Annotated in this window: 90 protein-coding genes (2 of these 90 cut by a window edge); 42 read left to right on the top strand and 48 right to left on the bottom strand. The window is 63.5% G+C overall.

The window, feature by feature from the left end; translation table 11 throughout:
• A protein-coding gene (locus AC1MCA_RS05285) for a pyruvate, water dikinase regulatory protein (RefSeq protein WP_479801670.1) crosses the window boundary here: on the top strand, positions 1 to 592 show its 3' portion. Its footprint begins 227 nt before the window's first position; the window shows 592 of its 819 coding nt (coding positions 228-819); its start codon lies beyond the left edge, outside the window; its stop codon occupies positions 590 to 592.
• Positions 593 to 736: 144 nt separating this feature from the next.
• Positions 737 to 3,160 (top strand): phosphoenolpyruvate synthase, encoded by a 2,424-nt coding sequence (ppsA, locus tag AC1MCA_RS05280; protein WP_479801668.1) that lies wholly within the window; start codon positions 737 to 739, stop codon positions 3,158 to 3,160.
• A gap of 62 nt (positions 3,161 to 3,222) precedes the next feature.
• Here ppsA and AC1MCA_RS05275 read toward each other — a convergent pair whose 3' ends face one another.
• From AC1MCA_RS05275 to AC1MCA_RS05235, 9 genes are all read right to left on the bottom strand, one after another.
• A complete protein-coding gene (locus AC1MCA_RS05275; RefSeq protein ID WP_479801666.1) occupies positions 3,223 to 3,771 on the bottom strand; it encodes a DM13 domain-containing protein in 549 nt (182 codons plus the stop codon).
• 60 nt (positions 3,772 to 3,831) lie between these two features.
• Positions 3,832 to 4,836 (bottom strand): bile acid:sodium symporter family protein, encoded by a 1,005-nt coding sequence (locus AC1MCA_RS05270; RefSeq protein WP_479801663.1) that lies wholly within the window; start codon positions 4,834 to 4,836, stop codon positions 3,832 to 3,834.
• A 94-nt stretch (positions 4,837 to 4,930) separates the two neighbouring features.
• Positions 4,931 to 7,618, bottom strand: a complete 2,688-nt coding sequence (locus AC1MCA_RS05265) for a PEP/pyruvate-binding domain-containing protein (RefSeq protein ID WP_479801662.1) — start codon at positions 7,616 to 7,618, stop codon at positions 4,931 to 4,933.
• A 249-nt stretch (positions 7,619 to 7,867) separates the two neighbouring features.
• Positions 7,868 to 8,518 carry a hypothetical protein gene (locus tag AC1MCA_RS05260; protein WP_479801660.1) on the bottom strand — a complete coding sequence of 217 codons (651 nt, stop codon included), beginning with the start codon at positions 8,516 to 8,518 and terminating at the stop codon, positions 7,868 to 7,870.
• Positions 8,519 to 8,765: 247 nt separating this feature from the next.
• Positions 8,766 to 10,436 (bottom strand): alpha-amylase family glycosyl hydrolase, encoded by a 1,671-nt coding sequence (locus AC1MCA_RS05255; RefSeq protein ID WP_479801658.1) that lies wholly within the window; start codon positions 10,434 to 10,436, stop codon positions 8,766 to 8,768.
• The gene (locus tag AC1MCA_RS05250; RefSeq protein ID WP_479801656.1) at positions 10,433 to 11,353 is read right to left on the bottom strand and encodes a carbohydrate ABC transporter permease; all 921 of its coding nucleotides are present in this window, start codon (positions 11,351 to 11,353) and stop codon (positions 10,433 to 10,435) included. Before AC1MCA_RS05250 ends, AC1MCA_RS05255 begins: the two co-directional genes overlap by 4 nt.
• Complete coding sequence (locus AC1MCA_RS05245) at positions 11,350 to 12,366, bottom strand: carbohydrate ABC transporter permease (protein ID WP_479801654.1); 1,017 nt, start codon at positions 12,364 to 12,366, stop codon at positions 11,350 to 11,352. Before AC1MCA_RS05245 ends, AC1MCA_RS05250 begins: the two co-directional genes overlap by 4 nt.
• A 93-nt stretch (positions 12,367 to 12,459) precedes the next feature.
• On the bottom strand, positions 12,460 to 13,776 hold the full coding sequence (locus tag AC1MCA_RS05240; RefSeq protein WP_479801652.1) for an ABC transporter substrate-binding protein: 1,317 nt from the start codon (positions 13,774 to 13,776) through the stop codon (positions 12,460 to 12,462).
• 110 nt (positions 13,777 to 13,886) lie between these two features.
• On the bottom strand, positions 13,887 to 14,876 hold the full coding sequence (locus AC1MCA_RS05235) for a LacI family DNA-binding transcriptional regulator (RefSeq protein WP_479801650.1): 990 nt from the start codon (positions 14,874 to 14,876) through the stop codon (positions 13,887 to 13,889).
• Between the two features lie 286 nt (positions 14,877 to 15,162).
• Here AC1MCA_RS05235 and AC1MCA_RS05230 point away from each other — a divergent pair, with 286 nt between their 5' ends.
• The 3 genes from AC1MCA_RS05230 to AC1MCA_RS05220 all read left to right on the top strand — a co-directional run bounded on the left by AC1MCA_RS05230 (position 15,163) and on the right by AC1MCA_RS05220 (position 18,466).
• On the top strand, positions 15,163 to 16,677 hold the full coding sequence (locus AC1MCA_RS05230; RefSeq protein ID WP_479801648.1) for an MFS transporter: 1,515 nt from the start codon (positions 15,163 to 15,165) through the stop codon (positions 16,675 to 16,677).
• A 350-nt stretch (positions 16,678 to 17,027) separates the two neighbouring features.
• Complete coding sequence (locus AC1MCA_RS05225) at positions 17,028 to 17,645, top strand: DUF1326 domain-containing protein (protein ID WP_479801646.1); 618 nt, start codon at positions 17,028 to 17,030, stop codon at positions 17,643 to 17,645.
• A 53-nt stretch (positions 17,646 to 17,698) separates the two neighbouring features.
• Positions 17,699 to 18,466 (top strand): DUF2182 domain-containing protein, encoded by a 768-nt coding sequence (locus AC1MCA_RS05220; protein WP_479801645.1) that lies wholly within the window; start codon positions 17,699 to 17,701, stop codon positions 18,464 to 18,466.
• A 234-nt stretch (positions 18,467 to 18,700) separates the two neighbouring features.
• On the opposite strand, the gene AC1MCA_RS05215 is transcribed toward AC1MCA_RS05220, so the two are convergent.
• The 5 genes from AC1MCA_RS05215 to pxpA are packed head-to-tail and all read right to left on the bottom strand — an operon-like array spanning position 18,701 to position 22,955.
• Positions 18,701 to 19,687, bottom strand: a complete 987-nt coding sequence (locus AC1MCA_RS05215) for a 5-oxoprolinase subunit C family protein (RefSeq protein ID WP_479801643.1) — start codon at positions 19,685 to 19,687, stop codon at positions 18,701 to 18,703.
• A complete protein-coding gene (locus AC1MCA_RS05210) occupies positions 19,677 to 20,582 on the bottom strand; it encodes a 5-oxoprolinase subunit B family protein (protein ID WP_479801641.1) in 906 nt (301 codons plus the stop codon). Before AC1MCA_RS05210 ends, AC1MCA_RS05215 begins: the two co-directional genes overlap by 11 nt.
• Positions 20,579 to 21,928 (bottom strand): acetyl-CoA carboxylase biotin carboxylase subunit, encoded by a 1,350-nt coding sequence (locus tag AC1MCA_RS05205; RefSeq protein ID WP_479801639.1) that lies wholly within the window; start codon positions 21,926 to 21,928, stop codon positions 20,579 to 20,581. The genes AC1MCA_RS05210 and AC1MCA_RS05205 overlap by 4 nt, the downstream gene beginning before the upstream one ends.
• A gap of 9 nt (positions 21,929 to 21,937) precedes the next feature.
• Positions 21,938 to 22,177 carry an acetyl-CoA carboxylase gene (locus AC1MCA_RS05200; protein ID WP_214945747.1) on the bottom strand — a complete coding sequence of 80 codons (240 nt, stop codon included), beginning with the start codon at positions 22,175 to 22,177 and terminating at the stop codon, positions 21,938 to 21,940.
• A gap of 13 nt (positions 22,178 to 22,190) precedes the next feature.
• Positions 22,191 to 22,955, bottom strand: a complete 765-nt coding sequence (pxpA, locus tag AC1MCA_RS05195) for a 5-oxoprolinase subunit PxpA (RefSeq protein WP_479801636.1) — start codon at positions 22,953 to 22,955, stop codon at positions 22,191 to 22,193.
• Positions 22,956 to 23,055: 100 nt separating this feature from the next.
• Here pxpA and AC1MCA_RS05190 point away from each other — a divergent pair, with 100 nt between their 5' ends.
• Positions 23,056 to 24,501, top strand: coding sequence for a PucR family transcriptional regulator (locus AC1MCA_RS05190; RefSeq protein WP_479801634.1), 1,446 nt, complete (start codon positions 23,056 to 23,058; stop codon positions 24,499 to 24,501).
• Here the strand turns inward: AC1MCA_RS05190 and AC1MCA_RS05185 are convergent.
• Positions 24,498 to 25,553, bottom strand: a complete 1,056-nt coding sequence (locus tag AC1MCA_RS05185; protein ID WP_479801632.1) for a LacI family DNA-binding transcriptional regulator — start codon at positions 25,551 to 25,553, stop codon at positions 24,498 to 24,500. The two genes, AC1MCA_RS05190 and AC1MCA_RS05185, sit on opposite strands and share 4 nt — an antisense overlap.
• 259 nt (positions 25,554 to 25,812) lie before the next feature.
• Between AC1MCA_RS05185 and AC1MCA_RS05180 the strand changes: the two genes are divergently transcribed.
• The 7 genes from AC1MCA_RS05180 to AC1MCA_RS05150 are packed head-to-tail and all read left to right on the top strand — an operon-like array spanning position 25,813 to position 32,166.
• Positions 25,813 to 26,826, top strand: coding sequence for an asparaginase (locus tag AC1MCA_RS05180; RefSeq protein WP_479801630.1), 1,014 nt, complete (start codon positions 25,813 to 25,815; stop codon positions 26,824 to 26,826).
• Between the two features lie 45 nt (positions 26,827 to 26,871).
• A complete protein-coding gene (locus AC1MCA_RS05175) occupies positions 26,872 to 27,762 on the top strand; it encodes a polysaccharide deacetylase family protein (protein ID WP_479801629.1) in 891 nt (296 codons plus the stop codon).
• Complete coding sequence (locus AC1MCA_RS05170) at positions 27,759 to 29,150, top strand: MFS transporter (RefSeq protein ID WP_479801628.1); 1,392 nt, start codon at positions 27,759 to 27,761, stop codon at positions 29,148 to 29,150. Before AC1MCA_RS05175 ends, AC1MCA_RS05170 begins: the two co-directional genes overlap by 4 nt.
• Complete coding sequence (locus AC1MCA_RS05165; protein WP_479801626.1) at positions 29,137 to 29,904, top strand: SDR family NAD(P)-dependent oxidoreductase; 768 nt, start codon at positions 29,137 to 29,139, stop codon at positions 29,902 to 29,904. The genes AC1MCA_RS05170 and AC1MCA_RS05165 overlap by 14 nt, the downstream gene beginning before the upstream one ends.
• A gap of 16 nt (positions 29,905 to 29,920) precedes the next feature.
• Complete coding sequence (locus AC1MCA_RS05160; RefSeq protein ID WP_479801624.1) at positions 29,921 to 30,676, top strand: SDR family NAD(P)-dependent oxidoreductase; 756 nt, start codon at positions 29,921 to 29,923, stop codon at positions 30,674 to 30,676.
• 42 nt (positions 30,677 to 30,718) lie between these two features.
• Positions 30,719 to 31,066, top strand: coding sequence for a hypothetical protein (locus AC1MCA_RS05155; RefSeq protein WP_479801622.1), 348 nt, complete (start codon positions 30,719 to 30,721; stop codon positions 31,064 to 31,066).
• Entirely contained in the window at positions 31,063 to 32,166 is a 1,104-nt protein-coding gene (locus AC1MCA_RS05150) for an oxidoreductase (protein WP_479801620.1), read from the top strand. Before AC1MCA_RS05155 ends, AC1MCA_RS05150 begins: the two co-directional genes overlap by 4 nt.
• A 223-nt stretch (positions 32,167 to 32,389) precedes the next feature.
• Here the strand turns inward: AC1MCA_RS05150 and AC1MCA_RS05145 are convergent, their stop codons facing one another.
• The 4 genes from AC1MCA_RS05145 to AC1MCA_RS05130 all read right to left on the bottom strand — a co-directional run bounded on the left by AC1MCA_RS05145 (position 32,390) and on the right by AC1MCA_RS05130 (position 35,984).
• The gene (locus AC1MCA_RS05145; RefSeq protein WP_479801618.1) at positions 32,390 to 32,713 is read right to left on the bottom strand and encodes a hypothetical protein; all 324 of its coding nucleotides are present in this window, start codon (positions 32,711 to 32,713) and stop codon (positions 32,390 to 32,392) included.
• A gap of 33 nt (positions 32,714 to 32,746) precedes the next feature.
• Complete coding sequence (locus AC1MCA_RS05140) at positions 32,747 to 33,643, bottom strand: ketopantoate reductase family protein (protein WP_479801616.1); 897 nt, start codon at positions 33,641 to 33,643, stop codon at positions 32,747 to 32,749.
• 43 nt (positions 33,644 to 33,686) lie between these two features.
• A complete protein-coding gene (locus tag AC1MCA_RS05135) occupies positions 33,687 to 35,360 on the bottom strand; it encodes a thiamine pyrophosphate-binding protein (RefSeq protein WP_479801614.1) in 1,674 nt (557 codons plus the stop codon).
• 120 nt (positions 35,361 to 35,480) lie between these two features.
• Positions 35,481 to 35,984, bottom strand: coding sequence for an Lrp/AsnC family transcriptional regulator (locus AC1MCA_RS05130; protein ID WP_479801613.1), 504 nt, complete (start codon positions 35,982 to 35,984; stop codon positions 35,481 to 35,483).
• Positions 35,985 to 36,077: 93 nt separating this feature from the next.
• Between AC1MCA_RS05130 and hisC the strand changes: the two genes are divergently transcribed.
• Positions 36,078 to 37,178, top strand: a complete 1,101-nt coding sequence (gene hisC, locus AC1MCA_RS05125; RefSeq protein ID WP_479801612.1) for a histidinol-phosphate transaminase — start codon at positions 36,078 to 36,080, stop codon at positions 37,176 to 37,178.
• Positions 37,179 to 37,230: 52 nt separating this feature from the next.
• The gene (locus tag AC1MCA_RS05120) at positions 37,231 to 38,643 is read left to right on the top strand and encodes an amino acid permease (RefSeq protein ID WP_479801611.1); all 1,413 of its coding nucleotides are present in this window, start codon (positions 37,231 to 37,233) and stop codon (positions 38,641 to 38,643) included.
• Positions 38,644 to 38,850: 207 nt separating this feature from the next.
• Here AC1MCA_RS05120 and AC1MCA_RS05115 read toward each other — a convergent pair whose 3' ends face one another.
• The gene (locus AC1MCA_RS05115) at positions 38,851 to 41,961 is read right to left on the bottom strand and encodes an HD domain-containing protein (RefSeq protein WP_479801610.1); all 3,111 of its coding nucleotides are present in this window, start codon (positions 41,959 to 41,961) and stop codon (positions 38,851 to 38,853) included.
• 296 nt (positions 41,962 to 42,257) lie between these two features.
• On the opposite strand from AC1MCA_RS05115, the gene AC1MCA_RS05110 reads away from it, so the two are divergent.
• Genes AC1MCA_RS05110 through AC1MCA_RS05090 form a run of 5 tightly spaced genes read left to right on the top strand, consistent with a single transcriptional unit; the run spans position 42,258 to position 59,441 of the window.
• On the top strand, positions 42,258 to 45,119 hold the full coding sequence (locus AC1MCA_RS05110; RefSeq protein ID WP_479801609.1) for a helicase-related protein: 2,862 nt from the start codon (positions 42,258 to 42,260) through the stop codon (positions 45,117 to 45,119).
• The gene (locus tag AC1MCA_RS05105) at positions 45,119 to 49,738 is read left to right on the top strand and encodes an Eco57I restriction-modification methylase domain-containing protein (RefSeq protein ID WP_479801608.1); all 4,620 of its coding nucleotides are present in this window, start codon (positions 45,119 to 45,121) and stop codon (positions 49,736 to 49,738) included. Before AC1MCA_RS05110 ends, AC1MCA_RS05105 begins: the two co-directional genes overlap by 1 nt.
• A complete protein-coding gene (locus tag AC1MCA_RS05100) occupies positions 49,738 to 56,103 on the top strand; it encodes a DEAD/DEAH box helicase (protein WP_479801607.1) in 6,366 nt (2,121 codons plus the stop codon). Before AC1MCA_RS05105 ends, AC1MCA_RS05100 begins: the two co-directional genes overlap by 1 nt.
• Before the next feature lies 1 nt (position 56,104).
• Positions 56,105 to 58,399, top strand: coding sequence for a 3'-5' exonuclease (locus AC1MCA_RS05095; protein WP_479801606.1), 2,295 nt, complete (start codon positions 56,105 to 56,107; stop codon positions 58,397 to 58,399).
• Between the two features lie 43 nt (positions 58,400 to 58,442).
• Positions 58,443 to 59,441 carry a protein NO VEIN domain-containing protein gene (locus AC1MCA_RS05090; RefSeq protein ID WP_479801605.1) on the top strand — a complete coding sequence of 333 codons (999 nt, stop codon included), beginning with the start codon at positions 58,443 to 58,445 and terminating at the stop codon, positions 59,439 to 59,441.
• A gap of 52 nt (positions 59,442 to 59,493) precedes the next feature.
• Here AC1MCA_RS05090 and drmB read toward each other — a convergent pair whose 3' ends face one another.
• The 13 genes from drmB to AC1MCA_RS05025 form a co-directional block, all read right to left on the bottom strand.
• Complete coding sequence (gene drmB / locus AC1MCA_RS05085) at positions 59,494 to 61,587, bottom strand: DrmB family protein (protein ID WP_479801604.1); 2,094 nt, start codon at positions 61,585 to 61,587, stop codon at positions 59,494 to 59,496.
• Positions 61,580 to 64,780: a helicase-related protein gene (locus tag AC1MCA_RS05080; protein WP_479801603.1), complete on the bottom strand. Its 3,201-nt coding sequence runs from the start codon at positions 64,778 to 64,780 to the stop codon at positions 61,580 to 61,582. Before AC1MCA_RS05080 ends, drmB begins: the two co-directional genes overlap by 8 nt.
• A gap of 10 nt (positions 64,781 to 64,790) precedes the next feature.
• A complete protein-coding gene (locus AC1MCA_RS05075) occupies positions 64,791 to 66,599 on the bottom strand; it encodes a UvrD-helicase domain-containing protein (protein ID WP_479801602.1) in 1,809 nt (602 codons plus the stop codon).
• Complete coding sequence (locus AC1MCA_RS05070; protein WP_479801601.1) at positions 66,589 to 71,259, bottom strand: DEAD/DEAH box helicase; 4,671 nt, start codon at positions 71,257 to 71,259, stop codon at positions 66,589 to 66,591. Before AC1MCA_RS05070 ends, AC1MCA_RS05075 begins: the two co-directional genes overlap by 11 nt.
• Positions 71,260 to 71,378: 119 nt before the next feature.
• Positions 71,379 to 72,488, bottom strand: a complete 1,110-nt coding sequence (locus tag AC1MCA_RS05065) for a DNA cytosine methyltransferase (protein WP_479801600.1) — start codon at positions 72,486 to 72,488, stop codon at positions 71,379 to 71,381.
• Between the two features lie 114 nt (positions 72,489 to 72,602).
• Entirely contained in the window at positions 72,603 to 74,666 is a 2,064-nt protein-coding gene (locus AC1MCA_RS05060) for a DUF262 domain-containing protein (protein WP_479801599.1), read from the bottom strand.
• A gap of 1,053 nt (positions 74,667 to 75,719) precedes the next feature.
• Positions 75,720 to 76,238 (bottom strand): HNH endonuclease, encoded by a 519-nt coding sequence (locus tag AC1MCA_RS05055; RefSeq protein WP_479801598.1) that lies wholly within the window; start codon positions 76,236 to 76,238, stop codon positions 75,720 to 75,722.
• Between the two features lie 104 nt (positions 76,239 to 76,342).
• A complete protein-coding gene (locus tag AC1MCA_RS05050) occupies positions 76,343 to 77,494 on the bottom strand; it encodes a hypothetical protein (RefSeq protein WP_479801597.1) in 1,152 nt (383 codons plus the stop codon).
• 160 nt (positions 77,495 to 77,654) lie between these two features.
• A complete protein-coding gene (locus AC1MCA_RS05045) occupies positions 77,655 to 78,983 on the bottom strand; it encodes a DUF4241 domain-containing protein (RefSeq protein ID WP_479801596.1) in 1,329 nt (442 codons plus the stop codon).
• Between the two features lie 109 nt (positions 78,984 to 79,092).
• A complete protein-coding gene (locus AC1MCA_RS05040; protein ID WP_479801595.1) occupies positions 79,093 to 79,287 on the bottom strand; it encodes a hypothetical protein in 195 nt (64 codons plus the stop codon).
• A complete protein-coding gene (locus tag AC1MCA_RS05035; protein ID WP_479801594.1) occupies positions 79,288 to 79,701 on the bottom strand; it encodes an HNH endonuclease signature motif containing protein in 414 nt (137 codons plus the stop codon). It lies immediately after the preceding gene.
• A complete protein-coding gene (locus AC1MCA_RS05030) occupies positions 79,698 to 79,865 on the bottom strand; it encodes a hypothetical protein (protein ID WP_479801593.1) in 168 nt (55 codons plus the stop codon). Before AC1MCA_RS05030 ends, AC1MCA_RS05035 begins: the two co-directional genes overlap by 4 nt.
• Positions 79,866 to 79,907: 42 nt before the next feature.
• Entirely contained in the window at positions 79,908 to 81,062 is a 1,155-nt protein-coding gene (locus AC1MCA_RS05025) for a hypothetical protein (RefSeq protein WP_479801592.1), read from the bottom strand.
• A gap of 334 nt (positions 81,063 to 81,396) precedes the next feature.
• Between AC1MCA_RS05025 and AC1MCA_RS05020 the strand changes: the two genes are divergently transcribed.
• Together AC1MCA_RS05020 and AC1MCA_RS05015 are read left to right on the top strand one after the other, a co-directional pair.
• A complete protein-coding gene (locus AC1MCA_RS05020; RefSeq protein ID WP_479801591.1) occupies positions 81,397 to 81,834 on the top strand; it encodes a helix-turn-helix domain-containing protein in 438 nt (145 codons plus the stop codon).
• Between the two features lie 27 nt (positions 81,835 to 81,861).
• Positions 81,862 to 82,545: a haloacid dehalogenase type II gene (locus AC1MCA_RS05015; RefSeq protein WP_479801590.1), complete on the top strand. Its 684-nt coding sequence runs from the start codon at positions 81,862 to 81,864 to the stop codon at positions 82,543 to 82,545.
• Between the two features lie 22 nt (positions 82,546 to 82,567).
• Here AC1MCA_RS05015 and AC1MCA_RS05010 read toward each other — a convergent pair whose 3' ends face one another.
• Positions 82,568 to 83,314 carry a haloacid dehalogenase type II gene (locus AC1MCA_RS05010; protein ID WP_479801589.1) on the bottom strand — a complete coding sequence of 249 codons (747 nt, stop codon included), beginning with the start codon at positions 83,312 to 83,314 and terminating at the stop codon, positions 82,568 to 82,570.
• Positions 83,315 to 83,348: 34 nt separating this feature from the next.
• On the opposite strand from AC1MCA_RS05010, the gene AC1MCA_RS05005 reads away from it, so the two are divergent.
• Positions 83,349 to 83,969, top strand: a complete 621-nt coding sequence (locus AC1MCA_RS05005) for a flavin reductase family protein (RefSeq protein ID WP_479801588.1) — start codon at positions 83,349 to 83,351, stop codon at positions 83,967 to 83,969.
• A gap of 423 nt (positions 83,970 to 84,392) precedes the next feature.
• Here AC1MCA_RS05005 and AC1MCA_RS05000 read toward each other — a convergent pair whose 3' ends face one another.
• A complete protein-coding gene (locus AC1MCA_RS05000) occupies positions 84,393 to 85,460 on the bottom strand; it encodes a LacI family DNA-binding transcriptional regulator (protein ID WP_479801587.1) in 1,068 nt (355 codons plus the stop codon).
• A gap of 212 nt (positions 85,461 to 85,672) precedes the next feature.
• Here AC1MCA_RS05000 and AC1MCA_RS04995 point away from each other — a divergent pair, with 212 nt between their 5' ends.
• The 11 genes from AC1MCA_RS04995 (at position 85,673) to AC1MCA_RS04945 (ending at position 95,734) form a co-directional block, all read left to right on the top strand.
• Positions 85,673 to 86,155, top strand: a complete 483-nt coding sequence (locus AC1MCA_RS04995; RefSeq protein ID WP_479801586.1) for a hypothetical protein — start codon at positions 85,673 to 85,675, stop codon at positions 86,153 to 86,155.
• Positions 86,156 to 86,197: 42 nt separating this feature from the next.
• Positions 86,198 to 87,358: a substrate-binding domain-containing protein gene (locus tag AC1MCA_RS04990; RefSeq protein WP_479801585.1), complete on the top strand. Its 1,161-nt coding sequence runs from the start codon at positions 86,198 to 86,200 to the stop codon at positions 87,356 to 87,358.
• 54 nt (positions 87,359 to 87,412) lie between these two features.
• Positions 87,413 to 88,921: a sugar ABC transporter ATP-binding protein gene (locus AC1MCA_RS04985; RefSeq protein ID WP_479801584.1), complete on the top strand. Its 1,509-nt coding sequence runs from the start codon at positions 87,413 to 87,415 to the stop codon at positions 88,919 to 88,921.
• Between the two features lie 3 nt (positions 88,922 to 88,924).
• Positions 88,925 to 89,911: an ABC transporter permease gene (locus tag AC1MCA_RS04980; protein WP_479801583.1), complete on the top strand. Its 987-nt coding sequence runs from the start codon at positions 88,925 to 88,927 to the stop codon at positions 89,909 to 89,911.
• A 5-nt stretch (positions 89,912 to 89,916) separates the two neighbouring features.
• Positions 89,917 to 91,071: a Gfo/Idh/MocA family protein gene (locus AC1MCA_RS04975; RefSeq protein WP_479801582.1), complete on the top strand. Its 1,155-nt coding sequence runs from the start codon at positions 89,917 to 89,919 to the stop codon at positions 91,069 to 91,071.
• Entirely contained in the window at positions 91,068 to 91,889 is an 822-nt protein-coding gene (locus AC1MCA_RS04970; protein WP_479801581.1) for a sugar phosphate isomerase/epimerase family protein, read from the top strand. Before AC1MCA_RS04975 ends, AC1MCA_RS04970 begins: the two co-directional genes overlap by 4 nt.
• A 65-nt stretch (positions 91,890 to 91,954) precedes the next feature.
• Positions 91,955 to 93,127 (top strand): levoglucosan dehydrogenase, encoded by a 1,173-nt coding sequence (locus AC1MCA_RS04965; protein WP_479801580.1) that lies wholly within the window; start codon positions 91,955 to 91,957, stop codon positions 93,125 to 93,127.
• 67 nt (positions 93,128 to 93,194) lie between these two features.
• Positions 93,195 to 93,524 carry a putative quinol monooxygenase gene (locus AC1MCA_RS04960; RefSeq protein WP_479801579.1) on the top strand — a complete coding sequence of 110 codons (330 nt, stop codon included), beginning with the start codon at positions 93,195 to 93,197 and terminating at the stop codon, positions 93,522 to 93,524.
• 50 nt (positions 93,525 to 93,574) lie between these two features.
• A complete protein-coding gene (locus AC1MCA_RS04955) occupies positions 93,575 to 93,787 on the top strand; it encodes a hypothetical protein (RefSeq protein WP_479801578.1) in 213 nt (70 codons plus the stop codon).
• A gap of 41 nt (positions 93,788 to 93,828) precedes the next feature.
• On the top strand, positions 93,829 to 94,110 hold the full coding sequence (locus AC1MCA_RS04950; protein WP_479801577.1) for a hypothetical protein: 282 nt from the start codon (positions 93,829 to 93,831) through the stop codon (positions 94,108 to 94,110).
• A gap of 241 nt (positions 94,111 to 94,351) precedes the next feature.
• Complete coding sequence (locus tag AC1MCA_RS04945) at positions 94,352 to 95,734, top strand: vanadium-dependent haloperoxidase (protein WP_479801576.1); 1,383 nt, start codon at positions 94,352 to 94,354, stop codon at positions 95,732 to 95,734.
• Between the two features lie 131 nt (positions 95,735 to 95,865).
• Here AC1MCA_RS04945 and AC1MCA_RS04940 read toward each other — a convergent pair whose 3' ends face one another.
• The 3 genes from AC1MCA_RS04940 to AC1MCA_RS04930 all read right to left on the bottom strand — a co-directional run bounded on the left by AC1MCA_RS04940 (position 95,866) and on the right by AC1MCA_RS04930 (position 98,409).
• Positions 95,866 to 97,452 carry an alkaline phosphatase D family protein gene (locus AC1MCA_RS04940; RefSeq protein WP_479801575.1) on the bottom strand — a complete coding sequence of 529 codons (1,587 nt, stop codon included), beginning with the start codon at positions 97,450 to 97,452 and terminating at the stop codon, positions 95,866 to 95,868.
• Positions 97,453 to 97,541: 89 nt separating this feature from the next.
• Positions 97,542 to 97,922 carry a hypothetical protein gene (locus AC1MCA_RS04935; protein WP_479801574.1) on the bottom strand — a complete coding sequence of 127 codons (381 nt, stop codon included), beginning with the start codon at positions 97,920 to 97,922 and terminating at the stop codon, positions 97,542 to 97,544.
• 85 nt (positions 97,923 to 98,007) lie between these two features.
• Positions 98,008 to 98,409: a VOC family protein gene (locus AC1MCA_RS04930; RefSeq protein ID WP_479801573.1), complete on the bottom strand. Its 402-nt coding sequence runs from the start codon at positions 98,407 to 98,409 to the stop codon at positions 98,008 to 98,010.
• Positions 98,410 to 99,130: 721 nt separating this feature from the next.
• Here AC1MCA_RS04930 and AC1MCA_RS04925 point away from each other — a divergent pair.
• The gene (locus AC1MCA_RS04925; RefSeq protein WP_479801572.1) at positions 99,131 to 99,439 is read left to right on the top strand and encodes a hypothetical protein; all 309 of its coding nucleotides are present in this window, start codon (positions 99,131 to 99,133) and stop codon (positions 99,437 to 99,439) included.
• Positions 99,440 to 99,903: 464 nt separating this feature from the next.
• On the opposite strand, the gene AC1MCA_RS04920 is transcribed toward AC1MCA_RS04925, so the two are convergent.
• The 3 genes from AC1MCA_RS04920 to AC1MCA_RS04910 all read right to left on the bottom strand — a co-directional run bounded on the left by AC1MCA_RS04920 (position 99,904) and on the right by AC1MCA_RS04910 (position 103,146).
• The gene (locus AC1MCA_RS04920; protein ID WP_479801571.1) at positions 99,904 to 100,830 is read right to left on the bottom strand and encodes a hypothetical protein; all 927 of its coding nucleotides are present in this window, start codon (positions 100,828 to 100,830) and stop codon (positions 99,904 to 99,906) included.
• Positions 100,831 to 101,507: 677 nt separating this feature from the next.
• Positions 101,508 to 101,981, bottom strand: a complete 474-nt coding sequence (locus tag AC1MCA_RS04915; RefSeq protein ID WP_479801570.1) for a DUF6416 domain-containing protein — start codon at positions 101,979 to 101,981, stop codon at positions 101,508 to 101,510.
• A gap of 439 nt (positions 101,982 to 102,420) precedes the next feature.
• Positions 102,421 to 103,146, bottom strand: a complete 726-nt coding sequence (locus AC1MCA_RS04910) for a hemerythrin domain-containing protein (RefSeq protein ID WP_479801569.1) — start codon at positions 103,144 to 103,146, stop codon at positions 102,421 to 102,423.
• Between the two features lie 150 nt (positions 103,147 to 103,296).
• Between AC1MCA_RS04910 and AC1MCA_RS04905 the strand changes: the two genes are divergently transcribed.
• Together AC1MCA_RS04905 and AC1MCA_RS04900 are read left to right on the top strand one after the other, a co-directional pair.
• Positions 103,297 to 103,983 (top strand): aspartate/glutamate racemase family protein, encoded by a 687-nt coding sequence (locus AC1MCA_RS04905; RefSeq protein ID WP_479801568.1) that lies wholly within the window; start codon positions 103,297 to 103,299, stop codon positions 103,981 to 103,983.
• A gap of 36 nt (positions 103,984 to 104,019) precedes the next feature.
• Positions 104,020 to 104,529: a DUF2087 domain-containing protein gene (locus AC1MCA_RS04900; RefSeq protein ID WP_479801567.1), complete on the top strand. Its 510-nt coding sequence runs from the start codon at positions 104,020 to 104,022 to the stop codon at positions 104,527 to 104,529.
• Here the strand turns inward: AC1MCA_RS04900 and AC1MCA_RS04895 are convergent, their stop codons facing one another.
• Positions 104,530 to 105,789, bottom strand: coding sequence for a GAF domain-containing protein (locus tag AC1MCA_RS04895; protein ID WP_479801566.1), 1,260 nt, complete (start codon positions 105,787 to 105,789; stop codon positions 104,530 to 104,532).
• 179 nt (positions 105,790 to 105,968) lie between these two features.
• Here AC1MCA_RS04895 and AC1MCA_RS04890 point away from each other — a divergent pair, with 179 nt between their 5' ends.
• Positions 105,969 to 107,759 carry an NAD(P)/FAD-dependent oxidoreductase gene (locus AC1MCA_RS04890; RefSeq protein WP_479801565.1) on the top strand — a complete coding sequence of 597 codons (1,791 nt, stop codon included), beginning with the start codon at positions 105,969 to 105,971 and terminating at the stop codon, positions 107,757 to 107,759.
• Positions 107,760 to 108,026: 267 nt separating this feature from the next.
• A complete protein-coding gene (locus AC1MCA_RS04885; protein WP_479801564.1) occupies positions 108,027 to 109,571 on the top strand; it encodes a hypothetical protein in 1,545 nt (514 codons plus the stop codon).
• Between the two features lie 77 nt (positions 109,572 to 109,648).
• On the opposite strand, the gene AC1MCA_RS04880 is transcribed toward AC1MCA_RS04885, so the two are convergent.
• The 3 genes from AC1MCA_RS04880 to AC1MCA_RS04870 form a co-directional block, all read right to left on the bottom strand.
• Positions 109,649 to 110,185, bottom strand: a complete 537-nt coding sequence (locus AC1MCA_RS04880) for a hypothetical protein (RefSeq protein WP_479801563.1) — start codon at positions 110,183 to 110,185, stop codon at positions 109,649 to 109,651.
• Positions 110,182 to 110,451, bottom strand: coding sequence for a type II toxin-antitoxin system TacA family antitoxin (locus tag AC1MCA_RS04875; RefSeq protein WP_108598729.1), 270 nt, complete (start codon positions 110,449 to 110,451; stop codon positions 110,182 to 110,184). Before AC1MCA_RS04875 ends, AC1MCA_RS04880 begins: the two co-directional genes overlap by 4 nt.
• Positions 110,452 to 110,571: 120 nt before the next feature.
• Positions 110,572 to 111,384, bottom strand: a complete 813-nt coding sequence (locus AC1MCA_RS04870) for an MBL fold metallo-hydrolase (RefSeq protein WP_479801562.1) — start codon at positions 111,382 to 111,384, stop codon at positions 110,572 to 110,574.
• 228 nt (positions 111,385 to 111,612) lie between these two features.
• On the opposite strand from AC1MCA_RS04870, the gene AC1MCA_RS04865 reads away from it, so the two are divergent.
• Positions 111,613 to 112,668 carry a 2,3-butanediol dehydrogenase gene (locus AC1MCA_RS04865; RefSeq protein ID WP_479801561.1) on the top strand — a complete coding sequence of 352 codons (1,056 nt, stop codon included), beginning with the start codon at positions 111,613 to 111,615 and terminating at the stop codon, positions 112,666 to 112,668.
• Positions 112,669 to 112,687: 19 nt separating this feature from the next.
• Here AC1MCA_RS04865 and AC1MCA_RS04860 read toward each other — a convergent pair whose 3' ends face one another.
• Positions 112,688 to 113,140 (bottom strand): SRPBCC family protein, encoded by a 453-nt coding sequence (locus tag AC1MCA_RS04860; RefSeq protein WP_479801560.1) that lies wholly within the window; start codon positions 113,138 to 113,140, stop codon positions 112,688 to 112,690.
• A gap of 124 nt (positions 113,141 to 113,264) precedes the next feature.
• Here AC1MCA_RS04860 and AC1MCA_RS04855 point away from each other — a divergent pair, with 124 nt between their 5' ends.
• Both AC1MCA_RS04855 and AC1MCA_RS04850 read left to right on the top strand, forming a co-directional pair.
• Positions 113,265 to 113,738 carry a VOC family protein gene (locus AC1MCA_RS04855; protein ID WP_479801559.1) on the top strand — a complete coding sequence of 158 codons (474 nt, stop codon included), beginning with the start codon at positions 113,265 to 113,267 and terminating at the stop codon, positions 113,736 to 113,738.
• 45 nt (positions 113,739 to 113,783) lie between these two features.
• A complete protein-coding gene (locus AC1MCA_RS04850; protein WP_479801558.1) occupies positions 113,784 to 114,251 on the top strand; it encodes a nucleoside deaminase in 468 nt (155 codons plus the stop codon).
• Between the two features lie 21 nt (positions 114,252 to 114,272).
• Here the strand turns inward: AC1MCA_RS04850 and AC1MCA_RS04845 are convergent, their stop codons facing one another.
• Both AC1MCA_RS04845 and AC1MCA_RS04840 read right to left on the bottom strand, forming a co-directional pair.
• Positions 114,273 to 114,683 (bottom strand): hypothetical protein, encoded by a 411-nt coding sequence (locus AC1MCA_RS04845; RefSeq protein WP_479801557.1) that lies wholly within the window; start codon positions 114,681 to 114,683, stop codon positions 114,273 to 114,275.
• Between the two features lie 82 nt (positions 114,684 to 114,765).
• On the bottom strand, positions 114,766 to 115,343 hold the 3' portion of the coding sequence (locus AC1MCA_RS04840; RefSeq protein WP_479801556.1) for a DeoR/GlpR family DNA-binding transcription regulator. It continues 202 nt past the right edge of the window; 578 of the gene's 780 nt are visible here — the last part of the coding sequence; the start codon falls outside the window, past its right edge — the gene reads right to left on this strand; the stop codon is at positions 114,766 to 114,768.

The following is a 115,343-nucleotide window of genomic DNA, read 5'->3' as shown; positions in this document are numbered from 1 at the left end:
CGAAATCCGGCAGACCCTCTCGGCCTGCCAGGGCATCATCGTTGACCTGATCGGGACGTACGTGGACCAGCTGGAACAGGCGCTGGGCAGCCACGCCAGCGGGGAACCCGGGCGGGCGCACGGCCTGGGGAACGCTGAGCGCTACCAGTCCCGGATGGCCGCCGTCGAGTATGCCATGGAGCACGACGACGGCCAGAGCCTGCGTGCCCTGGAGAAGGCCCAGGTCATCCTGGTGGCCCCGTCTCGCTGCGGGAAGACGCCCACCACCATGTACCTGGCGCTGCAGCACGGGATCTTCGCCGCCAATTTCCCGCTGGTGGAGGAGGACTTCGAACGCGAGGGGCTGCCCAAGTCGCTGAAACCGTTCGTGTCGAAATGTTTCGGCTTGACCACCAACCCGCTGCGCCTGAGCCAGGTGCGCACCGAGCGGCGCCGTGGCTCACCCTACGCCTCGCTCCGCCAGTGCGGTTTCGAGCTGCGCAGCGCCGAGCGGCTCTACGAACTACACGGAATTCCGTACCTTAACTCGGCCAGCGTTTCGGTGGAGGAGATGGCCGCCACCATCCTGCAGCGGATGAACCTCAAGCATTAGGGAAAAGTTTCACAAACCGAGTGTGGCGCACATCATGTGGCGTGCCTCTCTCAGGCCTGCCAATGTAGAGGGGATTTGTGCCCTCACGCGGTCATCGCCGTGAGCAGGGCCCCTGCACACACCCTCTGCAAAGGAGCAGCAACTATGGCAACAGACATCCTGTGGTTCTCGGAACTTGGACTCAAGGACCTGGACCGGGTGGGCGGCAAGAACGCCTCCCTCGGCGAGATGGTGCAGAACCTGACCTCCGCCGGCGTCCAGGTCCCGGACGGGTTCGCCACCACCGCGGATGCCTACCGCAGCTTCCTGGCCGATTCCGGCCTGGACCAGCGGATCGTCGACAGGCTCGTTGGCCTGGACACCGATGACGTGACTGCCCTGGCCGCTGCCGGCCAGGAGATCCGGACCCTGATCCGTGAGACGCCCTTCCTGCCGGACTTCGAAGCGCAGCTCCGGAACGCCTACCGGGAACTGGTGGAGAAGCATGGCGGCACCGACGACCTCTCCTGGGCCGTGCGCTCCAGCGCGACGGCGGAAGACCTCCCGGACGCCTCCTTCGCCGGGCAGCAGGAAACCTTCCTGAACGTCCGCGGGATCGAGAACATCCTCACTGCCATCAAGGATGTCTTCGCGTCGCTCTACAACGACCGCGCCATCGCCTACCGCGTGCACCACAAGTTCGAGCACGCCGACGTGGCACTCTCCGCCGGCATCCAGCGGATGGTGCGCTCCGACGTCGGGGCCTCCGGTGTCATGTTCACCATGGACACCGAATCGGGATTCCAGGACGCCGTGTTCGTCACCTCCTCCTACGGCCTCGGCGAGGCCGTGGTCCAGGGTGCCGTGAACCCGGACGAGTTCTACGTCTACAAGCCGGCGCTGCAGGCCGGCCGCCCCGCCATCCTCAAGCGGGGGCTGGGCGAGAAGGCCCTGCAAATGACGTACACCACCAACCAGGAGATCGGCCGCACCATCGATTTCGTCCCGGTGGAGGCGTCCCTGCGGAACCGCTTCAGCCTCAGCGATGAGGACGTGGAGCAGCTCGCCCGGCACGCCGTGGCCATCGAGAACCACTACGGCCGTCCCATGGACATCGAGTGGGGCAAGGACGGGATCGACGGCGGCCTGTACATCCTGCAGGCGCGCCCGGAGACCGTGCAGTCCCGCCGCGCCCCCGGCAGCCAGACCCGCTTCCGCCTCAACGAGACCGGCCCGGTGCTGGCCGAGGGCCGCGCGATCGGCCAGCGCATCGGCGCCGGCAGCGTCCGGATCCTCACCGCCATCGACCAGATGGCCGCGTTCCAGACCGGCGACGTCCTGGTGGCCGACATGACCGATCCTGACTGGGAACCGATCATGAAGCGCGCCTCCGCGATCGTCACCAACCGCGGCGGGCGCACGTGCCACGCAGCCATCATCGCCCGCGAACTGGGGATCCCCGCCGTCGTCGGAACGGGTTCCGCCACGGACTCACTGTCCGACGGGCTTGAGGTCACCGTCTCCTGCGCCGACGGCGAGACCGGCACCATCTACGCGGGCCTGCTGGACTTCACCGTGGAGGAAACCGGGATCACCAAGATGCCCGATGCGCCGGTGAAGGTGATGATGAACGTGGGCACCCCGGAGCAGGCGTTCACGTTCGCCCAGCTGCCCAACCACGGCGTGGGGCTGGCCCGGCTCGAGTTCATCATCAACCGGCAGATCGGCATCCACCCCAAGGCGCTGCTGAACCTGGACACCGAGCCGGCGGACGTCCAGGAGCAGATCCGGGAGCGGATCGCCGCCTACGCCAGCCCGCGGGACTACTACATCAAGCGCCTGGCCGAAGGGGTGTCCACCATCGCCGCGGCCTTCGCGCCGCACCCGGTGATTGTGCGCATGTCCGACTTCAAGTCCAACGAGTACGCCAACCTGCTGGGCGGACCGGCGTACGAGCCGCACGAGGAGAACCCGATGCTCGGCTTCCGCGGCGCTTCACGCTACCTGGAGCCGTCGTTCCGCGACTGCTTCGACCTTGAGTGCGAGGCGCTGTCCTTCGTCCGCAACGAGATGGGCCTGACCAACGTCAAGCTCATGATCCCGTTCGTACGGACCCTGGATGAGGCCCGTGGCGTCATCGATCTCCTCGCCGAGAACGGGCTGCGCCGCGGCGAGAACGGCCTTGAAGTGGTCATGATGTGCGAGCTGCCGTCCAACGCGCTGCTGGCCGACGAGTTCCTGGACCACTTTGACGGCTTCTCCATCGGCTCCAACGACATGACCCAGCTAGCACTGGGCCTGGACCGGGACTCGGCGATCGTGTCGGCCGGCTTCGATGAGCGCGATCCTGCGGTCAAGAAGCTCCTCAGCATGGCCATCACGGCCTGCCGGGCGCGCGGCAAGTACGTGGGCATCTGCGGCCAGGGCCCCAGTGACCACCCGGACCTCGCCGAGTGGCTGGTGGAGCAGGGCATCGATTCCGTCTCCCTGAACCCGGACACCGTGGTGGACACCTGGCTCCGGCTTGCGGGCGTCGCGGCCGAGGCTTCGGCGGAGGCTGACGCGCCGGCTGTGGCGGGAGCGCACTAAGCGCCGCTGCCCCTTGCGTTGCGTGCCGCCGTCGGGAATTCCGACGGCGGCACGTCCGTTTGTCAGGCAGTCAGCTCAGCGGCGGCGAAGGAAACGGTGAAGCGCGCGCACCAGATGCTGACCGAACGGTAGTCGCCCAGATTTGTCCCGGCAGGGATCTCGTAGTTCTGGTCACCCTTGTTGGCTTTGAGTGCGCCCAGATCCAGGTAGGCCCCGTCGTCGAAGACATGCCAGCCTGCTATTCCCTCAAGCACGGGGGCATCGCTAAGCCATACCCGCAGGTCAGGGCCATCGGAGGTATCGAGGCCTTCGAAGCGGAGGATGCGGCTCCCGTCAGCAAGTTCGATGATCTTTACGGTTCCGGAACTGGCGTGCTCGTGGCTGATGAGTTGGCCGGTTGCCAGTTCACGGGGAACTGCTGCGGCGGAGGGCTCAACGGACGCCCCCGGAGATGCCGCCGCAGACGGGGTAGTGGTCTGCGCAGCGGCTGGAACGTCCTCGGTCACCGTGGAACTCGTGAAGATCCGCCAGGGCTGGAACAGATAGAGTCCCACGGCGACCACCATGGCGGCAACGAGCAGAACAGCCGGGATGAGGACGCGTTTGCTCATACCACCACAACGTCACGTCCGGCGGGGATGTTCCGCATCGGGACTCAGCTGGTTTTGTTCCTACTCCGTGATTGCCACCGGAGCCGGCTCACCCTTGCGTACAACGGGGGTGCTGCTGCGGCGCCAGTAGGCGGCCAGGACGGCACCGGAGACGTTGTGCCAGACCGAGAAGATCGCGCCGGGAAGTGCGGCTTCGGGAGTCAGGTACTGCCGTGCCAGTCCTGCTGCCAGGCCTGAGTTCTGCATGCCGACTTCAATGGCAGTGGTGCGCCTCGCAGGAATGGGGAGCCGGAACAGACGGGCTGCGGCGTAACCGAGGGCGTAGCCAAGGCCGTTGTGCAGGATGACGGCGGCGAGAACCAGGAGTCCCGCTGCGAAGATGGCCTTGGCGCTTCCGGCTACCACCGCAACCACCACCAGGGTGATGGCGATGACCGAAATCCAGGGAAGGGCAGGCAACGCCTTGGCAACAAGGCCCGGCACGAAGCGCCGGATGACAAGGCCCAGCAGGACGGGGAACAGCACAATCTGGACGATGGACCACGCCATCGATCCGGCGTCCACCGGCATGTACTGGCCGGCCAGCCACAGGGCCAGCACGGGGGTCAGCAGGGGAGCGATCAGCGTCGACACGGACGTCATCGCCACGGACAGGGCGACGTCACCCTTGGCCAGGTAGGACACCACATTCGAGGCCGTCCCGCCCGGGCAGCAGCCCACCAGGATGACGCCCGCGGCCAGTGCCGGCGGCAGCTGCAGTGCCGCCGCGATCAGCCAGCCCAGGAACGGCATGATGGCATACTGCGCCACGACTCCGATCACCACCGGGATGGGGCGTTTGGCAATAATGGCGAAGTCAGGCGGCGTGAGCGTCAGCCCCATGCCGAACATGATGATTCCCAGGAGCGGGTTGATCCAGGGGGCCAGTCCGGTGAATGCTGTCGGAGCGGCAAGCGCTACGGCTCCACTCGCCAGGATAAGGATGGGAAAAAGGGTGACGGCGATGCGGGCGCTGCGTTCTTCCGCGGCTGATGCCGTCGTGGAAGTTTCGGATAAAGAAGACATACCTACCGGATTATCACAGCAACTGTTGTGTTCCGGAATCAGAGCGACTTGATGACGGTGGGGCTGGTGTGATTGGGCACCCGGTGTTCCGGCCTCACCAGGTAATGGTTCCGGCGGCCCCGTCCACTGTGATGCGCTGGCCATCGCGCAGCGCAGTGGTGGCGTCCGCAACACCCACCACTGCGGGAATACCGTACTCACGGGCCACCACTGAGCCGTGCGATATGACGCCGCCCATCTCCATCACCAATGCTCCCGCCGTCATGAACAGCGGCGTCCAGCCCGGATCGGTGGAGGGGGCCACCAGGATTTCCCCTGGTTCCAGGTGGGCGCCCACCGGATCCATGATCACCCTGACCCTCCCGGTGGCAGTGCCTGCAGAAGCCGGCGTCCCCTGGAGGCCGTCTGACGCAGCGGGTTGGGGCTTTGCGGCGGCTGCCTCAACGTCGGTGCCGTCCGAGAGCAGAAGGCGCGGTATGCGCCGCCGGCGGAGTTCGACGTCGTACAGCCGACGGCGGCGCGCGACGATTCCCTTCAGGTCTGCACCGCGAAGGCCAACACGCAGTTCGTCGAAGTCCAGGAAGAACACGTCGCCGGCGGCGACGATGGTTCCGTTCCTGACCAGTTCGGCGCCGACCTCCTCGAGCTGCCGGTGCATCTCCGCGAGCACCAGGACAATGCAGAACTTGGGCAATTCCCGGAGGCCGGCGAGCTGCCGGGTCCTCCGCAGGCACAACGCCACCAGGCGCCCCCGCAACCGGCTCTTCGTTCCGGCGCGCTCCACCAGCTCGCTGATCCTGGCCTCGGCGTGGTCAGCGGCCGCGGCGAACTGGCGGTCCGGGGCCTGTTCCGGATCTTCCACGCGCAGATAGTTCGAGATCATTCCGAGGATGTGGTCGGGTTCCTCGGACCACCTCGGCATCCCCAGGTCGATCTCCGCCACGGCACGGTGGCCATACTTTGTCAGGAACTCCTGCAGCCCGGGCTGGGCGGTGCCGGGCAGCGTTCCCGCCCTGTACCGGTCCGCCAGCTCTCCTGGCTTCAGCTCCGTGAACGCACGGCGGGCCTCCGGGTCCCCGCCCAGGGACACCGCCAGATGCCACAGCTCCAGGTCCATCACGGTGGTCACGTTGTGGGGAAGCCCGCGCAGGACTGCCTCAAGTTCGCGCGGTTTGGCAATTCCGCGCAGCAGCCTGCGGGCAGCGGCCAGCATCAGGTAGCCCGTGGCCGGCGCCGGCAGCGTGGCCTGGATCAACCCGTTGATGGTGGTGGACATGAGGTCCTCGGTGTGCTGGAGCCGCCTGGCCGCCGTGGCCGGCAGGGGGAGGACCAGCCGGGTTGCAAGCCGGTCCTGGTACCGCCGCGCCCGCCGCAGTTCCCGGTCCGGCCACACCAGGGCCCGGACCATGGCGGGTATCAGCCCCGCGGGCAGGCCCAGGCTTTGGGTGCCCCCAGCACTCCTGGATCGCGTGGGGGCCGGGGATGTGCTGCCCCTGCGGCTGGATTTGGTCCGGGAAGGCCGGACCACGCTGAACCGCGGGTCTTCCAGCAGGGCGGGCAGGAGGGCGGCGGAGCGTCCGTCCGCGAGCGGCAGCATCTTTTCCAGTAGCTGGCGTCCGGACTTGTTGCGGAGAATCGGCGTCAGCTCGACGTACATCCGCAGCCCCGGGTTCGCGTATCTCCACGGCCCCTGGTTGTTGCCCCTCATGCGGCCCAGGACGGAGAGCCCCATCGGCGTGATGGGGCGTGTGAGCCCCTGGAGCAGCGTGCCGCACAGGTAGATCCGGGTATCCGGGCCTGAGCCTGCGCCCGCAGCTGTGTCCGCGCCGGCCTGACCGTCGAGCGGATCGTCGTCCGGCAGCGGGTACAGCGTGGTGATGGGCCGTGACTGGGTCAGCCAGGTCTTGCCGCCGCGGTCGATCACCCATTCCACGTCCTGGGGCGTGCCGAAAAGCCGTTGGGCGGTGTCACCGAGGGATGTCAGCTCGTGAAGCTCCGGCCCGCTCAGGCTGGGTGACGGGCCCTGCGGCTGCTGCAGGATCCGGCCCGACGCCGTCTCCACCACGAAATGGTCCGGGTTGACGGCGCCGGACACCACCGCCTGCCCCGGCCCGGGGCTGGCATCAATGCCTGTCTGGGTCCGGGTGCCGGTCACCGGGTTGGCGGTGAACAGCACGCCGGCCGTGCCGGCGTCGGCCATTTGTTGAACGACGACGGCGAGACCCACCCCGCGGTGGCTGATCCCGTTCGCGGTGCGGTAGGCCACCGCCCGGTCCGTCCAGAGTGAGGCCCAGCAGCGCCGGACGGCGTCGACCACGGCGTCGGCTCCCACCACGTCCATGAAGGAGTCCTGCTGCCCGGCGAAGCTGGCGAAGGGCAGGTCTTCGGCGGTGGCGGATGAACGCACGGCCACCGGGCCGCTGCCCAGTGTGGCGTAGGCCTCGCGGATGGCGGCCTCGACGTCGGGCGGTACCGGCGCTGCTGTCATTGCCTCGCGGGCCAGGTGTGCGAGGCCGTTCCGTTCGCCGTCCGGAAGTGCCGCGCCTTCAAGTCCGGCGCCGTCAAGGCGGGCGGCGATCACGTCCAGTTCCGCGGGTGCGGCTTTCCGGTAGCCGGCTGTGGTCAGGCAGAATCCCGGCGGAACCGGAAAGTCAGCAGCGGCAAGCCGACCGAGGTTGAGGGCCTTGCCGCCCACTGTTTCCAGGGGTGATGACGACAGATCACGAAGATCGGCGACCAGGACCGTTCCAGCGCTGGCCCGCTCCGACCCGAGGGAAGCCACGCCCTGCCCCTAGCCGTTGTCCGCGTTGTCCGCGTTGTCCCCGGTGTCCTCACACATGACATCGAGGTTGTGGAAGGTCCCCGGGTGGTCCCGATCGGCGGTGGCAAAAATGCGGCGCAAGGTGGGCATGACGGCTCCTTGTCGGTGGTGGAGGCTGACGGGGATCAGGCTAGTCCCGGAACCCCGGGCCGCACAGGGGAGAAGTGCCCTACGCCGTCCGCGGGCGGGATCGCCTATTTCATCAGCTGGTCACTTGCCGGACCTGAACACAATCGAGTCGAAGACGGCGCGTGCCTCCCTCGTCAGCTCCGGATTGATCGATTCGTGAAAATAGGTCAGCCCGATCAAAGCGCGTTCGCCGTTCAGATCGACCACCCGGTAGGTTTCGCGCTCAGCGACGCTCGAGTACCAGCGGGTGCATATGTACGAGTTTTCTGAGCGGACGCAGATCTTGTCCTCGTCGCAGGCTGTGATGTCCACGGCGCCCTCGACCGAGTGGTCGAACTCAAAGCCGGAGTAATCGCCCACCACGACCTCGACGGGAGGGGTGCTCGCCGTTGACGTCTGCGCCGTCATCGCGTCGACGAAGGCCTTAGCCGACGGATCGACCTCGACGAGCGCGCCCTGCCACGCGCATGCGTCCGTCGGCACATAGTCCGCGGGCCAAAAAGTGAGGAAGACCGAGCCTTCACCCGGGTGATCGGGGTCGTCCTTGCCCAGGCCATCGCCTTCAAGGGTCGACCAGCCGTCCGGGACGGTGATCTCGAAAGGCACAGCGAAGTCGGTGAAGAGGTATGTCCCGGCGTCGATGTCACCGCTCTCCGGGAAGGGTGGGATGTCGCTGGCCTCCTTAGTCGGAGAACTGGCGGACGGGCGGGAGACGTCGTCGGACCCATACACGCACCCGCCGAGACATCCAATCAGTGCGATAGCCACCAAGGGCAAGAGATGGCGCGACCGCTGAGTGGCCTTTCCGAGGGGTGTCATGGAGCTCATCGATCCACCAAGCCGCTACAGGATACTGTGAGGCCCCGCAGCCGGGTGACCCCGCGGGCGGCCCGGGATGGGAACCGTCGCCTCAAGTCTCCTCCGGCACAGAACCCGTGACAATGATGAGTTGTACGGGGATTGCGCGTGACGCAAGCCCCTAGGCCTCGCGCAGCACCCAGGCCGCGTTGTCCGGCTGCAGCCAGCCATCCTCAACCAGCGGTGAGGCGCTGAGCAGGACCGTTCCGGACGGGAGCCTGACGGGTTCGGTCCCCATCGCGACAGCCACCAGGAAGTGGGCGCTCCGCTCGCAGACGAGGAGGCCGCCGGCCTCGACGCGCCAGGTGCCGCCGTCGTCCGCGGTGAAAACACCCTTTTCCCACAGTTGGCGGCGCAGCTCCAGGGCGGCCCGGGTCAGGTTCAGGCCGGACTGCGGGTCCTGCTGCTGGCATTCGATGGCGTAGGTTCCCCACCCGTCAGGCTGCGGCAGCCATGGCTGAGCGGCGGGTTCAGCCAGCGAGAATCCGTGGTTCAGCGCAACATCCGCTGTCCAGGGCAGCGGCACCCGGGCTCCGTCGCGGCAGACCCCGCCGCGCGCCCACATCGGATCCACCCGGGCTTCAAGCGGAACGTCCACCTCGGGCAGGGTGAGCTCCTGACCCTGGTACAGGTAGGCCGGGCCGGGCAGCCCCAGGAGGGCCACCAGGGCGGCGCGGGCACGCGAAGCACCGATCGAACCGCCGCCGAACCTGGTCGCGGACCGGACGATGTCGTGGTTCTCCAGCGCCCAGGTGGGAGTGGCCCCGTGCAGCTGCCGTGCCGCCTCGAGCTCGTTTCCGGTGTCGGCCCAGGCGGCCGGATCCCAGCCGAGTTTCACAAACGCGAAGGCGAACGCCTGCTGCATCTCGTCGGCCCGGGTGTAGCGGGCGGCCCGGGCCGGTTCCAGGTTGACCTCGCCCACCAGCAGGCGGTGCGGCGCATACTTCTCGGCCAAAGTGCGCCAGCGGCGGTAGACCTCGTGGACTTCCTCCTGGTCGGAGGCCTGCGGGTTGGACCGCAGCCCGTCCACCACACCGCCTGTGGAGGGGGAGTCCGGCAGACCCTCGGCCTTGAACAGGGCGTGGGCGACGTCGATCCGGAGGCCGTCCACGCCCTTGTCGAACCAGAAGCGCAGCACGCCGTCGAAGTAGTCGCCCACGGCGGGGTTGCGCCAGTTCCAGTCCGGCTGCCCCGGCGAGAACAGGTGCAGGTACCAGTCTGTGTCGCTAGCAGATCCCGGGTTGGCGCAGCTCCAGGCCCGCCCGCCGAAGACGCTCTGCCAGTTGTTGGGCGGAACGCCGCCTTCAGCGTGTAGGCCCTCAGCAGCGTCCCCGGCGGCGGCACCGCCGTCGGACGCCACAGCCCGGCCCGGGACAAAGTGGAACATGTCCCGCTCCGGTGACCCCGGCCCGGCCGCCAAAGCAGCCTGGAACAAAGGGTGCGCGGAGGAGCAGTGGTTCGGGACGACGTCGAGCAGTACCCGCAGGCCCAGCGAATGGGCCAGGTCCAGGAGGGCATCGAAGTCCGCCATGGTGCCGAACAGCGGGTCCACGCCGCAGTAATCGCTCACGTCGTAGCCCTGGTCCAGCTGGGGGGAGGGCTGGAAGGGTGTCATCCAGATGCCGTTCACGCCGAGCGAGGCAATGTACGGCAGCCGTGCGGCAAGCCCGGCGAGATCGCCCACCCCGTCCCCGTCGCCGTCGGCAAAGGAGCGCGGATAGACCTGGTAGATGACGGCGGACTGCCACCACTGCGCGGCCGGCCCCAACGAAATTTCCTCCCCGGGACTCATTTGCTGGCGCCCGCGGTGAGGCCTTCGACGATGCGCCGCTGGAAGATCAGCACCATAATAACCAACGGTACGGTGACGATCACGCCGGCGGCCATCTGCTCGCCGAACGGTGCCTGGAATTCGGTGGCACCGGTGAATTTGGAGATGGCCACGGTGGCGGTCTGGATCTTCGGATCGTTGATCATGGACAGCGCGATGATGAATTCGTTCCAGCTGTGGATGAAGGTGAGAATGGCGGTGGTGAAGACGCCCGGCGCGGCGAGGGGCAGCAGGACCCTGCGGAACGCCTGCCACTTGGTGCAGCCATCGATCATGGCGGCTTCCTCGAGGTCGAACGGCAGCTGTTTCATGAAGGTGGTGAGGTTCCAGACCGCCAGTGGGATCGCGAAGGACAGGTTCGGCACGATCATGGCCTGGTAGGTGTTGATCCAGCCGATGTCCGTGAAGAGGCGCAGCAGCGGGACCACCACGGAGATTCCCGGGAACATGGACGTGGCGATGATGACGCCCAGGATCAGCGACTTGAAGCGGAAGTTCAGCCGGGAGATCGCGTAGGCCGCGAACACGCCCAGGACCAGCGCGAACGTGGTGGTGGTGCCGGCGACGATCATGGAGTTCAGGAGCGCCTGGCCGAACATGGTGGAGCCGTCGAACACCTTGGCGTAGTTCTCCAGTGAGAACGGGGCCGGGAGCAGGGTGTTGTCGAAGATGTCCGCGGTGCGCCGGAGGCTGGAGACGATCATCCAGTAGAACGGGGCCAGGCAGTAGGCGAAGATCAGGACCAGTCCGGCGTAGACGGTGTAGGAGCGCCAGGTGCGCTTCGCCTTGGGCCTTTGGGAGCGGACGACGGCGGTGCTTGCGCCGGGGGTTGCGGGGCCGGAATCGGCGGCGGCGTTGCGGAGGTCGGAGATGGTCATCGGGTGGCCTCGGCCTTCTTGATGGTGCGGGACTTCCTGGAGATCAGCTTCAGTTCCTTGGCACCGGTGACGTCGGCTCCGAGCACCTTCACAAACACGATGGCCACGACGGCGACGTACAGGAAGAGCATGACGGCGAACGCGGAGGCGGAGCCGTAGCGCAGCTGGTTGGATTCGTCCCAGGCCAGCATGGAGAGGGTTTCCACGGATTCCTTGCCGGGGCCGATCAGGACGAACGGCAGATCGAACATGCGCAGCGCGTCGAGCATGCGGAACAGCACGGCCACCAGGAGGGTGGGCTTGACCAGCGGGAGGGTGATGGAGCCGAGCTGGCGCCACCAGCCGGCGCCGTCGATCTTGGCGGCTTCATAGACTTCGCCGGGGATGATCTGCATGCCGGCGAGGACCAGGAGGCCAATGAACGGGGCGGTTTTCCAGACCTCGGCGATGATGACCGCGAGTTTGGAAGCGTTGCCTTCGGCGGTCCAGAGAATTTCGCTGCCAAGCAGGTTATTGGCGATGCCGTCCGACTGGAAGATCCAGCGCCACAGCAGGCCGGAGACGGCGGTGGGGACAGCCCAGGGGACCAGGATGCTGGCGCGCAGGAAGGACCGGCCGCGGAAGGCACGGTTCATGGCCAGCGCCAGGCAGAGGCCCAGGACGGTCTCGAGGAACACCGTGGTGACGGTGAAGAAGGTGGTATTGGCGAAGGCGTTCAGGAAGCGCCGGCCGGATTCGCCGGCGAACAGGTCTGCGTAGTTGGCCAGCCCCACGAAGGACTCCACATCGGAGACGAAGCCGTCCGCGTCCAGGCCGGATTCGGCGCGGAACAGGGACTGGTGCACGGCGGAGAGCAGCGGGTACACAATGACCAGGGCCAGCACCAGGATGGTGGGGGAGAGCAGCATCGCGGCCATGCGGCCTTCGCCGGGGGAGCGTTTGGCGCGTTTGCGGGGCGTGGCCGGCGGGGGCGGTGCGGACTGCGCGCCGGCGGACGGGAGGGTGGTGGTCATGGGTGGTACCTCACTGGGGTTGCAGCTTGCCTGGCCGGCCGTGTGGACCGGCCGGCCAGGCAAGTGGTCCGGACTGCGGCGGTTGTTGCTGGGTTAGTTGGACAGCTCGGTGAGCTTGGCCTGCATGTCGTTCAGGGCCGTGTCAGTGTCCTTGGCGCCGGTGATGGCCGCGTAGGCCTCTTCCTGGATCGCCTTGGTGGTGGCGCCGTACTGGACCACCTTGGGGCGGGGCTGGGCGTTGTTCAGCGAGGTCAGCAGGGTGGGAAAGAACGGGCGCTTGGCGACGACGGCGGGGTCCGCGAAGAGCGTGGCGTACACCGGAGCGCGTGAACTGAGGGCGAGGCGCTTCTGGGCCTGCTCCTCGCTGGTGAAGAACTTGACGAACTCCAGCGCGGTGGCCTTGTTCGGGGTGAACGGGGAGATGGCCAGGCTGCGGCCGCCGAGGGTGGACACGCCGGGGCCGTCGGTGCCGGGGATGGCGGTGATGTCGAACTTGCCGGCCACCTGGCTGGAGCCGTCCGTGGCGCTGAGGGAGGCGTGCAGGAAGGGCCAGTTCCGCATGAAGACGAGCTTGCCGTCCTGGAACGCGCGGCGGCCCTGCTCCTCGAGGTAGGTGATGGCGTCGGAGGGGAAGAGCCCGTCCTTGAAGCCGTCCACCAGCAGGTTCAGGCCTTCCTTGGCTTCGGCGGTGTTGACGGTGGGCTTGCCGTCGGCGTCAACCACGGTGCCGCCGGCGGAGGCCACGGCCTCGGAGAAGTTGACCGTGAGTGCCTCGTTCTTGTCGAACTGCCCCGTGTAGCAGGACATGCCGGCGGCTTCGGGGAGGGCCAGGATCCTGGTGCAGGCGGCCTTCATCTCGTCCCAGGTCTTGGGCGGTGCGGCGATCCCGGCGGCCTTGAGCAGGTCGGAGCGGAAGTAGAACAGGGCGCCGTCGGTGTAGTACGGGGCGCCTACCAGGGAGTCCCGGTACGTGGCGGCGTTGACTGTGGCGGGGATCATCTTCTCCGTGGGGACGGCGTCCTCGGGCAGCGGCAGGATCCACTTGTTGGCGGCGAACTCGGAGGTCCACACCACATCGAGGTTGAGAACGCTGAAGGTGTCCGATTTGATCTGGGCGTTCTGGATGAGCTGCTGGCGCTGCTGGTCGGCGGAGTCCGGCAGCTCGATGAACGTGACCTTCTCCTCCGGGTGGGCGGCGTTCCATTCCTCGATGCTCTTGTTCGCGGCGCCTGAAGCATCGCGGTTGGACACGTAGTTGATGGGGCCCTTGCCCTCGAAGGACGCGGCGGCCTTCGGGGTGGTCTTCGCTTCCGGGGCTGCCCCGCCGCAGCCGGTGAGGGCTACGGCGGCGACGGTCAGGGATGCGGTGGTGGCCAGAAGAGTCTGCCAGGGGTGGCGGCGCTGCCTCATGTGTTGCTCCTTCAGTGGGGGTTCTGCTGTTTTTGGACGCAGGGGATCACGACGACGGCGGCACGCGGAAGTGCCGGCTATCGCCTCGGGTGGGTGTGGCTGTGTTGGGGTTAGGTCTGCGGTGGGGAGGACGGCGGGGCGGTGGAGCCCCGCTCGATGAGTTGGTGCGGCATGATCCGGGGCCCCAGGTCGCGGGAGCGGAGCAGCTTTTTCACGGCCATCCGTCCCATTTCCTCGAGGGGCTGGGCCATGGTGCTGAGCGGCGGGTTCACGTGCAGGGCGGTGGAGGTGTTGTCGAAGCCCAGGACGGAGACGTCTTCAGGGACCCGGAGCCCGCGCCGCTGCAGTTCATTGACCACTGCGGCGCCCATCTCGTCGCTCATCGCGAAGATCGCGGTCAGGCCGGGTTCCTGCTCCAGCAGGGCGCCGACGCCGGCGGCCCCGCTTTCGTAGAAGAAGTTGCCGGTGGCGGTGACGGGCTCGCACTTGGCCTCGGCCATGGCCTTGAGGTAGCCGCGCTGCCGGGGTTGGGCAACGAAGACTGACTCGGGGTCGCCGGTGAGCAGCCCGATGCGGCGGTGGCCGAGTTTCAGCAGGTGGCGGGTGGCGTCGTAGGCTGCCTTCTCGTCGTCGATGGCCACGCTCGGTGAGCCGGACTTGTCGCTGATGGCCACGGAGATGACCGGGACGGTGGGCCCCAGCAGCTGCCGGATCTCGGGTTTGATGACCGCGGAGACCAGGATGACGCCTGCTGCCCGGTAGGTGCGCAGGGTCCGCAGGTAGCTGGCGATGTAGGCAGACTTGGCGCCGGTGCGGCCCAGCATGACGGCGTAGCCGCGCTCCTGGGCTTCCTCCTCCACGCCCAGCATCACCTGGGAGGCGAGGGCATCGGACACCATGGGGGCGAGCAGGCCGATGACCGAGGTCTGCCGGGTCTTCAGGCCGCGCGCCAGGGAGTCGGTTTCGTAGCTGAGACTTTTGACGGCGTTTTCCACGCGGTCGCGTGTTTCGTCGGAGTAGCCCACGAGGCCGTTGACAACCCGGGAGACAGTTGCGGGGGATACGCCGGCGTGCATGGCGACGTCCCTGATGGTTACCACTGGTTCTCCTTGGCTTAACTGCGGTCTGAGCGGCAGGTACGCAAACGGTTTACGTAAACGGTTACGTGACGTGCCTCAACAACAGTAAGGGAGGGTGCGCGGGAGGCGTGCGCGTTTCGTAAACAGGCGCCGTTGACCTGTGTTCACGGTTGCCACGGTGCGGCAGCGGCGGGATGATCGGAGTGTTGGGCTCCTGCCGGCCAGGCGGGCCGGAAGCCGGTCACACGGGCCGGAAGAAACGACGGCGACGGCCCAGCTGACGAGCGATGCGGGCGGTGAGCGGGCCATGACAGAGCATAAAGGACAGCAGCGGCGGCTGAAGGTATCCGACGTCAATGTCGTCAACCGCCGCACGCTGCGAAAGGCGCTGGGCGGAACCATCGTGGGCAACACGATGGAGTGGTACGACGTCGGCGTGTTTGGTTACCTCATCACCACGATGGGGCCGGTGTTCCTGCCTGAAGCGGACAGGGCTGTGCAGAACCTGTTCCTCCTGGGAACCTTCGGCGCCACGTTCATCGCCCGGCCGCTGGGCGGCATCTTCTTCGGTTGGCTGGGCGACAAGATCGGCCGGCAGAAGGTGCTGGCCATGACGCTGATGCTCATGGCCGTCGCCACGTTCGCCGTCGGCCTCCTTCCGGGATACGCGGTGCTGGGCATCTGGGCGGCGGTCCTGCTGGTGGTCCTGAAACTGGTGCAGGGCTTTTCGACCGGCGGCGAATACTCCGGTGCCACCACGTTCGTGTGCGAGCATTCGCCGGACCGCCGCCGGGGTTTCTACGTCAGCTTCCTGGACATGGGCAGCTACCTCGGTTTTGCGGCGGGCGCGGCCGTGGTGTCCGCCCTGCAGCTGACCCTGGGCCAGGAGCAGATGGAGGCGTGGGGCTGGAGGATCCCGTTCCTGGTGGCCGGCCCGCTGGGCGCCGTGGCCGTCTACTTCCGGATGAAGATCGAGGAGTCGGCCGCCTTCAAGGCCACACTGGAAGCCGAAGCCGTGGCGGCGAAGCACCCCGAGACCGGGGAGGAGCTCCGGCCGGTTGGCCCGGTCGGGATTCTGAAGGCGCACTGGCGCCCTATCCTGCTGGCCATGATCCTGGCGGCGGCCGCCAACACGGTGGCTTACGCCCTCACGTCCTACATGCCCACGTACCTGACCAGCAACAAGGGGTACAGCGAGGTGGAGGGGACGCTGCTGACCATCCCGGTCCTGGTGGCCATGGCATTGTGCATCCCGTTCACGGGGTTGCTATCGGACCGGATCGGCCGCCGTCCCGTGCTGTGGATCGGGGCCGCCAGCACCGTGGTGCTCGCGGTTCCGGCGTTCCTGGCCATCGCGGCGGGCAGCGTCCCGATGACATTGCTGGGCCTGGCCCTGATCGCCTTTCCGGTGGCGTTCTCGGTGCCGAACCTCGCCTCGGCGCTGCCGGCGCTGTTCCCCACCGAGCACCGCTATTCCGCCATGGGGATCGCCTACAACCTGGCGGTGGCCATCTTCGGCGGGACGGCCCCGTTCATCATTGCGTCCCTCATCGAACTGACCGGCGACGACATGGCGATCGCGTACTACCTCATGGCCGTGGCCGCGGTTGCCGCCGTGGCCATCTGGTTCCTGCCCGAATCAGCCCGTCGGCACCTGCCCGGGTCCATGCCCAGCGTGGAATCGGAGGAAGCCGCCCGCAGGCTGGTGGAGACGCAGGACAACAACCCGCTGCTGGACGTGGACTCACTGCCGTTCGAGAGCAGCTTCGCGATCGCACGGGCGGAGCACAAGGGACGGCCCGGGAAGCCGACGGTGATGTGAGGCGGGGACATACGGCGGCACTAGGCGGGACCAGCCGCGTAGACGCCGTCTTAGCGCGCCCCGGGTCAGTAGGCTCCCGGGACAACCGGGGAGTTGGGCACCCTGCCAGGCGGGCCGCCGTCGTAAATTACGACGGCGGCCCGTCGGGTTTTGTGCGGCGGGCGCCCCAAGAAGACGGGCCAGATACGCCGATGACCGCGGGCCTATCAATTACGTATCCCGGCATATTGACTGCCTGCAGCCGGAGGAATAGCGTCTGCCTTAACGGGGCCTTAACCCCGTTTCACGGAATGAGGCGCCGTTATCCGGGCCGCTTCTGCAGGGCGATGGCGCCAGGTGAGGAGGATTCTGTGTCGTGGGAAATGAATGGAACATACGTGGGCAACTGCACGTGCCAACTGGTCTGTCCGTGCCCCGTGGACGGGGTGCCCACCGGGCCCGGAAGCGAGTGCCGCAACCTGAATGTTTTCCACATCGCAAAGGGGAATAAAGACGGCACGGACCTTTCTGGCGTCGACTTCGCCTTCGTCGGATGGTTCCCCGCGCATCTGACGGCCGGCGGCTGGAAGGTGGGTGTCGTCGTTGACCAGTCCGCATCAGACGCCCAGGTGAGCGCACTGGACATTATCCTTCGCGGCCAGGCCGGGGGCCCTTTCGGCGACTTTGCCGGCCTGTACGGCGAATGGCTGGGACTGGAACGCGCCGCTGTCACGCTCACGGACGGGGACAGGCCATCAGGCTCGGTCTCGGACAAGGCTCAGTTCACGTTCGAGCCGCTGCCCGGACCCGACGGCGGCGTGACCACAGTGAAGAACGCGATGTACGGCTTCGCGCCCGAGTTCCGGATCGGAAAGGGGCCGGGGCACGTGGACCTTTTCGGCATCGACTTCGACGGCGTCTACGGCGAAACATCCGACTTCACGTTCGCCAGTGAGATGGCGGAGGGTGCCCCCAAGGGCCGGGTCTGAACGGCCGGCCGGTGGAACGCAGGAAGCTGTTCAGGAGCGTAACCGGACAGACGGTGGCGAAAGCCTCCCGTGTTGATCCGCGGGAGGCTGCCCTCGTGGCTGTCCTGCTGTTCCTCGCCGCTGCCAGTTGGGTGTTGACGTCCACGCAGCTGACCGGCATGGACATGGGTACCTGGACTGCCCCGGGGCCGGTGGGCTTCTTCACGGTGACGTGGGTGGTGATGCTCGCAGCCATGATGTTTCCGTCCGTGGCGCCGATGGTGGTGGCGTACCACCGGATCCAGCGGCACCGGCGGCAGGCCGGACGGTACGCGCCCGCAGGGTCCACCGCCGTCTTCGTGGCCGGCTACCTGGCCTCATGGACGGCATTTGGCCTGGCGGCCTATGCGCTCTTCGCGTGGGCGGCAGCGGTGGCGCCCGGGGTTTTCGCTGCTGACCGGAACGGGCGCTACGTTGCGGCCGGAGTCATCATGATGGCGGCGGTTTATCAGTTCACCCCGGCCAAGAACGTGAGCCTGATGAAATGCCGTTCGCCCATGGATTTTCTCCTGCACCGGATGCGGCCGGGCTATGCCGGTGCCGTGCGGATGGGCATGGAACACGGCGCGTGGTGCGTGGCCTGCTGCTGGGCGCTGATGACGGCGCTGTTCGCGCTCGGGGTGATGAGCGTCGGCTGGATGGCCCTGATTGGGGCCTTCATCGCCGGGGAGAAGATGCTGCCGTGGAGGCGGCTGGCCAACCGAACTGTCGCGGCGGCGCTGGCCGCGATTGCGCTGGGTGTGGCACTCGGTCCTGCTGCAACGAATGGGATGGGAATGTAAGAAGGAAAATCATGCCGAAGCATCTCTTTGAAGCAAATTACCTGGGCATGGGATCAAGGGGCTTATGCAGGAAGGCGGCAAAGCGGCGTGAGGCTCTGACGGGGAGACCCGCAGCTCCGGGGGAGGATCGCTGGAAAGCTTCTACTACGGAGTTTGGCACCCTGCCGCCGGCGGGCCGCCGTCGTAAGACGCCGGCCCGCCGGCGGCAGGCGTGAACGACGGCTCCGCCACGCGTCAGCGCTTGACGCCCAGTGCCGCCCACGCCTTGTTCCGGCGTTCAGCAAGATCCCGCCGGGCCTCCAGGGCATCAGCCAGGCTGACAGCCGCAAACCGGGTTGCTGTTCCAGGGGCCGCCCTGGCAACCAGATCCATGTCGGCGCTGATCACGGTGCCCACCATGGCGTAGCCGCCGCCGGAGACGGCATCTCGGTGCAGGATGATGGGCTGGGTGCCGCCGGGGATCTGGATGGACCCCACGGCGTAGCCTGCGTCCACAATGTTGGAGGGGTCCGAGCCGGCGCCGAAAGGTTGTTCCCGCTCTTTCCATGTCACGCCTGGCCCGGAGTAGCGCAAACCCATCCGGTCAGCCACCGGCGTCACCTTCCACTCCTCATCCAGGAGATTGGCCAGGCCTTCGTCGGTGAGGCGGTGGTCGTACAACCCCAGCACGATCCGGACTTCCTGCTCTTTGGCGAAAACGGGCCGGAATTCCTCCGGAACAGTCTCGGCTTGGGGGAGTTTTCCGCCGTCGAGGGGAGCGCCCAGAGGAACTACGTCACCTGACTCGAGCTTCCGGCCCTTGAACCCGCCGATCCCGCCGAGGCTGTAAGTGGACCGGCTTCCGAGCACTTCCGGGACGTCGATGCCGCCCTGGACAGCAATGTAGTAGCGGGTGCCGCCCTGGATGACGCCGAAGGAGAGCTGGTCCCCGGCCTTCAGCAGCAGGCGGCTCCACTGGGGCCGCGGCTCCCCGTTGACCTTCACCTCCACGGGGGCGCCCGTGAGGGCTATGACGGCATCGCTGTCGGTGGTCAGCACGGGGCCAAGGTAGGTGCACTCAAGGACCGCTTCCCGTGCCGTGTTTCCCACTAGGGCATTTCCGAGCTCAGCGGAGTACTGGTCCAGGGAACCGCTTTGCGGGATGCCTACGTTGTAGTGGCCCGTGCGCCCCTGGTCCTGGACAGTGGTGGCCAGACCCGGGTTTCCAATTTCAAATGCCACTGAGGGCCTCCATGAGTTCACGGTTGTAGCCTTCGGGGTCGGCCAGGGCTCTGAACAGCTCGAAGGTCACCGGCGCCTGCCGGTAGCGGAAGGTGCCGGCGGAGATCTCCGCTTGGATTGCGTTGTACTCCGCCTCAGTGACCGGCTTGAACTTCACGATGTCCCCCGGGCGGAAGAACACCATAAAATCCTTGAAGTCCGTCAAGGCCTGGTCAGGATCAAAGATGGGGGCGGCGGCTACGCCGAACATCTGGTAGCCGCCGGCGCCCCGGACGGAATAGATGCAGCCGAAGCATCCTCCGTGCCCCACCGTCAGTTTGGGGGTGTCGGTGCGGGGGCTCAGGTACTTGGGTACCTCCAGCTGCTTGTCGCGGTCCACCAGCTGGAACAGGAAGGGCAACCCGGCCACAAAGCCAACCATCGACACCAGCCACGGCTGTTCGTGGTGCCGTTGGATGAACTCCGCAGCGTCCTTGAGGTGATTGACTTTGGCGGCGTAGTCGATGTCGCTGCCTTGGGGCTCCTGGTGGAATCCTTCCCGGAACCGTTGTGCCACTTCGGCGGTGAAGGGGTCCTGGTACCAGACCGGGACTTCAACGATCCGGGTTTCCAGCGAACGCTCCTGGTGGTTCATCAGATCGCGCTCGATGTCACGCACAGCTGTTTCCAGTTGTTCGGGAGGCAGGATGTCAGGATCAAAGCGCACCAGCAGGGACGCATTGGCGGGGCAGATGTCCACGATTCCCGGCAGCCGGGCCTCGGAGAGCCTGCCGGCGATGGACATGACCTTGAAGTTCGCAGGCAGGCTCATCGCCTCGGAGACTTCCACGAACAGGAATTCGTCCCCGCCCCAGGTATAGCGCGCACCCGGGAGGACGGCTGCTTCGGTGGTCATTTTGCCCCCAACAGGTCGGCTGCGGTTTCGATGAACTTGGAGTGGTGGCTGACATCGGCAAATTCAGCCCGTGCCAGCAGCGCAGTGTGCATGGGGACGGTGGTCTTGACCCCTTCGATGTGCGTTTCCGCCAAAGCGGCCAGCGTAGCGGCGATTGCGGCGTCCCGGTCCGGGGCGTGGACGATCAGCTTTGCCATGAGGGAGTCGTAATACGGGCTCACAACCGAGCCTGATTCCACTCCGGTATCCACCCTGATTCCCTCGCCCGATGGCCACTCCAGGGACCGGATGATGCCCGGGCTGGGAAAGAAGTCGCGGCTTGGGTCTTCTGCATTGATGCGGCATTCGATGGCGTGGCCGGTGAAGCGCACATCGTCCTGGGAAATGGACATGGATCCGGTGGAGGCAATCAGCAGTTGCTCACGGACCAGATCCACACCGGTGATCTCCTCGGTGATGGGATGTTCCACCTGAATGCGCGTGTTCATCTCAATGAATGCCGCCTCGTGGTTGACGGGGTCGTAGAGGAACTCCACGGTCCCCGCTCCGTAGTAGCCGCATTCGCGGGCAAGCGCGACCGAAGACTCCCGGATGGTTTTGCGAACGGACTCCGGAAGATCGGGAGCCGGGGCTTCCTCCAATACCTTTTGCGAACGGCGCTGCATGGAGCAGTCACGGTCACCCAGATGGATAAAGTTGGTCCCGTCACCGAGGACCTGCACCTCTACGTGGCGGGCATGCTCCACGAACCGTTCCAGGTAGACAGTCGCATCACCGAAGACGGCTCCGGCCTCGCCCCGGGCCATTTCGATGGTCGCCAGGAGCTCGCCTTCGTGGTGCACGAAGCGGATGCCCCTGCCTCCGCCTCCGGCGGAAGCCTTCACCACCAGCGGATACCCGATGCCGCGCGCAATTTCAACGGCGTCTGCCTGCGGGTCCAGGGGGCCGTCCGATCCGCGGAGTACGGGGACCCCGGCCTTGGCTGCCGACTCCCGTGCCAGGGACTTGTTGCCCATCATGGCGATCGTGTCCGCGTTCGGGCCCACCCAGGTCAGGCCGGCGTCTGCCACCTTCCGGGCGAATTCGGCATTCTCCGAAAGAAAGCCGTAGCCCGGGTGCACAGCGTCGCACCCCTGCTCCAGGGCCGCGGCGACGAGGGCGTCCTGGTTCAGGTAGCTGGCGGCTGCCTGGGCTGGACCTACCACCACACAGTGGTCGGCTGACCGGGCAGCCAGTGATTCGGCGTCGGGCTCGCTGACCCCCAGGACCGTTTCGATGCCCATCTGGCGGGCGGTCCTGGCGATCCGCACGGCGATCTCGCCGCGGTTTGCGATGAACAGTTTCATGGGCTGCTTTTATCCTTCCCGGATGACGACGATGGAGTCGCCCGGGTTGACCATGTCGCCCTCATTGACTTCAAAGGATTCAAGGGTCCCGGCGACGTCGGACTGGATCTCGGTGAACTGCTTCATGATTTCCACGATGCCGATCGTCTGCCCAACTTCGATGGCGTCGCCTTCATTGGCGAAGGGGGGTTTGCCCGGTCCGGGCTTGCGGTAGAAGACTCCGGGAAGGGGTGAAACGATGGTGGCCATGTGCTGCTCGCTTTCAGGAGTGGGCGGGTCGGAATGAGTTGAGGGCGTTGCGCACGGCGGACGCGACGGCGACGGCGTTGGGAGCATCGGAATGGACGCAGATGCTCTGGAACGTGATGTTCAGAGGAGTGCCGTCGACGGCGGGCACGGGCTCGCCCGCCATCGCTCGGCTGACGCGTTCTGCGGCGGCGCCGGGGTCTGTGGGCGCGGGCCGGCGCTGGATCAGGAGTTCGCCGGCCGGGCCGTAGTTGAGGTCAACGTACAGTTCCGCAACGAAGTCCACGCCCATGGCGCGGCACACGGATTCATGGGCAGTGCCTGCAAGGCCGTAGAACGGAACACCGAACTGCTTCGCTGTTCCGGCGGCCGCCTGCATCAGGTCCTCGTCTCCGGCGAGCATTCCGTAGAGGGCGCCGTGGGGCTTGATGTGGTTAAGGGACAGCCCGTTCTTCGCCAGGAAGGCGGTCAGCGCCCCCGTCTGGTAAAGGATGATCGACTCAACCTCCCCGGGGGTGAGGACCATGCGGCGGCGGCCGAACCCCATGGGATCAGGCAGCCCGGGATGGGCTCCGACGGCCACACCATGTTCAGCGGCAAGGGCTACGGTCCGGTTCATGACATCCGGGTCCCCGGCGTGGTAGCCGCAAGCGACGTTGGCGACGTCGATGATCTCCATCAGGGCAACGTCGTTTCCGAACTCGTGCAATCCAAAGCCTTCACCCATGTCCGAATTCAGGAGCACCTGGGCGGGCGTGGTTTCCGTCACGTTTTTTTGCATGCAGGCAACGGTACAGAGACGGCGACCTTGCCGGAATTGGGCGTATCGCCGAATCTGAGCAGGCGGATTATGCTTTTTGCACTAACCAGGAGGAATTGCCATGCGTGTTGCCGATCTCGTGGCGGATCCGGCGCTTAACATCCGCCTTGCCGTGGCGGGCAGTCCGGGACGTCTGGCCCGGCCCATCGCCTGGTGCGCCCCCACGGAGCACATGGACCCCACCCCCTTCCTGAGCGTCAACGCGCTGCTGCTGACCAACGGGATGGGCCTCAACGTCAAGGACTACCGGATCTGGGATGCCTACGTTGAGCGCCTCATGTCCGTGCCCGTGTCGGGGTTGGTTTTCGGCTTGGGCGCAGCGCACCGCGAACTGCCGGCAGGCCTGGTGAAGGCGTGCGAAGCACACGGCCTTCCGTTGCTGGAACTGCCTCCGGAGGTGCCGTTTGTCCTGGTGATGAGGCACGCGGACCAGCTCATCGCGGCAGAACGTTACGCCGAGCTGCGTACCGGGTGGGAGCTCGCGGATGAGTGCACGCGGCTTGCAGCGGGCGGCCATTCCCTTGCGCAGGTATTGGACCGGGTGGCCACTGCCATCAGGGCACGGGTGGCCGTCCTTGACCACAACGGCTTTGAACTCATGTCAGCAGGAACGGCCGGGGGCGGAACGGCCCGGACTACCCTGAGCCTGCCCAGTGGCGGAATCCTCCGGTTCAAGCTGGCCATCGAGGGAATCAAAAGCAGCGTGGTGCTGCAGCCTCTGTTGGGGCCGGTGGCGGCGGTCATTGCCATGCAGCTGAGCTACACACTCGGTTCCCGCTCGCCGCTGCATTCGCGGGAGGCCGCGCGCTTCATGGAGGCGCTCTACGAGGCCAGGGGAACGCCGGCGCCGGCCCTTGAGCGCTACGCCGTGGAGGCCGGATTCGAGCCCGACGGGGAGTGGGGCGCGGTGCTGATCGGCGGTGCGGGGGAGGTTGCGCCGGTCAGGCTGAGGACGATCGCGTGGCGTGTGCGGGTGGGCCTGCAGGGGGAGTACAGGGCAGTGCGGTTCATGGAAGAGGACGGTCTCACCACCCTGCTGGTGCAGCGGGGCGAGGCGGGTATGGAGCTGATGGAAGCCGTCCGGAAGTCCTTTCAGGACGCCCCGGAGCTGTCCGCCGTCGTCTCCGAGTGCGGGAGCCTGGGCGAACTGCCGATGGTGCTGCAGTTGGCCCGCCGCGGAGTGGGCGAGCCGGGGCTCCATCAGGCGCCCGTCGCAGACCTTGCCGGCGTGGTGGAGGGCCTGCCCGGGCCGGGACTCTTGGCGATGTCCCGGCGCCTCCTTGCCCCGTTAATGTCCGACGGCGGTACCGCCTTGCGCGAAACGCTTGAGGTGTACCTGCGGCACAGCGGGAATACCCGCAAGACGTGCAAGGAGCTCTTCATCCACCGCAACACCCTGACGTACAGATTGCGCAAGATTGAGGAGCTGGTGCGGCTTGACCTGGATGACGGCGAAGTCCGTGCCACCTGCCTGCTGGCGTTGAAGATCGTGGCCGCCGGGACCTAGCTGGCTGACACCTCCGCCGGCATCTTTGCGGCGCTGCTTTCCCGCACGTACAGTGTGGGTTTCAGGCTCGCAGGTTCCGGCTTTTCGCCATTGAGCACACGGTGGATGAGCTGCACTGCGGTGCGTCCTATGTCCGCCATCGGGGAGTGGACCGAGGTCAACTGAATGGGCAGTTCGGCCGCCAGCGAGGTGTCGTTGTACCCCACCACGGCAACATCCGCTCCCACGGTGAGGCCGTGGGAGCGCAGGGCCCCCATCGCTCCAATGGCTGCAAAGTCGTTGACGGCGAACACGGCTGTGGGGCGCGGCTTGCCGCTGGACAGGATCTTTTCAGCGGCCTCCCGGCCGCCGGCCGTGTCGAACCTGGACCACACCACGTCCTCGTCGGAGATGGTGCCGCCCAGGGAACGCCAGCGGTCCAGGAAACCGGCAGTACGGTCGACGGCGGTGCTTGCGTACGGCTCGCCGGCAATCACCGCGACCTGTCGGTGCCCCATCTCCCACAGGTGCGCGGCCACGAGTTCGCCGCCGACGACGTCGTCGCAGGTGGCGGAGGGATAGCCCGGCACCCTGCGGTTCATCAGGACGAACGGGACCTTCCGGTCGGTGAGCTCCTGCAGGAGGCTGCCGTCGAGGTGGGCGTCGCCGATAATCAGGCCATCCACCCGGCGCGCCAGCATGAGGTCGATCTTCCGCCGCTGTTCTTCGGGATCATCGCGTGAGTTCATGACAAAGGCGGAGTATCCTGCCTCGGCTGCCGCCTCATCGATGCCTTCATACATGATGGCCAGGACCAGGTCCGAAAGCCGCGGGACGATGACGCCGAGCAGCTTGGTCCGTCGGGTCCGCAGGCTGGCGGCCTGGGGGTCGGGGGAGTAGCCGAGCTTGCGGGCCAGTTCACGGACGCGCTCCGCGGTGGCAGCGGAAGCGGCTCCTTTGGCCACATCGGAACCCGAATGCAGGACCCTGGATACGGTCGACGGATGGACGCCCAGCTCCCGGGCCAAATCCTTCAGCGTGACCGTGCGGCCGCCATCTGCCTTTTCTTCCATGTCCCTCTCCTGCCCAACGAGGTCACTGTAGCCCAGGTCCGCTCGGCGGGGCCTAAAAGGTGGCCCTTGACGTGACCCGCTTCACATCCTATAGTCTTTTTTCAACGTTACCCAATCGTTTGGGTAGCCCATTTCGAAACCCACCCGTTGCCGCCACCCTGGGCACCGAACCATTTTTTGTTGACGCATACGCCCTTTTCTGTGGAAGGTTACCCAATCGATTGGGTTGCGTTCCGAACAGCGAACCACCGGAGCTGAAATGCCTGATACTGACTCCCACGTCGTGCTGCTGGCCACTGGAGGCACCATCTCGTCGCGTTCTTCCCTCACCGGTGGCGCAGTCGCCTCCGATACCGGCGAGCAGGTCTTCAAAGCCCTCGGGTCGCCCGTCTCCCACCCCGTCCGGGTGCTGGATGTGTTCCAGAAGGGGTCCTACCTCCTGACCTTCGAAGACATGCTCAGGATCTGCGCCACCATCAAGGAAGTCCTCAAGGAACCCAATGTTCTGGGTGTGGTGGTGACGCACGGGACGGACACCATGGAGGAGACCGCCTACCTCGCGGACCTGACCCACAGCGACCATCGGCCGGTTGTCTTTACCGGCTCGCAGCGCGCCGCCGACTCCGAGGCTCCCGACGGGCCGGACAACCTGGCCCGCGCCATCGCCGTCGCGGGTTCGAAGGAAGGCAGGGGAAAAGGCGTTATGGTGCAGTTCGCGGGCACCATCTTCCCTGCCGCCGGCGTCCGGAAAAGCCAAACTGTTCGGCTCAATGCGTTTGCGAACCCCGATTTTGGGGTACTCGGCCACGTATCAGCCCAGGGAGTTGCCATGGCGGGCAGTGTCAGCAGGCTTGAGGCCCTGCCGCTGCCCCAGCCGGGCAGCGGCTCCCCCCGGGTGGACCTCATTGCCGCCTACCCCGGCGCCGACTCCATCCTGATGCACGCCGCCCTTGAAGCGGGAGCGGCGGGCATCGTCCTGCAAGGCACCGGAAGCGGCAATGCCAACCCCAGCCTCTGCTCCGAAGTCGGCGCCGCGGTGAAATCCGGCGTCGTGGTGGTCACCAGCACCCGCGTGGACGCCGGACCCGTGGTCCCGATCTATGGGGCCGGCGGCGGTGAGGATCTCCGCGCAGCCGGGGCCATTGGATCGGGCCACCTGCGACCATCTCAGTCGCTGATTCTGCTCAGCCTCCTGCTCAGGACCAATCCCGACCAGGAGCGGATCACCGAAATATTCACCCAACGAGGGAGGCCTCCTGATCTTTCCGACTGACACCCAGGAACACCCCCGGTTAATACGAATTGAAAGGAAAATCTAATGGCTAAGGACATTCAAGTCGCCTTCGGCGTGGACGTTGACGCAGTGGCGGGCATGCTCGGCTCCTATGGAGGCGAGGACTCCCCGTGTGACATCTCCCGGGGCCTGTTCAGCGGCGAAGTCGGGGGGCCCCGGCTGATCCGGTTGTTCCAGAAATACAACCTCCCGGCAACCTGGTTCGTGCCGGGCCACTCGATCGAGACCTTCCCCGAACTGACGCAGATGATTGTGGATGCCGGACACGAGATCGGCGTCCACGGGTACTCGCACGAAAACCCGATCGCCATGACCCGGGAACAGGAGACGGCCATCCTGGACCGCTCGATCGAACTGATCGAGAAGGTTTCCGGGCGCCGGCCCACAGGCTACGTCGCCCCGTGGTGGGAATTCTCGCCCGTCACGAACGAAATCCTCCTTGAACGCGGCATCAAGTATGACCACTCCCTGATGCACCGCGATTTCGAACCGTACTACGTCCGCGTCGGCGACTCGTGGAAGAAGATCGACTACACCAAGGACGCCGAAACCTGGATGGAGCCGCTGGTGCGCGGACAGGAAACGGACCTGGTGGAGATACCGGCCAACTGGTACCTCGATGACCTGCCTCCCATGATGTTCATCAAGGCAGCGCCGAACTCGCACGGGTTCGTGAATCCCCGCGACATCGAACAGATGTGGCGGGACCAGTTCGACTGGGTCTACCGCGAAATGGACCAGGCAGTCTTCACCATGACCATCCACCCGGATGTCTCCGGCCGTCCGCAGGTGCTGCTCATGCTCGAGCGGCTCATTGAACACATTAACTCCCATGAGGGCGTGAGCTGGCTGACCTTTGACCAGATAGCCGATTCGTTCCTCGCCCGCAACCCCCGAAAGGACAACAAGTCATGACAACGCAACAGACGGACGTTGATCTCTCTCAGCCCGGACCGGGCGAGAAGCGCCGGTTCCCGGTGTTCACCAAGCGGCATACCACTACTGCTACGGTTCTTGCCTTGCTTGCTTGGACTGTCGCCGTCTTTGACTATGGTCTTTTCGGCACGCTTTTGCCCGCGATGCAGGAGGAGTTTGGCTGGACCGAAACCGAGTCCTACGCCATCAACACGTGGATCGCAGTTGGTACAGCTATTGTCTGCTTTGGTATCGGACCGGTTATTGACCGCTTGGGCCGCCGTAAAGGCATGATGGTCACCATCGGCGGCACGGCGGTTGTTTCCGGCCTGACCGCACTTATTCCCACTGGTATTCCGGTCCTGAGTAACGCGCTGGTGGTTATTATCCGTTCGTTCGGCGGGCTTGGCTTCTCTGAGCAGGCGGTGAACGCCACCTACATGAACGAGGTTTACCAGGTCACTGAAGTGGCTGATAAGCGCAAGCGGCCGGGGTTCCATTACTCCTTCATCCAGGGCGGCTGGCCACTGGGCTTCCTGCTTGCCAGTGCCCTTGCCCTCGCTTTTCTTCCGTCCCTTGGATGGCGCGCGCTGTACCTGGTGGCTACTGTTCCGGCGGCCATCATCGTGTGGGTCATCGCGAAAAAGCTGAAGGAAACCCCGCAGTTCGAGCTGCACCACAAACTGACCCAGCTTGAAAAGGGCGGTCAGTCCGAGGAAGCGCACGCCCTTGCCCGGTCCTACGGCGTGGAGCACTCCTCCGCAGCCCCGCTCAAGCGCATCTGGGAACCGCACCTGCGCCGGAACACCATCGTGTTCTCCTTGGCGTGGATCTTCAACTTCTTCGGCATCATGATCTTCAGCATTCTCGGCAGCTCCGTGTTGAAGAACGCCAAGGGTGTGGAACTCTCGGACGCCTTCTGGATGCTGATTGTCATCAACATGCTCGCCTACTTCGGTTACGTCTTCCACGGCTGGCTCGGTGACAAGATCGGCCGCAAGCGGACCATCATCGGCGGCTGGATCCTCTCCGGCATTTCCTTCACCATCATGCTCAGCCCTATCGCCACAAGCCCCTTCATGATCATTGTGACCTACGGCGCCGGACTGTTCTTCCTGGTCGGGCCCTACGCCGCGATCCAGTACTTCATGGCAGAGTGCTACCCCGTCAGCTGCAGGGCAACCGGAACCGCCTTCATCGGCGCGATGAGCCAGCCCGGCGTGATCCTGGGCGGTGCCCTGTTCACCGCCGCCGCAGCCGGCGCCGGAACCGGTGCAGCTGCACTGTGGGTCGGAGCGGCCGGAACGCTGTTCTCCGGACTGCTGATGATCGCTGCCAAGCCCCCCGCCGAAGCCCTCCTGGAGGACCACCCCCATGACATCGCTTAGCAAAGTCGCCATCATCACCGGCGCCGCCAGCGGCATCGGCCGCGCCCTCGCCGTCCACTACGCCCGCCGCGGAGCGCTATCGGTCATCGGCACCTTCCCCGGCGACCCCCACGACCCGGAGGAGACCCTGCGCCTGGTCAAGGAGGCCAACGGTGAGGCGGTGATCCACGAAGTGGACGTCCGCACCACTGCGTCCGTGGACGCCCTGGCCCAGCGGGCCGTGGATGAATACGGCCGGCTGGACTACGCCATCGCCAACGCCGGAATCCTCCGCAACTCCCCGCTGGGGGAGATGACGGACGAGCGGTGGCACGACATGCTCAACGTGGACCTCACCGGCGTGCTGCGCACTCTGCGTGCCGGCGCGGAGAGAATGACCGACGGCGGTGCACTGGTTGCGGTCTCGTCCATCGCCGGCGGGGTATACGGGTGGGAGGAACATGCCCACTATGCCGCCGCCAAGGCCGGCGTCCTGGGCCTGGTCCGCAGCGTGGCCGTGGAACTCGGTCCCAGGCAGATCCGCGCCAACGCGGTGATTCCGGGCCTGATCGAGACCCCACAGTCCCTGGACCCGGTGAATTCACTCGGACCGGAGGGGCTGCAGCGGGCCGGGAAGGATATTCCCTGGGGCCGGGTGGGAACGCCGGAGGAAGTTGCCAGTGTGATCGGGTTCCTGACCTCCGACGAGTCCCGCTACATCACGGGGCAGGCGCTGGTGGTTGACGGCGGCCTCACCGTGAAGATGCGTGCCTGACGGGGGAAGGGAAACCATGAACACATCAACTCATGCTCACGCTTCCGGGAGCGGCCAGTCGGGGAACACTCAAGCGGGGAACGGCCGCGGGGTGGTGGTCACCGGCGGTTCCAGCGGGATCGGCAAGGCCATCGCCGAGGCCTTCGTGGCCAACGGGGACCGGGTGGCCGTGCTGGACCGGGCCGCAGGGGACGGCACCATCCGCGTGGACGTTGCGGATGAAGCCAGCGTGCGGGCGGCCTTCGCCGAGGCCCGGGACAGGCTGGGCGCCATCGACGTCCTGGTCAACAGTGCGGGCCTGCTGACGGAGTCTCCGCTGGAGGACATGTCCCTGGCCATGTGGAATGAGACCCTCACGGTGGATCTGACCGGTGTGTTCCTGTGCTGCCGGGAGGTGGTGGGGGAGATGCGGCAGCGCAAGTGGGGCCGCATCATCAACATCGCCTCCCAGCTGGCCATCAAGGGCGGCGTGGGCCTGACCCATTACAGTGCAGCCAAGGCCGGCGTGGTGGGGCTTTCCAAGGCCCTTGCCCTGGAAACGGCGGCGGACAACGTCCTGGTCAACTGCATTGCCCCGGGCCCCATTGAAACGCCCCTGGTGGAGGGCATCTCGGAAAGCTGGAAGGCCGCCAAACGCGCCGAGCTGCCGCTCCGGCGCTTCGGGACGCCGGCGGAAGTGGCCCCAGCCGCCGTGCTGCTGGCCAGCGACCCGGGTGGAAACCTGTTTGTAGGACAGACGCTGGGGCCCAACTCCGGCGATGTGATGCCGTAGGGAGAGGGGAACGATATGTGCGGTGCCTGCGGTAGGACTACCGTGGCCGATCCTGCCCTGGGACCGGTGCGGACCATGCGGCAACACCTGATCGTGGCTGCCACGATCAACGCGGTCTGCACCGGCATCCCGGGAGCGCCCAAGGTGACTGCACTCAAGGACGGCTGGATGATGGCAGGACCCTCCGGGGCCTCATCGCAGTGCCAGACCGTCGAGGAACTGTGGTCCGCTGTACTCGGCTGTTTCACCGACGCGTCGGTTTTGGACCGCCTGCGCAGACGCCGGCAGGCATATGTGGCTGATCCAGCCAATGCGGGCCTGCCCGCGCGGGCGGCTGGGATGCCGCCGGACCCGGCTGTATCCAATTACTTCCAAGGAGATTTTGAATGACTGATTACACTCCGCTCTGGTCACCCATCCGGATCGGTTCCACTGAACTGGAGAACCGGGTTGCGCTGGCTCCCATGACAAGGATCAGCGCAACGGAGGACGGTCACGCCACGGAAAGAATGGCGTCCTACTACCGGACGTTCGCGCGGGGCGGCTTCGGAGTGCTGATCACGGAAGGCATCTACCCGGACACCGCCCACAGCCAGGGCTACCACTATCAGCCGGGCATCGCTACCGAGGAGCAGGCCCGGTCCTGGGCGAAAGTTGTGGACGGCGTCCACGCGGCGGGTTCGAAGATCTTCGCCCAGCTGATGCATGCGGGGGCGCAGAGCCAGGGGAACAGGTTTGTGGCCTCCTCAGTGGGGCCATCGGCGTTGGCGCCCAAGGGGGAGCAGCTGGGGTTCTACCGCGGCGAAGGCCCGTATCCCGTTCCATCGGAGATCACCCCGGCCCAGATGAACGAGGTCCGGAATGGCTTCGTCACGGCTGCGCTGCGTGCACAGCAGGCTGGCTTTGATGGCGTGGAGATCCATGGTGCCAACGGGTACCTGCTGGACCAGTTCCTTACGGACTACCTGAACCAGCGGGATGACCACTACGGCGGCTCACCGGAAAACAGGGTGCGGTTCGCCGCTGAAATCTGCCGCGATGTCCGCGAGGCCGTTGGCCCGGACATGACAGTGGGGATCCGCATCTCACAGTCCAAAGTCAGCGACAATGACCACAAGTGGAGCGGAGGAGTGAAAGAAGCCGAGGTCATTTTCGCCACGCTTGGCGCTACGGGAATCGATTTCGTCCACACCACCGAGTACCGGGCCACCGAGCCCGCGTTCGCGAATGCAGAGGAAACCCTCGCTGAGCTTGCCAAGAAGTACTCGGGCGTGCCAGTGATCGCCAACGGCAAGCTCGACGATCCGGACACCGCTGTGTCCATGCTGGCAGAGGGGGCAGCGGATGTCGTTGCGCTCGGGAAAGCCGCCCTGGCCAACCCGAACTGGCCGCACCTTGTCCGCAACAACCTGGAATTCGAGGAACTCGACCCTTCCGTCTTCGCTCCTTTGGCGGATGTCAAGGATTGGGAGCTGGAGGATCCTGCTTAGGCGCTCTCTCAACGACGGGCGGTGCGACGCCCAGCACCAAGCTGGGCGTCGTACATCTGTCACCCTTCAACCTGAGTCCGCGCCCCGGCTCCTGAGCACCTTCGCGCAAGTGGTGCTCCTGGCGGTGGAGACCTGACGAGCAGTCCGGGCACCTTCTGAGAGTTGTTCTCAGACCACCGTCGCAGTCGATAGTTCTCCGATCGGCTCCCGAGTGAGGCCGGGATCAGCATGACCAGCGATGGTGGACGTCGAACGGCAGGCCTGCGCCGACGCAGGTCCGCCGACGCCGGCGCGAAGGTCCTGCTGTGCCGAGCGGGATGGTGATGTCCAGGCCGTGGACGATGTCGTGGGTGAGGGCTCCTTGGAGGCCGCCTCCGGGTGGTTTCCACCGGGTGTCCTCATTCGAACGCCAGCGGTGGAGCAGTGTGCTGAGGGGTTCCTGGGCGTCGTGGCGGACGACTCGATCGGCCATGTGGGCGAAGTTGCCGCGGGAGCGGAGCATCTCGGCTATGAACTGTGTGGTCGAGATGCGCAGGGGCATGGTCATGTGCGCGACAACTGCCCTCAGCAATGGTGCGGGTCAGCGCTGCAGGCCGGCCCTGATCTGGATAAGGGTGAGGTCCAGCAGCGGCGTCGGGACGTTGAGGCTGCGGGCTCTGCCGGCGAGGTCGCCGAGGATGTGCTCGGCTTCCGAGGGGAGCTCTGCGCTGAGGTCGCGGTACAGGGAGGACGTGAAGGCCGAGCCCGGCTCGGTCAATATTCCGACCGCTTGCACATGAGCGGCGTCGGAAACGGGGTGTCCTCCCGCGGCGGCCACCGCTTCGGTTTCGCCGATGGCGTCAAAGATTTTGGACTGCCCGCCGGCGTCGATGATCCGTCCGACCGGCGCCCGGAACAGGCAGTTGACGATCCCTGCGGCAGCGATGAAGGCCCATTTGTCCCACAGTGCGCCCATGACGTCGTCCACTACCGAGAAACCGACGGCGGGCACGTCCAGAGCCTCAGAAACCTCAGGTGGGACACGGTTTCCGTTCAGCCCGCCCACCATGAGGGAAGTGAGGGGCACCTGCTGGCGGACCACATCGCCGTCGAGTGTGGCGACGATCCGGGCCAAGCCGCCGAGCACCTGGCCCGGGTACAGCTGCTCAAGCCGGTCAACATGAGCCATGCCGTTAAGGATGGGAACGATGCTGGTTCCAGGCCCGACGAATGCGCCCATCTCGCCGAGGGCGCCCTCGAACGCGGTGGCTTTGACCGTGACGAGGATCAGATCGAAAGCCTCTGGCCCGTCCATTGCCGTGATGGTTTTAACGGGGTGCGTCCGGTCGGCGGTGGGGGAGATGAAGCGCAACCCGTCGCGGCGAAGGGCCTCCTGTTTGCGCGGCCGCACCAGATACGTGACATCCCGTCCCGCTTCCTGCAGGAGCGTACCGAACGCCCCGCCTGTGGCTCCGGCTCCGACGACGAGTATCCGCATGGCTTCATGCTACGTCAGGCGGACAGGACCAAACGTGCCGCCGTCAGCCGGCCACCGCCGCCTTCGCCTCCTGCTTGGCCGCCATCCACTCGCTCAGCCACGGGGCCCGGACGCTTGACGTGATCCGGCAGTCGGCAACGAAGGTTCCCTTCGCGCCAGCGTCGATCCAGTCCTTGAGCGCGGAAAGGTCCGCCAATGAACGGATGATCGCGGACTCTGCCCCCAAAGCGCGGGCGACACCGCTGAAATCCACCTCGGGTATCAGCATGGGCTTTTCGGTCAGGCCCTGGGAGCCGTACTGATGGATTTCGGCTCCGTAGGCCGCATCGTTATAGATCACCACGATGGCGCTGCTCGCCGCCCCGATCAGCGATTCGAGGTCGGACAGGCCCATCAGGAAACCGCCGTCGCCGGAGGCCAGCACCAGCGTGCGGCCGTCCTCCAGGGCGCGGGCTGCGCCGACGGCGCTGGCAAGGCCCAGCCCGATGGACTGGAAGGCGGTCCCCACCATGACCAGGCCCTGCGGCCTGGGGATGTCCCAGTACATGGGCGCCCAGCCGACGAAGTGCCCGCCGTCCTGCACCACCGTGCGGCGCTCCGGCAGTACCGCATTCAGTGCCGTGGCCAGGGAGCGCGGGTCCAAGCGGCCGTCCGCGGTCTCCTCGGAGCCCGGGTGGTGGGCCGGCCCTTCGGCCAGGCGCTTGCGGGCTTCCGCGCGCCAGGCTTCTGCGCGCCTGCCGTCCGGCGAGGCCGAACCATCCAGCATCCCCAGGAGCTGTCCCGCAGCGGACTTCACGTCAGCGCTGACGAACGTATCCACCCGCGGGTGCGTCGGCTGCAGGGCGGCATCGATCTGGATGACGGTGCTGTCCGGGCCGAGCAGGTGCCCGAACCGCATGGTGAAGGGGCTCAGGCTTGCCCCGGCCACGAGGACCACATCGGCCTCGCCCATGAGCCCCGCCGCGGTGTCCGTGCCGAAACCGCCGGCGACGCCCAAGTACCCCTCGCCTTTGAGGAGGTTGAGCGCCAGGGCGGTTCCGGCAGTCAGTGCGCCGAGACGGTCGGCGAGCTCCCGGAGCTCCGGGCCGGCGCCGGCAAGGTGCGCACCCCGGCCGGCGAGGATCAGCGGCCGCTTCGCCCCGGAGAGCAGGCGGGCTGCCTGCTCAAGGCCGCCGTCGATGTCGTCCGTCATCTTCGGTGCCTGCGGCTCCGGAAGTTCCTCGTCCCCAGCCTCGAGTGCCGCGAGGTCGTAGGGAATGGCAATCACGACGGCGGTGCGCTTGGTGAGTGCGTACTCCACCGCCTGCCGGGTGATGGAGCCCGCGGCGTCGCGGGTGACGGTGAAGGTTGCCGCGCCGAGGCCCGCGGCGATGGCGGCCTGGTCCACGTCCTGGGGCCGGGCGCCGCTGCTGGGGGCGTCCCCGGTGACCAGCACCACGGGGATCTGCGCCTGGACCGCCTCGGCGAGGGCGGTGAGTGCGTTGGTGTAGCCGGGGCCGTAGGTGGTGGTGCCCGCGGCGAGGCGTCCCGACGTCCGGTAGTAGGCATCGGCCGCGGCGATGGCGGCGCCTTCGTGGCGGACGGCGGAGAAGCGCAGGCCCAGCTGTTCCGCGGCGTCGAGGAAGTAGACGTTGCCGTTGCCCATCACGCCGAAGACATCGCTGAGGTAGCTGCTGAGAACCTGTGCCACGCGGCCGGAGACGGTAAGTGTAGTCATGCAGGAATCGTGGGGGATGGTTCACAGATAGGCAAGAGCGCTGAGTTTGATTGGGATTATTGGCAGTGGAGTGCGGGGGCAAGTGAAAATATGCGCCTTTGTGGCGTGGATCACCCGCGTTTAGTTCGAAGGGCGGGATTCCTGCTCCGAGAGCCGGCTCAGGAGGCCGTCGTAGCGGGGCGGCATGAGTTCCAGTACGGAGATGGCCGTGCTGGTCCGTTGGATTCCCTCGATTTCCAGGATCTGGTTGGTGACGCGGTAGAGGTCCGCGGTGCTGCGGGCCACCACCTTGGCCATGAGGTCCGCGTCGCCGGTGGTGGCGTGCACCTCGATGACTTCCGGGATCGCGGCGAGCCCGTCTTCCACCCCGCCTGTCCGGGTCTGGCTGATGGACAGGGAGAGGAAAGCCATCAGGTCATAGCCGAGCGCGGCGGGGTCCAGTCGCCGGCTGAAGGAGCGGAGGGCGCCGCTGCGCTCCAGCCGCGCCAGCCGGGCATGGACTGTATTACGTGCGACGCCGAGCGTCCGGGAGAGTGCCAGGGCGCTGGCTTCCGGATCCTTGTCCAGGGCCAGGATGATTCTGCCGTCGAGGGAATCCAGGGTGCGGGGGTTGGGGATGGTCATATTTTCACCACAGAGAGTAGAAGTTGAGCAGAAGTCCCAATGGGTTGAGCCTATCTTGCATTGTGGGGCGGGTCACAATCATGATCGTTGCTCATGACCCGTGATCAGCTCCTGACCGCACCGGACACCGCGCTTCCCACCCTTCGTGGCGCCGTGGCCGGACTTCCGTCCTACGTCCCGGGCCGGCGCAGCGCCGGCGTGGACATCGCAGCCCTCGCCAGCAACGAAAGCCATTACGAGCCGCTTCCCGCTGCCGCCGCTGCCGTGGCCGCCGCAGCCGGAACGATGAACCGCTACCCTGACAGCGCCGCCGTCGAACTCCGCGAACGGCTCGCCCGCCACCTCGGCGTGACCGCCGGGGAGGTGGCGGTGGGACCCGGCAGTGTGGGCGTCCTCCAGCAGATCATCACCGGGCTGTGCGACGCCGGGGATGAAGTGATCTTCGCGTGGCGCTCCTTCGAGGCGTACCCCATCCTGGTTGAACTGGCAGGCGCCCAGCCGGTCCGCGTCCCGCTGGACAGCGCTGAGGGCCACGACCTCGATGCCATGGCCGCGGCCGTCACCGCCCGCACCAAGGTGATCCTGCTCTGCACCCCCAACAATCCCACCGGCGTGCCGATCGGCCACGAGCGCGTCGAGGCGTTCCTGCAAGCCGTCCGCTCGGACATCCTCGTGGTGATCGACGAGGCCTACGTGGAATACGCCGAGGCGGCCAGCGGTCCCGATTCGCTGGCCCTCTACCGCGAGTACCCGAATGTCTGCATCCTGCGCACCTTCTCCAAGGCCTACGGGCTCGCCGGCCTGCGCGTGGGCTACGCCGTGGCGGCGCCGGCCATCGCCGAGGGACTGCGCCGGACCGCCCTTCCCTTCGCCGTGAGCGCGCTGGCGCAGAAGGCTGCCATCGCGTCGCTGGACGCCGGCGAAGAGATGGAAACGCGGGTTGGCGCCGTCAGGCAGGAGCGCGCCCGGATGGCCGCGCAGCTGGAAGCCCAGGGCTGGAAACTGCAGGCGAGCCAGGGCAACTTCCTGTGGATCCGCACTGATGACCACCTCATGGCGAGCCTGGTGGACGCGTTCGACCACGCGGGCATTATGGTCCGCGCTTACCCGGGCGACGGCGTTCGGGTCACCGTTGCCGGCCCCGCCTCGAACGACCGCGTGCTCCGGGTCCTGGAAGCCCAGGCAGCCCGATAACCGACTGACCCAATTTCACCAATCCGTTCCACCTACAACCAGAGGAATCCTCATGGAACAACAGACAAAGACGTCTGCCCGCCCACTCGGCGCCGCGCTCAAACCCCGCCAGCTCACCATGATGGGGCTCGGAAGCGCCATCGGCGCGGGCCTCTTCATCGGCTCCGGCGCAGGCATCCAGGCCGCGGGCCCGGCAGTGCTGATCTCCTACCTCGTGGCAGGCACCCTCATCATCCTGGTGATGTGGGCCCTGGGCGAGATGGCCGCCGCCAATCCTGACAGCGGCGCCTTCTCCGTCTACACCGCCAAGGCCTACGGTCCGGTGGCCGGGGCCACCGTGGGCTGGCTCTGGTGGCTGCAGCTCGTGGTGGTCATCGCGGCCGAAGCGCTCGGTGCGGCAGGCCTGCTGTCCACGATTTTTCCGGCGCTGCCGGTGTGGCTGATGGCCTTCGTGTTCATCGTGGTGCTCACCGCCGTGAACCTGACCAGCGTGAAAAACTTCGGTGAATTCGAGTTCTGGTTCGCTTTGCTCAAGGTGGCGGCGATCGTGGGGTTCCTGCTGGTGGGCTTCGCACTGCTCTTCGGCTTGGTACCGGGCGTGCAGTCGCCGGGCCTGGCCAACTTCACCGGCGCCGGATTCGCGCCCGACGGTTTTGCCGGGATCGCCACGGCACTCTTTGTGGTGGCCTTTGCATTCGGCGGCACCGAGATTGTGTCCGTGGCGGCAGCTGAGACCGCCGAGCCTGCCCGCAGCGTGAAGAAAGCAGTCCGGACCGTGCTCTGGCGCATCCTGGTATTCTACATCGGCGCGATCTTCATCATTGCGGCCGTGGTTCCCGTGGGTTCGGCAGGCCTGAAGAGCCCGTTCGCTGCCGTACTGGAGGCCGCAGGTATGCCCGGCGCAGCCACCGCCATCACCCTGGTAGCCGTGGCAGCACTGCTCTCCGCCCTCAATGCGAACCTCTACGGTGCGTCCCGGATGGCGTACTCCCTCGCCGAGCGGGGCGAAGCACCACGCCTGCTCGCTTCCGTGTCCAAGGCGCGGGTTCCCGTTGTCGCAGTCCTGGCCAGCGTCGCCTTCGGCGTTGTCACGGTGGTGCTGGAGCTGGCTTTCCCTGAGATGGTGCTTGGCGTCCTGCTCAATATCGTGGGCTCGACCTGCCTGCTGGTATGGACGTCCGCGCTCCTGGCCCAGCTCGCGCTGCGCCTCCGCGCCGACCGTGAGGGAACGGAGCTTCCCCTGCGGATGCCCGGCTTCCCGTGGCTCACGTGCTTTGGCCTGCTCATCCTCGCGGCGATCTTCACGGTGGGCTTCATCGGCGAGGATTCCCGTCCCCAGCTGCTGAGCACGTTCGGGCTCGTTGCGCTCCTAGCGGTGGCTAATTGGCTGCACCACCGGAGCGCGAACGTTGTGCCGGTTGTTGAAGCTTCAGAGCAGGCCAAGCCGCGGGTGCTTGTCGACTGAATTGGGCGCGTGAACCCATTCGAAGGATCATTGACACGAACGGCGCGTCCAGCTACTGCCGTGTGCGCCGTTCGCAATTCATGATTCTTCACCATTGCCCCAGAACCGTGAAGATACAAGCCGGATAAGGCGCTGATTGTGGATAGACGATGACTGGGCCCGAGGATGAATACACCCCCGGGCCCAGTCAATGGTGATCCCGTCCCTTTAGTTCCGACTTTGCCTTTGATCCCACATCTGAACGTCTAATATCTCAGTATCCCCGACTGCTAGTGCAGTTCTCAACGACTCCTCGTCCAGAATTTCAAGAAGTCCTATATTCCGGGCTGTATCCACAACGGTGTCCAGCCAACGCGTCCTGACCGAGTCATCCAGTTCGACCGGCCGGAAGAAGCGACCGCTTCCTCGGCGCTGTAAATCCACTGTGCTGTTGATCATCCAGGCGATGCACCAGAGCCTGGCCTTTTCCGGAACCTCTGCAGACGTAGCGGTTACATCCAAGAAGGGATGCCCAGGCAGTACCAGGAGCCGGCCCTGGCAACTAACTAGGCGCTGCTCGAATCCGACTGCCTCAATGCGATCAGAGGTGGCAAATAGGATGCCGTTTAGGTCCTGGACGGAGCGACCATAAATTTCCTCTCGCTCCATCCGTGTTGCCACGGATGGCGGTAACACGTTCGATTGCCCCCCCGCATGCCACAGTGGATTCTGTCCCCGCCGCTTCCACATAGCGGTTAGAGTTCGCGCTTCGCTGTCGGTTTCGAGTCGAGCAACCTCCCACTCGGAGGTAAACATTTCGCTTAATAGGCCAGTCCGACTCAACCCGGATATGAGGGGCACATCGGGCAGAACTTCCTCACTTGCCAGCGCACCTAGAAGGTTTCTAAGGGACGCGCCGCTGGCACCGCGTACAGAGCGAAGAACCATTTCGAAGCTTGAAATAGTCGTGCTCTCAATTGATGAAAGAGTCTCATAGGACTCAAGCTCTCTGAATGACTTAGCAGTTCTAATTCCATGCTCTTCAATTATAATGGCAGGAATATTGCGCAGTTCCTTGTCACGAATATGACCAAACTCAGCATCAAATCTCGCTATCTCATGGGCGAGATACGATGCCTCTTGAGCGCCGCGTGTGAGTGAAGCCGCACGAGTCTCTAGTTCCTTCATTTCATCGCTAATGTGATCGACATATGCGGCATACACGTGACTGAGCAGATGCTCGTACTCCGCGGTCTTCTCGATGGCACTTCTCGCTACATTTGTCCTCGGGGCTCCCTTGCCAAAAGCATTGGCTATGGCGGCTATCCCTCCAGATTTATAGCCGGGTGGGTTGGATGTGACACGTACGCCGCCGATGCAGGTGCCAAAGACGGCATGGTTTAGCTCCATATTATCCTCGCGGTTTGGATCAAAGACAACGTAATTCCATTCCTCCAACCACCGGCTCCAAGAAACGGCATACGCAATCTCAAGTCCGTCAAAGTGCTTAGTTCGAATATCCACGCGCGCACCAAATCGATTACGAAGCTCGCCGTCGACGCGGCGCACCATCTTACTGTCGAGAAGGGAATCCCGAAGTGCATCTTCTGCGTTTGCATAACCAACGCGTTCAGGTTTACCATCGTCCACGCTAAGGAGAACGTCGCAGTCAGGAAAGACAACCCAATGACGAAGGAGCTGTTGTACGTCGTACAGATTAGCGCTGGGGCGTAACTTGAGCTTTACGATGGTTCCGTGGGGGCGTATGTGATTTGGAATTTCCTCATTGTGTTTGTCAACAAGGCGTACTAGGTACTGCCCGTGTACATCGCGCAGACTGAGTTGGCGTGCCTGTCTCTCAGATTCATGGTTAGTCGAGACTGACACGTCGTCTGCCACCATGAAGGTTGAGAGAACGCCAATACCGAACCTGCTTATTGAAGCGAAGTCAGGATTATCTTTACGGAATTCCGGGTCCTGATAGCGAGAAGATCCAACCCGCAGGAAATTCTTAACAATTACTTCCTGGGTCATTCCGATACCATTATCGGCTACGACAAGTTCGCGCTTTTGCGAATCCCAGCTTACTTCAATCTTTGGCTCATAGGCTGTTCCTGGGTGCAAATGGGAATAGAGTCTAACTGCGTCTAAAGCATTCTGCACCAGCTCACGTACAACTACTCCTGTATCATTGTAAAGCGTGTGCCCCGTTAGAAGATCAAGAATTTTGCCCTGGTCTATGGTGAATTCAAACGGCTCGGCAACAAAGCCTTTCGCTTCGACATTGCCTGTATCAATTTTCCGCCACGGAAATAGATAATCTGAGCGCCCACTTTTCTGATTTTCCTCCGACCAGGAGTAAGTTTGCATGATCTGTTTTGCCGCGTATTGAAGGTAGGCAGTGAGGCCAAAAAAGCCTTCTGCCTCCTTGAATGTTGCGTGAACTTCTATGGTGTCCGCTGCGTTGCGAATCTCCGGGTTATCAAGGTTCTTAGAGGGCGGCTTCGTCCGTACCGACCGCACAGCGCTTTGTTTGGCCCACTCGGTCTGGCTCTTTGGATTTCGCGGATTTATGACTAGCGCGGCCATGGAGGGGACGCGATCTTTTGTGATATGGAGCAAGTCAGCGGTTCGGATGAGAAATGCAGAATATTGAACATTCGCCTCTTCTGCTGGCGTTCGGCCGTAGGGCTTGCTCAGAGGATACTTGCGGAGGTCGCCGATGTCATCCAGATGATGACTTTCGCACACTATTCCAATGTCTTCCTTGAACGTTTCTTCGATTGGACCCAAAATTCTGCGCAAACGTTCAGCAAGTCGTTCGTCGGCGCCCCAAGTTGCGTCGGTCGGCTCCTGCAGCCAGCCTCTAATTCTTTGCGCATGATAGGTGCGAACGAATTCTTGATAGAGGAACTCTTCGGCTTTAGTCTCAGTCATTTGTTCGACCTGTGAGCGGTAATCCATCACACTCGGGTCTTCGTTTTCGAAGATTCGCTGCCGATAAGCAATGTATTCCTTGACCGTGCTTCTTGCCTCGAATTCCGTACGGGTAATTAGAAGCCCGAAATCATGGAGATAGGTTGCAAGTGTCACGAGAAGCCAGTCGGCTGGCGTCATGACGCCTTTAGTCTCCTCCGGAACTATCCAGTCGTACATGGAAAGCATGGCATCCACATGGGTTATGTCATGCTTCGTGTACTCCTCTAGAAGGCCGAGCCTTCCGAACGCCGTCAGGGCCTCTGCGACTTCGCCCCGCACATGTCGCAGATTCAGCGCTGAGAATGCTTCCAGTTGTTGGGCCTTCTCGGCCAATCGCTCTGCATTTGAATCAAGGTCCAAGTCCAATATTCCTCCTTATTTTTCTTATGTATCAGGAGATCCTGACACATCGATGGCACCAGGTACGTGAAGCGGTTCCAGGATGATGCAGCGCCGTCGTAGATTCATTGCTGGCTGGGGCTGGCCGCCGATAAACACGTCCTCACGAGGCTGCAGGGGACAGCCCTCTGGTGATGACGGCTGTCGGCACGGGCGATGGGCACCTTTAGGTCTCCACTCTGTACATAATGGGACGGGAGCCTTGCGCCGGATAGGTCGGGCTCCTTATGGGGAAGCAGCAAACACAGGAGCAGGTCTTGACAGTTACAGCCACACACCGGGAACTCAACGTCGCACCCGGTTCGGTGGTCCGTGTCCGTGACGAGGACTGGCTCGTCACCAGCGTCGAGAAATCGGTAGACGGCACCCTCATCAGAGTTCAAGGCCTCAGCGAGCTCGTCAGGGACACCACGGCGGCCTTCTACTCCGCACTGGACACCGTTGAAGTGGTAGACCCGGCCAAGTCGAAGGTCGTCGCCGATGACACTCCCAACTACCGCCGGGCCCGCCTGTTCCTAGAGACCACCCTCCGCAAGACGCCGACACCCCAGTCGGCGGAGTACCTGACTGTCTCCACCCGCATGCTGTCGCGGAACCTCAAGTACCAGCAGATCGCTGTCGCTAAGGCTCTGGACACCAAGAACATCCGCCCGCGCATCCTGATCGCAGACGCCGTCGGCCTCGGCAAGACCCTCGAAATCGGCATGATTCTCAGCGAGCTGGTCAAGCGGGGCCGCGGCGAACGCATCCTCATCGTCACCCCTCGCCACGTGCTGGAGCAGATGCAGCACGAGCTTTGGTGCCGCTTCGCATTGCCGTTCGTCCGCCTCGACTCCGCCGGCATCCAAAAGATCCGGCAGAAGCTCCCGGCCACACGCAACCCCTTCACCTACTACAAGCGCGCCATCATCTCGATGGACACGCTCAAAAGCCCCCGCTACCGGGCCCAGCTCGGCAAACTTCACTGGGACGCGGTGGTCATTGACGAGGCCCACAACGTCACCAACACCCAAGCCATGAACAACGAGCTCGCCCGGGTGCTCGCGCCCAACACCGAGGCGCTCATCTTGGCCTCCGCCACCCCGCACAACGGACGCAACGAGTCGTTCGCGGAAATCCTGCGGCTGCTGGACCCCACCGCCGTCCGCCCGGACGGCACCTTCGACCCCAAGCACGTGGAGAACCTCATCATCCGCCGGCACCGGCACAGCCCCGAAGTTGCCCAGGAAGTCGGTGCGGACTGGGCCGAGCGGGAAGAGCCGGACAACAGGCTCGTGTCTGCCTCCGCAGCGGAGAACGCCATCGCCGAGGAGCTCTCCGACGTCTGGCTCTACCCCGAAGGCAGACCGGTACCGTATTCGGGCCAGAACGGCGCGCTGTTCTCCTGGCTCCTTGCCAAGGCGTTCCTTTCCAGCCCTGCCGCGCTTCTCGAAACGGTCACTGAGCGTCTCAGGAAGCTCGACGCCGATTCACCTTCCGAGGCGAAGGAAACCGAAGCCCTCAAACGCCTCGGCAAGCTCGCCGAGTCAGCCAACACCGGTGAATCCGCCAAGTACACCGAACTCGTCAGGTACCTGAAGGAGATCGGCGTCGGCAAGGGATCCCCAATGCGGGCGGTTGTCTTCGCCGAGCGCGTCGCAACGCTCAAATGGCTGCAGGAGACGCTGCCAACGGCACTCGGCCTCAAACCGGAAAACGTCGGCCTCCTGCATGGTGGCCTCAGTGACGTCGAGCAGCAAAGCATCGTGGACCAGTTCAAGCGCGGGAACAGCCCGCTGCGTGTCCTGGTCACCGGCGACGTCGCGTCCGAAGGCGTGAACCTGCACGCCGAATGCCATCACCTGATCCACTTCGACATCCCCTGGAGTCTGATCCGGATCGAACAGCGAAACGGCCGCATCGACCGGTTTGGCCAGCGCCAGAAACCGCAGATCACCACCCTGCTCCTGAACCCGCACAACACCCGATTCTCCGGCGACATCAAGGTCCTTACACGCCTGATGGAACGGGAATATGAGGCGCATACGGTCCTTAACGACGTAGCCTCGCTGATGGGGCAGTACAGCGTCAAACAAGAAGAAGACGCCATCCGTGACGTTCTGCTCGGCAAGAAGGACTTCGAGGACGTTGTCGGAGAGCCCGACGCCGATCCGGACTCAGGCGACCTCTGGGACTTCCTCGACTTCGAGGCCCTGAAGGACGGCGCAGAAGCCGCGGCCATCCCGGTCGAGAAACCACTTGGTCTCTACTCCACGGACCTGGACTTCCTGGAGGAGGCTCTCAACGAGGCCTTCGGCGATCCGCACAAGGTCCTCGGCTGGACCGTCCACGCCGGTCACGGCCTCGCGGAACTCAACCCGCCCATCGACCTCCAGCACCGCCTGGGCTACCTCCCGCAGGACTACCTGTCCGAGCGGCGCGTCACTGAACGACTCAAACTCGCCACGACCGTCGACGCCGGCACACGTGAACTGAACCGCGCCCGCGAATCCGATGACATGAGCTGGCCCGAGGCCCACTACCTTGGCCCGCTCCACCCCGTCCTGGACTGGGCCAGCGACCGGGCCCTGTCCTCGATGTCCCGCAGCGAAGTCCTCGTGGTCCGCGGCGACGTGGATGCCACCCAGATCCTGTTGATGGGGACGTTGATGAACCGCCGCGGGCAGGTGGTCTCCAGAGCCTTCATCGCTGTGGACTTCCCCGACCCCGCCAACCCCGCGTTCTGTCTCTCCGAACCCCTCGAGGATCTGGGCGAGCACTTGAGCAGCATCGGCATCGATACCAAGGCGACCAATCCCGGGCCGGTCACGGTGAACGGGCTTCAGGCCCTGCTGCCGCAAGCGGTGGAGAGCGCCCGGCAGTCCATGCAGCTGACCTTCGAAGCAGCTGCCGACTCTGCCAACCAGCGGCTGCAAGCATGGAAGGATCGCGCCACGGGCTGGACCCAACTGTCCTTCGACTTCGCGCAGCGGGCGGAAGTGAAAAAGCAACGCGAGCGTGTCAGCGAGGAGCAACGCATCGCCGAGTCGCTCGCCCCGGCCCAACGCCTGGTCCGACCGCTCCTGATCGTCGTTCATCGCGCAACCCCTGTCGCCGTCCCGGAAGGTGCTGACCAGTAATGCCGTCCTTTGATTCAATCGTTGTAGGCGAAGACTGGATTAGCGAACACTTCTTCACCACGGACTCCACCAAGGAATCCTTCCAGGCCGAGGTCGTCAAACTCCGCAAGAACTGGGACGAGGCAGCCAAGGAAGGCTACCCCACCATCCTTACCCGCTTCGCGGAGGTCCGCGGCCGCCTGCAGATCCTGCTCGCCGGGCTGTCGGAAGACCCGGCGGGTGCGTCCGAGGCCTACGCACTCGTGCGCGGCGCCCTCGGCCTTAAGGGCCCGACGGCGGCCGTCACCTTGGAGCGCAGCGGTACCGAAACGCTCGTCCCCGACGTCTGGGCGACGGAGGATTCCGCGGTCCTGTTCGTCGAGGCGGCCCCGGCGGATGCCCTCGAAGACGTGCTGTCCACGGTGCTGCCGCTCGGGCGGGTTCGGGTGGACGGCAAAGAGCCGTCCCCGGCATTGACGGTGGCGAAGGCCGTGTCCGAGGCGTATCTGTCGGACAGGGCCCCGAAGTTTGTGGTGATCATGGCCGGCCGGTGGCTGGTGCTGACCGAACAGGAACGCTGGGCCGAGGGCCGCTATCTGGCCGCGGACGCGCTCCTGGTCGCGGACCGCAACGACACCAAGAAGAACGCCGAGACGGACCGGTTCCTGGCCATTTTCGGCCGTGACTCACTCATGCCGTCGCCGGATGGCTCTATCTGGTGGGACGGTGTACTCGAGGCCTCTGTCAAACACACGGTGGGCGTCTCCCAAGACCTGCGCGAAGGCATCCGACGCTCCATCGAAATCATCGCTAACGATGTCCTGGACCGCCGCCGTGCGGCAGGTCTGGGCGTCGAGGACATTGACGGGCAGGTCCTGGCCCGCCAGTCCCTGCGGTTCCTCTACCGGGTCCTCTTCCTGCTCTACGCGGAGGCTTCCCCGGAAATGGGCGTCCTCCCGGTCGGCGCCGGCGAATACAACGAGGGCTATGGCCTGGACCGGCTGAGGGAACTGACCTTGGTCAACATCCAGTCCCCGGAATCCCGGCGCGGCACCCACATCTACGAATCCCTCGCGCAGCTGTTTCACCTGGTGGACAACGGCCACGCTCCAGCAGGAGCGAATCCCTCGGAGGATGCCTCCGGCGAGAACGAAGGCCTGGTCTTTCAGCCGCTCAAGGCCGACCTCTTCCACGACGCCGCGACGTCCCTCATCAATGACGCCAAGCTCAGCAACGCCGAGCTGCAGCGCGTCCTCCAGCACTTGTTGCTGAGCAAGGAAGCCAAGGGCAGGGACCGGGGTTTCATTTCCTACGCGGAACTGGGCATCAACCAGCTCGGGGCCGTCTATGAGGGGTTGATGTCCTACACCGGGTTCATCGCCGCGGAGCCCCTGCACGAGGTGGCCAAAGAAGGAAACCCGGAAAAGGGATCCTGGGTGGTCCCGGTGGACCGTTCCGAGTCCATTGACGCCAAGCATTTCGTGGTGGAAGAGGACGAACGGACGGGGGAGCGGCGACCGGTGCTGCACCCCGCAGGCTCGTTCGTTTTCCGGCTCGCAGGCCGCGAACGACAGCAGTCCGCCTCCTATTACACGCCTGAGGTGCTGACCAAGTTCGTCGTGTCCCAGGCGCTCGAAGAGCTGCTGGACCAAAACGACCAGACGACCGCAGCCGACGACATCCTGAACCTGACCGTCTGCGAGCCGGCACTGGGGTCCGGCGCGTTCGCCTTGGAAGCTGTCCGCCAGCTCGCCGATGAGTACCTGAAGCGCAAGCAGGATGAGTTGGACGTTCGGATCCCTGCGGACGAATATCCGCAGGAGCTCCAGAAGGTCAAGGCGCAGATCGCCCTGCACCAGGTCCACGGCGTGGACTTGAATTCGACGGCGGTAGAGCTCGCCGAAGTCTCGCTCTGGCTCGACACCATGGTGAAGGACCTGCAGGCGCCTTGGTTCGGGCTGCGGCTACGCCGGGGCAACTCGCTGATCGGCGCTCGCCGGGCCACCTACTCCCGGCAGTCAGTGAATCACAGGTCCTGGCTGAAGAGCGCTCCGCAGGACGCGCCCCTCACCGGGCTCGTCGGGGCCATGACTACCGAGACCGATGACCCCAACGTGGTGGGCCGCATCCATCATTTCCTGCTACCTGCCGACGGCTGGGGAGCTGCGGCCGACGCCAAGGAAGTCAAGGATCTGGCAGGTGAAGCCCAGCAGGAGCTTAAGGCCTGGCGTAACAAGATCAAGTCCAAACCCAGCAAGACCCAGGTCGACCGCATGGTGAGCCTCGGGTGCCGGGCGGAATCGCTGTGGAAGCTCACGCTGCGCCGGCTCCAGGTTGCCGAGGCTGAGGCCCGCCGGGACATCAACTACTTCGGAAAGCAGCCCTCGGTTGTTGAGCCGGGCGCTGCCGGCACGAAGGTTCAGGCCGTCACCCGCGAGCAGATTCAAGAATCCCTCAACGACCCGAACGGCGCCTACCAACGACTCCGTCGGGTCATGGATGCCTGGAACGCGCTGTGGTTCTGGCCCCTGACCGAGCGCGCGACTGGCGGGGCCACGCTGCCGACGTTGGATGAATGGCTTTCAGCGCTGGAAATGATCCTCGGTCTGCAGGGCAAAGAGTCGAAAATGGCGGGGCAGCAGACCTTCGGCGCCGCATCGACCTGGGAAGAACTGAACGACGCCGAACGAGCCGACCTTGAGTTTGCGCTGGTGTCCGACATCGCGATCGCTAAGAAGCAACATGCTTGGCTGCAGGTGTGCGAGAACATCGCCGCCGATCAGGGGTTCTTTCACTGGGAGCTGGACTTCGCTTCAGTGTTCGGCCGTGGAGGATTTGATCTTCAGGTGGGTAACCCGCCGTGGGTTCGGCCGCGCTCTGATGAAGCTGCGCTATTGGCCGAAGGCGACCCATGGTGGCAGCTAGTCGAGAAACCGACGCAGTTGCAGGTCAGGGTCAAACGCGAGGAGACTCTCGCCCGACATGGCATGCGGGCGTACTTCGTTGAGAATGCGATTCCCACGGCAGTCCTCGCGGAATTTCTAGGGTCAACCGTTGACTACTCCGTGCTGGCTGGCCTGCAGCCCGACCTTTACCGGGCGTTTATGGTCCGCACCTGGCGTTCCTCCACCCAGACCGGGGCAATTGCCCTGCTTCATCCTGAATCACACTTCACTGAGAAGAAAGCCGCCCACCTCCGGGCCGAGACCTACCGTCGTTTGCGGAGGCACTGGCAGTTCATCAACGAGCTTTCGTTGTTCGAGATCGATCACCACGTGACCTACGGCGTCCACGTCTACGGGGCACGGCGGGAATCGCCACAATTCAAGATGGCGGCATCCCTCTACCACCCGGACACAATCGCACGCTCTGAAGCCCACGATGGGTCCGGCGAAGTTCCCGGTCTCAAGGACGGCGATGGAAACTGGGACACCCGGCCTCACCTGGAGCGCATCATCCAGGTGGACGAAGCTGCCCTGGCAGTGTGGGCCAACATCCTCGACGAGCCGGGCACTCCCGGGGTCCAGGCACGGATGGTATATCCGGTGAACCGTGCGAGCTCGCGAGTGCTCGAGAAACTGAGCAAGGCACCCCGCGTAAGGGAACTCGGACTTCAGTATTCATCCGGTTGGCACGAAACGGCCGATCGCAAAAAGGGGTATTTCGAGGTCGGCTCCGCCGTGCCCGACTCCTGGGACGACGTAATCCTGCAGGGCCCGCACTTCACCGTCGCAAATCCGTTTGCCAAGCAGCCCAACCCAACGATGAAGAATAATCTTGACTGGACGGAGCTGGACCTCGAGGCCCTCCCCTTAGACTTCATCCCGCGCACTAGCTATCAACGCGTCGGCGACGGGCGGCTATATAACTCTAGTTTCGGGTCATGGGTGTCAGCCGATGGACGGCCTATTCAGCAGCGGAGTCAGTACCGCATGGTCTGGCGAAGAATGGCCGCCGTCACCGGTGCTCGAACGCTCCATCCTTCGGTTATCCCCCCGGGCGCTGCGCACGTTGATAACGTCTACGCTGCTGGCGTAGTTGTAGCGGACGACGCTCGAACGCTAGTGGCCGTAGCCGGTCTTTCATCCTCGTTGGTTGCTGACTTCCTCATGAAAGTCGTCGGTGCTTCCAAAATCTCCGGTGATGACATCGGTCGGCTCCCAATACAAATGAAGTCGCCTTTTATCAACTCCATTGTGGAGAACTTTCTTAGGCTCATTTCGCTAACTGAAGCCTTCACTTCTTTGTGTGAAGAGGCGGGAAACGCAGCGGCGGGCAAATCTGTCGTCCGCAAAGCAGCCGAACGCCGGTTAATTCAGGTGGAGCTGGATGTGCTGGCCGCTCTGTCTTTGGGGGTCACCGCCGATGAACTGTGCACCATCTATCGAACTCAGTTCCCTGTTCTCCGAGGCTACGAAGAGAACGAGCTCTACGACGCCAACCGCCGCAAGGTGCCCGGCGACATTAACCGCATCTACCGGAAAGTCGGCGAGAAGCTGACCCTCGACGAACGCACTTGGACGCACCCACAGAGTGATGTCCAGTACGTCTTCGAGTTCCCGTTCCAAAGTTTCGACCGCGAAGAGGACATGCGTAAGGCCTACGCGCATTTCTCGAGCACGTTGGAGGAGAAGTCCTAATGTCAGAGCTTCTGCCCACTACTCAGTCCGGGGACCTTCGGCGCGGGTTGTCCGACTACCTCGCCACCACGTTCGCGCTCACGGACGGTAACGCACAGTCCGCCATCAAGGACTTCCTGGCGGATCCGGAACAAGGGCTCTTCAAGGGCGCCTATGTCCGGTTGCGGCTGCCCTTCGAATCCGCGGAACCTGGCTGGCGGGACTGCATGGACTGGTACGAGGGTTTCGAGCCTTACGGCCATCAGGCCAAGACCTTCCAGCGGCTCAGCAGCAAGGGCCCGGCTGGTGCACCCCGCCGCCCGGAACCCACTTTGGTCACCACCGGCACCGGCTCGGGAAAAACGGAGGCGTTCCTGTACCCGATCCTGGACCACGTGCTGCGCGCCAAGCGGGGGGGCAGCACGGGCATCAAGGCGCTCATCCTCTACCCGATGAACGCCCTGGCCAATGATCAGGCCAAACGCCTAGCTGAGCTGTTGACCACTCATCCGGAGCTGTCCGGCGTCACAGCCGGCATATACACCGGCCAAAAGGACACCAATCGCACCAAGGTCGCCACGGACGGGCTGATCAACGACCGTGACGTGTTCCACCAGGACCCGCCGGATATCCTGCTGACCAACTACAAGATGCTGGACATGCTCCTGCTCCGCCACACCGACTCGCCTCTCTGGCAGAAGTCCGCGACCAGCCTGCAGTACGTCGTCCTCGACGAATTCCACACCTACGACGGCGCCCAAGGCACCGACGTGGCCATGCTGCTGCGACGACTCGGTCTCACGCTCAAGAGTTACTGGCCGGACGACCTGACGGGCCATCCCCACGGGCTGGGCGAAGAAGACCGGGCCCGGCCCCTTGGCCGGGCCACTCCAGTCGCCACATCCGCAACCCTGGGGAGCAAGGGCGATCCGGAGGCGATGCTCCGTTTCGCCGAGACTGTTTTTGGCGAGGTGTTCCCGCACGACTCCGTCGTTACCGAATCCCGGCTTACGCAGGAGGCCTGGGCAGAGCTCGGCGACGGAGCCGTTCAGGCCCGAGACCTGCACGCCATCGCCGTGGACATCACCAGCACCAACAACGCCGTCGCGGAACTGCGCGAGGCCGGCGGCGGCCCGGAAGCCGTCGTCGGGCCCGTCCTGAACACGCTCTTCGCTGAACGCCCCGCAGACCTGCTGGACGCGATGCGCACACACCCGCTGACCGCCGCCCTGCTGACGCATGCCAGCACCGCCGTCGCGCTCTCGGACCTGACCAATGCCATCTTCCCGGCCCATTCACTGCCCAGCGGGGTGAGGCCGGACGCCACAGAAGAATTCCTCTCCCACGTCATCGCACTGCTCAGCCACATCCGCGCCCGCTACGGCAGGGCCGCCCTGACGGTGGAAACACATTTGTGGATCCGCGAGATGTCCCGCGTGGACGCCGCCGTCGACACCACACCGCGCTTCCGCTGGTCCGACGACGGCGTGGACCAGTCCCACGACATGTTCCTGCCGGCGCTCTATTGCCGGCACTGCGGCCGCTCGGGCTGGGGCGCCGTCCTGGCCCCCACCGGCCTCGACCTGGACCTGGACGACTCCAAGATCCGTGAAGCACGCGTCACCAACAACCCGCGCTTCCGGACCCTCATCTCCGCCGCCGCCGAGGCGGACATTATCGAATTCCACCAGGACGGCTCCGAGCAGGTGCAGGGCCTGCACTGGCTCCACACCGTCAACCGTGGCCTCTCCACCATGCCCCCCAAAGCAGACAGCGCCGACCTCGCCGAAGGGCGGATCATTCCCGTCCTGATGCTCACCGGCCAGGACGCGGACGACCAGTCCAAGAAGGACGTCTGCCCGTCCTGCCTGGCCAAGGACGGTATCGCCTTCATGGGCAGCGCCATCGCCACCATGCTCTCCGTCAGTATCTCCAACCTGTTCGGCGCCGAAGGCCTGAACGACGAGGAAAAGAAAGCCCTCGTCTTCACCGACAGCGTCCAGGACGCCGCGCACCGGGCCGGATACGTCCAGTCCCGCTCCCACACCATGACGCTCCGTACCGCCCTGCGGCGCGCCCTGGGCGAGCAGCCTGCCACGCTCTTGGAACTCGTCGACGCCGCCATTGCCCGGGCAGACACGCCCGGGGCGCGGTACCAGCTGATCGCCCCCGAATTCGTGGACCGGCAAAGCTTCCGGCCCTTCTGGGACCCAAAGGCCTCCCCGGCGGAACGCGTCCGGGCCCGGCGCTTCGCCAAACGTCGGCTGCAGTTCGACGCCCTCCTGGAGCTCGGCCTCCAGTCCCGGACCGGCCGGACCCTGGAACTTACCGGGTCGCTGGCCGTCGAAACTGACGCCGGTAACCCCACCCGCATGCTCTCCGTGGCCCGGAAGGCCTACGACTCGGCCCTCCACCAGACCCTGGTCGGGGAAACCGCGCCCACGCAGCAGCAGCTCTTGCAGTGGATCCGCGGCACCGTGGAAAGGGTCCGCCTTCAGGGCGGCGTCCATCACGAATGGCTCAAAGGCTACATCGCGACTGACGGCAAACGCTGGCAGATCTGGGGCGGGCGGCCCAAGGGCGAGGGTATGCCCGCGTTCCCGTCCGGCCGGCCGGCCCCGGCCTTCCCCCGGATCGGCAGCGCCGCCGCGGCAACCGACAACCTGGACGGCGTCACGTCCTCGGCATCCTGGTACGCACGATGGACAGCCCGTTGCCTCGGCATCGCCCCCGCAGACAGCGGCTACCTAGCCAAGGCACTCATCACCGCACTCGCCGACGACGGAACTTTCGGCAGCTCGAAAACGAACTCCGGCGCCGATGTCTACTGGCTCGACCCCGAGAAGATCGTGCTCTCCGTCCCCGAAACCGAGGATCTGGCCGCAGGACGCCACACCGTCCAGTGCAAGGTCTGCCAGGCCATCACCCCCGGGAGTCTCACTGCCATCGACCAGCTGGTCGGAGGCCCCTGCACCCTGGTCCGCTGCAGCGGGACCCTTCAACGGCACGCCGCCGACGCCCGCAACTTCTACCGGGACCTGTACTCCTCACGCGAAAGCAAGCGCGTGGTGGCCCGGGAACACACGTCGCTGCTCGACGACGCGACAAGGATCCTCTACGAAACGCAGTTCAAGTCCGGGGCCGACAACCCGCAGGCTCCCAACGTCCTGGTCGCGACCCCCACGTTGGAGATGGGCATCGACATCGGGGACCTGTCCTGCGTGATGCTTGCCTCGCTGCCGACGTCCGTGGCCTCCTACCTGCAACGGGTCGGCCGCGCCGGCCGCCTGACCGGCAACTCGCTGGTCCTTGCCTTCGTGCGGGGCCGCGGCGAGCACCTGCCCAAACTCCACGAACCGCTCTCCGTCATCAACGGGGAGGTCCGGCCGCCAGCCACGTACCTGGATGCCGAAGAAATCCTGGGACGCCAATATGTAGCCCACGTCGCGGACCGCTTCGCCCGGGTTGTGGGCCGGCCCCACCCGGTTGACGCCATCCAGGCCCTCGGGAGCGCCGCGCCGGGATCATATATCGGGGATCTGATCGAGGACGCCACAGCGAACGCTACGGCGTATCTCACCGAGTTCCTGGACCAGTTCGGCGAGCGGACTTCTGCGGACAGCGCCGCCCGCCTGACAGCGTGGGCGTCGCGGCACGACGACGGCGAGCCCAGCGGTCTCGCCCGTCACCTGATCCGGGCGGCAGGGGAGTGGAAGGCCGACGTCGACGAACTGGACACGCGCCGCAAGGAAATGGGCAACGCCCTGCCTGAGCTTGAGGAGGCTGCCGCCCTGGCGGAACGGTTAGACGACAAAACCTCCGACGCGCACCAGGCGCTTCGGACCGCCAAGGCCACCCTCAAAATGATCCGCGACCAACTCAAACAGCTCCGCGGCCAGTACTGGATTTCGGTGCTGGAGGCCTACGGCGTGCTTCCGAACTACACCCTCCTGGACGACTCGGTCAGCCTGGATGTCGGGCTGTCCTGGAAGGACGCGGACACGCAGGAATTCGTCACGGACACGGTGACGTACAACCGTGGCGCCTCGGTGGCCCTGAGCGAATTCGCGCCCGGCGCCACGTTCTACGCGCAGGGCATGGAAATCCTGATCGACGCCGTGGACCTGGGCCCGCAACAGAGCCATATCCAAAAATGGCAGGTCTGCCCGCAATGCGGCTGGATCAAGACTAACCTCGGCGCAGGCGCGGCCGTGCAGAATTGTCTGCGCTGCGGTACGTCGGCGATCGCGGACATGGGCCAGGTCCTCGACGTCGTGGTCATGAAGAAGGTCTCCGCCGAGGTCCGCCGGGACGAGGCCGCAATCAACGACGGCCGCGACAACCGCGTGCGGGAACGCTTCACGATTATCGCCGCGGCGGACATCGACCCGCAGCACCTGCAGAAGCGCTGGTTTGTGGAGGGCTATGACTTCGGGGCCGAATACTTCAACCGGGTGGACATCCGCTGGCTCAACACCGGACGGACGGCCTCCAACGGCGGTGTGCGTACCATCGCCGGGGACGACGTCCGGATGCCGATGTTCCGGTTGTGCTCCTACTGCGGTCAGCTGGACCAGTCCGCCAAGGAGAATATGCCCACGGAGCACCGGTTCTGGTGCAAATACCGCAAGGCAGCTCAGGAGAGCGTCAAAGAAGTGGTCCTCGCCCGGGAACTCAACACCCAGGGCGTGCTGCTGCACCTGCCCCTTGACGTGACCTACGGCGACGACTTCTCAGTCCCCAGCCTCCAGGCAGCCATGCTTCTGGGCCTCCAGAAAGTCTTGGGCGGGGCTCCGGACCACCTTGGGGTTCTGAGGATCAACGATCCGGCGCACGGCGGCAACCGGATTGCCCTGATGCTGCACGACAAAGTCCCCGGCGGCACTGGCTACCTGGCCGAGTTTGCCAACGCCGAGCGGGTCTGGGAACTGTTGCATGCCGCGTGGCAAACCGTGCGGGACTGCAGCTGCCGCTTCGAGGAGCGGCTGGCATGCCACCACTGCCTGCTTCCCTTCGCCGATCCGTGGACGGCGGATAAGGTGGCACGGGCCAGCGCCGAACGCCTGCTTGGCCTGCTGCTGCGCTCCGGCGAGGCGGCCACGGATGGCGCTGTCCCGCCGTCGTTCTCCGCCTGGACTGTCACCGAAGAAGCCCCCGACGCCGAGACCTCGATCGAATCGCTGCTGGAAAAGCGCTTTCGGAAGGCCTGGATGGACCGGCTGAAGGCGGTGGGCGCACACACGAAGGTGACCCCCGGTGCGCTGGCGGACACCATCACCTTCCGCATCCCAGGGCAGCAGTTCCAATGGCAGCTCATCCCGCAGGTGGATGTCGCGGGAAGCCGCCCTGACTTCCTGCTGAAGGGACCGCCGGACCCGAACTTCCCGGTGTTGGCGATATACACGGACGGCTTCACCTTCCACGCGTCCCCGGAGCACAACAGAATCGCGGACGACGCCACCAAGCGCGACAAGCTCCGGCATAGCACTGAACTGTCCGGGGCCGCAGTGCCTTGGGCAGTGACATGGCAAGATGTGGAAGCATTCGAAGCCTGTCCTTCGGCGCCGGTGAAGTTGCCTTTCTGGGCCAAGGCCTCGTGGAACGCACAGCTCATGGCCAACTATCCCGTGAATGCGGCGATCATGGACCTGCTGGGCAGGGACGCAGTGACGATGCTCTGGGAATGGGTCAACCGGCCGGATCCCGAGGCGTGGGCGGACTTCTCGGAGCTGGTGCCGCTCATGTTGATGACGGAGCGGCCCGAGCCCAGTGACGCCGATGCGGTGTACGCGCATGCTTCGGCGCTGTCCCAGGGCGCCAAGCCTGCTCTCCCCGCTGGCACTGTCACGGCTTGGACGCACAGCTCGGGGAGCTTGGGCTTCGCGGCGGCCGGCTCGCCCAAGAGCCTGTCCACAATCTCCGTCGGACTGTGCCTGGACGACCGGGCGCAAGCGGTCGGCTCGCCATCGCACGAAGCATCCTGGCGTGAGTGGCTGCGGCTCTCCAACCTCCTGGCGTTCAAGCCCATCGGCCTGACGATCGGGTCGGTGATGTCTGCCGTGAGTGCCGGTGGGTCGGTAGAGGAAGAAGCTGCCCGTCTGGAGATGTCGGACAGGCTCAGCCCGGCCTGGAACGAGCTGTTAGAGCAAGCTACCGAGTTCGAGAAGACTCTTCTGCTGGCTATGGCCAATGCGGACATCCGCGTCCTGCCCGAACTCGGCTTCGAGGTGGACGGCCTGCCGGTCTCGATCGCCTGGCCGGAGTACCGGATCGCCGTCATGCTGGACGGCGACGACGGGCGAGCGGAACTTCAAGCCGCGGGCTGGGCAACTGTGGGAACAGACGTTGACGATATTCGCGAACTGCTGAAGACGAAGGGAGCTTGATATGGCGCTGGTGACATGGATCAAGCAGAAGGACAAGATCGACGGCGCCATGAAGAACAAGGTGTACTCCTTCTTCGAGAAGCTCCAGAAGGACGACACCGCGCCCGGGCTCCATATCGAACCCATGCATATGCCCGCAGACCCCCGCGTGCGGACGGGCAGGATCGACCTCAACTATCGGGCAGTGCTCTTCAAAGTTGCGTTCGACACCATCCCGCACTACTTCTACTACGGCGCGTGGCCGCACGACGAGGCGATCGACATTGCCCGCTCCAGCGTGCTTCAAGTCAACTCCGTCAACGGCGTTCTGGAGGTCATCCGGGCGTCCACGCCTGACGGCGATACGCCTTCTGTCCCGAGCGTTCCTTATGTTGCCGTCGTTCCTGACGCTCCGACGCCGGAGCCCGACGTCGAGCCTTTGGTTCCCGTGGAGGTGCTGGAGTCGGGCCGCGACGAGATGGCCGAACCCTGGACGAACCCGCTCCTGGCGTGCGGCATGGATCCAGCTGAATTGGTTACAGAACTTGGCCTCGCCGCAGACCTTGTGGGCCGGGCATTCGCCGCGTCCTCGGACGAAGAACTCCTGGATGTCTTGGATGAGGCGCCGGAGTGGCAGGCGACTGCGCTTCTTGAGCTGGCTGCTGGCACCTCCGTCCAGGAGGTCCAGGACAAGCTCGCGTTGAGCCGCTACGTGGACGACCCGGAGGCGACAGAAGAGGAGAAGATCCGGAAGTCGCTGGAGCATCCAGCCACGAAGATGCAATTCACCTTCGTTGGTGACAACTCCGACGAACTCAAAAAGGTTATCGAGGGTGGCGACTTCGATTCCTGGCGCACGTTCCTTCATCCGGAACAGCGTGTCTATTCAGAACGCCACTACAACGGCTCTTTCCGTCTCTCCGGTGGTGCCGGAACGGGCAAGACGGTGGTCTTACTCCACCGCGCCCGGATGCTGTCAGCGGCTGAACCGGCGTCGCGGATTGTTCTGACTACCTACACGACGACACTTGCTGATTCGCTGGATAGCGGGTTGTCGAAGCTGGATGCAGATCTTCCCCGGGCGGCAAAGCCAGGAGCACCCGGCATCCACATCTCGGGTGTGGATTCACTCGTCAGCAAAGTGTTTCGCGGTGCCCAGGAAACTGAGCAGCGCCTCGCCATGAAAGATCTCTTCGGGCTGGAGGTCTCTGCCCCGGGGAAGATTCTGGACGCAGATAGTGCCCGCCAGCAATGGGAGTCGGCACTGGCCGACGTCGATCATCAGCTGGATCTCGAGCTCGCCAATCCGACATTCCTCCAGCAGGAGTATGAGACGGTGATCCTGCCCAACTTCATCAGTGGCAAGGACGAGTACCTGAAGGTGCCCCGCGCCGGCCGGGGCACGGCCCTGAACCGGGCGAAACGACTTGCTGTCTGGAAAATCGTCGAAGCATACCGTTACTACAACCGGATCGAAATGCACGCCTCGTTCGTGGAGCTGGCGCACCTCGCGGCTCTGGTGCTCCGCCAGCGTGCAGAGGCCAGTGGAGCACGTCTTGTTGACCACGTGCTGATCGATGAAGCGCAGGACTTGCACGCGGGCCACTGGTTGTTCCTGCGGGAGCTGGTCCGGCAAGGACCGGATGACCTTTTCATCGCAGAAGATTCACACCAGCGCATCTATGGCCAGAAGGTCCCGTTGTCCCGCTTTGGAATTGGCATCGTCGGCCGATCGCGAAGGCTAACTCTGAATTACCGCACCACCCAGCAGAACCTGGCCTACGCCGTCGGTCTTCTTAGCGGAACTCCGGTGACGGATATTGAGGGCGATGAGGAGTCAATCAATGGCTATACCTCGTCGCGCGTAGGACCGCGGCCGGAAGAAGTAGCTGCCGCTTCGATCGCTGAGGAACTGGACAACCTTGCCGACTATTTGCGGAAGTGGAAAGAGGAAGGAGTTCCGCTGGAAACCGTCGGAATCCTCGTCCGCTCCAATTTTCAGATCGGCAAAGTCATCAACGGTCTGAGTGAACGCGATCTCGAAGCCAGGACGGCAGGCGCGGCGCCGGTGCCTGGTGTGCCGTCAGTGATGACAATGCACCGGTCAAAGGGCATGGAATTCACGCGTGTGGTTCTCTTCGGGATTTCGGACCAAACCCTGCCGGCTTCCTATCAGGTCAAGGGCCTAGCGCCGGCGGAGCAGGCTGACGCCATTCTTCGTGAACGGTCGCTGCTGTATGTCGCGGCTACACGCGCCCGCGACGGCTTGGTCGTGTCGTGGAGCGGAAAACCGTCGGAGTTGCTTGGTACAAAGTAGTTTCAATTCTTATGAGGATCGGTCACAGACAATTGGGGGAGTAATGACGATCGGCACGGTTGAGAATAAAGCGCGCTGGTGGGACGGCGACGCCTCGCAGCGTTACTGGATGGAACTGGTCAACGTCGAGACTTGGGGGAGTGAGCTGATTGCGCCCGACACGTCTCGCTATGACCTGATGAAGGACGTGCGCGTCGGCGACGTTGTTCTTCATTGGGTGGGGAAAAACAACCCAATGGGATTCAAATCGGGAATGTACGGCGCCTCGATAGTGGCTGGGGAATTGCAGTCCCGTGCGGGCGACTGGTATGGAAAGCCCGCCAACACCATCCCCCTGACCGGCTATACCCCGCTGCCGCGCCCTTACCTCCTGACGGATCTACGTGCCGACCATCAGGCGGACATCCTTGGCATAAAGGGAAACCTCGAATCCGACTATCCAACTGGGCGCGGCAAATTCACAATTTATTTCCCTTTCCAGAACCACCCCACCAGCGGCCTGAAACCTAACCAGGGATACTTGTTCAAGCTACCTGCGGAAGTCCTCCAAGCTGCCCCGGATCTGCTTCCTGACAGCGACTGGGGCGGGTTCGACCGGCCACTCGTCGCACCGCCGGTAAGCGGACAAAATGGCGTTAGGCAGCGCTACGCGGGCTTCTGCGCCGACCCTATATTGAAGAAGGCAATTGAGATGCAGGCCGTCCGGCAGGCGATTGTTCACTACGAAGCAGCTGGCTACAGTGTCGAAGACGTCGGCGCCTTCCGTTCTTACGATTTGTTGGCAGTACGTGGTGGCGAAGAGCGTCACATCGAAGTGAAGGGCTCTCAGGGATACGTCCAGAAAGTCATCCTGACGCGCAATGAGGTTACGCACGCTAATGAATATGGCGTGACGGACCTGGTTGTGGTGGCCGATATCCAGTGGGAGCGCCACCTCGATGGTTCCATAGCAACTGACGACGGAACGATGAGCGTCTACCCGGATTGGCGGCCTTCGCCGGAGAACCTGAAGCCGCTGAGCTACGAGTACTTCCTAGACTGAGACCCGGTTTTGCTTGGGGGGGGTCGGAGGACCGACCCCCCCAAGCAAAACATTAGTAGACCTTGTCGGCCAGCTTGTCCGCGAGGTCCGCGGGTGCAAAATCGTTCGTGTGGTAGGTAGTCCAACCTTGTTCCGCGAGCCAGTCGTCGCGTTCGTCATCCCGTTCGACAAGTACCGCAACCCGCGAGGTCGCCCACGATAGATCAACTTGCCACTGGTTCTCGGGGCCGATGTCGGCTCCCCAATCGCCGAGCTCTACGTCGACTTCTACGAGCTCGGGAATGAGTTCCTGGAGCTCGGGACCTGATTCGGCGAAAACCGTCAGCCATGGACTTTGACGCACGCTAACGGGGACGTTGTCGGCATGGGAATCCTCCGAAACGCTGCCCGGTTTTTCAGCGCCAGTGGTGGCAGCGGGGTTCAGCGATGCCCATTCCATAAAGCCAAGCCCGATCTGACCATGGACGCCAAACAGGGAGCCCCGGTCGAGATTGGAATTGTAAAGTTCGCAGCTTGTTTCCGGCACGAGGACGCAGCAGTGGCAGGCGGCCAGGTTTCGCGCATCGGTACCAGAACCGCGGGATTCGATGCAGACAGGATCCGCTGAACACCAGGACGTGCGGAACAGTCCTTCATCCAAGGAAGGGCCGAGACGCCTGGGGCTGGCCTGTGCTGCGACGCCGCCCAGGCTGCCTGCAGAGTCGGACGATGCCGTATACAAGAGCACTCCGACTTGATCGGGACCTACATACAGGCGTTCCCGGATCGACGACGCAGGGTAACCAGCGTCCAGCGAGAGCTGGTCGATGATGATGTGGGAGAGCGTGTGGATCAGTGTCTCCACAATGCTGACTGGAATCGGGTCCTGGCCGCGTTGCGCAGCTGCGCGCTTCGCATTCAGGCGGAGAGTTCTTTCTCTGCCTGCTGCGAAATCCGTTTCAGCCCAGGCCTCAACCTGTGATCGGTCCAGAGCCACGAAGAGTCCCTCACCCAGCGTCTCAATTGCGGGCAGCCAATTCTGGCGGTTGTCGTCAGGTGACAGCGGCGACAACTTGGCGTCAGGCTTGTCTTCGCTCCTGGGGTGCAGACGACTAAAGCCGTACAAGGCGCGGACCTCCCTGAGCCGGGTGACCTTTCGTGCCGCCTTGATCCAGTGTTGGTGGGCCTCCGGTACGGCGACTTTCTCAGCGACAAAATCGGTGTCCGGGCTGTCGCGGCGGCCGTTCATCAGTGCGAGGAACTCCTGCTCACGCAGCTGGTCCTCGGAAAGCTCAGTTTCCTCACTGCCATGGAATTGGCGCCTGATTTCAGCGCGAAGTTCGTCAACGGAGAAGCGGCCGTCAAATTCCTGAACCACGCCTTCGAGAACCCAGGTGGAACCGGGATCCAGAGCCTGCGGTTGACTGAGCTGGGAGGCTTTTGACGTCACCACCTTGGCGAGAAACTCCGAATACGGCGGGATGGAAATTGCAGACCTCACCACCGGGAACCAGACATTTGACGCACCGCGCTGAACCGTCTTAGGAGCTTTACCGCAGTCGCGTTCCCGATAACCCCAGCCGAGCCAAGGACGATTGCCTTGGCATTTCATCTCCCTCAACGCCACGGAATTGAACGCGTCCGCCATGGTCCGGGATTTTCCGCAAGAGCACCGAACCACCATGTCTGCCAGCGATGAAGTGCGACCTTCGGAAGCAAGGGAGAGCAAATGGTTAGCATCTTCAGTCGGCGTGAACCCGTGTACCCAATATGCATACGGGAAGTCATCAATGTGCCCGTCCTCGCATGCTACGACGAAACGGGAGGGAGTCAGCGGTGCCAGGGACTTGCACAAGCCACACTTGGGGTCCTCATAGGAGGCCTGCAGCTGCTGGACTCTCCCCAGACGGCTGCAATTCGGGCATATCAGCAACTGCGGAAAGCGGACGACCGGGATTTTCCCCCGTGCACCCGCCGGAGGCAGGAGGAGCTCGGAGACTCCCAGGCTGCGCGCCAGGCGTGGCTCGCTGACTGGCTTCAGATGCTTCTTATCCCATTGGTCAATGCTGGTGATCATGAAGCTGTTGTTTTCGGCCGGAAACAGACTTCCCACCCCAAATGTTGAGACTAGCTGACTGCGTCGGGCGGCGTAGGTTTTCTTAGCCAAGGGAGGCGTCCTTCCTCATCGGTGCTGGCCTAAGCGTGGTTTCAGCGTCCACGTCACGCATACTTCGCGGTGTGGGCCAGGGAATGGTGCTGGTGCTGTAGACGAAGTCCGGATCTTCGAGGGCCTTGCTTGAGTCGATGAGGAGCGAGCGAGGGGACTTCTTTGTGTCCTGGTACGGGAGATCGTCGTCGGCAAGTGCCGCTTTCCGCCAGATGTTCAGCAGCCGCTCGAGCTCTTCACTAGTGGCCGCAGCTTCCTCCGGGTCAACTGAGAGGACACGATTGCGTATCCACGCCATTATTTCGTCCACGGCTGGTGACTCATCCCGGACATGGCCGCCGGAACTTCTCAATTCGGGGACCAGCATTCTTAGCGCCGAGACCAGCGTGGCGTGAAGGCCTCGGTCGCGTGACCGGGCAGCAAACGGCGTTGCGCTTGTTGCTTCGACTGCACGGTATAGCGCAGCGTGGAAGTCGTTGAACGACTCGTAGTGCGACCGGTCCCGTGTTCGCGCCGCGTTCAAGATGGTCACAACCAGCCCTGGGTGAACTCGGCCAACCCGGCTGGTCGCTTGAATGTATTCGGCGCTGGACTGTGGCTGGCCCATAACGGCCATCAAGCCCAAGCGGTCAACGTCCAACCCCACGGAGATCATGTTGGTGGCCAGCACGACATCTTCGGGAGTTTGGCTACTCATCAAACTCTTCTCCAGGGACTTGAGAGCCTCCGGAATTTTGTGGTTTTCCACTCGGCTTGTGAGCTCGCTCAGTTGGACACCGCGACCCTCCAGGCGACCTTCTCGTTTGGCTAGGAGATTCAGTCGCGCCCTCACGTCGTCATAGACTTGCAGGTACGCCGAGCCGAGAACGCGGAGACTGTTGAAATAACCGACCAGCGTCCAATATGGATCGCGATCTTCCGCAGTCGCCCCTTCGATGATATTGGCGGAGTGCAGCAACGACGCGTAAGTACGAACCATAAGGGTGGCGTGACTTGTACCGGAGGCTAGAACCCCGACATACTGCCGCGTCCCGAGCTGGTCGGACGTGGCTTCCTTGGCGAAGAAGGAGTCGGCAGGGTCAAGCCCGGGAGGTGGAAACAAGCTGGAATCACGATTGAAGACAGAACGAATCTGGTCCTTGGCCCTTCGGATGGTCGCCGTCGAGGCAACGATCTTGGGCTTGCGACCGGCTGATCCGTCCTCACGTCCGACGCCGCTGGCGGCCAAATCAACTGCCGTTTCGAAGAGTCCAACTGTGGAGCCGAGCGGCCCGGAAATGAGGTGCAGCTCATCTTGGATGATGAGATCCGGGCCTAGGTCGGTGGGAGAGATTCTTCCGAAGAGAGTGGCAATTTCTCCTCTCCAGGCCATACCGGCGAACTTGTCTACCGTACCGATTACAAGTTCGGGCCGTTCCCTGTAGACGTCCGTGTCGATGATGTGGACAGGGAGTCCGTTCGAGAAATCGCATGATTGGTTGGAGCAGCTAACCACCATTCGGTCAGACGGCACCTTGACGATTCGGTAGTCGTCGACCGTGAGGCGGGTGCCGCACCAAGGGCATGCTTCGATCTGCTTTGGATTTCCTTCGACGACTTCCTGGTTGTTCCTGAGCTTGCCAAGGTTCGTCCTTGCAGTCGCAACATCGTTGGGTGTGGCGCCTCCGCCGACCCAGAGGCCAATTCCAAACGGCGCAACACCCAGACGGTCCTCGTCCTCCAGCCGGACTGACTCGAGAGAACATATCAGCATGGCAGCCCGCTCGAACTGCTGGATGGTGAGGAGTCGCAGGGTATAGCGCATAATCACGGCGACACCGCGGACGCTTGTATTGCGCAGGCGTCGAAGTAGCAGGAGGTACGCGACAAGGCCCAGGTAGGCTTCTGTTTTTCCTCCACCTGTGGGGAACCAGAGGAGGTCAGCTATGTCCCTCTCTGGGTGCTGGTCGTCTGTCACAGAGGGCAAGTTGATGAGGATGAACGCAATCTGGAAGGGCCGCCAAGCCTGGGCACCCAGCACGAACTCGCCCTTGGCCCCGTTTCGGACCCAGTCCTGACGCGATCGCTGCATGTGCATAGCGTGGTTGGCCAGCTGAAACGCGGCGAAAGCTTCGTCGTCGTGGGCCAGCAGATTGATGCCCGCCGTTATTCGCTGGTGAGCCTTCCCGGCCTGCGACATATGATCAGCCGCCACCCCCCGGAGATGGGGTGGAACGTGAGCTGGGCCATCTTCTGTCATTGAATAAGTGGATGCAGAAATCCACGAAGAGTAGTCCTTGGCGAGAAGAGTAAGCTCAGCGACTACCTTGTCGCGCGCGGCTGAGGCCATGAAGGACAGCGACAAGTTAGCGTCGCTGCCGCCTGCCATCGACCTATGGACGTCCTGCCGGGGGACAAACGTTGTGGATACCCGCTGACATAGCCTGCCTCCGACGTCGGACGTTTTGACGTCAACCGCGCAACCATGACCAGCGCCGAAGATCATGTGGTTACGGTAAAGCAGTTCGGAGGTAGCCAGATCCAGGTCGTTGGGAATATCGGTGCGCAGTTTGGACCGGTCTACCAGCGCGGGCACTTTGCTGTGGAGCGACAGACCCACTTGGAACCAGCACGCCACATCTTTGTCTGCTGATGGACCAGGCTTTGGCTGCGTGTTTCGAAGGACGACTGTCACAGTTACGACGTCGCCCTCGGCCTCCCGAACCAGTGCATACAACTCCAAGGCTCCGCCCTCAAGCAGATGACGCTGAGGCCCTGGAACGGAGAGGTCGACCTCGACTTCCGGGAGCATCGCGGCGACGCGCTGCCAGTCGTACGTGTCGTGTCGTTTACTCCCGCTTTCACGAACTGTCGGAATGGGAGAGTACTTTGCCGCCTTCGGCGACGCGAGAAGGACCGGCGAAAGCTTCGTATCAACAGAGACGGTGAGGCCGACGCTGCTCGGATAGGTCAGCCGCGCATTGGCGACTGGGCTGTCGACGGATGCCTCACCTGAAGCAGCAGCCACTGACTCCGGCTCGTCGGGAGCTTCCGCATAGCTGTCATCGGCCGCTGGCCACAGAACCCCGGTGACATAGCGTTCCAAGGGACGTTCTGTGATCAGTTCTTCCGGAGACCCGGGTCCGTAGAGGTCTGTTACGAGGCGGTCCACCATTTCACGGCGGAATGCGTACTTGGAATCTAGCGCCGACACTTTGCTGCTCCTAATTCTTTGTTCGCGTGATCAGGCCGGTCAGCCGGGGCACTAACCACATGCCCGAGGAGCCGAGTCCCGTGAGCTTCGTCTCCTCTGGGTGGCCGGTCGCGCACTCAATGGACGTGACGCGGGCGCCAGTGAAACCTGATGGCCACGCCTGAGTGCGGCCGTATTGAAGGCCGAAGCTCTTCTTCAGCGCGTAGGCGAACGATTGGCTGGTCCGGCCGATTATCCTGCCGTCACTGGTAGTCAAGACGTAGCGTGGGACTTCGCCGTGCTCCGGCTCAGTCTCCAGGGAGCCGGATACCACGCTGCCCAAGAGCTCGTCCAAGACGAGGTTGTTCTGGACAGCTCCAGCGTCTCCGTCGGCAGGGTAATAGGGCGAGACGTCGTCCACGTCCGAGTTGAGGAACTCCATCCTGGCCGTGTATAACGTCTGACCCCTCCCATAAGCCTTTTCGAGCCATCGATCCTTAGATTTCTCCATTCGCTTGATCAGCCCTTTGGGGAGCTTGGTGGAAATTACCTCCTCCCGTGCACGGCTCAATGCGACGTACTTCTGTTTGAGGGCGTCAGCATTGTGCTTCGCCGCCGATGATCCGAACTCCGGTTGAAGGTAGAGGACGTTAGTGAATTCCAGCCCCTTCGCCCTGTGCACGGTGGAAACAACAAGGGGTGCGGCGTCATCCACGGTCAGCGTCAAGGGGATTGATCTACTGCGGAGCCGCTGGCTCAGCTGGGATACGTTGAGCGAGTTATAAGCGGAGAAATTGCCTTCTGCCGTCTTGAGTGCAAGCCACAAATCCCCTGCGGACTCACCGTAGAGGGCGCTGAGCCTCGACTTGATTTCATCGGCGTCGTAGGTCCTGTCCTCGAGGTCCCTAAAAACCTGATGTACCCACGGCGCCACGCTCATATCCTGCGCTTTGCGGCGGATCAGATGCGGATACCCGTTCTGCCACAGCAGTTCACTCGCGATGAGCACTTCATAATTCGTTGAACACAGGAGAGCCGTTGTGTTGCCAAAGTTGGGACTAAGAGCTCCCGATTCGTTCAATACGGACGTGCTGGATACCTGCCTGCGGAAGTCGTCGATAAGGCCATGCGCCGTCTCACAGCGCGGGTCATCGAGGGTTCCGAGGCCGCGTATTTCGTCTCCAACCGAGATGAGCTCACGGGTACGCTCCGTCATGGCCCGATAGTGCTTTGTCAGCACCTCACGCTCGGCGCCGAAGTCATTGATGAGGTTCTCTATTAATTCAGCAGACGTCAGTTTTGACTTGGACTCTTCAAGCTGGAAATCGTAGATGCCCTGCAGGGGGTCGCCGAGCACAGTGAAGCCAAGGTCATCCCCGAGCGCGGACAACAAGGCCAGGACGAGCTCAGCGCGATCTCCAACCAGGTCCTGGGCCTCATCCACCAGGATGTGCTTTAGGTGAGTGATCCGATCCGGGGTTTCTTCTCCGGCGATGTACTTAGCGGCCTTTCTGATCCGAGCGTCGAAGCTGTCACCCAGTGGTTCTTCGTCCATGTCGATCAGGATCTGCGCGGCAAACGAATCAAAGGTCCTGATCTGAAGACCGTCTACGTCGTGCATTCTTGCCCGCTTCCGCACGGCCTCCACCGCAGCCCGGGAAAAGCTGAGCACCAGGATTTCGTCGGCCGGGTTCAAACCGTCCTCAACCAGGGTCTTCACACGAGCCAGAAGAACTTCCGTCTTTCCTTGCCCGGCGGCGGCCGTGACGAACATCCTGGCGTCTGGTTCTGCCTCGGCCACCGCTCGCTGACTTTCGTCCAGTTGAAACTCAGCGAGCACTGACTGCCTCGTTCCGCCACAGATAGTCGAGTTGCGTGAACGCCAACTTGTGCCCGTACTGATCGAGGTTGTCCTTGACGTTCACAATCAGGACCTCTTCGCTGCCGCCGTTTCGTGGCCCGCGCAGGCCGCGGCCGATCATCTGGATGTATTTGTTTGGTGAGAAGGTCGGACGGCACACATAAACGGCGTCGACCTTGGGTGCATCAAAGCCTTGTGTGAGGACATCAAAGTTGGTCAAGACACGGATCTTGCCATTGCGGAAGTCCTCGATGATTGACCGTCGGTGCCCCAAATCGGTCTTGCCCGAAATTGCGGCTGCCGGGATGCCTTCGACGGACAGTACCGCCGCGAGGGCTTCAGCGTGTTCTACTGAAGCAGCAAAGACGAGAGTTGGGCCCTTCGTTTCTGATGCCATGATGTGATCCAAAATTGCTTCGTTGCGCTTTGTGCTGTCCGCTACTTGCTGGAGGTCAATCCTCGCCTCAAGCATGGCGCTTTGGGAGTCTTCATCTGTGGCGGACCGCATATCCTTCAGCTTTAGCTCGATGCCCTTGAGCTCCTTATGGTTCACTCTTGCCAAGACTTTGAGGCCCTGAAGATACTCGTGGGCGTTGTCTGCGGTGAACTCGTCAGGCTCAATGAGGTTCTTGCCAAAACGCGCAACGAGCCTTTCTGTCTCTTTCTCATTCGAACCCCGGTAGGGAGTCGCCGAGAGTCCGAGCAGCGATCTCGATTTTTCGGTGAAAGACCGGCCGAACCATGCGAGCACGGGGGTGTATGACGTCGCGGTGGCACCGTGGGCCTCATCGATGATGACGAGATCCGGGTTGGACATCCAGTCGTACATCTGCCGCCGGCTTTGCTGAATGCTGGCAAGTGTCTGAATCGTCGCGACAACGAGGTGGAGCTTGGTTTCTTCACGAATGGCTTTGTTCCCGCCCCATAGCCTGCTCACGGCCATTCGTTCGCCGGGGGAGCCCACAGCCTGCCAAACATAAGTCCACGTTTCGATCGCCTGCTCGCAGAGTTCTTCGGATTGCGCGATCCAGATGACGAGACGGTGATCTTCTTTGGGGGAAGCTGCGATGTCGCGGATAACAGACTCGACGGCGACGCGCGTCTTGCCTGCACCGGTCGGAAGTTGGACGAGACCACGGCTGTTCTTGGTACGCCCGGCAAGGAGATCAACGATCTTTCTGCTGGTTGTTTCCTGGTACTGATGAAGCGGATTCAGGCCAACCGGTCCGACGAATTCCTCGCGTTCTGGTTTCTTCTTGATTGACTCACCCGCCATTGCAGGGGAGAACCCGAGTTCTCTAACGAATTCCTGGGCTGTACGGCCACCACGGAATTGGTCTGGGGTTTCAATGCCGGCTTCAGAGAGGGCAGGCTTGAGAACCTTCAGGAGGCTGCTGCCGTGCAAATTGCTGACGATCTCGAACAGGCGCTCGTCGGTTAGCTCCAGTTCACGGGCATCCAGCATCTTCATGACTGCGTCTGGAATCAGCTTGCGCAGGGTGTCACGACCAACAAGTTCGGCGACCTTCCCGGCATCCGTCTTTTGCTTGTTGACTCGTCCGATTCGAGCTTGGGCTTCGTCATCCTTCTTGAGTTGCCGCATCGCCTGCATGACCTGCGCGGACGCACGTTTGCTGTCGAATGCGCCGAGAATCGTTGTTAGTAATGCCTGGTCCCCTTGAGGAGCTCGGTAGTAGAGCACACCATCCTGAAGATAGGACGCCCTAGGCGTTGCTTCCGCACGTGCGTCGAAGCTGTTTGTGCGGACTTCATCAACCGAAGTGCAAGGAACACAAAGGGTTTGAACGGCAACTTCACCGGCTGCGCGTTTGAGGAATGGGAACCTTGACTTTACGCTTTCGGGTGCTTCCCCATCTATGGGCGCGGCACGCGCTGAGGTGTAGAACTCGACAGTAACCGGCTTGAGCCCCCAGTTCTCGGTGAGGGCTTCATCCAGATATGGATGACCGGTGTATATGACGGGCACGTTGGCTGATTCAACGAGGTAATCTCGCGACTCGATGTCCATCGCAAGAACCAAGTCCGAGGTCAGGTAGCGCGTGTTTCGTCCTTCACTGAGGGGGGCTAGTAGCTCTTTAGGTGGGCGTACATCAAGGACAGCCAGGGCGCCGTAGAGTTCGTGCAGTTGGCGGATCGGCAGGTGCTGCTCTGCCAGTGCGATGACTGAGTTCCATTGGATCTGGCGTATGTCGGTCGGCAAGCCCAGAGCCTTTGCCTCTTCCTCGCCAGGAAAGGGCAAGTAATCTGTGGGTATCCCATCGATTTTTCCGACGCAGTGCCTGGTGTCTATGGTTCCAAGCGGGGTTTCAAGGGCCCCGTGGTTCTTCACCCACCAAAGGTCTGGCCCATCAATGGTTTCAGGGGCACGGAAACCACTGCTGAATTCTATTTTGGTTGGATACTGTGGACGGCTCAGAACTGTGCGGGTGATCTTTGCGCGGGTGGCTGCTGACGCATCAACTAGGAGGTGAAGGCCATCCGTGGTCAATGCTTGGCTAAAGCGGATTCCCGCCTCGGAAAGCCGGACAGGGCCGTTTCTCGATTGCTCGGAAAAGCGGCCCGCTTCCGCTGTTTTCCATAGATCGTAGGAGCCACCAGCACGGACCATTCTTGCGTCCGCAAGTGACGTTCGTGCTCCAAGGTTTCTCAGTAAAGCTATGTCATTGGCATGAAATTGATCATCTACCAGCAGATGCTCGTCACCAATGTTGGTCTGAGGAATCAAACCACCGGATAGCCAGACGTCACCCAGCTGACGCCATTTGTGATCGCGGCAGCGGACCAAAATTTTCGTGGGGTCTGTCCGCTCGTTTACTATCGCCAGACTTTCTGGGACGGCGAGCGAACGGGTCAATTTCCAAAGGGAAGCGGCCAGTTCTGCATCTGCATAATCGCCAGCGACACTGCTGGCGACGCGGCTAACGATTCCCCGGCCATCTTGCGCCTGGAGGTCCAGGGCGCGAAGGTATGTGTTCGCATTCCCGTGATGCATCAGTTCGTAGGACACGACATTGGCTGACTCGTCGTCGGCCTTCATCGGTAGAAAGACCCTCGAACTGATTGGCGGTTGGACGCTGCCATCTGACATCAGGACAATTCGGCTCTGCCGCATTGCGTGCCGGTAGTCGGTGTAAGACTTGTCGATCATCGCCGCGATCTGCAGGGCGTTCTCGTAATCCTGTAGTTCCCCACCTGCGACAACTTCTTCGAGCCATTCTTCAATGGATGCGCGCTTGAGGTTCGCTTCCCTCAAGATTCGTATGACCTGGGATTCCCGTCGCAAGGCCGACGAGTGTAGCCAGTGCCTCTCCGCTGGCACCCATGTGTCCCACAGAGCGATCAGTCGAGTGGCTTCTTCCAGTGCCGGTTGTACTTTGATTTCACTGGGCAGCCTGAGGACGCCTGATCTGTCGGGCAGACATGGTGCGAACGGCAGAATTTCAAAAATGGGTTTATTGATAACGGAGTCGGCCCACGAACTTGACTCTTTGTCACGCGACGGGAGAATGTCCAGAAACAGCGCCGGATCTTCGGGTGTTCTTAGCTCTTTCAGGGCACTCGCCACCATGCGAGGAAGCGTCCGTGTGAGAATTTCCCGGTTGTAGAGGGTCTCCAGCATGCTGTGGCGGTCTTCGTTCATTTTGAAGGCCGCGTTAACGATGCCGCGAAGGGAAGTCTCGTGCTGCGTCGGGAAATAGTTCCAGAATCGGCCCATCTTGCGGCGCTGGTTGCCCGTCAAAGGAACAGCCCAGGTCACGTCGACATTTTGTCGCGCGACGATGCTTCCCGCCTCGACCGCAGCTTGGGTGCTGACTTCGTGCCGATTCTTGAATATGAGCCATTCGCTGCTGCTGGCGCCGTCGGAGAGGCTGACGCGGTTGCCGTCCCGCGCTGCTGTCCACGTCCAGGAAGAACTTTGGGCCCTGTCCTCGAACTCAAGGGAACCAATTTTGTCGGAGAATAGGAGGAACTCCTCGGGAAACTTCTTCATTTCGTCCGAGAGCCAGCTGACGCTGCCACTCAAGGGAAGCTTCACCACCGTAGTGGCCCACTCAAAAAGCTCAGATAGGACGGGGTCCTGCGCGGCTTCGATGTCGGGGTCCACCGGAGAGGCCAGGCGAAGAATGGGATAGGCGGTCAAACCCGGGTACAGGCTTTCGAGGAGCCTTCGGCTTTGATCCTGGCTCCATGAGACCGAGCCGCTCCGGCTGAATATGCGGGGTTCTGCGGTGACCTGAATAACTGATTTGAATCCGAGGCCAAACCGGCCGATCTCGTCGTCACGTTTCTCGGAGGAATGCGACAGCATCAGTGTTCTGAAGCCGGCCTCGGTAAAAGGCTGTCCTTCGTTCGCACAGTAGAGCGCGTCTTTGGTCAGGACCACCCGGATTCGGCCGCCTGGTTCCTTGATGGCATCAGCGGCGTTCTGGACCAGCTCGTTGAGCTGCTTGCGGCCGTAGCCGCCCTGCGAGATCGCCGCCTCAATATTGCTATGTTCGCGCACGAGGTCGGGGCGGGCTCGGTAAGCATTCAGCGCACTAGCCGTTTCTGCAGCGACAAAGCGGCTAAGCGACGACGTCGTTCCAGCCCATGAATCTTGAACCACCATTGGTTCCATCCCCCAATTCGACACTGGTGCTCTCGGCCCCTGCCGAAGTCTTCAGATAATATCTACCATCCAAAGGCGACATTTAGTTGAAGGTTTCGTTGCTGGCACGTTTGTGGCGTCAAAAGAGTCTAAAAATGTTGGACCAGCTGAGCAGCTATGGCCCTACCCAAGGCCGTCGGAACTGCGTTGCCGATCTGCTTGGCAATCGCCGTCTTGGATCCAACCCACAGCCGATCGTCCGGGAACCCCTGGAGTTTGGCAGCCTCGAGATGCGTGATAGCGCGGTGTTCTGTTGGGTGGAGGTATCGGCCCTTCTCCGGCTTGAAGAACTCAGTCCTGACAGTGACTGATGGCTTATCCCAGTGCATCCGCCCCATCACGTCGCCCGACCCCGACTTGTGGTCCTTCCAGCACCGAGCAAGCAGCGCCTCTGGCAGGTCAAACCTGTTTCCTCCCAATGGGATGTTCACAAATCTGTTGAGAGAGAGCTCCGCGTAGTCTCGGGCAAGGTGCAGCTCGCTTGTACGAAAGGCACCAGCAAAGGTCCGGCCCGCGTACTCTGTCGACCGAGTCGGGAGCAGTGTGGCGGTGACGCTCGGCTCTATGCCTTTCAGCGCATGCCGCACCGTGCAGTGGCGCCCGATGTGGGTCGGCATCGGGAATCCGGGAAAGGGAAGATCCCTTCGATGGCCGATGAGAATAGCTCTCTTTCGCGCTTGGGGAGCGCCGTAATCGGCCGAATTCAGAACGTGCCATTGGAAGTCATAGTCCTCGATCAGGCCGCCTTTGGCGGTTGCGTCCCTGAAGTCTTGAAGCTGCTGGGACTTGCTGAATGCCGGTACGTTTTCGACGATGAAGTATTTGGGCTTGGCCCTGGAAAGCGCTTCCGCGTACGGCTGCCACAAGCTGTTTCTAATATCTTCCGGGTCCTGTTTACCCAGCTGAGAGAACCCCTGGCAGGGTGGGCCACCGATCACAACGTCCACTTTGGGGACGGTTTCCTTCTTAAGCCAGTCCTGAATTGGCCCTGCGTATACCTTGTCGCCAAACGTTGCAGCGAACGATGCAGCGGCCGCTGGCTCGAACTCCACTGCGCGTTCGGTGACGAAACGAGGAGAAGCCGCATAGAACCCCTGAGTGAGTCCGCCAGCTCCCGAGAAGAGGTCCAACACCGTTACTGATTTGGAGGTCTTCTTCCGTCCGTAGGGCGCGGACTTCTCAGCAGGATTTTTACTCATTGTGAACCAAGGATATCGGCCCTGCAGCCAAATGAGCCGCACTGCGACTTGGGACGAAACGGGTCTAGGCTGCGCGGCCCATGGCGGCGGCTAACAAGGGGAGGTCACTCGAGCTCAACTCAGCAGAATCCTCTCTGCCGCGCTGATGACTGTTTCATCGTCGTCCAACCCGTTGGGTAGGTCATCAGAAACGGCGTCATTTGTCGCGAGGAAGTACGTTGTGACGCCCCTCGCTATTTTCCTTTGGGCTGCGTCAAAGTTGTCCCAGCCCGCTAGCAGCACTTCAACGCGACGGGCCAACGCTGTCCCTGTTTCCCCGTGGACAGGGTGACCCAGTAAATGGGCGGGCAATAGTTCGGAGAGCTGCATTAGCTCTTCGCTAGTTGTCTCAATGCAGTACGGCTCGACGTGTTCCCAGAGAGGACCTAGCTCGGCCTGGAAGTGTGCCACGGTGCCTGTAGGGACTTCGCGGAACGATCGGTCGGCGGACGGGGGCTTGGGCCAGACTTGATCTGATAGCTGGCCGAGCCAGCGCTGCCGCTCCTCGATCTCCTCAACTCCCCAACCAGGGATGTTCATGAGCGCAGTGGTCAGAGTCACTTGAGATTCTGCGTAATGCGTCTTCTTGTCGGCGAAACTCTTATTGCTTGCAGGAATGTTCAGCCCGGAAAACAAGAGAGTCAGATTCCCCCAGCGGTTCACGTAGTCGGAATGCAGGTCGATATTATCGCCCAAGTCGTCCCGCCAGCCTGCGGATAGCGTTTGTGGCATTATGTGCTCGATGTGGACCGAGCTGGAGTCCTTTAACTGTTGTTCTTTGTTGTAGGAAAGCGTCTCCTCTATGCGCTGCAGGGTATAGCGCAAGAGATATTGTTTGCCCATTTTGAGGGTCTGGAACGAAGCAAGGAACTGTTCGCTATCGGGCATGCCTCCGATGAGAAGGGACCGAGCATCTTCCACCCTGCCACCCTCACTTTCAACGAGCAGCTGAGCGGCGTCTCTATAACGCCTTTCGATGTCGTTTGTGCCGAGCCCCACTACGCTGCTGTATCGGAACGTTACGACCTCGGCGAGCCGTGCGAACTCGACGAAGTCCGCCTCAGACAGGTACCTCCGCGCAGGCAACAGTGCGATATAGCAGGACCTGGCACGAAGAGTTTGAAGATCGGTGAGCACCTTTCGAGCCGGCTCGTAGGTGACTTTGGTTGGTGTCTCAAATTCGCCGTAATAGGCGGCGGAAACTAATAGATCATCTAGGACCCAGTTGGCGCCCCTGCTCGCAACCAGTGTCTTGAAATGTCCGAAGACCTCCTCTTTTCGGACAGAGGGCACCGTAGCCAGAAGGTAGTGCCTCAAGAAGCGACTCACGTCGACCTGAGTGCCAAGGCTCTCGAGCATTTTGTCCCAGTCCGTGGAGGCGGCGTCCACGTCTTCGTCCGATGATTTCTTGGCGATCTGGCCTAGAACGTGGCTTTTTAGAAGGTCTGCAGCCGATAACTGCAAGCCCCTGTCATTAAGAGTTTCGAATAGCAAGAAGGCGTCAGCGAGGTCGCGAACCTCGATTACCACGATCTCAACCTTCTCCATGAGGTTCTTTTCAAACGACCGCAGCCATGCTGAACCTTCATTCTTGGGCAAAGACTGGAGATGTCCGGCGAGATGACCTCGGAGTCTCCTCAAGTTGGCCAGGAGTGGTCTGTTCCGCGAGCGAACCTCCTTCTGTAAAGAAGATTCCTCGTCCAAGAGCTTGCGCTGAGGATCGTGGGGACCTCTCAACACGAAGTCGCGAAAGACGGGCCAGTTGGCGGAGCCGGTTTTAAACTTGAAGTATGCGTCGCCCTCGGCCAGGTCATCGGCAGTCAGCCGCTTTTCGATCCGCTGAACGTCTTTAGTCATGTCACGGGCGAAGCATTCATCGCGTAGAGCCGCAAGCAATAGCATCAGCGTCGTTAAGCGCTGCTGTCCGTCGATTACAAGGGGGCGATCTTCATCCTCTGTGGTCATAACGATCGATCCAAGGAAATGACCGGACGGTGCGTTCTCCAGCAGGTCTCCCCACAAGTCGTCAACTTGCTCGAAAGTCCACGAGTAGGGGCGCTGGTAAGGCGGTATGCGGAACTGCTGCTCTTCTATTGATAGCAATGCCTTCAGTGACTTTTTATCAGCCTTCAAGTCCACGGATTGCTCTCCCTAGTTCGCCCAGTTACATACCGCTAACAAAACCCACTTCATACTAGATGCCGCTACCGAAGGCTATTGGGATGCCACGGCTCTGAATTGAGGAGAACCTTCTGCGAGAAATACAGATGTGATTCCCATTCGCACGCCGGCGCGACGTCGTGTGAGGCTGGAGATCCAGACCAGAACGGGTTTCGGGCTCGCCATCGCGATGCGATTTAGACGATGGTCGGTCCGGCTGTCTAGCTCGGTCGGAAACTTCTGGAACTACCGGAAGTGCGGGACTCCGTTGATCACTTCTAGTGACAGCACTTCGTCAGCTAACACAAGTTGTTGCAGGGGAGCTTTTCCGATCGAGAGAACGCCGGACCTGTTGCGGTCGGGACCGTTCCGTGGGTCCCACTTGCATTCAAGGGTTACTCCCCGGAGCACGACCTTCAGCGCGGGGTGCGGCTGCTTTGGTAAGAGTTCCTTCAAAGCCACACCGCACCTCACCCGGCCGCCTGCAATATCAGTTGCGGTGACACGTTGATTCGCAGTAGCCATAATCTTGCATTCCTCCCTGCCAATGAACTGGTCTATCAATAAATTGGCATGTCGCAAAACGCCGAATTCAAGTTGGCCCAGCCTGCGCCAATTCGAGCATAGGAGGAATTGGGAGGAAACGGGTACTTGTATGTTCCTCGCTACTCGGCGTTACAGTGGGTCTCGGCGACCTACACCGAGCCCTCAGTGTGAATTCGGCTGTTTGGCCCGTAGACGTCATTGGTCATCCTGGCTTAGCGCTGCTCGATGTATTGTTGCGGGCTGCTTAGAGCAGTTCATTGTTGTGGCAGGCATTCAAGGAGCGCGGCGAGTAAGCGCAGCTTGCCCGGCCGCCTCTGACTCGCCTATTCGTTCGTATGCTGGAGCATCCTTGTCCACGGTTCTAAGTATTGACTCTTTGAAATATGTAGCGGTACAGAACGAAAGCGGACTTAGAGTGTGGGAAGTTGGGGAGGACTTATGACAGGGTCGCCATGAGCAAGAGTCCGGGATGGAGAAAGGCATCGGTTACCGCAGCGGCTGCCGTTCGCCGACGCTGACGGAACTGTCAGGCAGAACGTAGTCCCGCCGTCGTCGTTCTATCCGACTCTGCTGGCCTGGCGAAGGAATCCTGGCGCCCTTCGCCCGGTTGCACCGGGCACACGCGGAGACGAAGTTCTGCAGGCTGGTGGACCCGCCCTTGGACCACGGATAGAAGTGGTCACCGTGCTCAGCCGGCCGGGAACAACGGCGACGGAATCCGGCCTCCATTTCACACTGGCCCGCTGCCCGGGACGTACCTTCGCGGCGCTGCTGGCGCGTGAAGCGGCGGACGGGATCCCGGCGTCGGACGTCCCGCGCCCGGCTGACCACCGCCACGATCATCAGGGCTATCAGGAGCACTCCGGGTAGGGTGACCGCCGCGAGGACGCGGCCGGCCATGTCCCCCAGAACCGCAGTTACACCGGAGATGCCCGGGCCGGGTACGGTGACGGCCCTGCCCGGCATCAGGGCGCCGAAGGCGGCGATGGCCAGCCACAAAGTCACGGCCAGATAGGCCAATCTAAGCGTCTGACGACTCCAGTAGATGCGCTTCAGTTCCGGCAATCTTCTTCCCCCAATACGCTCGTCCTTCGAAGTGCCCGCGAAGGCTAACTGGGTGGTGCCAGCAGTCCTGCCGCCACCAGCAGGCTCAGCAGAATCATGATGATCCCGATGGCTCCGAAGATCCAGATCCGGCTCGATTTCCCCTTCGGCGCCCGCCAGATGGCGATGATCGCGGCGAAGAGCAGCCCGGCAGCAACCGGGATGAACGCCAGCTGTCTGGGTTCGGTGTTGAGGGGGAGCAGCCGGTCGGCACCGTAGAGAGCCAGGACCAAGGCCGGGATTCCCAGGCCGAGCGAGGCAACCGCGGCAAGGGTATTGAATGCGGACTGTGAATCGGCTTCCCGGGAATTTGAAACGCTGGCAGCTGCGGCCATAAGGTCGCGGGCGGAACCCGACTCGGCATCAAGCTGTTTGCGCATCTCCAGGCATTGGCGGACGCCGGCATCATGAAGCCGCATCCAGCTGCGCGTAGCCGCGGTTGCCACCGCAGCATTATTAATGATCGACGGGTCCTGGAGCCTGCGGTACGAGTGGTAGGCCTCGGAATCCGACAGGTGCAGCCAGAGGCCTTCCCGGACCGCTTGCCGGGCTTCGTCCGCAGCCCGCCCGCAGATGATGTTCAGCTCGAGCAGCGACGCGACGATGGGTGTGTTGCTGGTGGTGGGGTGGCCCTTGCTGCTGAAGTGGGCCAGCCGGTGTTCGAGGTCGTACCGGATCTCCCTGACGCTGGCTACGGCGTTGCGGGACAGCTCGGCCAGGGCCTTGGCATGTTTGGCGATGTGCATCTGCCGGTCCTCTGCGGAGGCCTGGTCAGGCCAGTCCGGGAGGTCGCGCTCGAACTCTGCCGTTGCGGCCGCGACCCGTTTGTTTGCAGCCGCCTCATCAATTTCCACTCGGGCGAATTCACCCTCGTCCGTGCCCTCCACCCACGCGTTGGTCACAAAGGACTCTATGGCGACCCGGTCAACGTCCTGGATGACCAGGCGGCTGTGCCCCACCAAAACCACGCGTTTTCGTTTTGGCCCCGACACCCGGAGAAGCGGCACCACGCGCAGGATGCTCGGACCATCTGCACTGCCGGAGTGCCCGGCTGCTGCTCTTGCCTCCATGCCTGTCTGGGTGAGGAGGTGGTTTCTGTGCTCAGTGGTGACAGCTCCATAGGTGGCGGCGAGGTCCGAGGCAGAGGGTGCGTGCATGGCCTCATCGTATGTTCGGGCGGAACCAGGAGTGGGTATCGACAGGCTCAGTGACCGGAGGTTTCGCCGTTGACCTGCAAAGCCATGGTGGGCAAAGGATGGAAGGCCCAAGGCACACGGCACGTTTTGATCCTTCCACCGTTGTGTTCCCCCCAGTTGCTTAGATGTGCCGGTAACCGAGGTACTGGGTGACCTCGAGTACCGCGCCGGGCGGGGGAGGTGCGTCCGGGTTCCAGGTCTTGCTGGACCTGCCTCCCGTGACGAAGGTGCCAAGCCGGTCGCCGTCCATCAGGAGTTCGCCGTCCGGTGCCAGGACCCGGAGGCCGGTGATGCGCTCGCCTCTGCTGCTGATGACGAACGAGCCGCCATCCGTGCTGATCTGCAGGTCGAGGCCGGCGAGTTCGGGCGTGCTGACGGCGCCGGGCTGGAATGGCACGCGGCTGGTGCGGAGGATGTCCTCGGCGAGGACCCTGAAATCGACAACCAGGGAGGCGAGACTCCCGTCTGCGGCCACACCCCAGTAGCACGGGTACATCCCGTCGCCGTACCCGCTCGAGACCACGGCCGCATCCACCACCTCTCCGGCGAGGCCGAACACTGTGCCCGGTGTTCCCACCAGCAGTGCCGCCTGCTCCTGAAACAGCTCCTCTATGTGCTGGGCCTGGCATCCCACCAGCGACCCGGCGTCGAGGATGGCGACGTTCCCGGCGTCGACCCCTACACCTTCCGTGCCGTCGGTGAACTCGGCGGGGTGCCAGCTGACCGCTGGCGCCTCGGAGAGCCGCAGCCGTACTGCGACGGTCATGTCCGCCACGGTGGCGACGTCGACGGCGTACGTCCCCGGCGTTATCCGCCGCGCCAGAGGAGCGAAATGTGCGTCGACGGAACCAAGGTCAAGGACCGCGAGCACGCCGGAAGCGCAGGTGAGTTCGCCAAGGTGGACGACTTCAAGCCGCGCCGGGTTGCCGAACGGTGCCACCACCCGGCCGGCGGTTAACAACCCCGGAAAGTCGAGCTCCAGATGGGGCGGCAGGTCGGGGAGCGCGGCATCAGGTGTTGCACCGAGCAGGAGCGCCTCGGCCGCCGCCGGATCGATAAATGGTTTGCCCGGCGGGTCGAGGAAGGCCGAGAGGTGGGAGATCCGCCAGCCGTCACCGCCGCGCAGCAGCCGGTACTTGTAGTAGGAGGTCTGGTTCCCTGCGGCGTGCATGACCGAGCGGACCGTCGCAGTGTCCCCGTCAACCTCGACGCCGGTGATTTGTTCGGCGTCCGGTTGGTGCGCGGGAGTGGAACTCAGAGCACCTTCCTGGCCGGTGCGCATCTCCGGCGTGCCATGGGTGGCCACCAGGGCCGCCAACTCGTTGGCCCACGCTTCGAACACGCCGGGGTCGAAAGCGAACATCCCCGGCGACGTGCCTGACCGCTGCCACCTTGTGTGAAAATCGGCCACGAAGGCCTCGATTCTGCCGCGGACCTCTTCCTGAGTCATGCGACACACCCTACCTGCACATTCAGCCACGGCAGACTGAGCAACGACGGCGGGGCGCTCAGCAAAATTGCTGGCCACCCCGCCGTCGTCGTAACGGTCTTAGTGCAGGTCAGGCGCGCGCAACCAGCCCAGGCACGCCGTCCTGGATCGCGAAGGACGCTTTCGTGCTGACGGAGGATCCCGGCGTCGTGACGTAGTCCAGGACCCGGAAGTCTCCTTCCCGCACGTCCATGGAGATGCCCCCGATCTCGGGGCCAGGGTGTCCCAGCCCTCGGCGGAGTACCGGAAGCTGTCCAGCAGCCACTTACCGCAGCGGCTGCCGTTCGCCGACCGCTACGGAACTGTCGGGCAGAACGTAGTCCCGCCGTCGTCGTTCAATCCGACTCTGGTGGCCCGGCGAGGGGATCCTGGCCCCTTTGGCCCGATTGCACCTTGCGCAGGCGGCCACGAAGTTCTGCAGGCTGGCGGATCCGCCTTTGGACCACGGGTAGAAATGGTCGCCGTGTTCGGCGGGCTGGGAACAACGGCGCCGGAATCCGGACTCTATCTCACACTGGTCGGCGGCGCGGGCCATACCTTCGCGGCGCTGCTGGCGCGTGAAGCGCCGGACGGGATCCCGGCGGCGGACGTCCTGGAGGCGGATGACCACCGCGACGATGATCAGGACCGCAAGGAACGAGCCGGGCAAGGCCATCATGCCCATGGCCCGGTCCATCATCCCTTCAGTGCCTCTGTGACCGCTGATATGCCTGCGCCGTCGACTGTCAGGGCATTGGTCGTCATCAGAGCTCCAATGGCTGAGGCGAACAGCCACAACGTCGCCGCCATGTAGGCCACTTTCAGCGTCTGCCGGGTCCAGTAGATGCGCTTCAGTTCCACCATTGTGTTACCCCAATATGGCTCGTACTTCGAAGTGTCCGGGGGCTAACTGGATGGTGCCAGCAGTCCGGCCGCGACCAGCAGGCTCAGAAGTACGATGATGATCCCGATGGCGCCGACGATCCAGATCCGGCTGTGCTTCCCCTTGGGTGCCCGCCAAATGGCGATGATCGCGGCGAAGAGCAGCCCGGCAGCGACCGGGATGAACGCGAGCTGCCTGGGCTCGGTGTTGAGGGGGAGTAGCCGGTCGGCACCGTAGAGGGCCAGAACCAGGGCCGGGATGCCGAGGCCGAGCGAGGCCACCGCGGCAAGGGTGTTGAACGCGGACTGTGAATCGGCTTCCCGGGAATTTGAAACGCTGGCAGCTGCAGCCATAAGGTCGCGGGCCGAATCGGACTCGGCATCAAGCTGTTTGCGCATCTCGAGGCATTGGCGGACGCCGGCATCATGAAGCCGCATCCAGCTGCGCGTAGCCGCGGTTGCCACCGCAGCATTATTGATGATCGACGGATCCTGGAGCCTGCGGTACGAGTGGTAGGCCTCGGAATCCGACAGGTGCAGCCATAGGCCTTCCCGGACCGCTTCCCGGGCTTCGTCCGCAGCCCGCCCGCAGATGATGTTCAGCTCGAGCAGCGACGCCACGATGGGTGTGTTGCTGGTAGTGGCGTGGCCCTTGCTGCTGAAATGGGCGAGCCGGTGTTCGAGGTCGTACCGGATCTCCCTGACGCTGGCTACGGCGTTGCGGGACAGCTCGGCCAGGGCCTTGGCGTGTTTGGCGATGTGCATCTGCCGGTCATCCGCGGAGGCCGGCTCAGGCCAGTCCGGGAGGTCGCGCTCGAACTCTGCCGTTGCGGCCGCGACCCGTTTGTCTGCAGCCGCCGCATCAATGTCCACCCGGGCGAATTCACCCTCGTCTGTGCCCTCCACCCACGCGTTGGTCACAAAGGACTCGATGGCGACCCGGTCAACGTCCTGGACGACCAGGCGGCTGTGGCCCACCAACACCACGCGTTTGCGTTTTGGTCCCGACACCCGAAGAAGCGGCACCACGCGCAGGATGCTGGGACCATCGGCTCCGCCGGAGTGTCCGGCGGCTGCTCTTGCCTCCATGCCTGTCTGGGTGAGGAGGTGGTTTCTGTGTTCGGTGGTGACAGCTGCTGAGGTATCGGCGGCGAGGTCCGAGGCAGAGGGTGCGTGCATGGCCTCATCGTATGTTCAGGCGGAACCAGGAGTGGGTATCGACAGGCTCAGCCTACGGAGCGTCGATAAGTTCTACTTGGCGACCAGCCCAGGCGCTCCGTCCTGGATCGTGAAGGAGGCTTTCATGCTGACGGGGGATCCCGGCGTCGTGACGTAGTCCAGGACGCGGAATTCGGCGGTGAGCGCGTCTTGGGTGATGGAGGTGCAGACCAGTACGGAGCCGATCTCGGGCGCTGCGTTCCTGTCCTTTTCGGCGATCAGTAATGTTCACTCTAATGACCACAAAATAGCTTAATGACCCGGATTATGACCCTTATGGGTTCATCATCTAAGTGTGGTGGCTAAGAGAACGTCCCAGAAGACGCAGCGGCCTGCGCGCACAATCGGCGAGCAGCTGGTTACGTGGCGCAAGCTTCTTGGCCTCACGGCCGAGCAGGTGGCAGACCGTGCCGGGCTCAGCCGCAATACGCTCCGTAAGCTCCAACACGGCGAACTCGGAGTTGGATTCGAGGCCTTTCTGGACGTGGCGCGGGTCCTCGGCCTCGGCGATCAGCTTAACGTTGCCTTCGACCCCTACGAGAGCGGTTTCGGCCGCGCGCGGGCAGACCAGGAACTGCCCCAGAGGGTGCGCCGACGACTGGCCCAATCGACGTCGATCTTGAAATGGAATCAGGCACCGTGCATGCGTGCCGCGCCTTCCTTGGGGCGAAACGGAGGATGGTCACCACCAACTTCACCTATGCCCTTGATTACCTTGCATTGCCCGCTCTAGGGAGACCGTGACGACGAAGGAGAAACCATGAACACCGCACCGTCAATCATCGTTTTCGACGTCAACGAAACGCTTTCGGACATGTCGCCGATGGGGAAACGGTTCGCCGAAGTCGGCGCCCCCGCCCAGCTGGCGAAGCTTTGGTTTGCCACGCTGCTGCGGGACGGCTTCGCGCTCACCGCGGCCGGCGGCAACGGCGCCTTTGCCGAGATTGGCGCAGACGCCCTGCGCGGGCTGCTTGCCTCTTCTGATTTAGGGATAGATGTGGACCAAGCGGTGGAGCATGTCATGGCGGGAATGGCAGGACTCAGCCTGCATCCCGACGTTCCGGGAGGCGTCCGGGCCCTGCGGGCAGCCGGATACCGGCTGGTCACGCTGACCAACGGCTCCGCCCAGGTGGCGGAGAAACTCTTCGCGCCCGCTGGGATCCGGGACCAGTTCGAACGGCTGCTGTCCGTGGAGGATGCCCCTGCATGGAAACCGGCCCCGGCCGCCTATCACTACGCCGCCAGGGCCTGCGGCGTGGAACCCGGAGAGATGCTGTTGGTGGCTGTTCACCCCTGGGACATCCACGGCGCAGCGCAGGCAGGGCTTGCTACGGCGTGGATCAACCGCACAGGGTCCACCTACCCTGCCTATTTCGCCGCACCGGACTACACCGCCGCTTCCCTGGAGAAACTGCCGGAAGCGCTGGAGGCGGCGCGGGCATAGCGGTCCTTGAGCGGTGGGGGGGTCACCCAACGAGTCGGTGAGCAAGTTCAATAATGCTCGACGCCGCGAGGTCCCAATCGCTCTCCGGCGTCAGGTCCACCACCTGGCCGGGGCCGTATTCGGAGGGGCGCGCGATGAACGCCGTTGCCAGCCCGGCCTCCCGGGCAGCACGCAGGTCGTTGTTGTGTGCGGCCGCGAGCATCACCTCGCCGGGGTTGAGATTTAGGAACTCCGCAGTTCGAAGGTAGGCCGCCGGCAGCGGCTTGTACGTGCGCGTCATGTCCGAGCCGATGATCACGTCCCATGGAAGACCGGCGTTTCTGGCCATGTCCAACAGCAGTGAGGTGTTGCCATTGGACAACGGGCCCACGATGTAGCCGCGGCGGACCGCGGCCAGGCCCGCCACGCTGTCCGGCCAAGGGGGCAGGCGGTGCCAGGATTTGTTCAGCTCCTCAAGGGTCCGTGCGTCCAGCCGATCCGGGTCGAAGCCGTGGCTGCGGAGCACCCGGTCCAGGTTTTCGCGGTGGAGGGTGTCCAGGGTGGCGAATTCACGGGATCCGGAGCGGATGGCCTCCATGGCTGGCTGGTACAGCGCGCGCCACTCACTGGCGAACGCCTCGGCGTCGAGCTCCTGCCCCCGTTCCGCGGCGAAGGCCGCCGCCTGGCGGGCGACGCCGGTGCGCCAGTCCACCACAGTCCCGAAAGTGTCGAAGAGGACGGCGCGTACCTTGCACCCCGTTGATGGTGAACGGTATGGCTGGAACCTCATGTCCTGTCTCCTTCCCTGCCCGTAGTCTGGCAGCATGCGAACTGATTTCAGCCCCACTGACACGTCCGCCCGCGATTTCTACCGGCTACTCACCGCCGTGGTGGTGCCCCGGCCCATCGCGTGGGTCTCCAGTGTCTCCCCGGAGGGCGTTGACAATCTTGCCCCGCATTCGTTCTTCACCGTGGCTTCCACGAATCCGCCCATTGTGCAGTTCACCTCGGTGGGGGAAAAGGATTCGCTCCGCAACATCACCGGGTCCGGCGAGTTCGTGGTGAACCTTGCCCCGGCCTCGCTGCTGGAGGAGGTCAACGCCACCGGCACAAATTTCCCCCCGGACGTCAGCGAGTTCGACGCCGCCGGCCTCACACGGGAGCCGAGCCTCACCGTGGGTGCGCCGCGGGTCAAGGAATCCCTGGCAGTGCTCGAATGCCACCTCCACTCGGCCCTGCCGATGGGAGACTCCATCCTGGTCTTCGGCGAAGTGACGCACGCTGCCGTGAGCGACGCGGTGCTGGACGGGAGCCACCCGCGGATCGAACTGCTGGAGCCGCTGTCCCGGCTGGGCCTGGACGAGTGGGGCACCCTGGGCACCATCCACGACCTCAACCGGATCCGGCTTAGGGACTGGCCGGGGCATTTCCGCCCGAAGGCCTGAAGGAGGCCTGCGCCAAGGAGGACTGGCAGTTCAAGGCAGGGCCACGGCTGGGCGCAAGGCAGGTCGCATCAGAACAGAAAGGGCTGCCCGGCCAGGACACCCCTTTCCGTCCCGCTGTGCGGTGGTCAGCCGAGGCCGAGCTGGACGAACAGGAACCACACGAGGACCGGCACCACGGCGATCATCGCGATGGCCCACCGCCGTCACCACCCGCATGCTTTCCACGCCAGGCTTCTGCACGCTCGAGTCCAGGACGGTGGTGAGCACCAGCAGCGAGGCGATGCCAACCAGGGTGAGGATCCGCATGGGGTTGCGGCCACCCCGCCGTGATCCAATTGGTGCAGGAGGGCAAAGTGGACCTCAAGCCGTTCATCGCCGGCCGGATCGCGCTGGAGGACCTGGTGGAGCAGGGCTATGGGACTTTTACGTGTGGGAGGTGGCTTGGCGGGCGCTGTTGCGCACCACAAGGGTGGGCGGAATCGGCGTGCGGTCGACGTCGCGCCCCTCCATGGCACCGAGGAGCACCTCGGTGCTCATGAGCGCCAATGCGGTGAAGTCCTGGCGCACGGTGGTCAGGGGAGGCAGGAAATAGTCTGACCCCTCAACGTCATCGAATCCGACGATGCTGACATCGTGCGGAACCCGGATGCCATTTTCGGTGAAAGAGCGGATAAGCCCGAGCGCAGTGTGGTCGCTGGCGGCGAAAATGGCCTGCGGAACTCTTCCCTCGCGTACCAGCCGGAGGCCCGTTTCGTAGGCCCACTTGGGGCTCCAGTCGCCTTCGATGCAAAGCCCCGGCGTGAGCCCCGCATCCCTCAGCGCCGCTTCCCAGCCGCGTTTGCGTACACGCCCATCGAACCATTCCATGGAGCCTGCGATATGGGCGATGTCCCTATGGCCCAGATCTATGAGGTGCTGGGTGGCCAGCCTCGCTCCCAGTTCCTGGTTTTCCGAGTACGTGAATACGTTGGGAGTTGAGGATGCTCCGGCCGCGATCATCTCGACCGGTACACGGCACGTGGCGTTCCATACGGCTGCTGCCATGTCCACCACAGGCGCAATGACGATGATTCCCCCTACGCCCGTATCGTCTAAGGTGTCGAGGGCGGCCTGAACCGACTCTTCGTAGGGCTGTTCGACACTAATGACAGTTGTGGCGTAGCCCTTTTGGCGCGCAACGTTCTCGAGGGCCATGAGCGTCCCCACCGGGCCAAACCGGGGGGAGCCATCGGAGAGTATGCCGATGGAAGTGGACCGGCTGGTGACCAGTGCCGTGGCTGCCCGGTTCCTGCGGTACCCGATGTCCTTGATCACCTGCAGAACCCGTTGCCGCGTCGCAGCGCTTACGTCCGGTGCGTCATTGAGTACCCGCGAGACTGTACCGAAGGAGACTCCGGCGATGGTTGCCACGTCGTTGATGGTGGGCTTCCGGCGCAGCGGGGCATCCAGTAGCTTCTCATTGGCCTCGCGTGGAACGGTTATGCCTGCCACGTTCTCTCCTGTCTTGCACCTCACGGACACGGCTCACGGTTCCGTGCCTTTCGATCTTACGTCCGCATGGACTTCCTCGCTCCCTGAAACACAGCTCTGGACGTGATGCTTGACACCTTTCTCCGTAAACGTTTACGATGAAGTCCGTAAACGTTCACGGTGGGATCGTAAACGATTACGGAGGTAACACCTTCAATGAGGAAAGGAGCGGGATGGCTGACAGCATCGTCTACGCACTAGGGCTCGATCCCAGCACAGGGCTTCGAAATGTCGACCAGGCCCAGTGGGCAAATTTGGAAGTGCTCCTGAGGGATACAGCACCCAACGATCTCGCAGTGGCTGTCCGCACCTTCGTCTCCGCCGGCTCCTCGGCTGTCATCGGAATCTTCGCTGACAATCTCCTCTGGGCCAGCCTGGTGGTCTCCGTCGACAACTCAGGCGCACCCTCGTCCGTATCCACCATTGACGGCCCGTTGGCCCAAACTGTCGGCGAAATGGCTAAAGCCGCAAGCGAGGCGGTGCAGTGGGTCCAAGCCCATCATGGGCCCTGTTCCCTGGGTCTCTTCGTCGACAAAGTGCATGCAGAGGCGCTCCTGAGAGCTTCAGACAAAGCCGCCGCTCTACGCACAGCCTCGGCCGCCGGCGGACTCGTCCTGTCGCCGGTTCCCCCGGCCCTGGCCATAGCACTCGCCTGATCCACCCCAAAATTCCATCCACTCACAAGCACCTGGAGAACAATGATGATCCGCAGGCTTCCCATCGTGGCCCTGGCCGCAGCCCTGTCCCTTTCCGTCGCTTCCTGCAGCAGTTCAACAACGGCCACCTCAAACGCCCCCGACGCCGGCGTGTCCGAAAAGGCCCAGCAGGCCCTTGACAAGATCAAGGGGCAGGTCCTGAGCAAGGGCCCCAACGGCGAGACGCCCTCTCCGGCGTCCGTCGCAGATCTGACTCCCGAAGAGATCGAGAAGGTCAAGGGACTCAGCGCCAAGGCCGCCATCGTGATGCATTACGGCGGCAACGACTGGGCTACCGCCCAAGTCAACGGTCTCAAGAGCGAGTTTGAAAAGCTCGGCATCAAGGTCATCGCCACAACCGACGCGAACTTCAAGCCGGACAAGCAGGTTTCGGATATCGAGACTGTCATGACCCAGGACCCGGACATCATCGTTTCCATCCCCACCGATCCTGTAGCCACGGCCTCCGCGTACAAGAAAGCCGCGGATGCGGGTACGAAGCTCGTCTTTATGGACAACATCCCCCAGGGTCTGACCGCCGGCAAGGACTACGTTTCTGTTGTTTCTGCCGACAACTATGGCAACGGCGTCGTCTCCGCCCACCAGATGGCCAAAGCGCTCGGTGGCAAGGGAAAGATCGGGCTCGTCTTCCATCAGGCCGACTTCTTCGTGACCAAGCAGCGCTACGACGGATTCAAGGAAACGATTACGAAGGAATACCCCGAGATCCAGATCGTCGAGGAAAAGGGCATTGCCGGTCCGGACTTCGCTGGGGACGCCCAGGCCGCGGCGAACGCCATGCTGAGCAAGTACCCTGACCTGGCTGGTATCTGGGCGGTGTGGGACGTCCCGGCAGAGGGTGTCATGGCTGCAGCCCGTGCCGCAGGCCGTCCGGACCTGAAGATCGCCACGGAGGACCTCGGCAAGAATGTCGCCATCGCCCTGGCCAAGGACGAACTGGTCGTCGGCCTGGGGGCGCAGGTTCCGTTCGACCAGGGTGTCACAGAAGCCCGGCTGGCCGCAGGAGCGCTCATCGGCAAGCAAGCGCCCGCCTACGTGGCGCTGAGCGCCCTCCCGGTTGACCACTCCAACGTCCTTGAAGCCTGGAAACAGGTCTACCACGAGGACGCCCCGAAGGATATCCAGGACTCCTACAAGAAGTAGCCAAGACCCGACGGTGCGGGGGTTCCGCCCCCGCACCGCACCGAAAGGGCAACGATGAACACCGCAGACAATGTCGTCGAGATGCGCTCGATTTCCAAGGGCTTCAACGGCGTTCCCGTATTGAAGGACGTAAGCTTCGACGTCCGCAAGGGCGAGGTCCACGCACTTGCAGGCGGCAACGGCGCCGGGAAGTCCACGCTCATGAAGATCCTCCAGGGCGTTTACCAGGCAGACGCCGGCGAGATCCTCATTGGCGGCAAACCGGCCGCCATCAACTCCATCCAGGACGCGAAGGCCGCCGGGATCGGAATGGTCTTCCAGGAATTCAGCCTGGTACCGAGCCTGACCGTTGCGAAAAACATCTTCCTTGCCGCCGAACCGCTCGGCAGGGGCGGGCTCATCGACGACCGCGCCGCGGTGAAACGGGCCAGGGAGGTCTTCTCTGAGATGGAGGTCGACGTCGACCCCCGCGCGGAGGTCTCCCGGCTGGGGACTGCATACTGGCAGCTGACCGAGATTGCCAAGGCCCTGGCCCAGAACGCCCAAGTGCTGATCATGGACGAACCCACTGCCAGCCTGGCCAGGCACGAGTCCGAGGCGCTCTTCGAACTGATTGACCGCCTCAAGCAGCGCGGTATCTCCATCATCTACATCTCGCACCGCATGGACGAGGTGTACAGGCTCGCAGACCGGATCACCATCCTCCGCGACGGCCGCCACCTCCTCACAGCTCCACTGACGGACGTCACTCCCGAACAGATCGTGGAAGGCATCGTCGGCAAGAAAATCGAGGGCCAGCTTTCCTATCGTGCCCGGGATCACGCGGAACACCACGGGGAGCCCCTGCTGGAAGTCCGCGGGCTTAACGCCGGTCACCGGGTACGGGACGTTTCCTTCACGCTCCGGCCCGGCGAAATCCTCGGCCTGGCAGGACTGATGGGCAGCGGACGAACCGAGCTCGCCCGTGCCCTCTTTGGCATTGACAAGGTGGATAGCGGTGAAATCCTCCTGCGGGGCAAAAAGGTCAACCTTGGCTCACCCCAGCAGGCCATCAACGCGGGAGTCGCCCTCATCCCGGAGGACCGCAGGGCCCAAGGCCTCGTCCTGGAGCACTCCGTCCAGGACAACCTGCTGCTTCCCCTCCTCGGCCAGATCCAGCGGGGACCCCTCCTGGACGGCGCCAAGGGCAAGGAATTGTCCACGTCACTGATCAAGAGGTTCGCAGTAAAGGTCGCCCACCCCCACCGCCCGGTGCGGCTCCTCTCCGGCGGCAACCAGCAGAAGGTGGTTATCGCCAAGTGGCTGGGCACCGATCCGGACATCCTGATCCTGGACGAGCCGACGGCCGGCGTCGACATCGGCACCAAAAGCGAAATTCTGGACATGATCCGGGAGCTGGCCAGTGCCGGCAAGGCCGTCATCGTCATCTCCTCCGAGTACCCCGAACTACTCGCGGTCAGCGACCGCGTCCTCGTCCTCAAGGACGGCTCCATCATCCGCGATATTCCCCGCAGCGAGATCGCTGACGAGGAATATCTCCAACTCGCAGTACAGGGAGTCTGAACAGTGAGCAAGGCAAACACCATCGCGCCACGGGACACCGAGGCACCCCGAAATTTCGGCACCATCCTCAAGGAACTCGACTGGCGGCGCTACGTCATCTACATCGGCTTTGTCGTCGTCTTCCTTTTCTTCGCAGTTTTGCTGCGTGACCAGGGATTCATGTCGCCGAACAACCTGCTGAACATCTTCCGGCAGACCGCCACGATCACCGTCATCGCCGTCGGCATGACCTATGTGATCGCGTGTGCAGAGATCGACCTGAGCGTCGGATCCGTGGCCGGCCTCTCCAGCGTCTGCACTGCGATGGCCCTCTCCCAGTGGGGCCTGGTCCCCGGCATCCTGGCCGGCCTCGCCGTCGGGCTCGTCGTCGGATCGGTCAACGGTGCCCTGGTCAGCCTCCTTGGCATCCCGTCCTTCCTGGTGACACTCGGCATGCTGGGGATAGCCGTCGGCGTGGCCCAGTGGATCACGGCGTCGGCGCCCCAGCCCATCCTGAACGACACGTTCAACACGCTGTTTGGATCCGGCAACTTCGGTCCAATTCCGGGCCTGGTGGTCTGGAGCGCCATCTTCGTCGCCATCGGCGCAGTCGTGCTGAACCGCACCAGGTTCGGCCGCCAGGTCCTGGCTACAGGAGGCAACCGCAACGCCGCAGAGTTCACCGGCATCAACACCAAGCGCATCAAATTCCAGGTGCTCCTCATCTCGGCCGTGGCGGCAAGCGTCGCCGGCATGCTCTACGCGGGCCGTCTCCAGTCCGGACGGTTCCAGTGGGGATCGGGAGACGAACTCTCTGCGATCGCTGCCGTCATCCTGGGTGGAACCAGCCTCTTCGGCGGATTCGGCTCAATCATCGGCACTCTCTTCGGGGCCCTGCTGATTGGACTGATCAACAATGGACTGATCCTCGCCGGGCTCGACAGCAGCCAGCAGCAGGTGGTCCGCGGCGCCATCATCATCCTGGCCGTCGCCCTCGCCAGGAAGAAGTAGCACCCGTGACTTTCCCACTACGTGCCGGAATTATCGGAACAGGATTCATGGGTTCTGTCCACGCCCATGCAGTACGCGCAACAGGCGGTGAAGTCATCGCAGTCGCTGGCCGGACCTTGGCGGCAGCCGAGTCGGCCGCAGCCGGACTCGGTGCCCGCTTCGCGGCCGATACGCCCGAAGCGCTAATAGCGCGGGACGATGTGGACGTGGTCCACATTTGCACCCCGAATGCCACCCACGCCGACCTTGCACGCAAGGCCATTGCGGCAGGAAAAGCAGTCATCTGCGAAAAACCACTCGCGACGAGCGTCGATGACGCCCGGGAGCTGAAAGCCCTCGCGGACCAGGCCGGCGTGGTCACCGGCGTGCCATTCGTGTACCGGTTTTATCCGGCTGTACGCGAGGCACGCGACCGCATCGGCCGCGGCGACGCAGGCAGCCTTTGGCTCCTGCACGGCTCGTACTTGCAGGATTGGCTCGCCGGCGCAGAAGCAACAAACTGGCGGGTCGATTCAACGATCGGAGGAGCCTCCAGGGCTTTCGGTGACATCGGCGTCCACTGGTGCGACCTCATGGAATTCACCACCGGGCACACAATCACCCAGCTCGTGGCGAGGACCAGCCGCGCCTACGATAAGCGGGAAACCGGAGGACGCATGTCCTCTGTGGCTACCGAGGACGGGGCCACGCTCCTGTTCGAGACGGACAAGGGTGCCACAGGATCCTTGGTAGTCAGCCAGGTCAGTCCCGGCAGGAAGAACCGCCTCTGGTTCTCTTTCGATGGAACCGAAGCATCCTTCAGCTTCAACCAGGAACAACCGGAGATCCTGCACGTCGGCCGCACTGACTCAAACTCCGAAATCCCGGTCGGCCCGCAAACACTCACGACTCCGGGCGGCCGACGGTACGCCAGACTTCCTCCGGGTCACCCGCAGGGATACCAGGACAGCTTCAACGCCTTCGTCGCAGACGTATATGCGGCTGTCCAGGGTCAAGAACCCGACGGTTTGCCCACCTTCCGGGACGGGCTGCGGGCAGCCCTCATTACCGATGCAGTCGTAGCCTCGGCGGCGCAGCAGACGTGGGTCGATGTTCCCCAAACAGACAACCTCATCGGAGCACTCAAGTCTTCCTCAGCAGCTGAAAGGCAGAAACAATGAAACTCGGTTATTGTTCCATCACCTGGGGCGGCGTCGTCGGCCACCCGCAAGGTGTGACGAGCGTGAAGGACCTTTTCTACATGACCCACGGGTCCATGAGGGACGCCGTCCAGGACATCGCATCAGTGGGCTATCAGGGCATTGAAATGTTCGACGGCAACCTCGCGGAATACGCGGAAAAACCCGAAGAACTCAAGGAAATCCTGGGTACCGCCGGCGTCGAACTAGCAAGCGTCTATACCGGGGCGAACTTCATCTACGCCGATATCCTTCCCGACGAGCTGCACCGGATCAACCGGGCCGCCGAACTGGCTGCCAGCTTCGGAGCGGAACGGCTTGTGGTGGGAGGCGGAGCACGTCGCGCGGCCGGCACCACCGAGGAGGACTACCGCCGTCTCGGTAAGGCGCTGGACAGCGTCACGGACATCGCGGAAAACTTCGGGCTGTCAGCGAGCTACCACCCGCATCTGAGCACCATCGTCGAGAGCCCGGACGAGCTGGACAAGCTGATGCCGCTCACCCGGATCGGTTTTTGCCCCGACACCGCCCATCTTGCTGCCGGCGGGGCGGACCCTGCCGCGGTCATCCGGAAATACCCCGACCGTATCCGGCACGTCCACCTCAAAGACTTCAAGCGGGACCCCTTCAATTTTCTGCCCCTGGGGCAGGGCGAACTGGACTTCCCGGACATCATCGCCGCAATCCAAGAAAGCGGGTATGACAGCTGGCTCATGGTGGAACTCGACAACTATGACGGTGACCCCCGCGAAGCAGCAGCCCTCAGCAAGAAGTATCTGGAAAAGCTCCTCTCTCACTAATTTTCAACCGCGGGGGACTGCCACAGCCGGCATGTGCCCCGCCTTCCGGAAGGAACAGGATTTACATGCAGAACCTCAATGTCGGCCTCATCGGAGGCGGCTTCATGGGCAAGGCCCACTCGCTGGCTTACGCCGCCATGCCCATGTTCTTCTGGCCTGCGCCGGCACTGCCGGTCCGCAAGGTCATTGCTGAAGCCACCGAAGACCTTGCTGCCGAAGCGGCCCGCCGCTTCGGCTTCGAAAAGTCCACCTCGGATTGGCGCAGCATCATCGACGATCCGGACATTCACGTCGTAGACATCGCAACGCCCAATCACCTCCACGCCGAGATCGCCATTGCCGCGGCCGAAGCCGGCAAGCACATCATCTGCGAAAAGCCCTTGGCCCGTACGGGCGAAGAATCCAAGGCCATGTACGACGCGGTCAAGGATAAGGACATCGTCCACATGGTTGCCTTCAACTACCGGCGGACACCTGCCGTTGCGCTGGCAAAGAAATACATCGAGGAGGGCGCCATTGGGCGCATCGTCAACTTCCGTGGCACCTACCTGCAAGACTGGAGCGCCGACCCGAACTCCCCGCTCTCCTGGCGCTTCCAGAAATCCATCGCCGGCTCCGGCGCCCTCGGCGACATCGCCACACACGTCTTTGACATGGCCCGCTACCTCGTCGGCGAGTTCAGCGCCGTCAACGCCGTCCTGTCCACCTGGATCCCCGAGCGGCCGCTCCAGGCCGGCGGCGCCGACGCACTGGGCACGGTACGCAGCGGAGAAGGACCTCGCGGCCAGGTCGATGTGGACGACGAAGTGATGACCATGATCCGTTTCGCCAACGGAGCCGTGGGTTCCGTGGAAGCAACACGCAACGCCCACGGCAGGAACAACTACATCACCTTCGAAATCCACGGAACCGAAGGAAGCATCGTGTTCAACTACGAGCGGCGTGACGAACTGCAGGTCTGCTTCGCTTCAGACCAGTCGGACCGCCGGGGCTTCCGCACCGTTTACACCGGCCCGGCGCACCCCTACGGAGAAGGACTCTGGCCAATTCCCGCCCTGGGCATCGGATACGGCGAAACGAAGATCATCGAGGCCTACGACTTCTTCAAGGCCATCGCAGAAGGCGGCAGCGTCAGCCCGAGTTTTGCCGACGGCTACCAGGTAGCACTGATCGACGACGCAATCGTCGAATCCGCCGCAAAGGAATCGTGGGTCGAGGTTCCGCAGATCAACTCATGACCCAACGGGAGGGGCGGCGGCCAAGCCGCCCCTCCCAAGGACACAGGACCACCCGAGGACGTCAAAATTGCCACACACAACACTCAGCCAAGAAGAAGCGGAAGTCTGGCTCATGCCAGTGTTCATCGCAAAAGAGGGGCACGAAGCAACGCTTCAGAAAGTCCTTGCCGAGCTGGAGTCCGCGAGTCGAAAAGACGCCGGATGCCTGGAATACACCGTCTTCTCTGACGATCACAGGCCGGGTAGGTTCGTCCTCTTTGAGGGATGGACCAGCCGCGAGGACCTCAAAGCCCACAATGAAGAAGACCATGTCAAGGAATTCGTGAAAGGGGTGGAGTCCCTGCTGGCCGTTCCGTTCTCCGTAACTCCCATCACTCCTCTCACCGGAAGGCGTTGACGAGGCCCAGTGAAGGCGCCCGAGCCACATGCCAGTTGCAGTCGGGCACCATGACCGATCTTCGCGCCGATGCCGCCGGTAATGTCGGCTTCCTCCACACGGCGGGGGTCCACGTGGCGACGTTCGAGGCCCTTTCACGTGAGCACTTGCCTTCCGTCTCCACGGTCCACCGCGTGGATCCCGAAGCCCTGGGGCTTGCCCGGCAGGACGGGGCCGCGGAGAGGGTGCGTGCCGTCGTCGCCGCCCACCTCGCGGAACTTTGAGATGGTGGATGTTAGGTCGTCGGCCGATGCTTCGCCAGGAAGTGACTCTCGGACTGCGGGTCGGAGTCCTCGCGGCTCTCACGAGCACCCTCGAGCCAACCACCAGTGTCCTCGCCGAGGAGGCTGCGGACGCGGGAGCCGCTCTAGCGTCGTCGTCCTCGCCCAAGCCCAGTATGGAACCTACTGCTGTCCTGCTGGCCGGGCTCGCAACGCCGGTCCTCAGGAGCCCATGCTCCGCCACGGGCTGCGGCGTCGAGAAGTTCTTCTTTTACACGCGCTTTGACGTTCTTGTTGCAAAGATCTGCTTGGTTGTCTTCCGGTAGCTAGGTTCATCGGATAGTCCCTGGCGAGTGTGACCCAGGCCTGGCCCGCGACCTCGCAGGCTGCCGGACACGGTTCCTCTGGACAACGCGCTGGCAGAGGCTCACCCTTGGAGTATCCGCACCGACTGCGCATCGCGCCGACCTCGGGCGGTCGCGTGCCGCCGGTGTTGGGCACCCATGAGATGTCGACTCCGTCGGGTTCGCTTGAACATGGCTCTGAGACGAGTGGAGGACCGACGACATGATGAACAGCAACGCTTACGATCATCACATGCGACCATCGCGGACTTCGAGGAACCGTGTTCGCCGACGGTGGGCGCTCAGCTTGATCCCGGCACTGACCGCCGCACTCGTTGTACCGGGAGTGTCGAGCGCCGGCGCCTCGAACGCTCGGAACGCGGCGCCGGCGAACACGGACGTCCTCATCGAGTGGAACACCATCGCCCAAGACCACGTCATCCCACTGCGTCCCACGGCTCACGGCCAGCTCCGCGGCATGGCGATGGTTCAAGGCGCGGTGTACGACGCAGTGAACGCCATCGACCGCGGGTACCAGCCGTATCTGCTCGACGGCGACTCGGTCGACGTCGGGCCGGAGGCATCGTTCGATGCGGCGATCTCGACCGCCGCACACCACGTGCTCGTCACTCTGGTCCCGTCGGGCCAAGTAGCTGGCCTCGACGCTGCGTACGAAGCAACGCTCGCGGGCGTCACCGACGGCCCGGACAAGGACGAAGGCGTCGCCGCCGGTGAGGCCGCCGCGGGGGCGATGATCCTCGCGCGCACCGATGACGGGTTCATGGCCCCGTTCGAGTTCAACATCGGACCCGATCCCGGCGATTGGCGGCCCGTCGCGCCCGCTGCGCTCGATCCGGACGCCTGGGTGGCCAATCTCGAACCGTTCATCATCGAGAGTCCCGACCAATTCCGCTCGGAGGGTCCCAACCCGCTGAGGAGTCCCGAGTACACAGCGGACTTCAACGAGGTCAAGGAGATCGGTGCGCTCGTGAGTACCACTCGAACCGACGACCAGACCACTGCGGCCATCTTCTGGCAGGCCGCGCCGGTGGCACTCTGGAACGGCGTGTTCCGCAGCCTCGCCGTGGAGCACGGACTCGACCTGGTTGACGCGGCTCGGCTCTTCGCGATGACCAACCTCGCCGCCGCTGATGGAGCGGTCGCTTGCTGGAACGACAAGTACTACTGGAACTTCTGGCGTCCGATGGCGGCGATCCGCGAAGCCGACACCGACGGCAACCCGGAGACGGAAGCCGATCCGGCATGGAAACCGCTCTTCGATCCATCGACAGCGACCGTCCCGCCGCTCGGCACCCCACCGTTCCCGGACCACCCGGCCGGTCACGGCTGCGTCAGCGGCGCCACTCTGTATGCGGCGCAGGAGTTCTTCGGCACGGACGAGGTCGCCTTCGACGTGAACTCCGGTCGCTTCCCGGGCGAGCCACGGCACTTCGACGGATTCTCAGCGGCGATACAGGAGATCGTTGATGCTCGCGTCTGGGGCGGCATCCACTTCCGCACCGCCGTCGTAGAGGGCGCCGAGATCGGCAACGAGGTGGCGTTGTGGCTCAGCGGTCACAATTTCCAGCCAGCGCCATGTCGGTAGCAGGTTCCTGCGACTGACCCGATCATTTCCCCAACCGATTCGGTTCATTTGCTGTCAGGATCGGTTGGGGAAATCTGAATCCGACGTCGGTGGCGACCGCCTTGACGTGGGCCATGCGCTCGTCGACAGGTTTACTTGGCGATCAGCCCCGGCACGCCGTCCCGGATCGCGAAGGAAGCTTTCGTGCTGACGGGGGAGCCCGGCGTCGTGACGTAGTCCAGGACCCGGAAGTCTGCGGTGAGTGCGTCCTTGGTGATGGTGGTGTTCACGTAGCCGCGGTTGTCGTTGTAGAACTTCAGGTGCGGGTTCCAGGGCATGACCGGGTCCACTGTGGAGCCTGTGCCGTTGCCGGTGGAGGTGATGGAGGTGCAGACCAGTTCGGAGCCGACCACGGGGGAGGCGGGGTCCCTGTAGTCGACCTTGATGTCGTTGGCCCAGTTGCGGTGCACGTCGCCGGTGAGGACCACGGCGTTGCGGACGTTGGCGTCCACCCAGCCCTGGGTGATACGGCGGCGGGAGGCGGCGTAGCCGTCCCACCCGTCCATGGAGACGTCGTCGATCTCCGGGGCGGCGTTCCTGTCCTTCTCGGCGAAGAAGACCTGCTGGCCCAGGATGTCCCAGCGCTGGGTGGAGTTCCGGAAGCCGTCCAGCAGCCACTTCTCCTGCTCGGCGCCGGTGATGGTTCGGTCCTCGGCAAGGCGTTCGGTGACGTTTTTCTTCCAGCCGTCGCCAGCGAGCTGGTCGTCGCGGTACTGCCGGGTGTCCATCATGTGGAAGTTGGCCAGCTGGCCCCACTGGATGGTGCGGTAGATCTTCATGTCGTACCCGGCCGGCACGGAGGAGGCCCGCAGCGGCATGTTCTCGTAGTACGCCTGGAACGCGGCGGTGCGGCGCTGCCGGAAGCGTTCGGTGGTGTCGTTCAGCTGGCCGGCGTCCTTGTTTTCCGGGATCTCGTCCGCCCAATTGTTGTCCACCTCGTGGTCATCCCAGACCACCAGCCACGGTGCGATCGCGTGCGCGGCCTGCAGATCGGCGTCGGACTTGTACTGTGCGTGCCGCTGCCGGTAACCGGCCAGGCTGGTGGTCTCCGGGCCCTCGTGGTCGCGCGGGTTGCCGCCGCCGATCACGTAGCTGCCCTTCTTGTACTCGTACAGGTAGTCACCCAGGTGCAGCACCAGGTCCGGGTGGTCCTGCGCCAGCCGCGAGTAGGCGGTGAAGTAGCCGTGCTCGTACTGCGCGCAGCTGGCGAACGCCATGGCCAGCGCCGCCGGCGTCTCGTGCAGTGCCGGGCTGGTGAGGGTGCGGCCCACCGGGCTGATGTGCCGGCCGGTGCGGAACCGGTAGAAGTACTCGCGCCCCGGGCGCAGCCCCTTCAGCTCCACGTGCACGGAGTGGGCGGTCTCGATCCGGGCCTGCTCAACGCCGCGGGCTACTACGGTGCGCATACCCTGGTCTTCGGCGACTTCCCAGGCCACCGCGACGTTGCGGTTGGGCATCCCGCCCAGGCCGTCTTCAGCTACCGGGTTTAACGCCAGCCGCGTCCAGATGACGAAGCCGTCCGGCCACGGCTCGCCGGAGGCGATACCCAGCAGGAACGGATTGGTGCGGAGGCCGGCATCGTCCGCGGTGGAAACCGCGACGGCGGCACCCGGCCAAGCGACGACGAGCCCGGCTCCGAGGCCGGCGGTCAGGAGGGATCTGCGTGAAATGTTGTCCATGGCCCCGACCGTACGGAGGCCGGTTGGACTCTTTGTGAGGGCGGCGTGAATGGACAGTTAACTGCGTGACAAGAACTGTCTCATTGTCACTACCTGTGGGAGCTCAGGGCGTCGAACTGCTCCTGCCAGAGCGCCAGCTCCTCGTCCACGTAACGCCGGTGGGCCGGGGTCCACTTGGGCCAGATGTCGGAAGGGGCCGGTGCTTGGGGTTGTGGCGGCCGCGGTGCGACCTTGCGGACGGGCGGGGCTGCCCGGGGTGCTGCCCGCAGGGGAGCCCGGTCGGGGAGGCGCCGTTGGACTTGGGGTGGTACCCGCCTGACGCTGGCAATTTTCGTCTGTTTGGGCGGCGAGATGACATTCAGGATCCCGAGCACCAGCTGGCAAAAGCCCCAGACGATGCCACTGAGGACCAGAACGGCAAAAAGGAAGGCAATCCAAAGCAGGAGTCCGATGGCTGGGAAGACCAACATGGTCCATTTTAGCCTCCGGAGCCTCGATTGGTCAGTGTCAGTTCTGAACCTGAGGGTGGGTGACTGCGCCGGAATTGCGCCTTGCTCAGGCCGCGGGCTCGTACCCGATCAGCCAGTGCAGGCCGTGACAATCAATGACCTGGCCGTCGGAAGCACCCCAGGGCTTCGGGGCAAGGGGGTCCACCACCGTGCCGTTGGCGGCAAGCTTGTCGAACCACTCGTGGAGAACTGCCGGCTCGGCCGTCCCGAGCAACGAGAGCATGATGCCCTCGACCCGGACGCTCTTCTCACCAGCCGCCGCATCCGACCCGGCCAAGGCCACCGGGCCGCTGAGCACGCCGTGGGCGATGGCGTCCGGCGGGCCATCGCTGCGGCTGAACTCCACGTAGGTGTGCAGGGAAAGTTCCCCGCCGAAAACGTCCGCGTAGAAGCCGAGCGCTTCACGGGCAGTTCCGGGAAAGCTGACATAGATCTGCGGTGCCGTCATGTGCACATCCTACGAGGCGGTTGAGATCGTTACCGCGTTTTACCGCCGGCGGCTACTGCCTCCTCATTCCCGGCGTCACGGAATTTCTTCGCCTGACCAAGTTGCGCCGTCGTCCGATATTTCAGCGGAGACGAGTCCGCCCGCCGAAAAGGTACCTTTGGGGAGGGGGACCGGACCGGTCATGTCCTACACCGGTGTCCGGGTTGAGCGCGGCCACGCCGAGCAGCAGCATGGCGCCGGTGTCCGAATCGACGGCAGTGCCGCCGTCATCATGACTGAGGAGCGTGGCTGGTGAGCAACGCCAGTGACTGGGCTGTCAGGGTCAAAGCATTCCACGAGAAGCAACTGGACCGTCCCCGCCGTGTGTACCGGCTGGGCCGCACCAAGATCCTCCTGACCCGTGGCCACATAGCATGCACGCTGGGTGCAGCCTTCGGGGCAGTGTCGGTGGATTCCCCTGACTGGCTGTTCTGGGTTGCATCCGTTGGCGGGTTTGTCGGCGGAAAGTACTTCTACCCTGTTCCTCGGAGCAGCGTAGCGAGCCCATACGGCTTCAGAGAGCTGGCGCGGAAATCTCCCGGACGACCTGGATTTCATGTCGCCGGCGGAGATACAGGCCTACCAGTTCAACGTCGAGTTCGTTCAGAAAGGGGTCACCCCCTTGGCCCTGGGGACTGAAGAAGCTCTGGCGCGCCAACGTGAGGCAGTCAGGACGGTGTCCTTGGCAACACGCGTGGAGGCAGGGTTGCTGGCGCACCTTTCTCTGGCGGATGTGACGGAATACGGCATAACCGCCGACCGTCACGATCTGCTGAACCGGCGGTGGCTCACCTACGAGGTAGACCCGCAGCTGCAGTTCGATTACCCGGCGATGTCCGATACCTCCCACCCGACGACCGCGGCCATGATCAGGGCCAGGCATGCCGCCGACCACGAGAAAACCATCGGGAATCCGGTTGATTACAAGCTCGCGGTGGACAGGTTTTCCCAGACCCTGGCCGCGGCGGAATCCGCGGCCGGCGTTCCGTAGGGGTAGGCCGCGACGTCATGGACCCAGCCGCCTTAACGGGCCTGCGCCAATCCGTATGCACCGCGTACTAAGCGGTCCAGCCGACAATGCCTGCATTCAGGCCAAAGTTGGGCGGGCCCGCCTCAGTGGGAACTCTCCGCAGTGCTCTCTTCCGAGTTTTTGTCAGAAAGTTCGGGCATATCATCCCTCGGCGACCGCTTCGCTTCGATTTGGCTCGCTGCACGGATCACAACATCACCGCTCACCTTCGCGATCCCAACGGGAACTGCCTTGGCGACGGACGTAACAGCCGTTGTTGATGTCTTGGCGAGATCGGAGAGCGACTTGCGCCACGTCTCGCGTTCAACCTTTCCTTCAAGCAACCCTTCCAGCCCGTATATCTGCGCGAACAGGCCGATCAGGCGGACAGCGGTTTCAGCGGAGTCCAGAAGCGAACGACTCTTCTGGGGACTTCGAACACGATTTTAATCGCTGATGTTGGCCGCGGAGGTCAACGCATTCTGCAACGACTGCAAGCGGCTTGCCGCTGCTTCTTCCCGTCTGGCAATGGATTCTTGAATTGACGTGGCATGTGCCTCGACAGCTTCTGGATCACGTTGACGCAAATGGACCAGCTCAAGCGTTTCGAGGCGCTGCTGGTTCGCCTGGCACGCGGCCAGAATCACGAGCCATGAACGCAGTTCTTTGCTGGCGATTGCCTCGGCCGCACTGGCCTTTTCGGCCGTAGAACGGACATCCAAGGACCGCGTCAGAAGCTCGATCTGTGCCAAGGCATGCGAACTGGCTTGTGCAAGTGCCGTTGCGTGGCCTGCGACCTGAGACCAGGCAGTTTCAGTGATCTTGCCGGTCTGCTCGTATAGCTCGAATGCGCGAAGGAGTACCTGTGTGAGGCCCTGTACGTCGCCGAGGGCCCGGGCCCTATTGTCGTCAAGGAGGCGATCCAGTTTCACGTCCATGGCCTGGGCAAGTTCCTCAAGCTGCGCGACAGCGCTGCGAAGTGCCATTGTCGCGGTCAGGGTCGCCAGATTGGACATCATAAGCGGCTTCATTCCGCCGGATGTGAACTGCGCAAAAGAATCGATTTGACCCTTCGCTCCGCGGAGCACTCCGCTGAACACGTCGCCCTGAGGAAGATTGAATTTCGCCAGCTCGAGGAGTCGTTGGTGCGACTCGGGGGTGAGCTGCACCCAGCTTCCGTCCATCGAGGTCAAGACAGCTCCGAGGCCGGAGGCTTGTGCGACAAGGTCAAGAGTTCCCCTGCCAGCCGACTGTAGCTGCGTTACGTCTACGTCCAGGCGGGCGAGGAGGGCGCCGATCAGATCGGGGTCTCCTGCGACGACAGCTGCGCCTCCGGAAACGTGGATTCCGATTTCATTAGATGATTCGATCACATCGGCATTCTGTCACACGGTGGCTCGGCAAAACGTTTGGAAGTCCTACGCGGCACCCAAGGAATCTGAGGGTAAGTGTGGGTGGTGGATGCGTCTGTCCGATTCTCAATTTAGATAACTTCTGCTTATCCCATACTTCCTAGCATGCCAAGCAAAGGCGAATGCCCGGCCTAGAGCCGGGGACTTTTCCTCCGGGCCTTGTCAAGAATTTGCGGGGCCTGTCTGAACGCTAGCTTGGCTTCTGGAGTTGTGACTGCCCGGAATACCCGCATTCCTTTAGCAGGCTAATTTTCTTAGCGGCTTTCAATCCGGGGCATGGCCTGGGCCTGAATTCGCCTGACTCACGAATACTGCCGCTCCATAATGTGAACGCACTTCAGGCAGTCCACCGCCTCAGTAACGCCGGTGACCAGGATCTGATCGGGTTGGCCTCACACCGGGTTTAGGTCGCTGCCGAATCCGCTCCAGAACCCCTTTACCTCTGGGTCATAGTGCATTTGGTGCTTCCGAATCTGATCAGTTATGGCTGGGATTCCTTCTGTGGCGAGGTCTAGTGCAAAGTCTGCAAAGCGTACCTTTCCTCCGCATCAGCGCACACGGGGAAGGCGGTGTACTAGGGAGTGGTGGGCTTGCCGACTCTTGTATCAGCGGAGCGGCAACAGTGTGATTAGCCAGACCTAGCCGTCGAGGTCAGACCGCACGGCTGCAAACAGTGCTGCGACGTCAGCGTCCATCCAGTAAACGGACGGAGCACCAACCTCGCCGTCCTTCCAATGCTGGGGCAGGCGACGGTTCATGTTGTGGCAGTAACGACCCGGCCAGGCGAGCACACCGTTGACGCCCTTCGCGCCGTTGGAGATGCTCAGCTTCTTCGCGATCTGATTTCCGGTGAACTCGGTTCCCGGGGCGTCGATCAGGAGGTTGTAGAAGTCTTTCGCGCGGCTGTTGATCTTGGACCAGAGCTTCCTGGCGTCCTCCCGGTCATCGTCCGAGCCAGTCCAGTGCCGGCGCTTTCCAGACTCTCCCGCAGTCTCTGGAAGACTTTGAGAACCTCCATCAGGCAGGGTCAGAGACCCTGCGAGCCAAAGTCCGAAGAACTGGTAGAACTCCGCAGTACGGTCGTCAGGGACTGGAACGGTGACGTCGGGCACTGTATTTCTCCTTATGTGATCGGAGGCTTTACCTCCTAAGACATAAGTATGGTGAATCATTTGCTTAAGTCAAGCAGGGCTTTTACTTCGGTATTGCTTTCATGGTCGGCCGTCGTCTCTGGACGGCTGAGCAGGGGAGGTGCGGTAGGCAGCGAGCGAGTCGGCCATCCTGCCCTCGCGAAGCAGCCGCAGCGCGCGCCTGTCATCGGAACACCCGGCGAGACCAGCAACGAGGCGCCGTCCGGTTGCCGAGCAGTTCACGCGATTTAGCAGCCGCCGTAGGCCCCACAACGCTTCATGCCGGGCGCCGAACCGGATCCTAGGCACCTGCCGGCCTCCCGCCGTCGGGCGGTGCCAGCAGCGCCTCTGCCACGTCCGTCAGCACCGGCAGGTGCCGTCCGTCGCCGGATCTATCGGCCGACGTGGTGGGAGGGGGAAGCTACAGTGTCTCGGGAACTTCGCGTCCCGGAAACAGCGTGGAGTACTGCTTCCGGTACATTCGGCGCCCGATGAGGCGGTAGGCAAGGCGGACAGGCGCGGGGATCTCCTTGAACAGCTCCTTCCGGTCTGCGGGCGGATTCGTCGCCAGCACCATCCCGAGGTAGCCCACCAGGAACTTGTTGCTCACCTGGCTGCTCCCGTGCTCCGCGGCTGCCTGCAGTTCCTTCTGGGACATGACCCGGTCCACGGCCGGCATCACCTCAGTGACTTCGCGGCGCAGGTGCGTGTTCAGGAGGGCTGAAAGTTCCGCATACAGGTCGGAGAGTTCCTCTCCGGCGGCTGGGTCTGCCGTTTCCATCCAGCGCAGGCGGAGCGGCCCGATGATCTCCAGCCGTTCGGTGACCTGCCGGTGCTGCGCGAGCATCTGCTCCACGTGCAACGCACATGCAGGTGCCCGCTCCGCAAGCTGGGGGTACATCAGCTCGTCTTCCCCCTCATGGTGGATGTGGAGCAACTTGTCGAAGTTCCCCAGCACTTCGCCCACGTAGGTGGCGCGGGCGGTGTCGCCGGCCGCGGCAGACCGGACCAGGCCGGGAGCCTCGCTGTACGCCCACAGGAAAACGCGGTGGATCCGCCGCATGGCCGCCGTGCCGGCGCACAGGACAGGCCCCGGTGGAATGGGGGCCGCGGTCTCGCCGGGCTGCATGGTGAAGAAGTCGGTCATTGCTGGGCCCCTAACACTCGTTGCGGCAGACCAGGACCTCTCCCCGGCAGCATCGTATCGGCTGACCCCGTGCCGCACAACGGGATTCGGATTCGGACGGCGGGCGTCCGGGCGGAGGCACGATGGCCCTGCTCTGTTAAAGTCAGGCCTATGACCGAACTCCGTCCCGGCGGTCCCCGCACCGTCGGCTTCCTCCACACGGCACAGGTTCACGTGGCGACGTTCGAGGCCCTGTCCCGGGAGCTCCTACCCTCAGCCCGCACGGTCCACCGGGTGGACCCCGAAGCTCTGGAGCTTGCCAGGGCGGACGGAACACAGGACGGAACAGCGGACCAAGTGCGCGCCGTCGTAGCCGGCCACCTGTCCGAGCTCCGGGAGGCCGGGTGCGGGGTCATCCTCTGCACCTGCTCAACACTCGGCGAGGTCGCGGAAGGACTGTCAGGAAACGGAATCGACGTGATCCGCATCGACCGGCCGATGCTTCGCCGGGCCGTCACCCTCGGCCCGCGGATCGGTGTCCTCGCGGCGCTCACCAGCACCGTCGAGCCCTCCACACGCGTCCTTGCTGAGGAGGCCGCAGACGCGGGAGCCAACATCTCCTTTGAGGTCACCGTGGTGGACGGCGCATGGGACGCGTTCCTCAGCGGAGATGCGGAGGGCTACCGCTCCCGCATCGCGAAGGCGGCCCTCGCGCTCTCAAGCCGTTGCGACGTCGTCGTCCTCGCCCAGGCGAGCATGGAACCTGCCGTCGCCCTGCTGGCCGGGCTGGCGACGCCCGTCCTGACGAGCCCCCGCTCAGCGGTCGAAGCGGTCGCCGCGGTCATCCCGTCCCGTTAGGGGGCGGCTCCGAACAGCAGGAGGAGGTGGAGGCACATGAACGGACCGGCCGCTCACAGCGGACCGCACTGGCGCAGGGTGATGGCGGCGCTCGCCAACCGGGATGCGCGGACCGCGTACGCGCAGATCGTGCTCGGTGAGGAAGCACTTGCCGGCGTGAAGGACCAGCGCCGTCACCGGGCCATCGCCATTCTGCTGGAGGCCGGGCTGGTGGAGCGGACCGGAGGCAGCGCCTATCAGGCCTCGGAGACGATCTTCCACAATCTCCTGTCCCAGCAGCCAAAACGCCAGCCGAAGACAGGGGTGGACCGTTTCCTGCGCCTGGGCCGGATCGACAGGTACCCGGCCAGTGCAGCTGATCGGCGCGAGCTCCTCGCCTGGATCGTCGGCGAAGCCATCCAGCCGGGGGAGGACCTCACCGAAAGGCAGGTCAACGAGCGGCTGCTCAGCTACACGGACGACGTGGTGCTGCTGCGCCGCTACCTTGTCGACTTTGGGCTGCTCGAGCGGACCGCGTCAGGGTCCTCGTATTCCCGGCCGGTCTGATTATCGGCCGGTGGCACTACGCTCGCGGCCCAAACGCCCGAGCGCCTCCACTGCCAACACATCCGCAGAACCCATTTCCGTGGACAGCCATCGCACGAGAAGCCCGGCGTCACCACTGGACCGCACGGCCGCGCCAAGCGCCAGGTCCAGCCGGTCCCGCAGGAGCTGCACGGCCATGGATCCTGAGCGGCTGAGCAGGGGAGCGCGGTAGGCATCCAAAGCCTCGGCCACCCTGCCCTCACGGAGCAGTCGCAGCACGCGCCCGGCATCGGAACACCCGGCGAGCCCCGCAGCAAGGCGGTAAGGATTTGACGCCACGGCATCGCCCAGCAGGGAGCGCACCCGGAACATCTCGGTGCGGATGGATGCCGCTATCCCGGCGTCGCCGTGAAGCTCATACGCAAGTTCCTCCGCGGACCAACCCTGCGTGCGCGAATCCAACAGCGCCAGGATTTCCGCACGCCGCAGCGTCAGCGGCACCCGGCTGCCGTCACGGAAAACCGCAGCCGGCTGGTCGCCGAGCAGTTCGAGCGACTCAACAGCCGCCGTCGGCCGCGCCACGGCTCGCTGCACCGGCCGCCGGACGGGAGGTGAGGCACCCGCTGGCCTCCCTCCGTCGGGCGTTGCCAACAGCGCCTCGGCCACACTGACCGCACACCGCACCATGCGCAGCGTGTCAGCAGTGAGGGACTCCAGCGGCCCCGAGACATCGAGCACCCCCAGCAACGCACCCGTCAAAGGGTCCGTGATGGGCGCCGCGGTGCAGGCCCACTCGTGGTGTGTGCGGACCAGATGCTCGGCGGAAAACAGCTGCACGGGCCGTCCGGTGACCAGCGCCTCGCTGATGGCGTTGGTGCCGATCCCGGCCTCCGACCAGTCCGCACCTTCGGAGAACTCAAGCTGGTCCGCCCGCTTCAGCACCCGGGGGCTGCCCACCCGCCACAGAACCTCCCCGCCGGCATCCGTCAGCACCAGCAGGTGCCGGCCGTCGCCGGATTCATCGGCCAGCAGCTCCCTGAGCGCCGGCATGACAAGCTGCAGCCGGTGTTCGCGCCGCAGCTCCAGCACCTCGGACACCTCATGCAGATGGCGGGGACTGTGCTGGTCGGGGCTGATGCCCAGCGCCATCGAGCGGCGCCACGAGTCAGCCAGCAGCTCCGGGATCTCGGGACGGGGAACGCCGGAGATCACCAGTTCGTGGGCGCGGCGCAGCACCCGCGAATATTTCGCCGGGTCCGAAAACTTCAGGCCGTGGTCCATGGTTCCCTCCCACTGCCGATCGCCGTCGACCCTGCAGTGATGATGCAACGCTGCTGTAACCCCCACTGCGTTTCACTGGGGTGATGCAGCTCACGCCCGCCCAGCATATCGCAGGGGCCGGGACGGAAACGGGGCCGCCGGACCACCAGCACCACGGACCATCACACAAAGGAGTGGACATGACCGAAACACCCACTGCAGCCGCGCAGGCCTGGCTCAAGGGCCTGGATGACGCCCTTCAGCGCCGCGACATCGACGCAGCCTTGGAACTCTTCGAGGACGACAGCTACTGGCGGGACTTCGTCGCCTTCACCTGGAACCTCAAGACGCTCGAAGGCAAGGCCGATATCCGGCGGATGGTCGAATCCACCCTCGACCGCGTGCAGCCCGCCAACTGGGCGCTCGCCGAGAACGCCACCGGCGACGCCGATACCGTGGAAGCCTGGATCACCTTCGAAACCGGCGCGGCCCGCGGCTACGGCCACCTCCGGCTGCGGAACGGCAAATGCTGGACCCTGCTCACCACCATGAAGGAGCTGAAGGGCTTCGAGGAGAAGAAGGGGCCGCGCCGCGACAAGGGCGTTGCCCACGAAATCGTCAAGGGCCGCCGGTCCTGGCTGGAGCTCAAGGAGGAGCAGGAGGCGAGGCTCGGCTACGACGAACAGCCCTACTGCGTGATTGTGGGCGGCGGGCAGGGCGGCATCGGCCTCGCCGCCCGGCTGCGGCGCATGGGCGTCCCCACCATCGTCATCGAAAAGAACCAGAAGCCGGGGGACTCCTGGCGGAACCGCTACAAGTCCCTGCACCTGCACGATCCGGTCTGGTACGACCACCTGCCCTACCTGCAGTTCCCGGACGACTGGCCCGTCTTCGCCGCGAAGGACAAGATCGGCGACTGGCTGGAGCACTACACCAGGATCATGGAGCTGAACTACTGGTCGGGCACCGAGTGCGTGGGGGCAGAGTTCGACGACGGCACCCAGGAATGGGTGGTCAACGTCCTCCGCGACGGGTCACCGGTGACCCTGCGGCCCAAGCAACTGGTGTTCGCCCTGGGCGTCTCGGGTTACCCCAACATCCCAGCGTTCGACGGCGCCGAGAGCTTCCTGGGGGAGCAGCGGCACTCCTCTCAGCACCCGGGCGGTGGAGACTGGGTGGGCAAGAAGGCAGTGGTGATCGGGTCCAACAACTCAGCGCACGATATCTGCGCGGACCTGTGGGAGCACGGCGCCGACGTCACCATGGTGCAGCGTTCCTCCACCCACATCGCCCGCAGCGAATCGCTGATGGACCTGGCGCTGGGCGGGCTCTACTCCGAGGAGGCCTTGGCCAGCGGGGTCACCACCGAGAAGGCCGACCTGCTGTTCGCCTCGCTGCCCATGCGGATCCTGCCCGAAACGCAGGTACCGGTATACCAGCAGATGGCCGAACGCGACGCCGAGTTCTACTCGCAGCTGGAGGCCGCAGGATTCGACCTCGACTTCGGCGTGGACGGCTCCGGGCTCTTCGTGAAGTACCTGCGGCGCGGCTCCGGCTACTACATCGACGTCGGCGCCTCCCAGCTGATCATCGATGGGCGGGTGCAGCTCAAGGCCGGCCAGGTCTCCAAGATCACCGGCAACGCCGTGGTCATGGCCGACGGCACCGAACTCGAGGCTGACCTTATCGTCTACGCCACCGGCTACGGCTCCATGAACGGCTGGCTGGCAGACCTGGTCTCCCCCGAAGTGGCCGACCAGGTGGGAAGATGTTGGGGTTACGGCTCGGACACCCCGAAGGACCCGGGCCCCTGGGAAGGGGAGCTGCGCAACATGTGGAAGCCCACCAACGTGCCCAACCTCTGGATCCACGGCGGCAACCTGCACCAGAGCCGGCACTACTCCTCCTACCTGGCCCTGCAGCTCAAGGCACGCATGGAAGGACTGGACACGCCCGTCTACGAACTGCAGCCCACCCACCACACGCGTTGACGCTCGGGCACCGGTGATTAGGGCTGCCGGGGGTTGGGCAGCTGGGGGTGGGCGCAGCCGACACGGCTGCACCCAACTCCGGCAGCCCGCCGCCGAAGACTCCACCCCAACGCTCTATCACTTAATGCGGGTTTTTCGCTGACGCTCTCGCACTTGACGCCGTCAGGCCGACGTCGAGAGTCTTGCCTCCGCTAGCTCGTGGAAGATGGCCGGCACCAGGTCGTAGTCACCCCCGGCTGCCCGGGGAGTGAGGGAGCCGAAACTAGCGTGGTTCTGACGCTCAGGGATTTGTCACCTGGAGTGAGCGATGCGCCGACGCGCGCAACCTTTCGGGCTTCGCCGCAACCCTTGTGCGCGTCCGCACTCGGCCCTCGCTTGGTGGTCCCGGACGACAACACCGCACCGCTCTCGTCCTTGCTGGGACCACAATTCAAGGCCATCACGCGACACTTCGGTCAAGATGTCAGTGCCTGCCTGTATGTACGTTTAATGATGACCAGCGAAATGAATCACGGACCTGAGGTTCTAATTGGCTTCATGATCATGGCCATTGTTCTTTCGATGGTTTTCATCATGGGCATTCACAGACATATGGGTCATGCAGCTGATGAATCTCAGCCTTGGACCGTCAGACTCCGAGGAGCCAGTACTGCCGCTATTGGGGTTGCGTTCTGCGTGTTGGTTCTAGCTCTGGTTACCTTGACGATATTTCCAGGTGTGGACTGGCTGAAATTCTGGATGAGTTGCTCATTCCTCGGCACTCTCACCGTCCATGCAGCTCTCGAAGTAACTCTGAAAATCGCAGCACCCCATGACCACGAGGAACAGATCGGAACTTCACTCAAGGCCTTCATGGCACAAGCTGTATTCAGCCGGTTATCTGAGTTCAGGCGTGCTACAACCCTGCTCAAGCTAAGGCTCGTCCCAAATGGCTTTCGAGATGTGCAACTTTCGAAGCTCATAAGATCCCCGTTCAAAAGCGAATACCGCGCTTTTGGCGTGTTGTACCTTCTGATCGGCGTGCTGACGGTCATGAGCGTCTTGACTCTCCTTGGAACGGGACAAAATGTTCCGGCGCAGGTGGTCCGCACTTGGTCAGTTTTTTGGGTTCTCATGTTGGCGGTCTCAATGACACCTCCATTTGCCTTTGCATGGTTGACCCTCAAATACATCGCCCTAACCGGAGCTATCGAATGCAAAATCACACTGCGAAGCTTGACGAGGACTGTAGCTAACTGGGTCTCCGTTGGCGGAGTTGCGGGTTTGGTGACGGGAACGCTTTCTTTCGTTCCCCTTCGTTTACTGGCAGAACGCGGTATGAGTCAGGATCCCATCCCGCTGTCTCTGCTAGCGGATCTATCACTTGCAGGGGCCATCGTGGGCTTCATCGGGGCACATTTCGCGGTGCTCTTTGGGTCCACTGCCAGGATGGAAAATCGCTTGGCAGCCCTAACCCTGCCGGTATTGACAGTCTCGGCCTCCGCAACTGCAGCCTCTCTTATCGGAATCAATCCTGCGGCAAACGCCCGCTACGCGTTGAAGTTGATCCGGAATTCCATGGCTCTCCCGGATGATCTTGACTTCGAAGGTGCCGCAGGACTGGATTGGAAGGCGTTGCTATCGGCGACCGAAAGCAGCATGAGCGGAGCCTTCCCCGGCTCCACCACCTTCGCGATCATCATTAGCGGCAGCGCGACCTTCGTGGCTTTGCTCATGTTCGGACAGTATGTACGTTCGTCGTTGCGAGCTGCGGGTGAAGAACGCAGGGGGAAAGCTGCGGACGTTGAGCACGCGGTTGATCTCCGTGGGTAGACGCTAAATGCGCAGTCATATTTGGGACGCCTCGTTTGCCGGGAAGGGAAAGCGAAGGCCAGCGGTGAAAGTATTGCTCAGCTTAGGGGAGTGCCCAGATACTTCCTCGCAGTGGCCACCTTCATATACATCCTCAAGTTTCCTCCGCCCGTTGAATGAAAGCCGTGACGGGTGTACCAATCCACCAGGCCAGGATTGTCGGCGTCGACCACTATTATCTGGCCGCCGCCGAGATCCGCAGCGCCCACCATTGTTTCAAGCGCCACACGTAGAAGCTGCCAACCCCACTGGTTGATCTTGTCGCCGCGCAGGGAAACGTCGAGCGCCAGCTTGGCCAACAGCCATCCTGGGGCGTTGCGTAGTACTTTCCGCTGGAGCGGCTTTGGCACGTCGTCCCGGACAACGAGCGTCGGGCAGATGGCGAAGTATCCTAAGACCCGCTCTTCTTCGCCGGGCCGGTCTTCGACAAGCAAGTAGACCATGCTGGCGCCGGTATCTACAGCCTGGCCCGCTGAGTCTGTCAGCCACTGGTTGTAGGCTGCTTCACCGCAGTCAAATGCCCCCAAATCAAAGCCCGATGCCAGCTTCACAATGCGAACAGGCGTCTCACTCATCTAACGATGCGGCGCGGCAGCTTGGACAGCGCTGCCAGTTCTGGGGACTCGTCGGGTATATCCAGCGAAGCCATCATCGAGTCGAAGATTTCGGGTGCCATGAGCGTGATATCCGAACGAGCGATGATTTTTTGGGCAGCCCGCCGGGCGGCGTCGGTGACGAATGCAGACTTTGTAACGTGAAGCAGTTCAGCCGCTTCGGTAATCAACTCATCAGTGTTTTCGTCCGTGCGCAGCTCTAGCCGTCGTGTTTTTGTGCTAGCCATGTTTTGTCAGCCTCCTCGTGCCAGTGTACGGCACTTGTACGGCTGGAGATAGGTAGGTCTTTTCCTTTTTGGTGCCAAGGGACCTCTCTCACTTGATGCGGGTTTTCGGCGGACGCTCGCTCACTTTTGCCCGCTTTTCTGGGTAAGCCGCTGGAGTTGCCATTGATGAACCTCCGTCAGCCAGTCCAGCGGGGCCGAGGGGCCGACGCGCGGGTCGTCGGGAACTCCGCCGTCGAGAAGTGCTTGGACGTACACGAGGTCCTGTTGTATCCGTGTCTGCAACTGCTCGGCTCCGCCAACCGAGCCGTGGCCGGGGATGACGGCAACAACGTCCCCGGCCACGTTTTCGAACAGCAGCAGCGCCTGAAGGTAGTCGCCGAGCGGATCGGTGGCCTCCAGGTCGAGGAAAGGCATCAGGATGTCAGAAAGCATGTCGCCCGCGACGAGGATGCGCGACTCCTCGACCAGCAGTGCAGCATGGCCCGGGGCGTGGGCCTGGTGCTCGATGATGCGTACCGCGGGGCCATCCCATGGAATCAGTTCACTTCCGGCAGGCAGGCTGGTAATCAGGCCGAGCAGATTCATGGGGATGTCCTCGGCGTACTCCGGCGGCAGGCCCTCGGCGATGCGGTCCTGCCAGTCCGCGTTCGACAGCACATCCCGGATCGAGGCGGCGCAGCGGGCAGTGCCATAGCGGGGCACGTCGCCAAAGTCCGGGTGCCAGAGCACGTGGTCCCAGTCAGCATGCGTGGAGAAGCCGGCCACGACGGGCTGGCCGAGCTCGCGAAGATCATTCGCGAGGACAGCCATTTCGTCGCCCGTTATGCCGGGGTCGATGAGCAACACACCGTCCCTGCCCTGCACCACCACGGAGTTGCTCTGGATGAATTCGCTCTCATGAACGAGAACGCCGTCAGCGACCTGTTTCAGCATGAAAAGTGCCTTCCGCTTGTGGTGTGCAACCGCCTGTCGCGACCGTATTACCCAAGCCCGAGCTGGTGCAAGCACTTTTGGGCCTGAGCCAAACCTGCACTCTTTTCCCACCACCAAAAGTCCCTACCGGACCGGCTCCACCGGTGCGAGGATGTTCGCGGGCGGCCTGGCATCCCGCGGAACCTGGCACTTAGAGGAATTTCACGTTCACCGACAGCAAGGACCATCATGAAGGCAGCACGCTTCCATGGCCGCAAGGACATCCGCATCGAGGACATTCCGGAGCCTGAGCTCCGGGCGGGAGCGGTGAAGATCGACGTCGCGTGGTGCGGCATCTGCGGCACCGACCTGCACGAATACCTGGAAGGTCCCATTTTCTGTCCCGCGCCCGGACATCCGCACCCGCTCTCCCACGAGGAATCGCCGGTGACCCTGGGGCATGAATTCTCTGGGACCATCTCGGAAATCGGCGAAGGGGTGGAGCGGCTCGCGGTGGGTGACAACGTCGTCGTCGAACCGTATTTTGTGGATGGCGACTGCGACATGTGCCAGGCGGGCCATTACCACCTGTGCCGGCAGATGGGCTTCATCGGGCTGTCCGGCGGCGGGGGAGGCCTGAGCGAAAAGATCGTGGTGGACAAGCGGTGGGTGCACCCGATCGGGGACATTCCGCTGGATGAGGCAGCGTTGATCGAACCGCTGTCCGTGGCCCACCACGCGGTGGCGCGCAGCGGCGTGAAGGCGGGGGATACGGCGCTGGTGGGCGGGTCGGGCCCCATCGGCCTGCTCACCGCCGCCGTCCTCAAGGGCATAGGGGTGACAACGATCATCAGCGAACTGACCCAGGCGCGCAAGGAGAAGGCCACCACCAGCGGCGTGGCCGACCACGTCCTTGACCCCAGCCAGGAGGATGTACCGGCGCGGGTCCGGGAACTCACCGGCGGCACGGGGGCCGACGTCGCCTTCGAGTGCGCCGGCGTGAACGCCGTGTTGGACACCATGCTCGACGCCGTCCGGCCGGGCGCCGTGGTGGTCAACGTGTCCATCTGGGGTGCTCCGGCCACCATCGATATGCAGAAACTGGTGCTGAAGGAGATCGACCTCCGCGGGACCATCGCCTACGTCCGGGACCACGCCGCCGTTATCAGGATGGTGCAGGAAGGCAAGGTGGACCTCAAGCCGTTCATCACCGGCAGGATCGCGCTGGATGACCTCGTGGAGCAGGGCTTCGACACCCTCATCAACCACAAGGACACTGCTGTGAAAGTGCTGGTGCATCCCTAGGGAGTGTCCGGCTGTCCCGTCAGGGGTTCGGGTGTTCAGACAGCAGCCGGGTCAAGGTTTTAAGGTTGCGGCGGAGAGACCGGCCCAGGAGTCGGTTCACCAGCGGAGCGGGCAGTTTGCCCAGGAGGCCGCCCATCGTGGCCCCGGTCTCCAGCCGCTCGGTGACGCGCGTGCCGCCACCGTTCGGCTCCAGCGTGAACGTCGCAGTGAGATCGCGCGTTCCGTCGATGGAGCGGGACACCATCCGCCGGGGCGGCTCGAATTCCGTGAATTCGACCATCCAGTCGAATTGCTGGCCCATAAAGCGGGTTGTTCCCCGGCCCCGGGTTCCCAGCCCCGGGGGACCGTCCCCAACCTGTTCGGACGTGGTGACGAAGGCATCGTAGGCCGAGAGGTTTTCGATGTTCGCGAGGAAATCGAAGACCTCCTGCGGCGGCTTGGCGACGATCACGGTTTGTTCAACTACAGGCATCGGGTGCTCCCTTGAAGTGTCCCTTGCAGAACACAAAATACTCCTTCCTTCACGACGTGTCACTACTTTCGTAGTAGCCAGGTTCTCGAGAAGCGGCAGCTGCTGCAGGACTAGAATCGACGGCATGAAACGGGCTCCCCACAGTGCCCAATTTGGGCACGTCAATGTCATTGCCAGCGACTGGCGGCGGCTCGCCGACTTCTACGGGCGGGTTTTCGGCTGCGAGCTCGTCCCGCCCGAGCGCGATTACGGCGGTTCCGATCTGGAGCGGGGCACAGCCGTGCCCGGGGCCACCCTGCGCGGTGTCCATCTGCGGCTGCCCGGCCACGGGGACACCGGGCCGACGCTCGAGATCTACACCTACGGCGAGAACGTGCTGGGCGGTACGCCAACTGCCAATCGCACCGGCTGGGGCCACGTGGCCTTCGTGGTTGACGACGTCGAAGCGGCCCGGGAAGACGTCCGCGCCAACGGCGGGGCGGACGTGGGCGAGATCGTGACGCTCCAGACGGCCGACGGCCGGCGGGTCACCTGGTGCTACGTAAGCGATCCGGAGGGCAACCTGGTGGAGCTGCAGAGCTGGTCCAACCCCGGCTAGCCTTCACGGCAGGCCAGGAGAAACAGTCCATGCGAGAATGGCGCCATGACCCAGGAGCAGCACCAATTCACAGCGCCCGCCCCGCATCCCGCATTCGAAGCCGCCCATCAGGCCGCGCGGAAGAGCCTGGCTGAAGGCGGCATCCCCATCGGAGCGGCGCTCGCCCGGAACGGCACGGTCATTGCCAGCGGGCACAACGAACGGGTCCAGAACGCCGATCCGATCGCGCACGGGGAAATGTCCGCGCTGCGCGCAGCGGGCCGGCAGAGGAGCTACCGGGACACCACGCTTTACACCACCCTCGCCCCGTGTGCCATGTGCGCCGGAACCATCATCCAGTTCAAAATCCCCCGCGTGGTGGTTGGCGAGGCACGCACGTTCGACGGCGAAGTGGAGCTCCTGCGGTCACGCGGGGTTGAGGTGGTGGTCCTGGATGATCAGCGGTGCGTGGACATGATGCGAACGTTCCAGTCTGACAACCCGGACCTGTGGGCAGAGGACATCGCCGAGTAGGTCCGGGCGGACACCGGCGTTTCAGCAGTTCGACTGCGACTTCTGTGTACGCGTTTCACCGTTGGTGCTCACGGTCTGGGAACTTGAGCGGCACGTCTCGCCATACTCTGTAAACGTGTTCTGGCTGGTCATCGTTGTCACCTTGGGGCTCAGCATGTAGTGCGTTTTGTAGTCGAACGTCGACTGGCTGCCGTCGAGGTTCTGCACCGTGCTCTGATCGCGGGTGTTGGTGGTGTAGTACTCGTTCTCGATGAATCGGGTGGCGCCCCGGTATTCGTAGGTTGACCCATCGGGGAAGCTGTATTCGACGTGTTCCACCACGGCAGGGTTGCTGGGTGACTCGGACGGCGGCGCGGCCATGGCCGGCGAGGCAGTGAGGGCGAGTGCAAGTCCAGCGCCGGTGGCGATGAATAGGCTGGTCAGACGGTTCATTTGGGGGGCCTCTCGTTTCTTGTCGGGCTCCCCAGCGCGCAGTGGGTAAATCATAACGATGGCGTAATGGTCCGTCAATGAGTCAGCGGTTGCCGCCCACCTCAGCCACTTCGACCTCAACCCCGGCGTCCCGGAACTTCTGCACCTGGGCCGGGTCGGCGCCGTCGTCCGTCACCAAAGTCCACGGCAGCGCAAGCCGTGCCCAGGCGTGGAACGGCCGCAGGCCGAGCTTGGAGGAGTCCGCCAGCACGTACACCACATTGCCGCGGCGGGCCATGAGTTCCTTGAGCCGGGTCTGGGCGTGGTCGGCTTCGCAGATGCCGTCCTCGGCGGTGACGGCGTCGGCGCCCAGGAACACGCGGTCAAAGCTCATCCGCTCCAACGCGGCTTCAGCCAGTGGGCCCACAAAACTCTGTGAAACGCTCCGGAGCCGGCCGCCCAGGCAGTCCACCTCGATGCCCTCGGACTCGGACAGTTCCTGCATGGTGTTGATGCCGGGCGTCGTCACAGACAACTTGTCGAAGCCGCGCAGTTCGTGGGCGAGGGCACCCACGGTGGAGCCGGCGTCGAGCAGGATGTTCTCCCCGGGCCGGATGACGGACGCCGCCCAGCGGGCGATGGCGTGCTTCTGCTCAAACGCCTGGCCGGTGCGCTGCCGCA

Source organism: Arthrobacter sp. BK1 (assembly GCF_056680055.1).
This window is presented reverse-complemented; position numbering and strand designations above follow the sequence as displayed.

Excerpts from the sequence above, each read along its gene's own strand:
- ppsA (WP_479801668.1), top strand. The coding sequence starts at position 737 with ATGGCAACAGACATCCTGTGGTTCTCGGAACTTGGACTCAAGGACCTG.
- AC1MCA_RS05275 (WP_479801666.1), bottom strand. The coding sequence starts at position 3,771 with ATGAGCAAACGCGTCCTCATCCCGGCTGTTCTGCTCGTTGCCGCCATG.
- AC1MCA_RS05270 (WP_479801663.1), bottom strand. The coding sequence starts at position 4,836 with ATGTCTTCTTTATCCGAAACTTCCACGACGGCATCAGCCGCGGAAGAA.
- AC1MCA_RS05255 (WP_479801658.1), bottom strand. The coding sequence starts at position 10,436 with ATGAGTCCCGGGGAGGAAATTTCGTTGGGGCCGGCCGCGCAGTGGTGG.
- AC1MCA_RS05250 (WP_479801656.1), bottom strand. The coding sequence starts at position 11,353 with ATGACCATCTCCGACCTCCGCAACGCCGCCGCCGATTCCGGCCCCGCA.
- AC1MCA_RS05245 (WP_479801654.1), bottom strand. The coding sequence starts at position 12,366 with ATGACCACCACCCTCCCGTCCGCCGGCGCGCAGTCCGCACCGCCCCCG.
- AC1MCA_RS05240 (WP_479801652.1), bottom strand. The coding sequence starts at position 13,776 with ATGAGGCAGCGCCGCCACCCCTGGCAGACTCTTCTGGCCACCACCGCA.
- AC1MCA_RS05230 (WP_479801648.1), top strand. The coding sequence starts at position 15,163 with ATGACAGAGCATAAAGGACAGCAGCGGCGGCTGAAGGTATCCGACGTC.
- AC1MCA_RS05210 (WP_479801641.1), bottom strand. The coding sequence starts at position 20,582 with ATGACCACCGAAGCAGCCGTCCTCCCGGGTGCGCGCTATACCTGGGGC.
- AC1MCA_RS05205 (WP_479801639.1), bottom strand. The coding sequence starts at position 21,928 with ATGAAACTGTTCATCGCAAACCGCGGCGAGATCGCCGTGCGGATCGCC.
- AC1MCA_RS05200 (WP_214945747.1), bottom strand. The coding sequence starts at position 22,177 with ATGGCCACCATCGTTTCACCCCTTCCCGGAGTCTTCTACCGCAAGCCC.
- pxpA (WP_479801636.1), bottom strand. The coding sequence starts at position 22,955 with ATGCAAAAAAACGTGACGGAAACCACGCCCGCCCAGGTGCTCCTGAAT.
- AC1MCA_RS05190 (WP_479801634.1), top strand. The coding sequence starts at position 23,056 with ATGCGTGTTGCCGATCTCGTGGCGGATCCGGCGCTTAACATCCGCCTT.
- AC1MCA_RS05185 (WP_479801632.1), bottom strand. The coding sequence starts at position 25,553 with ATGGAAGAAAAGGCAGATGGCGGCCGCACGGTCACGCTGAAGGATTTG.
- AC1MCA_RS05180 (WP_479801630.1), top strand. The coding sequence starts at position 25,813 with ATGCCTGATACTGACTCCCACGTCGTGCTGCTGGCCACTGGAGGCACC.
- AC1MCA_RS05175 (WP_479801629.1), top strand. The coding sequence starts at position 26,872 with ATGGCTAAGGACATTCAAGTCGCCTTCGGCGTGGACGTTGACGCAGTG.
- AC1MCA_RS05170 (WP_479801628.1), top strand. The coding sequence starts at position 27,759 with ATGACAACGCAACAGACGGACGTTGATCTCTCTCAGCCCGGACCGGGC.
- AC1MCA_RS05165 (WP_479801626.1), top strand. The coding sequence starts at position 29,137 with ATGACATCGCTTAGCAAAGTCGCCATCATCACCGGCGCCGCCAGCGGC.
- AC1MCA_RS05160 (WP_479801624.1), top strand. The coding sequence starts at position 29,921 with ATGAACACATCAACTCATGCTCACGCTTCCGGGAGCGGCCAGTCGGGG.
- AC1MCA_RS05150 (WP_479801620.1), top strand. The coding sequence starts at position 31,063 with ATGACTGATTACACTCCGCTCTGGTCACCCATCCGGATCGGTTCCACT.
- AC1MCA_RS05145 (WP_479801618.1), bottom strand. The coding sequence starts at position 32,713 with ATGACCATGCCCCTGCGCATCTCGACCACACAGTTCATAGCCGAGATG.
- AC1MCA_RS05140 (WP_479801616.1), bottom strand. The coding sequence starts at position 33,643 with ATGCGGATACTCGTCGTCGGAGCCGGAGCCACAGGCGGGGCGTTCGGT.
- AC1MCA_RS05135 (WP_479801614.1), bottom strand. The coding sequence starts at position 35,360 with ATGACTACACTTACCGTCTCCGGCCGCGTGGCACAGGTTCTCAGCAGC.
- AC1MCA_RS05130 (WP_479801613.1), bottom strand. The coding sequence starts at position 35,984 with ATGACCATCCCCAACCCCCGCACCCTGGATTCCCTCGACGGCAGAATC.
- hisC (WP_479801612.1), top strand. The coding sequence starts at position 36,078 with ATGACCCGTGATCAGCTCCTGACCGCACCGGACACCGCGCTTCCCACC.
- AC1MCA_RS05120 (WP_479801611.1), top strand. The coding sequence starts at position 37,231 with ATGGAACAACAGACAAAGACGTCTGCCCGCCCACTCGGCGCCGCGCTC.
- AC1MCA_RS05105 (WP_479801608.1), top strand. The coding sequence starts at position 45,119 with ATGCCGTCCTTTGATTCAATCGTTGTAGGCGAAGACTGGATTAGCGAA.
- AC1MCA_RS05100 (WP_479801607.1), top strand. The coding sequence starts at position 49,738 with ATGTCAGAGCTTCTGCCCACTACTCAGTCCGGGGACCTTCGGCGCGGG.
- AC1MCA_RS05095 (WP_479801606.1), top strand. The coding sequence starts at position 56,105 with ATGGCGCTGGTGACATGGATCAAGCAGAAGGACAAGATCGACGGCGCC.
- AC1MCA_RS05090 (WP_479801605.1), top strand. The coding sequence starts at position 58,443 with ATGACGATCGGCACGGTTGAGAATAAAGCGCGCTGGTGGGACGGCGAC.
- AC1MCA_RS05070 (WP_479801601.1), bottom strand. The coding sequence starts at position 71,259 with ATGGAACCAATGGTGGTTCAAGATTCATGGGCTGGAACGACGTCGTCG.
- AC1MCA_RS05065 (WP_479801600.1), bottom strand. The coding sequence starts at position 72,488 with ATGAGTAAAAATCCTGCTGAGAAGTCCGCGCCCTACGGACGGAAGAAG.
- AC1MCA_RS05050 (WP_479801597.1), bottom strand. The coding sequence starts at position 77,494 with ATGCACGCACCCTCTGCCTCGGACCTCGCCGCCACCTATGGAGCTGTC.
- AC1MCA_RS05045 (WP_479801596.1), bottom strand. The coding sequence starts at position 78,983 with ATGACTCAGGAAGAGGTCCGCGGCAGAATCGAGGCCTTCGTGGCCGAT.
- AC1MCA_RS05035 (WP_479801594.1), bottom strand. The coding sequence starts at position 79,701 with ATGATGGACCGGGCCATGGGCATGATGGCCTTGCCCGGCTCGTTCCTT.
- AC1MCA_RS05030 (WP_479801593.1), bottom strand. The coding sequence starts at position 79,865 with ATGGTGGAACTGAAGCGCATCTACTGGACCCGGCAGACGCTGAAAGTG.
- AC1MCA_RS05025 (WP_479801592.1), bottom strand. The coding sequence starts at position 81,062 with ATGCACGCACCCTCTGCCTCGGACCTCGCCGCCGATACCTCAGCAGCT.
- AC1MCA_RS05015 (WP_479801590.1), top strand. The coding sequence starts at position 81,862 with ATGAACACCGCACCGTCAATCATCGTTTTCGACGTCAACGAAACGCTT.
- AC1MCA_RS05010 (WP_479801589.1), bottom strand. The coding sequence starts at position 83,314 with ATGAGGTTCCAGCCATACCGTTCACCATCAACGGGGTGCAAGGTACGC.
- AC1MCA_RS05005 (WP_479801588.1), top strand. The coding sequence starts at position 83,349 with ATGCGAACTGATTTCAGCCCCACTGACACGTCCGCCCGCGATTTCTAC.
- AC1MCA_RS04995 (WP_479801586.1), top strand. The coding sequence starts at position 85,673 with ATGGCTGACAGCATCGTCTACGCACTAGGGCTCGATCCCAGCACAGGG.
- AC1MCA_RS04990 (WP_479801585.1), top strand. The coding sequence starts at position 86,198 with ATGATGATCCGCAGGCTTCCCATCGTGGCCCTGGCCGCAGCCCTGTCC.
- AC1MCA_RS04985 (WP_479801584.1), top strand. The coding sequence starts at position 87,413 with ATGAACACCGCAGACAATGTCGTCGAGATGCGCTCGATTTCCAAGGGC.
- AC1MCA_RS04970 (WP_479801581.1), top strand. The coding sequence starts at position 91,068 with ATGAAACTCGGTTATTGTTCCATCACCTGGGGCGGCGTCGTCGGCCAC.
- AC1MCA_RS04965 (WP_479801580.1), top strand. The coding sequence starts at position 91,955 with ATGCAGAACCTCAATGTCGGCCTCATCGGAGGCGGCTTCATGGGCAAG.
- AC1MCA_RS04955 (WP_479801578.1), top strand. The coding sequence starts at position 93,575 with ATGACCGATCTTCGCGCCGATGCCGCCGGTAATGTCGGCTTCCTCCAC.
- AC1MCA_RS04945 (WP_479801576.1), top strand. The coding sequence starts at position 94,352 with ATGATGAACAGCAACGCTTACGATCATCACATGCGACCATCGCGGACT.
- AC1MCA_RS04940 (WP_479801575.1), bottom strand. The coding sequence starts at position 97,452 with ATGGACAACATTTCACGCAGATCCCTCCTGACCGCCGGCCTCGGAGCC.
- AC1MCA_RS04935 (WP_479801574.1), bottom strand. The coding sequence starts at position 97,922 with ATGTTGGTCTTCCCAGCCATCGGACTCCTGCTTTGGATTGCCTTCCTT.
- AC1MCA_RS04930 (WP_479801573.1), bottom strand. The coding sequence starts at position 98,409 with ATGACGGCACCGCAGATCTATGTCAGCTTTCCCGGAACTGCCCGTGAA.
- AC1MCA_RS04910 (WP_479801569.1), bottom strand. The coding sequence starts at position 103,146 with ATGACCGACTTCTTCACCATGCAGCCCGGCGAGACCGCGGCCCCCATT.
- AC1MCA_RS04905 (WP_479801568.1), top strand. The coding sequence starts at position 103,297 with ATGACCGAACTCCGTCCCGGCGGTCCCCGCACCGTCGGCTTCCTCCAC.
- AC1MCA_RS04900 (WP_479801567.1), top strand. The coding sequence starts at position 104,020 with ATGAACGGACCGGCCGCTCACAGCGGACCGCACTGGCGCAGGGTGATG.
- AC1MCA_RS04895 (WP_479801566.1), bottom strand. The coding sequence starts at position 105,789 with ATGGACCACGGCCTGAAGTTTTCGGACCCGGCGAAATATTCGCGGGTG.
- AC1MCA_RS04890 (WP_479801565.1), top strand. The coding sequence starts at position 105,969 with ATGACCGAAACACCCACTGCAGCCGCGCAGGCCTGGCTCAAGGGCCTG.
- AC1MCA_RS04880 (WP_479801563.1), bottom strand. The coding sequence starts at position 110,185 with ATGAGTGAGACGCCTGTTCGCATTGTGAAGCTGGCATCGGGCTTTGAT.
- AC1MCA_RS04875 (WP_108598729.1), bottom strand. The coding sequence starts at position 110,451 with ATGGCTAGCACAAAAACACGACGGCTAGAGCTGCGCACGGACGAAAAC.
- AC1MCA_RS04870 (WP_479801562.1), bottom strand. The coding sequence starts at position 111,384 with ATGCTGAAACAGGTCGCTGACGGCGTTCTCGTTCATGAGAGCGAATTC.
- AC1MCA_RS04865 (WP_479801561.1), top strand. The coding sequence starts at position 111,613 with ATGAAGGCAGCACGCTTCCATGGCCGCAAGGACATCCGCATCGAGGAC.
- AC1MCA_RS04860 (WP_479801560.1), bottom strand. The coding sequence starts at position 113,140 with ATGCCTGTAGTTGAACAAACCGTGATCGTCGCCAAGCCGCCGCAGGAG.
- AC1MCA_RS04855 (WP_479801559.1), top strand. The coding sequence starts at position 113,265 with ATGAAACGGGCTCCCCACAGTGCCCAATTTGGGCACGTCAATGTCATT.
- AC1MCA_RS04850 (WP_479801558.1), top strand. The coding sequence starts at position 113,784 with ATGACCCAGGAGCAGCACCAATTCACAGCGCCCGCCCCGCATCCCGCA.
- AC1MCA_RS04845 (WP_479801557.1), bottom strand. The coding sequence starts at position 114,683 with ATGAACCGTCTGACCAGCCTATTCATCGCCACCGGCGCTGGACTTGCA.